Raw genomic sequence first — 115,343 nt, 5'->3', positions numbered from 1 at the left:
GAATAACCCGCCAGCGAATACCTGGACACAAGATACATTAACTGCATTAAAAGACACTGTGACCGAGCTAAATGCTAACAAAAATGTCTATGCATTAGTGATCACAGGTCAAGGTGAAAAGTTCTTTAGTGCTGGTGCCGATCTGAACGTATTTGCCAGTGGTGATAAAGGCGTTGCTGCTACTATGTCAAAAGTGTTTGGTGATGCATTTGAGGCACTAACAAATTTCCGTGGTGTATCAATTGCGGCAATTAATGGTTATGCCATGGGTGGCGGTCTTGAAGTGGCCCTTGCTTGTGATATTCGTATTGCTGAAGAACAAGCTCAAATGGCACTTCCTGAAGCGAAAGTTGGCTTGTTGCCTTGTGCTGGCGGTACGCAAAACCTTGCATGGCTTGTTGGTGAAGGCTGGGCAAAACGCATGATCTTATGTGGCGAGCGCCTAAAAGCAGACAAAGCACGCGAAATTGGCCTTGTTGAAGAAGTGGTTGGTGCTGGCGAAAGTTTAGCGGCGGCAATGAAACTTGCTAACCAAGTGGGTGAGCAAAGTCCAGTTGCTGTGACTGCATGTAAAGAGCTTATTCAAAAAGGTCGCACACAACCTATGGCACATGCATTGCCATTAGAGCGTGAGTTATTTGTACAATTATTTGATACGCAAGACCAAAAAGAAGGCGTGAATGCATTCTTAGAAAAGCGTAAAGCAAATTGGGTAAATGGCTAATGACTAATGTAACACTACTAAATCATCAAGATGCGCCTGTGGTGTTTGAAACTGCAGAGGCCGAGAGCGGCCTCATTGCAATTGCGACACTCAATGCGCCTAAGTCGTTAAATGCCTTAAATTACGACATGATCCAATTGCTAGAGCCGCAGCTTAGAAAATGGGCTGACGATGACGCCGTTGCCATGGTCGTTCTAAAAGGGGCTGGCGAAAAAGCATTTTGTGCCGGTGGCGATGTAGTAAGCCTGCATAAAGCAATGAGCACAGGTGAGCCTGCTAACTACATTGAAGACTTTTTTACCTTTGAGTACAAATTAGACTACCTAATTCACTGCTATGAAAAGCCAATATTACTTTGGGGTAATGGCATTGTTATGGGTGGCGGCCTAGGCTTAATGGCTGGGGCAAGTCACCGAGTGGTAACAGAAACATCACGTATCGCAATGCCTGAGCTAACCATTGGTTTATACCCAGATGTGGGCGGCAGTTACTTCTTACATAAAATGCCTGAGCAAGTGGGTCTATTCTTAGGGTTAACTGCTGCGTCTATCAATGCTGAAGATGCCTTGTTTGTTAATCTTGCTGATCACTATGCAACAGCAGATAAATATGACGCTATTTTAACGGCTATCACCGCTGAAAAGTGGGGCAAAACAGCCTCATTAAATCACGAAAAGCTAACTAACATTTTAATCTCGATTGATAATATTTCAGGCCGTGTTCCTAAAGGCAATGTAAAAGATAACTTAGCGGTTATTCAAAAGCTGGCTGAATTTGACTCATTGCAGGGGAAAATTGACTACATTCAAGCTTTAGAAACAGAAGATAAATGGCTTACTCGTGCGCAAAAGTCATTAGCGCATGGTTGTCCACTTAGTTGTGCGCTGGTAGAACGTCAATTAGCTAATTCAAAAGAGATGACGTTAGCAGATTGCTTCAAAATGGAGTTAGGCATGTCAGTTCGTTGTGGCGAATTAGGCGAGTTCCAAGAAGGGGTTCGTGCGCTATTAATCGACAAAGACGGTGCACCTAACTGGCAGTTTAAATCGCTTAGCGATATCGACGAAGCAGTTGTAGATAGCTTCTTTACAACACGCTGGGATGAGCAATCACACCCACTTAACTCATTAACGTCATCTTAAGTCCAAGGGGTAAACAAATGGCTAAATTAACAATAGGATTTATTGGTTTAGGCAACATGGGTGGCCCAATGGCGGCAAACCTTGTCAATGCAGGTCATACAGTTCGCGTGTTTGACTTAAATAAAGCAGCGGTCAGTGAGCTTGCCGATAAAGGTGCAATTGCTGCAAACGATGCAGCAGAGTGTGCCATTGGCGCTGATATTTTTATCAGTATGCTACCAGCAAGCAAACACGTTAAGTCGCTTTACTTAGGTGAAACAGGCCTTATCAACTTACTTGATAGCAAAACTTTAGTGATTGACTGCTCAACCATTGATGCAGAATCAGCGCGTCAAGTGGGTAGCGAGCTTGCTCAAAAAGGTATTGATTTTGTTGATGCGCCGGTATCAGGTGGTGTTGCAGGTGCAACAGCGGGCACTTTAACCTTTATCGTCGGTGGTGAGCAAAGCCACTTTGAAAAAGCCAAACTGGCTCTAGCAGATATGGGTAAAAACATTTTCCATGCTGGTGATATTGGTGCAGGCCAAGTCGCAAAAATCTGTAACAACATGCTGCTGAGCATTTTAATGGCTGGCACTAGCGAAGCACTACAAATGGGTATAAATAACGGGCTCGATCCAAAAGTGTTAAGTGACATCATGACTGCAAGCTCTGGCCGTAACTGGACACTTGAGCTTTACAATCCATGCCCTGGTGTAATGGAAACAGCACCAGCAAGTAATGATTATAAACCTGGCTTTATGGTTGATTTAATGGCAAAAGACTTAGGTCTTGCTATGGAAGCGGCTCAGCAAAGTAATTCATCTACCCCAATGGGGTCAATGGCGAAGAATCTATACACTATGCTTCAGCATCAAGGTGCGGGTAGTGATGATTTTAGCGCTATTTTTAAATTATTCTCGAAGTAGGAGATTGTTGTGGAAATTAAAAACAACAACATCGTAATTACCGGTGGCGCGCAAGGTTTAGGCTTTGCGATGGCCGAGAAATTTGCATCCCTTGGCGCGAACATCGCTCTTATCGATATGCAACAAGACGTACTTGATACTGCAGTCTCAGCGCTTGCTAAATATGGCACAAAAGTCATGGCTTATGCTGCTAATGTTACAGATGAAGATGCTGTGGTAGCAACGTTTAACACTATCAACAAAGACTTTGGCCATATCGGCGTGTTTATTAATAACGCAGGTATCTTACGCGATGGTATGTTTATCAAAGCAAAAGAAGGCAAAGTGGTCGATAAAATGTCGTTGGCTCAATTTCAATCTGTGATTGATGTGAACCTGACTGGTGTATTCTTAGCAGGTCGTGAAGCTGCGAGCCACATGATTGAGTCTGGCAAAGGCGGCGTTATCGTTAATATGTCGAGTGTTGCTCGCGCTGGTAACATTGGCCAAACAAACTATGCTGCGTCTAAAGCCGGTGTTGTTGCGATGACAACGGGTTGGGCGAAAGAATTAGGTCGCTTTGGTATCCGCGTTGGTGCAATCGCACCAGGTGTTATTCGCACCGCGATGACAGATGCAATGAAACCAGAAGCAAAACAACGCATGATGGCGGTAACGCCAGTGGGTCGTTTTGGTGAAGCAGAAGAAATTGCCCAAACAGCACAATACATTGTAGAGAATGACTTCTTTACAGGTCGTGTTGTTGAAATTGATGGCGGTATTCGCCTTTAATTTTAAATCGTAACCCTTTACCCATTGAAAGTACCAAAACGGTAAGCCTAGCTTGCCGTTTTTTTATTTTTAAAGTATTTTAAATTCATAATGATAAGGAGATTTGTTATGAACACGGATGGCATTACAGTATCAATGAGCAAGGGAATTAAAGCCAACTTCAAGCTGGGTGAACATTTAATTGAATACTGGGGTTCTGCTTACTCAGGTAAAGAAGTTCTGAAAGTAGACGGTGAATTAATAGCTGAATCACGTAACTTTAAAACGAAATCTGTTCATGAGTTTAATATTGATGGTAAAGCCTGCCAATTAACAATTTCAGTGACTTTATTCAGGAAGTTTTCTTCTACCATCACATTAGAGTGTGAGGGTGAGGGTGAGCTAGTTCACAGTTATCAACTCACATATGGTAAAACCCGACAAATTGCTTGGTATTTAAAAGCAATCCCATTTTTATTTGCAGGGGTTTTAGGCTGGTGTTTTGCCGCTGATATTCTTACCTTATTAGAGTTGGTTATCTTTTATTGCTTAACCTTCGCATTATCACAACTTCTTTTGAAAGATCAAGGTTGGATCATCGAAGAGCAAAAGCCTTGTAATTAACTGCCTAGCATTCAATAATTAAGCGGTTAAAAGCCGCTTAAATTTGAGAGATGCAGTGAATCCCAAACAAATCCGCAATTTTTATATCAATGAAGAACAGTCTGTTTATTTGCTGTCTCACCATGATGCTAAAAAGCACCGTCAATGGCTTAATATTTGTATTAAACAGCTCACTTTGCTTGGTTACAGTGACGTTGAATTAATTGGGTCTGGCGCGTTTGGATTTGTTTTTGCTGGTGTCGATGATGAAGAGCTACCTTGGGTATTTAAGTTTTCACGTATAACCCTTGCACAAAGTGTACGTGATCGTCTAGAAGACGAAGCGTACATGCTCTCGCAAGTTAATAATCCGCTGGTGCCAAAATTTTATGCCTTTGAGCGCATTAAAAAGCAAGGCATTTTAATGATGGAACGCGCTCTAGGTGAAGACTTAGAAAAAATCTCCATTAAACAGGGGCGTTTTAGTGCAGCAAAAGTCATGGCACTGGCTCTTAGGCTACGTAATGTGCTGGTAGATTTACGTGAACATAAAAATGGCTTAAGCCCACAGCCAATTGTGCATGGTGATATTAAACCCTCTAACATCGTTTATGATGAACAAACCAATAAATTGTCATTGGTAGACTGGGGCAGCTCTGTTTATGCACAAATAGACGCTGAAGGTAATCCTGTTGCCAGCAATTTTATGGATCTTATGTCTGCTGATATCAGCACCACTAATGCACGTATGGGTGATGTGTATTTTATTGGTGATGAGCAAATGTCAGGCGGGCAGTCATCGCCACGTTTTGATGAACAAGGTGTCGCATCAACCCTTTATGCACTGGCCTCTGCACAATCTTGTAGATTTGGTGCGGCGGTTATTCCGGCTACAAGCCTGAATTTACCTATGGAGCTTGCCCGGGTTATCGACGGTATGCTTTCAAAAGATAAGGCAACCAGAGATGGCGCAGGTGATTATTTTATGCGAAACATGCCTACAATGGCTAAAGCTTACCTACCTGAGCTGCCCCGTAAAGTCATTCGCCCGTATATTCCTTATTGGTTTAGTGAGTTTGATGAGCACCCAGACACAGTAGTTTATAGCTCGCGTAAGCAATTTTTAAGACAAGCTGACCATAATCAACAACTACTTGATGTTAACGATGCCCAGCTCGACAGATACTACAAAGAGTTTTTATTTGATACCGGCGACACCGAAAAAGCATTTTTGGCCTCTATTAGCCGATTAGCAAAATACCCAGTAGTAGGGGGCTTGAGTTTTCATTGGAAAGAAAACTCACTGTTTGTTGAGTCTTCCCTTATTTTACATGATGAAACGCTCGGCACAGCGTTTACCGATGCGATTAACAACACGGTGATGTTAGCGCAGGGAATTAAACAAAAAGGTCTTTTTAAATGCTGCTTGTTTGATGCGCGTAAAACCATTCAGCTCGAACGGGATGGCACAGGGGCGTTTAAATTTGAAAATTTACCTGAGCTTGATTATGAAGTAATGGATATCCAAGCCTCAGATGTAACCAGACCGCATTCTTACTTTGAAGATGGTAAAGACCCGGATGAGCAATTACAGCTCCCTAAAAAGGTTATAAAGTGCGTATTTGAGCTAAACCAAATACACCATACGGGCTGTATCATTTTTGAAGCCTTACCTGATAGGATGAAAATACATCATTACTATCGTTTGCTTGATGCCAGTAAAGAGCCTGAATTTAAACGCTTATTAAGTAAGCTTATGCAATACGCGGTTAGTATAACAGATGTAGGTGTGGCAGGCTTTATGAAGCTACCTTACAAAAATACCCGTGAATTTGATTTATGTACTAAACAGCCCGATGAGTTTTATCCGCGAGATCCAAAAAGAGTGTTAGACATATGAGCCTTCTGCCTATGGCTGATGCTTCAGCTAGTGAGAAAGATAAAATTGATGCTTTAAGATGTATTAAAATGCGGAATCTTGTAGGAGCTGCAAACAATACAAAGTGGAGTGAGCTCATCTGTGAAGTGCGAGAATGGAAAAATTGGAAACCACCTTTTCGTTAGAAATGGGTAACTGAGCATATATCAGAATGGGATTGTGAATGGTGCTATCATTTACCGTTTCCTTTTATTGGTGTTCAGTGGCTAGATTTATACTTTATTGAAGAGATAGTAGACGTCAGAAGGCATCACTCTATAAAAGAGCATGATCACTCTGAGAGCTTAACTGAGCTTTTAGATAAGATAGGTTTATCTTACGAAAAAGGTAAAACAACATTAAGAATTTGGGGATATCTTCCTAAGTGCCATGAGCTTTTTGATGAAACTAATAACTACATGTTAAATGTATTTAAACAAAGTCATTAAAATTGATCACAATAGTAAGGAATATGGCTGATGAATCAATTAACAGAGAAAAAGATTACTTGTCCGTATTGTGGTGAGCAAATAGATATCTTACTGGATCCTGCAGACGTAAATCAGCAATATATTGAAGATTGCCAGGTTTGTTGTAAACCAATAAACTTTTTAGTTTTTGAAAGCATAGATGAAGAGCTTTCAGTTACAGTATCAAGTGATGATGAAAGTAGTGGCTTTTCTAATTTTTAAAAATTAGATTTTAAGATTCCTATTTTATTAAATAAAATAACCTGCTAATTAGCAGGTTATTAACGGGGCAATCTTACTTGTGCTCTTCAATTATCTCAGTGATCCCTTCAGCAGAAAGTATCTCTATCCAATAACCATCAGGGTCTTTAATAAAGGCTAAGCCTTTCATTGAGCCATCGTCTGGTTTTTTTACAAACTCCACATCGTATTTTGCAAAACGCTCGCATGCTGCGTATACGTCTGGCACACTAATACCGATATGACCAAAGCCTTTTGGTTCATCATTACCACTATGGTAACCAGCAAAACTGTCGTCGTTTTCTGTGCCCCAATTATGTGTAAGCTCGATAAGAGCAGGGCGGCGAAATACCCACTGTGCTTTTTCTTTATCGCTGCCTGTTGGCATGTCTTGCTCATAACCTAAAAAGTACAGCGTAAACTCCATTTTAGGGAAGTCATATTTACCAAGTAACTTCATACCTAAAACGTTTTGGTAGAAATCTAAAGAAGGCTTTGGATCTTTAATGCGCAACATTGTTTGTTGCATCACGAAATCTTGCGTTGCATTTGCGATCTGTTCAGGTGATTCGTTGTAGTTAGACATACACATCCTTTTTTGACATTAATGATGATGTAATCAGTCTAACATATTCAAGTTACCCTTAAATTAATAACAGATAAACTTTGAGCCCTTTGTACTATGGTAAGTTAAAAATCATGGTGCTATAAATTGAAGATAGGTAACGGAGTTTTTGAACTAACGAACAAATGGAATAGCGAGCACATTATGGAAGATTTACAAAATAAAAGAAGCATTTCACAACGGTTCTTTGGTGAATACGCCAGCACTCCAAAGGTTTTGTGGACTATGTCTATCTGTATCATTGCTTTTTTATGGTTGACACGTGAAGGTGGACTTTTTGACATGCTTATTGCTGGTGATTTCAACTCTGCTTTCTTGCTGACAATAATTGGTTATTTATCAGAATTTAGATATCGAATTATAAAAGAATCAAGAAATGATTGACGTATTTAGGTAACCCTTCAATTCTCAACTGCTAACTTGCTAACTTGCTAACTTGCTAACTTGCTAACTTGCTAACTTGCTAACTTGCTAACTCAAATAAAAAACCGCCCTTAAAGGCGGCTTATTTCAACTTACAGCTAAAAGCTTATAGCTCAAAACTTAAAGCTTAATTACCCCAAGGATTACTCGCACTTGAACGTTGTTTACGGGTGCGGGCTTTTTGCTTGGCTTCTTTTTTAGCGTGAATGCGTTTAGCGTCGGTAAAACTTAACTCACAAGGTTCACCAGGTTTTTGATCAGCAGGGATAACACGATCGCGCGGCGGTAATTCATAGTTTACATCGTCTGGGCGTGGTAAGTTTTTAAGACGATACAAATAAAAGTTCTCGACTTTTTCTTGTGCCCATTGGGTTTTACGTAAAAACTTAACCGCAGATTTTACATCTGGGTTATTCTTAAAGCAGTTTAAACGCATATAGGCGTGGAGCAATTCCCAGCCATATTGTTCGACAAGCTCTGTCACGACTTGCTCGATACCAACACCTTGCAGTGGGTTATTGCTGAAAATTTCTTTATTACTCATTAGACTGTCCGGTATTGCAAAACTAGGGTAAGTATAATTGCCTTTACCCTAGTTTTATAGCTAACTTGCTAAGAATGTTTATATTCGAGCTTATTCTTTGCAATTAACTACTACACGGCCGCGAATTTCACCTTTTAAAAGGGCTTCTGCATTTGCAACGGCTTCAGAAAGTGGAATTTCTTGCGAAATAGCATCGAGGTACTGAGCCTCAACTAACTCACTTAAACGTTGCCATGCTTCAATTCGGTCAGCTTTAGGGCGCATTACACTATCAATACCCATTAGGCTAATACCGCGAAGGATAAACGGCGCTACTGTTGCCGGAAAGTCCATACCTTGTGCTAAACCACATGCTGTTACAACACCACCGTATTTAATCGATGCACACACATTTGCAAGGGTGTGGCTACCCACAGAATCAATTGCGCCAGCGAATTGTTCTTTAGCCAGTGGTTTCCCAGGTGCTGAGAATCCTTCGCGTGATAAAACGCGTTTTGCGCCTAATTTTTCAAGGTGATCTGCTTCGTTCATTCGTCCTGTTGTTGCAACTACATCAAAACCTAGTTTATTTAATAAATAGATAGCAAAACTACCCACGCCGCCATTAGAACCGGTAACAAGAATTTCGCCACTTTGCGGCGTGATACCTTGTTTTTCTAATGCGATGATACTCAGCATTGCCGTATAACCTGCAGTACCAATTTGCATAGCCTGTTTTGGTGTTAAATTAGCAGGGAGGGGGATGAGCCAATCAGCACTCATAGACGCTTTTGAACTCAAACCACCTAGGTATTTTTCCCCAACACCAAAGCCATTTAACAGAACTTTATCACCTACTTTAAATTCATCGCTTTTAGAGTCTGATACTGTGCCTGCAAGGTCTATCCCGGGGATCATAGGAAATGTTCTTACCACAGGGCCTTTACCTGTAATGGCTAAGGCATCTTTGTAATTCAATGTACTGTAGTCAACATCAATATTTACATCGTGCTGGTGGATGCTTTCTACAGGAAAGTCTGTGTATTCGGCACGGTAGCCTTGATCATCTTTGTTGATAACTACCGATTTTACTGATGTTGTCATGGTGACTCCTTTTAGACCGATCGTCTTTTAATGGTTGAAATAAAACCGTATTTAAACGGCTTTATAAAATTAAGCGTAAAAATTGTGCTGTATAAAGGGTAAGCGGTTCACTTGATTTATCAAGTTTAGAGCGCATCACTGCGCCTTCCCAGCCAATCCAGAAGAACTCAGCAAGCATTTTACAATCTGATGATTGAGGAATTTGCTTTTGCTGCTTTGCATCAACTAAGCATTGCTCAATTAAAGCTTGCCAGTTGGCGTAAGCCTGTTTTATGCGGCCAATCATCGGCTCATCAAGGTGACTGATTTCTTGGTTTAAATTACCTATTAAGCAGCCGCGTTTAAACTCAAACTTTGCCATGCCTTGTTTGGCGTCATTGGCAAATAGCACAATCCTCTCAAGAGGGGTTGTTGTATCGTTGTTTAGGTGGCGTTTTAACTTTGCCTGAAAATAGCTGTCGTATGCATCAATGAGTGCTAAGCCAAAATCATTCTTACTTTTGAAGTAATGATAAAAAGAGCCCTTAGGTACCTGAGCTGATTTTAAGATTAAATCAATGCCGGTTGCACTAAAGCCTTTTTCGGTTAATACAGCTAGCCCCGTATTAATCAAAAGGGCACGGGTATCTGCATTTGAACGCGCTATTTTTGGTGGCCTGCCACGACGGCTTGGCACAGAGTTATTTGTTTCCATACCGATTATATTAGACCGATCGGTTTTTAATATGCAAGCATTAAATTGACTAAATTGTAATCATCATAAATTTGGCGTGATTACAATTTAATTGGGAACTTTGCCGAAATTGGCTTGGTCACAAATAATGAAGCTAAAAGAGCTGTATCGTTTTTAGCTTAATTTAAGTGTATTAATAGATGGTTTTAGTTGAAGAGGTACGACCACTTAGTCATTTAAAATGTTAATTCATTTGAGCATCAGCACGTTAGTTATTGTCAATTTATTTAATTGCTTTTTGCTATTTGAATTTAACAGTTTTATTAACTATTCATTAAATGTAGATGTCAATTTCGCTACATATCTATAAATATAAAAGGTGAGGATATTACCTATGAAGAGACAGAAAAGAGATCGTTTAGAAAGAGCTCATTCTCAAGGTTATAAAGCAGGCTTGGCAGGCCGTTCCAAAGAACAATGCCCTTATCAACAAATCGACCCTAAATCTGAATGGTTAGGTGGCTGGCGAGAAGCCATTGAAAACCGAAACATGTTTAAAACTTAATATAGGCACCTTATTTACGCAAAAAAGCCCCGAAATGGGGCTTTTTTGTATCTGCTATTTTGTATCTTAAATTAAAGATTAAAACGCAGATGTATCTTGGAAAAGACCTACTTTAAGATCTTTTGCTTCATAGATTACTCGGCCATCTACTTCTACAGTACCATCAGCCATACCCATGAATAATTTACGTTTAATAACACGCTTCATGTCTAAACGATAAGTTACTTTTTTAGCTGTTGGTAATATTTGACCTGTGAATTTAACTTCACCTACACCAAGTGCACGACCAAGACCTGGACCACCAGACCAACCTAGGAAGAAACCAACTAATTGCCACATAGCATCAAGACCAAGACAACCAGGCATTACTGGGTCACCTTTAAAGTGACAGTCGAAGAACCAAAGATCAGGATTAATATCTAGTTCTGCAACGATTTGACCTTTACCGTGCTCACCACCATCAGCAGTGATAGAGATAATGCGGTCCATCATTAACATGTTGTCACTTGGTAAACGACAGTTGCCTTCACCGAACATTTCACCTTGACCGCAAAGGACCAATTCTTCTTTTGTATAGCTGTTTTTAGGTTCCATAACTCTCATTCATCGCTTAGAAATTGCCCCGTACTTTAGCGTACACTTGTACGCTAAACAACTCGGAGCAGTTAATTATTTGCTATTTTTCGCTTGTTTTATGACCATTTAATTAAACTGTCGCTGATAAAGGGAGATAAAACCGCGCATTGTGAAGTAAAAATCATTATAATTGCTGTGATTCTTTAACCAGTCTAAAGGAAATTTATGATCCTTTTTGTAAACTCACTGACAGTGATTGATTTTTCTTACTTGTGTAATAAACGCGGCGCAGTTGGCGAGAGCTGGATTGTGGATTTAACTCTGCACGGTCAATTAAATGATGAGTCGATGGTGCTTGATTTTGGCTTAGTTAAAAAGCAAATCAAGGGCATTATTGATAACTGTATCGACCATAAACTTGCTGTGCCAGCTTCTCTAAACGGTTCACTGACACAACATGCTGAGCACAGCGTGCTAGATTGTCACTTTGGTGATAATTATCACTTAGCTATGAGCGCTCCTAACCAAGCATATTGCCTAATCGATGCTGATGTTATTGATGAAAAATCGGTAACCGAGTTTTTAATTAAAACTATTATGCCTGAGCTCCCTAGTAATATCGAAAAGATTGAAATTAATTTATACCCAGAGCATAGCCAAAGTTTTTATTATCATTACAGCCATGGTCTTAAAAAGCACGATGGTAATTGTCAGCGTATTATTCATGGTCATCGCTCTCAGATTGGTATTAGCCTTGATGGTATGGCTATGCCTCGCTTACAAAAAGAGTGGGCAGATAAATGGGAAGACATTTATCTAGCAACAGCTGAAGATGAAATCAATAAATCAGACCTTAAGCATGTAACTGCACAAGATAACGATGTGTGCTTTGCTTATACATCACAGCAGGGTTATTTTGAAATGGCGATAGACAAATCACGCTGCGACATTTTACCTTGCGATACTACGGTTGAGTGCATTGCAGACTACTTAAGTTCACAAGTTAAAAACCAATACCCTGATTCAGAAGTTAAAATTACAGCTTACGAAGGGGTTGGCAAGGGGTCAATCAGTTATGCGTAAAGGACTATTAATAGCAGCATTTGCAGGATTGTTTTCTTTAACTGCAAGTGCTGTTGAATTAAAAGGACATTTAACTCAAGGCGGTTTAGTAACAGGCCAAATTGAAGGTGCTAAAAGTGTAAGCTTCAATGGTGAGCCACTTAAGCTTTCGACAAATGGTGAGTTTGTGTTTGGCTTTGGTCGTGATGCCAAGACAAATCATAGCCTTTCTTGGGTTGATAGTGCAGGTGTAAGCCACGAACAAGCAATTGTGATCACTAAGCGTGATTACAAAATTGACAAAATCACCGGTGTAGCAAAAAAATATGTTTCGCCACCTAAAGAAGTGTCTGAGCGTATTAGCCGTGAAGCTGTTGCTGTACGTAAAGCTAGGCAAGTTAATTCTGACCTAAGGTACTTTTTAGACCCTGTTTATAAGCCGGCAACGGGGCGTATTTCTGGTGTTTATGGTAGCCAGCGTTACTTTAATGGTGAGCCTCGCCGCCCGCACTTTGGTTTAGACATTGCCAATAAAACTGGTAGTCCAGTATATGCGCCAGTGAGCGGCACAGTTGTTTTTGCTGATGCTTACTTATATTACTCTGGTGGTACCTTGATTCTTGACCATGGCCATGGTGTTACCTCTACTTACATTCATTTAAGCAAATTAGATGTAAAAGTAGGGGACGAAATTAAGCGTGGCGATAAAATTGCCGAGATCGGTGCGACCGGTCGCGTAACTGGCCCTCATTTAGACTGGCGTTTTAATTGGAAAAATGAACGCCTTGACCCTGCGCTAATGATGCAAGACACATTAGCTAATAAAAAGTAGAGACTATGACACAACAAATCGATCGTGACGCTATTATTGCAAAGCGTATTGCTGACTCAACAACGTCGGTAACAAAAACAGTTTTTCCTGGCCGTACTAACCACCACAATACTTTGTTTGGCGGTGACGCGTTGGCATGGATGGATGAAGTAGCGTTTATTGCAGCTACACGTTTTTGCCGTAAGCCACTTGTAACGATTTCGTCTGACCGTGTTGATTTTAAAGAAGCCATTCCGGCTGGTACATTTGCAGAGCTTATTTCTAAAGTTGTACACGTAGGTAACACTAGCCTTAAAGTAGATGTTGAAATCTTCTTAGAAACAATGCACAAAGACGATAAACACTTAGCTATTTCAGGTAGCTTTACGTTTGTTGCTGTTGATGACAATCACAGACCAACTCCGGTAGTGTGCGACAAAATGATCAACGGATTCGAATAAGACTTATAGTAAGTTTTAAATAAATTAAGTACCTTCGGGTACTTAATTTAACACACAGTAAGAACACATCATACTATGTTTGTTTTAAGTATATCTCAGCAAGGAACAAAATATGCAGCTATAAATTATCAGAGGGGGAGAGCGATGCGTTTAATATTTTTATTCAGTTATATAGCTATATTAGTGTTAGCCTTTAATCAATTCGATGGTTACCTATTCGATTTGGCGGCCGCTTTACGAGGGTTGCTGATTGTATGTAGTTTTTTACCTGCATTTTTTTTGTTGTGGTGGAGCAAAAAACTATCTCTCAGTTTTATTGCTCTAAGTATTGGCTTAGTGCTATTTCATTTTAAACCTTACTCAGCTGATAGAGAGGTTCAAAACACAGATATCAAAGTCGCTCAGATAAATTTGCAATATAGTAACCCTAACTTAGCAAATATCATCACTAGCCAATTTATAAATGCGCAAAATGATATCTTAGTACTGTTTGAATTTAATGATACGCAGCGGCATGTGCTTGATGAGCTAAACACGAAATATCATTTATTTGGTTATGCTGAAGTTGAAGGGGCGCCATTTGGCATTACAGTTCTCTCAAAACTTCCAATCGTACAAAGGCAAATTAAACGCTTTGATAATCCTAAGCTTGGCTACGTAAAGCTTAGTTTTTTACATAATAACGTTATGTTAAATAGTGTGTTTTTACATCCTCCATCACCTAGAACCCAAAGTTTGTGGAGTCAGAGAAACTTAGTTTTAAGTGAAGTTTCTTCAGAAATTAAAAATTTAAAGGGGAGTTGGTTAGTTGCTGGTGATTTTAATACAGTACCTTGGTCACGGTACTTTATTAATAATAAAAGCAGTTGTTTTAAGCGCGCAGGTTTTTATACAACTTGGTCTTTGAAAAATCAGCTAAGTGATTTAAAAGTTTTGGGTTTACCAATAGATCATTGTTTAGTGAGTGAAGATATTTCTTTATCTAATGTTGGTGTTAACTCAGTAAACGGCAGCGACCACAAACTGCTGCACTATGAACTCACATTTTCTACGCATTGATTAAATTTAAGGTGACTATTTTCAATTAATATATCAACCAGCATAGTTAGCTCAAAGTTATCCCAAGGTTTTGCGGTAATCATATTAGCTACATTATTGTTAAGCGCACTTTTAGAAGCTTCTAGCTCTGCATAGCCGGTAATCAAAAGGCGAGAGCAGTTCGGCTGTAGCAATTTAATGTCCTCTAAAACAGCAAAACCACTGATTGCAGGCATTAACAGATCACAAATGACTAAACTAATTGGGTTCTGTTTCGCATACTCAATTGCCGATAGAGGTTCGCTGAAACAAATTACATGGTTATTAGTACCTAATAATCGTTTTAGCGAGCGCAAAATTGCTTCATCATCATCAATGATTACAATGTTTTTTTTCATGAATGCGCTCCAAATAAGTGCTTTAAGTCATAGAGCATATGTTTAAAGTTTCGTTTATGAGGGAATAGCCAAAAGGCTTTGTTCGAATACATAAGTGCTTTTGAATACTGACCAAGTTCACGGTAGAACTCGCCATAACATTCACTTAAACGTGCTTTAATTTTTTTAAGTTCATTACCAGAAAAAACAGATTGGTTACGATTAATAATTTCAACCATAGCCGCTAGTCTATTTTCTCTATTTGATGTTATAGAGTTAGCACGCATTAAATAGTGCATTGCGCATAGCGTTGAATAACCAACATAACCTTTTTTAGCTATTTTTAACCAGCAATCTAAATCGGTAGCGCTACTTAATTTATTATCAAAACCACCCACATCAACAATTGTTGAGTGTTTAACCATGACCGACGAAGTACCAACAATATTGGTGGTGATCATTTGGCTTATTGGATTATCTAGAAATTGGAAGTCTGTGTTTTCTTTATTACATTTAAACTCAGGCCAGTAATCAAAACAGCCAATTATATCCTCGTTGTTTTCATTAAAGTGCATATAGTCTGTAAAACTTAACACGCAATCTGGGTGTTTTTTATGAAATGATAACTGAGCTGCAAGTTTATCTGCTGACCAATAATCATCGGCATCTAAAAAAGCTAAGTACTCTGACTTTGCTTGTGCAATTGCCAGGTTACGAGCAGCCACAACCCCTTTTCTTTGTTGGCTGAAGATGCGTACCTCACTTTTCTCAGCAGCTAGTTGCTCAAGGTATTCTTTACTGCCATCTGTAGAGCCATCATCAACAATAATGATTTCGAAATTTACATTTTTTTGCTGGTAAATACTGTTAATACAGGTATCTAGATACTGCAAACAGTTGTAGTTAGGAATAATAATACTGACTTGGCTGTTCATAATATGCTCCAAAAGCATTAATTTACGTATTGAAGGATACGCAATTTAAAAGCCAGCTTTAAATCCGTATTTTCTGTTAAATTACTCAGTCTTTTCTCTTTGTGCATTGCATTTTGCAAATCTGTAGCAGGATTTTATCTCATTTCGGGAATTTAAAGGTTTATTAGCCGGGTATGGAATTTGCCATTACTTCTATAACAGTTTTTATAGGAGCGTTTTTATGAAGCACATTGCTATTTTGGTCCCAAGCTTTCCGATTGCATCTGAAACATTTGTAGTTACGGAAATTAAAGCTCTTTTAAATGCAGGGCATAAGGTGACTGTTCTTACATTTGAAAAAACCAGTGTGTTGATTAACTTAACCAGTGCCATTGAAGTTAAAAAAATCACTAAGCCTGCGTTTAAATCAATCTTACCTTCTATGTTTAACATCTATAAATTAGCGAGAGCAACGCATACAGCAATTCAATTTAAATCAATTTCAACACAATCATTGCTTGCTTATGGTTATCAAATTGCACGCTATATAAAAGCTGCAAACATAGATCATTTACATTGCCATTTTATGCATGGGCCACTTGCATACGGCATCGTTGCGGCAAAACTTGCAGACATTACCGTGTCTTCTATTGGCCACGGCCATGATGTTTATGTAAACAACGCAGACTTAAAACCCAAATTAGCTCTTTGTGATTTTTCAATAGCGGTTTGTGAAGAAATGGCTATGCAATTTAAGCGCTTTTCAAAGAGCAATGTTAAATTGTTACATTGCGGTATCGATACTAGCCAATTTAAATTTGTACCATCCTCACTTAATGAATCTGTTCGTTTGATTTTCATCGGCCGTCTTGTCGAGAAGAAAGGTCTGCAATTTCTACTACCTGCACTTAAGCATATTCCAAAAGAGTTTGGCATAACCTTAGATATAGTTGGGGACGGGCCAATGCTGAACGATTTAATGTATATGGCTGAAGAGCTTGGTATTCGTAAATCTATCCGTTTTCTAGGCGAAAAACCTCATGACTGGGTTAGCTCAAACCTGATTTACTATTCTGCGCTTATCGCCCCTTTTTGTGTCGCAGAAAATGGCGACCGTGATACAGGCCCGTTAGTTTTAAAAGAAGCCATGGCTTGCGGCCTTCCTGTTCTCACTACCACCTTAATGGGAGCAAACGAAATTGTAACCCCAAGTGTTGGTATGAAATGTATGCCAGGTAGTATCTCAGGACTCAGCAAAATGCTTTATAAATTTCACCAATTATCTCCACATAAGCGTTATCTACTTGGTCAAAATGCTAAGCAACATGTTAACGAGCATTACAACGCAGTTAAGCAAGCAGAGCAACTTTCCAAATGGGTTGAATCTTTATAGGGAGGTTTTATGAGTAACTTAAAACAAATTGGTTACTTTGCTTTAGCTATTTTTGCAGTAAAAGGGTTTGGCTTTTTACTTTTACCAATTACAACTCGCTTTTTAGAAAAGAGCGAGTTTGGTGAGCTGAACTTCTTAGTAACCATGTCGGCGCTATGCTCTTTAGTGGTTTCTCTTGGTTTACCTGAGCTACTACTAAAACAACAGTATCCATCTTTTCGTGAAAAAATGGCGTTATTTAGAGATGCACTGGTATTAACAATCTGCTTTAGTGCGCTTTTTTTAGGCTGTAGCTTTATATTTAGCATGCAAATTATTGCAACCTTACCTGCGCAAATTAACGTAATTGATTTTAGGTTACTTATTTTAAATTTAACTTTTGCCTCGGTACTTGCTATCCCGTACACCTACTACCGGTTATTTGGATACGCGCAAAAGTATTGTTTTTTTAGTATTGCGCATGCTGTCATACAAACTTGTTTAACAATCACTTTGTTAGTACTTGGTTTTAATGTAACCGGTGTAATGGTTTCAGGTGTTGTCTGCACGTTCATTATTATGTGTTTAACCTTAAGTGATATGCGAAGTGCTCTTAAAGTAAGCTATTCGCGCTTTAGCTGGAAAATACAAAAATCACAGACTGTATTCTTAACTTCAATAATCGCATCAGGTTTGTTTGTTTATGCCGGTAATGGGGCTGAAAACTGGTTTATCGTTGCCGAATTTAACGAGAGTGTCTTAGCGAGTTATTACGTTGCAGCGCAATTTGCCATAATAACTTCGTTCACATTTGAGCCGATTAGGCTTTGGTGGTTCGCCAAACGCTTTAGCTTAATTAAGCAAGATAAAACGCAATATCAAAATTATGCAATAACCTCATTAAATGCAGGCTTAGCTATGTGTGTTTTGATGAGTTTACTGGCACCAATGGCTTTAAACTCAGTACTTCCTGCTGAATACCATGGCAAAGATAGCTGGCTGATTTTATTAATTATTGTTGTTGCCATACGCCATCACAGCGATATTTTCAATATTGGTTGCTACATGCATAAGAATGGTGTGTTTGTATCAATTATAAACTTCTTTACGGCGATTTTAGGTCTTAGCCTGTTGTACTTTTTAGTGCCAAAACTTGGTGTTGAAGGTGCTATTTTGGCACTAATAATTATGCAAAGTTTTAAATTAGTTTGCCTTTACTCAGTTAGTCAGCATTTCGAACCTCTAGAGCTAAATTTTGCAGCATTAATACCAAGCTGGTTAGCATTGGGCTCTATAACACTGATCACTTTACAGTTTAGCGAACTTAGTTTGGCTAAATGGATTGTATGTTTTATCTATATTGTTGGTTTGGCTTATCAATATAGAGCATTAATTAAGCAAGTGATAAAAAGCTTAATGAAGGAGCATCACCATGCTCAATTACTATAAACAAAATCAGTTATTCATTAATGGCATTTTAGTTACCTTACTTGTAGTTGTTACCTATGCCATTTTGGGCCCGATAGCAGTATTTGCATTGCTGCTATTACCATTTGCCGCTTTCACTGCAGTAAAGGTAAGTGTGGCTTTTATAATTTTGTTTATTTTATTTAGCTACTTTAGATTACACGAAGCTTTTCCTTTTTTAATGCCTTTTAAAATTCCTAAGTTACTCGCGCTTGCGTCGCTATTGGGAATAGCTTGGCACCTGTTTATCTCACAAAAATTAAAGCCACATTGGCATACCAATCATCTGATATTTTTTGTTTGGTTTATTTGGCTTACTGTTTGCGTTTTTAGTGCCTCAAATCGCGGTTTAGCGATGGAGTATTGGTCAGGTGTACTGACAAAAGTACTCATTATGGTATTTGCAATCTCGTGGTGGATGAGCACATTAAAGCATTTTAATGTGGTTAGAATTGGCATCATGATCTCAGGTTCCGCCATTGCTTTAGTTGCCCTGAGTAACAAAATGAATGGTATTGGCCTAGTAGAAGGTACCCGCGTCACTATTTCGCGAGAACTTCGCTCACAACTTGGGGATCCTAACGATTTATCACTTGTAATGATGTTTCCCGTGTCTTTTTTAGCTGCTGAAGTATTTGATTCAAGTGCCCATAAATTTAGACGCATCATTGCATTTATTTGCTTAGTTATCGCAATCAGCGGTGTTATTGCAACACAAAGCCGAGGAGGCTTACTTGGCATTGCTGCTGTACTTAGTTTCTTTATTTACCAGAAAGTTAAAAATCCTGTAGTGGTCGGCTGCATTGGTGCCGTGGGCATGTTAGCCATGGTTGCTTTTGCAGGTATTGCAGATAGACAAAGTGGCGGCTCCCATGAAGGTGGTGTTGATGAATCTGCTATGGGCCGTATTTACGCATGGCAAGCTGCAATCAATATGGCGATACATAATCCATTAACTGGGGTTGGGGTTAATAACTTTGTCGTTAATTACTATTTTTACAGCCCACATTGGGATGGCAAGAATCATGCAGTACACAGTACGTGGTTTCAGGTATTAGGTGAAACAGGCATCGTTGGAATATGTATTTTTGTATTAGTGATTGCCTGTATTTATCGCACCTTGAACCGTGTTTTCTTAATGAATAAACAGATTAATGACAAACAAATTGATGTAAATGCGAAAGCTCTAAAGGGCGGCCTAATTGGCTTTATGGTGTCAGGAACCTTTTTAACTCAGGCATTTACATGGCCTATTTATATCATTCTTGCTTTAACTATTGCCTTAGAAAAGCTTGTAATCGATAAACAAAGGGAGACTACACATGAGTGAAAATATTAAACAATGGCTTAAAACAAGTGACAGCCCATTTGCAAAATCGCTTTTTCAATTTGCGAAATCGATTCGCAATCCGCAAATGTGGGTTATCCCAGGTATTCATTCATTTATATATAAACTGCATTTATTGGTTAAAACAGTAGTGAGTGAACTAGGGCGCATTTTTTATTACACACCACTATTTAAAAGCCAAATCAAGGGCTCAAAAGCAAATTTATACCTTTATTCTGGCATGCCGCAAATTTTAGGAAAACTTGAAATTAGCTGTAATGACAACACGCGAATTAGTGGCATTAGTACTTTTTGTGGGCGTAGTCATGGTAATTACACACCCAAACTTATAATTGGCAGTAATGTTGATATTGGTTGGCAAAATGCGTTTTCTGTTGGTCGAAAAATTGTTTTAGAAGATGATGTTCGTCTTGCAGGTCGGGTATTTTTAGCTGGTTTTCCTGGTCACCCTCTAAACTCTGAAAGACGTGCTCTAGGTGAGCCTGATGATGAATGCCAAGTTGGCGATATCATAATTAAACAAGGCGCTTGGATAGGCACCGGCGCAACTGTGCTTGCAGGTGTAACAATAGGCGAGGGTGCTATAGTTGCTGCAAGCGCTGTAGTTACTAAAGATGTCCCAGCAAATACTATTGTTGCTGGTAATCCAGCAAAAATTGTTAAACAGCTGGAGGGGACGCTATGAAATTTATTGTATTCGGCGAAGACTGGCAAAGTCACCCAAGTAGTACACAGCACCTATTTAAACAACTAGCAAAACAACATCAGGTTATTTGGATTAACTCGATTGGTATGCGAAAACCAACATTTCGCTTGATTGATGTGAAACGAGTTTTTAATAAATTAAAAAGCCTTTTGTTATCAAAGCGCACAGGGTCAAATGCTAAAACAACGAATACTAGCCAAAACATTAATTTAACATCACACACATTAGCGGTTTTACCCTGGCACGATAACGTTATAGTAAGGCTATTTAATAAATGGATTTTTAATCGAAAAGGTTTCATAGATGATGAGCCAATTGTTTATTGGCTTAGTGTGCCTACTGCAATTAGTCTAATTTCACCGCGAGAGCGAGATAAAGTCATTTATTATTGTGGAGATGATTTCTCTGCACTTGCGGGTGTTGATCATAAAATGGTCGCGCCTTTTGAAAGCGACCTTATCGAAAAAGCAGACACCATCTATGTTGTGAGTGAGTTTCTTGCAAACAAAATGCCGAAATCTAAAGTTAAAATGCTTTCTCATGGTGTCGATTTAGAGCTCTTTACCACGCAAACCACAAAAGCCGTTGAACTTGAGCAAATAAGCAAACCAATTATTGGTTTCTATGGTTCCTTGAATGCTTGGCTTGATAAAGCCTTATTGTTAAGGCTAGCTAAAGATAGGCCTGAGTATCAATTAGTATTGATAGGCCACCTTGTCGAAGACTTCTCTGATCTACTCAAGTTAGACAATGTAACCCATATACCGGCTGTAGAGCATGATCGTTTAGCTTCATTTTCTCAGCATTGGCAGGTATCTATCTTGCCATTTGTTGATAATGAGCAGATCAGGGCCTGTGATCCACTTAAATTAAAAGAATACATAGCCACAGGCACACCAATTGTGACAACACGCTTTGCTGCGGTTAACTCATACCAAGAGACCATATTAATAGCAGACAACCACCAGGGCTTTATTGAGCGATTAGACTATGCTGTAAGCCTAAGTAAATCAAACAACTTAAATTGGCGAGCCAACCAATCTCAGCAAGCGAGTGATCATAGCTGGCAAGCAAAAGCCAAGTTAGTCTGTAAACAACTTAGGTTTTGCTAAATAAACCTTTCAACCCAAAGCCGCATCTTGTATCGCTACAAGATGCGGCTTTTTTCATTTTGGCTCACTAACTGCAATTAACTAACTATCTATAGAAATCTCGGTTGTTTTTATCAATTTGCAAATTAAAACCGAGCAATTTCGCAAAATGCAAAGCAAAAGGTAAAGTATGTTAGTTAAAGAGCAGATCAAACGGTTAATTTATTTAGGGCTTTATGCGCTTTACACGCGTATTAAGCTCTTTATTATTCCGTTTTGCATTGTGCCAATCGTCGTCATTGCACTTGGTTTATCTGCTCAAAAACAATATACCAATCACGCTACCATCTTAATTGAAGAGTCAGCACTACTTAATCCTTACTTAGATGATCTGTCTTTCTCGTTTCAGCTTTCTGACCGTATGGCAGCACTGCGTACCTTAGTTATCAGCCGTAAGGTACTTATTGCAGTAGCAAAAGAAACCCAATTAATAGCTGAAGATGCTACGCCTAAGCAAGTTGAAGAAATTCATCAAAAACTATCTAAAGCACTATCACTTTCGTTAATTGGTGATGAGCTGGTCCGCATTAACTTTATTTGGCATGACCAATCACAAATGAAGCCAGTGCTTGAAAAGGTGGTAGAAAAATTTATTGAACGTTTATTAGCACCAACAAAGGCATCTCTTGATACTTCTGAGCAGTTTTTCTTTAAGCAGCTGGATAGTTTACGCGAAGAACTTGAGTTATCTGAAGAAGCACTTGCTGATTTTAAAACCAAAAACAGTAACACCTTACCCGATGTATTACATAGCAATCGCCAAACCTTCGACAGCTTACTAAGTGAAAAACAACAAAAGCTGATTGCTCTTTCAGGGGCTAAAGCAAAACTGAATGCCTTAGTGAGTAAAGTAGGGCAAGCCAATCCAATTTTAGGCAATTTAGAAGAAAAGATAATTCGTACTGAATCTGAATTAAGTCTTTTGAGAACACGCTATACCGATAAACATAGCAAAATTATCGAGAAAAAACGCACACTGGCAAATTTAAAAAGTCGCCAACAGGCGCTGTTAGCATCTAGTGAAGAGCTAGACACAACGAATCTTGATCAGTTATGGCAAATGGTTAATACGCTTCCGTCTGGTGATGGTAAAGAGAGCAGCGTTTTAGTTTCACAACTTCTTGCGCTTGAAGAGGCCCGTAATAATTTACTACAGCAAGAACAAGAATTTGCAATGCTCGAAGAGCAAGTGCAGCTTGTCAGTGAACGTCTGTTAGTAACCAGTGATGTAGAAAAACAATTACGTAAACTAGAGCGTGATTACGATGTTAAACAGTCACTTTATAAAGACATGCTTAGCCGTTACGAAATGGCCAAAGTTACGGGCAAATTAGTTAAATACGAGGGACCTGACAAAGTAAAAACTATCGAGCGAGCTTATAGCCCAACACAACCTATCAATACCTCAATGCTAATGACCGTTATCGTTGGCATTGTTCTTGGGATTTTCACAGGTAGTGCAAGCGTATTTGTTGCTGCACTTTGTGACAGTCACTTAAAAGATATTAAAACCATCGAAAAACTTACCAGCGCAGAGGTGGTAACAGTACTTCCTATCGTCAATGCCGAAACTAACTTCGGTAATATTGAAGGAGATAAATCATGAATGTTATGCACTTAGTTCAACACCTACAAGTAGGTGGCCTAGAAAAAATGGCAATTACTTTACTCAAAAACAGTCAATTTAGTAGCTCGAGTATTATTGTTTCTCTTGAGGGAGACAGACAATCTGTGTTTGAGCAATGGCCAGAGCTTGAACAATATAGCCATCGAGTGATTTGTTTAAACAAAAAACCAGGCGTGAGTATTTCTGTTATCGCAAAGATAAAGGCATTAATAAAAGAGCATGATATCGATATTATTCACAGTCATCATGTTGGCCCTGTTATTTATGCCGGCCTTGCTTGTGCGTTAACCGGTGATTCGGTTCGTCATATATCAACAATTCATGATGCCTGGTATTTAAATAACGTTAAACAATGTACTTTCACTAAGTTACTTAACTCATTAACGAATATTTATTGGGTTGCAGATGCACGTATTGTTGCCGATGAATTTAGAGCTAAAACAGCAATCATTCCTGAGCGCACCATTTTAAATGGTATAGATTGCGATAATTTTGTCGCAATTAATCAATCAACCGCCAGAAATCAGCTCAATTTACCCCACAAAGTTAAGCTAGTTGGCTGTGCTGCAAGGTTGATTGAAGGTAAAGGACACAAAGATCTTATTCATGCATTGCATTACTTACCTGAAGATTTCCATATGGTGTTTGCTGGAGATGGCGATCAAAAAGTCATTTTAATGAATTTGGTACGTAATTTAGGGCTTAACGAACGTGTGCACTTTTTAGGTAACGTTCACGATATGCGAGCCTTTTATTCGAGTATCGACGTGATGTGTTTGTATTCACAGCGTGAAGGTTTGCCATTATCGATTATTGAAGCCATGGCATGTGGTATTCCAGTTGTAGCGTCTGATGTAGGTGGAATTCATGAAGTTGTCACCGATAACGAAGGTGAGCTTGTGTCTTTGAACGAGTTTAACAAGCTTGCACCGGCTATTTTGAGAGCATGTAAACTGCCACATGGTCTTTGCATTCGTCATCATGCTATTGCAGTCGCTGATGCAAGAACCATGAGTAGTAAATACGACAATTTATATTCTGCATTAGCAGTGTAGGAGCCAACCATGACTATTTTTACTACATTATTTATCATTTTAATGTGTATTGCTGCGTATCATCATATTGGCTACCCATTATTACTAAAGTGTGTTGCAAGCAAAAAGCAAAAACCAAGCAAGCAAACCGCTTTTGAAGACAACTACACACCGAATATTGCTGTTTTGATGTGTGCTTACAATGAACAACAGCATATTGCAGAAAAGCTTTATAACTTAGCATCACTAGTATATGACACTCATCATTATTCTATTCATGTTTATTTTGATGGTTGCACCGATAAAAGCTATCAACAAGCTCTTAAAGCACAGCAGGTATTACATAAGCAAGGCGTGCAGTGTTATTTTCACCATCGTGATGAAAACCAAGGGAAAGTACAAGGGTTAAATACCTTGATGGGGATGGCGAAATATCACAATGATATTTTACTGTTCACTGATGTTAGTGCTTTATTGAGCATTGATGCATTAAACAAAGTAGCTAAGCAATTTAGTGATCCGCAAGTGGCAATTTCGACAGGCGTTTACACCTTAGATGAAAATGCACCAGATGCGCAAAAAGCCTACTGGCACTACCAAAACCAAGTGAAAAAATCAGAGTCAAACCTAGGCGCTGTGATTGGCGTACCAGGGGCAATGTTTGCAATGCGAGCTGAGTATGCAAATGAATTAGAAAAAAATACCATTAACGACGACTTCGTGCTATCAATGAAAGCTTTAAGCAAAGGCGGTAAAGCCGTTGTTGATGAAGACGTAGTCATTTACGAGCGCGAATGCGATGAGCAAAGTGAAGATTATAAACGCCGAGTAAGATTAGGTGCCGGTAATTGGCAACAAATAAAAGCGCTGCTTTTATTACTTAACCCGCGTTTAGGCTGGACTTGTATGAACTTTTTCTCGCACAAAGTATTACGTGGAGTTATGCCAATTATTTTAGCCTGTATTTATGCTTGTGTATTTATAGAGGCTTTCGTCACGCAATCTGTATGGTCACAATTGATTGCTACAGGCATTTTGTCACTTCACGCAGTACAAGGGGTTAAAACTATATTCGCCTTTAAAAAACGCATTCCTATCGTCGATAAAGTTAATTATATCTTAAATAGTTACTTTTTAGCACTTTGGGGGATCATTCGTTATGAACAAGGTTACTTCGACACCCCTTGGCAACGTGTAAAATCTGCGAGTAAAGCACAAACCAAGTCTGTTATTAAAGTCATAAAACGAAGCTTAGATATTGCAGGCGCTTTATTTGCGTTAAGTCTAGTTTGGCCTGTATGTTTAATTGCAGCGCTGGCTATAAAGCTTACATCTAAAGGGCCTATCATTTTTAAGCAACTAAGAGTGGGTGAAAGCTCAGATGACTTCGTTGAGTTATTTTATGTTTATAAGTTTCGCTCTATGGTAGTTGATGCTGAGTCACGTTCTGGTGCTGTATGGGCCAGTAAAGATGACCCAAGAATAACGGCAGTAGGGCGCTTTATGCGTAAAACACGAATTGACGAACTTCCGCAATTAATTAATGTGCTTAAAGGCGAGATGTCATTAATTGGCCCAAGACCAGAGCGCCCTGTGTTTTATGGTAAATTAGAAAAAGACATTCCTTATTTTTGCCAGCGTACTTACGGGGTTAAACCAGGTATTTCTGGTCTTGCTCAAGTGATGAACGGCTATGACGAAACCATAGACGATGCACGTAGTAAAATTGGCTGGGATTACGCCTATTCACTGAGTATGTCATCACCTCTTGCTTGGGCGAAGCTTGAGTTTTCAATTGTGATTAAAACATTACAAGTTGTCTTTACAGGCAAAGGGCAGTGATACCAATCCACGTCTTTTTTACCAAATAAATTAAGCAAATCACGTTGCATAATGCAAATTAACAGCAAAAAGTTAATTGCATTATGCATCGCTCCATCATTTAGCCTTTAAATTTCAAAACCTTATAAACTGGCATTTTAGTTGTACTAGTTACTATGACTAACCAATTTAACTAAGGTGAAGATCATGGCTAACAACACATCATTTTCTAACGATACCAAACTAATTTCACTACCTAGTGACTTTTCTGGTCTAGCCGTCGATGGCTTTAAAGATCAGTTTGAAGAAGTTGCACATGGCAAACAGCAAAGTGTGGTACTCGATTTTAGCTCTACTACGTTTATTGATTCATCTGGCATTGGTGCCATGGTGTTCCTATACAAACGCATTGAGAAAAAAGGGCAAAAGCTATCACTGCTTAATGTTTCTGGGCAACCACACAAATTAATGAGTCTATTAAGAGTTGATAAGACGATTCCATTTATCGAACAAGCTGATATCGCGTGAGGTGATTTATGAAGCACATACTATTTACAATCATTTTGCTAACGCTTGGTGGATGTGCTTCTTGGCCTGATGAGGGGCAAGGAGGCTGGGCTGAAAAATATCAAAATTATCCGCTTACTGATGAACAACACGAGATGATTTTCGACACACAAGAAACCGTGGTGCTAAGCGAATTTGAACATCATGTTTTAAAGTTAGATTTATTAAAAGCACAAGGGATACAGCAATGTATGCCAGCACAACTGCTAAAAGCACAAATATACGAAAACCGTATAAGACGCCTAATAGCAGCACAAATGTGGTCTGATGCTGAGCATGATTTAATTATTCACTATCACGGTTTAAATCAGCTTGCGAAGCACTTTGAAACTGTTAATGCGATGAGCCAATGTGCAGGCGTTACTGATACTGAAAAAAACATGACAGCATCACTTAAAGACCAGATCACTGAGCTTTTAAATAGTGATAACCAGTTCTCGCTGAATGATTTTCAGGTTACTCCTAAATACATCACACGTTTAGCACAAGCGGCTGACTTAATTAAACAAGTTGATGAGGTTAACTTACTGCTTGTTGGTCATGCTGACATTAGTGGTCAGCAACAAAACAACTATGAGTTAGCACTTAAGCGTGCCGAAACAGTAAAACACTGGCTAGGTATTTATGGGGTAAACCCAGCAACAATAACAACCTTAACGCAGGGTAGTCTAACACCGTACAGCGACGAACCTGACTCACGCTCAAAACGTCATTCAGATAGACGAGTAGAGGCAATTATTATCGACATGAGTGACGATAAAGCCACTAAACAAAAACATGCATTATCCAGCTGGACCAAAATCTTAAATGGTCCTAAGGAGCAATAACATGAAACAGTTAATCTTACTTTGCTTACTTATATTTGCGTTACCTACTTTCGCAGAAGAGATTGAAGTCGGTAATAAACTTTACTTATACCTACCAGGTGAAGCTGAATTTAGCGAACCGTTTGAAGTTGATAAAGAAGGGGCTATTACCTTACCAGAGCTAGGTCGTTTTAAAGTAGCAGGCTTACAGCTAGATGATGTACAAAGCCAGCTACACACAGCATTAAGTGAAATGTATGTGGCGATGGATGACTTTTATGTCGAAATTCATTCACGAGATATTTTCATCAATGTTATGGGCTATGTGAACGACCCATCACAAGTAAGTATTCCTAAAGATGGCAACATTCAAATGGTCATCGCCCGTGCTGGCGGCTTAAAACCAGGCGCTCAATTAGACCGCTTACAAATTCGCCGTGGCACCGAGATGATTGAGTTTAACTATAAAGCCTACCTAGATTCAGGCAACATTGACTTATTACCTGCATTACAAAGCGCTGACACTGTCTTTGTGCCAGTGTCTCCGCTGTTAGGTAACGTACAAATTGACTTTGATGCACAGACTTTAAGTGCATCAGGTGATGCAAGTGATAACAGTGCCATTACTTTGCTTGGTGAGGTGCACAATCCTGGTAGCTTTTCATTTAAAGAAAACATGAGTGTACTTGATGCGCTAATGCGTGCTGAGGGTGTAACCCGCTATGCAGATGTAACCAAAATTCGCGTTATCGTTGATAAAACCCCAGTCGTGTTCGATTTAAAAGCGTATTTAGATAAACCTAATAACGACACTATGCCAGAGCTAAAAGCGGGTTCTACTATTTATGTGCCTATCATGGTTGATGATGTAAATACCACTTCAAGAACAGTTTATATCATGGGCGAAGTACAAAAGCCGGGCGCTTATGAAGCAGGCGAAAGCACCAGCTTTTTAGATATTCTGGCTAATGCAGGTGGCCCAACCCGTTTTGCAGAAACTCGTCAGATTAAAATCTTAACTCCAGCAGGAGAAAGCATCTTATTTGACTTACAAGGTTACAGCGAAGGCATAGTTACAGTAAAAGTGCCAAGCCTTAACCCGGGCGATGTGATTTTTGTACCAGAGAAAACCGATCAAAACGAAAAAAGCTGGTTAAAAGTACCGCCAAAACGTGCCATCAAAATTATCGGTGCCATTTTATCTCCGGGTCGTTATGAGTGGAGCCCTGAAATGGACTTTACTGACTTACTTGCTCATGCCGGTGGCCCAACTAAGGGTGCCAATATCAATGATATTAAAATTGTAAGAAACGGTGAGGTGACCAAACGTTTCGATTTAGAGCAATACACTATTAATGATTCGGGCAAATATGAACTGCCAAACTTAATGGCTGGCGATACTATTATTGTTGAAGAGTTACCGGTTGACCCTGCAGACAATAAATCTCAATGGATCCGTCAAGAATCAAGCAAGTCTATTTACATTATGGGGCAGGTGGGCTCACCAGGTCGCTATGCATTTAATACAAATATGCACTTTATCGACATTTTAGCCGCTGCTGATGGCCCTACAGATAACGCTGACTTACGCAATATTCGTATTACTCATCGTAACGGCAATGCAGCAAGAGTCAGTAAATTAAACCTTGCACTGTATTTTGAAACCGGTGATGAAACCTTATTTCCACACGTTTTACCGGGCGATACCATCTATATCCCAGAAAAAGATAAAGACTGGTTACGTACGCCAAAAGAGCAAGTAGTTCGCATCATGGGTGCTGTTGAAAAGCCAGGTCGTTACAGCTTTGATGACACTATGACGGTACTTGACGTACTAGCAGAAGCGGGCGGCCCATCAAGCTCAGCGCTTATCGACAAAATCGTGGTGGTAAATCATTCATGCTGTAAAGAACAGTCTCGTGTATTTGATTTAGAAGAATTCGTTAAAAACCCTAACTCAGCGTATATCCCTGTGTTACGTGCTGGCGATACTTTATATGTACCAGATAAAGGCCAAGATTTAATGAGCCAGTTTAAATCAAACTTCTTAGATTTTATTACTGTTGTAGCTTTAGTGGTGGGCTTATGAAACTAATACCAGCGCAATACCAAGAACTTGAAGCCGTGTGTAACGAAATAGATAACAGTAAAGCCCGTTGCATCTGCTTTATTTCGTTAACCGGCAACGAAGGCTCTACATCACTTTGTGCTAGTGTTGCACAGCGCTTAAGTTTGCAAGCTGCCAAAGTGCTTATTATCGACTTAAATCCGTTAAATCCATTTAAGTTTGATGAGCCAAAAAACCCTGAGTCTTGGTGCTTTAGTGATATTTCGTGTCAGCTGAATATCATCAATACTGAACAGGTAGACCTACTCACCATGGCACACCTTAAAGAGCTTGAATCGGTGAAAAATAAAAGCGTACTTAATGATGCAATAGAACGCATAAAACAAGAGTATGACTATATATTTTTAGATATGAGCCCAGCTCTTAAATGTAATCGCGGTAACGTACCGCTGCATGCGCTTAGTTTATGTACCGAACTGACATTTTTAACGGTATCGCTTGGTTATAACGACGAAGAAGCTCTATGTCACGGTATGGCAAATCTTGAACACGCAGGCGTTAATAACGTAAAAATTGTTGTTGCGCAGCATCAGTTTGCTCCATTGGGTAGCCGCATCGTGAAAACGCTCAAAGCGTTTCAACCAAAATGGCCTAAACTCACAGATTACTTGTTAAACAAAATTATTAAACAGCGCTGGTTGTTTTTACCTTATTGAGAACATGAATGGACTGCTTATACCAAAAATCATTTAGTCTAGACTGGCCTACAGTCAGTGAAATTCGCCATATTTTAAAACATGTTTTGACGGCGATCAGTGTTAAAAATCAAGATATAGATGCAGCTGGGTTAGTAGCAACCGAATACCTAACCAATCTGCTACGCCATAGCCAAGAAACGTCAATGCATGTGCAGTTTGCTATGCATAAACTGCCCGATAAACAGCTGCTAATTGAATTTAAAGACAGCATGCCAAGCTATGATTTATTTAATCAACAAGCATCAGGGTGGCAATTAGACAGTGGTGAATTAGTGGAAGGGGGTATGGGCGTTGCACTCATCAAGCATTACTTTCCAAATGCTAGTTATAAAACTGTTGGCCAACAGAATACATTCTCTTTTTGTTTAACCAATATCGACAAGCGACCCACGCTTATCTACATAGACGATGATAAAGCACAACTTGCTTTGCTGAATGCTTATTTATCTGAGCATTTTCAGGTTATTTGCTGTGAGGATAGTGAATCGGGGTGGCAAGAAATTCTCACCTCTGGGGCAACAATTTTATTGCTTGATCATAAACTTAAAAATGGCACCAGTGAGCCATTACTTAAAAAGCTTAATCAATCCAACCTAAAAACTAATTTATCTGTGGTTATGCTGACAGGTGATGACAGTGATGAACTTATAAAACGTATAAACCTGTTAGGGGTTGATGATTATTTAGTAAAACCCGTAAGCAAAACTCGCTTATTGCAAAGTATCGAGCGCATTGTGCATCGTTTTTCTGCATTAAAGTATGTAATTAACGAAGAGCGCATGCAAACAAAGCAAAAAATAGGGGAGTTTAATGCCTATAATTTTGGCTCCATTATCAGCCAAAATGGGGGGGATTTTTGTATGTACCCCCACCAGCAGCAAGCGCCTGTGATCATTGGCGATATGATGGGGCACGGTATAACAGCACTAAAAGAAAGTTTTGCTATAAAGGGCTTTTTAAGTGGTTGTTTAGCAACAGAAATCCCGATAAAAAACGTTTTAACAACCTTAAACCAAGCCCTGTATGAACAGCGGTTATGTAAAACTAGTTTAGTCACTTTACTAATAAGTTTTATTGAAAATAACACACTTCACTGGTTTAACGCAGGCCACCCAGCCCCCTGTGTGATAACCAAAAATGGCAAATTGATCCAGCTAAGCGGCACTGATCCCTTACTAGGCCTTAGTGATGACCATGTTTATCAACATTATAGTTATGACTTAAATGACGTTGAACACATTTTATTATTCACCGATGGTTGGCTTGATAATCAGCAATTAAGCGATGTAGACCAAATTATTACTAAATTAACTGACGAAAATGTGCAAAGTGAAGAGTTTGCTTATGCACTTTGGCAGGCAAGCCAAGTTGAGTTAACTGCTGAAATAGACGATGCCTCGTTAATTGTGATCAATAAACACTAAAGTTTGAGTTTACAAACCAGTCAAATACACACTAAGCTACTAATAAGGAACTGTTAAATAATCACTTTATCTCAGCATAAAACGATAATAAAGGAAGTCTGTAATGCCACCTAAAATACTCATTGTTGAAGATACAGAATCGCTAGCGCTGATGTACCAATCATATTTGATCCCAACCGGGGTCGAAACACGCATTGCCTACAATGGTGAACAAGCCGTCGTTGCACTACAGGAATTTGAGCCTGATTTAGTGATTTTAGATGTTATGCTGCCAGATATGAACGGGCTAGATATTTTATCCTCTTTAGACCCTGACACAGCTCCACAAGTGATTGTTTTAACCGGGCATGCCACTAAAGAAATGGCAATAAAAGCCATTAAACTTGGTGCCAGTGACTTTCTAGAAAAACCAATCGAAGCCGATCGTTTTCGCATTACAGTAAACAACGCATTAAAACTTAAAGATTTAAAACAAACAGTCAAAAGCTATCAAACAACATACGAGAACGGTAAATACTATGATTTGATTGGTAGCTCATCAGAAATGCAATCTGTTTACCAAATAATAAAATCAGCAGCAGCAAGTAAAGCCACCGTGTTTATCACTGGTGAAAGTGGAACCGGTAAAGAGCTGTGCGCCCGTGCGGTACATTTAGCGTCACCGCGTGCGAATAAACCCTTTGTAGCCCTTAACTGTGCAGCTATACCAAAAGACTTAATCGAAAGTGAAATATTCGGTCACTTAAAAGGGGCGTTCACTGGCGCGATTGCCAATCGTGAAGGGGCTGCTGGCCAAGCTGACGGTGGTACGTTGTTTTTAGATGAACTATGTGAAATGGATATCAATCTGCAAAGTAAGCTACTGCGCTTTATTCAAACCGGTTGTTACCAGCAGGTAGGCAGCGAAAAAGAAGTTAAAGTTGATGTGCGCTTTGTGTGCGCCACCAACCGCGACCCATTATTAGAAGTGCAAGAAGGCCGTTTTCGTGAAGACTTATATTATCGCCTACATGTTATCCCTATTGCCTTACCACCGTTGAATCAGCGTGGCAAAGATGTGATCGAAATTGCCGATGCATTATTTAAAAAAATAAGTAAAGAAGAAGGCCGTGCATACAAAGGCATGTCAGAAGGCGTTAAAAATCTATTTTTGAGCTATGGTTGGCCTGGTAATGTTCGCCAATTAGAAAACACCATACGTAACATTCTCGTTTTGCATGATGAAGCCTACATTGAAGCGAGTATGATACCAGCACTACCAAACGCACAAAATCAATCACAACCAGTCGCAGCAACTGTTAATACTGTAACCCCAGAGGTGATGCCGTCACAAAGCTTTACATCGCCATCAATGGAAGCCGCTCCAGTAATCAGCGAAGTTTCAACAGTATTTTCTCAAGCTGATATTGAACCGCTTTGGTTGGTAGAAAAACGTTATATTGAGCAAGCCATTGATGCTTGTGATAACAATATTCCTAAAGCTGCAGCTCTTTTGGATGTGAGCCCATCTACGATTTATCGTAAAATTAAAAGCTGGGAAGAGATGCAAGTAAGCTAGAGCTATAGACTCTATCTAGCTGCTTAAATTGCTGCTCTCCAGAAAAACGTTGTTTAACAAGTCTTTGTGCATTGCCTAGCATGTAACTTCTTTGATCAACACTCAACATGAGTACGTTGTTTAGCTGTTTATGCATAGCATCGCTTGTACTTTCAGTCATCATTAACCCATTTGATAGGTGCTTTATTATCTGTGGTAACTGACCAACAGGCGATGCAATAACGAGTACCCCGTGTGCCATTGCTTCTAATGCCACCATAGGTAGACCTTCAGCCCGAGAGCAGATCACCAATACATCAAGTTGTTGCCATATTTGTTGTTGCTCACACTGGCCATGATAACTCACAGCTGACATATCAAGCTCATTGACCATAGGGCCATCACCAAACATATGAAATTTTAAGTTAGGTGTGTTGAATCGTTTGGCTGTTTCAATAAAAATGTCAGGGCCTTTTTCATGGGATAAACGACCAACAAATCCGACGTTTAATTGATCATTATTTTTTAGACCTAATACTTTAGTAGATTCATTTACTGGAATAAAATTTTCAAGTAATTCAGCATTGTAAAGCTCTTCGGTGAGTTTGCTAGAAACAGCAAAGTTAAGTGAAAAGTAACTTAGTAGTTTGTCGAGCTTATTGTAAAAATAAACATTACCCGTGCCTGATTCACCAGCATGATAGGTTGAAATACAAGGGCGGTTTTGCCAGCGACACACTAACTTGCCCATGATACTTGCCTTGTACCCATGGGTATGGAGTAACGCTGAGCGAGGAAACATTTTTAGTATTTCGTTCAAGCTTTTTAAATTTCCGCCAGCAAAACCGAAAGTGATATTTGCATTTTCTAAGCGCTTATATAATTCACGGTTATTATGATCTTGATAAAATAGTACCGAGCTCATAATATTATATCGTTCTAACAGCTTACTCATGGCAATCAAATGGCTTTCGATGCCACCAATTAAGCTTGAATCTACGAATAAAATAACACTATATTTCATATTCACTCCAAGGTGAGACCATGATAGATACTGCGACCTATACGCAATTACAACAGGATGTTGGTGACGACCTAGCAAAACAACTTTTGCAGGTATATATCACTGAGTCCCGCCAAATCGTTGCTGATCTTGCTGACGCAACGAAACAGTCCGAAATCGAAATAAATGCCCACAGTTTAAAAAGCAGTAGCCGTAGTTACGGGGCATTAGCCGTAGGCGGCCTTGCAGAACAAATTGAGCAAAAAGCGAAGGCATCACAATTTGACGATGAACTACAAAGCTTAATAGCCTTACTGCAAGACCAATTTGCACAAACGCTAACTCACGCGCAAAGTTTGATTGCTACTGACTAGTTCCTCAGCTTCTAGGCTTAACGGCATTTTTAATATTTCGCCAAATACATTACTTAGCTGCTCAATGTCGTGCTGCTGATTTGGCGATTTAACAACATCGTCAAAGTGAGACACAATTTCACTAAGCGCATCTAAAGAGATACTCATGTCACAAAACCGGTAACCAAGCATGCCTTCGAGCCAATCAACCGGTTGCATATCGAGCGATTTAATTACGCTGGCTTCTTTGGCAATATTTTCGATAAATAATCGGCATGCTGATGTTTGTTGCACCGCTTTAGCTATGTCTTCAACTAACATGGCAGGCATTACACTGGTAATTAAACTTCCAGGGCCAATTATTAGCATATCGGCGTTTTCAATAGCTTGAACCACACCAGGAGCAGCATTCACATCTTGTGAGAGCGTTAAATAGTCTGGGAGCTCTTCTTGTGAATCAATATCGCATTCACCAAATACTTTAATGCCTGATGACATAACCGCTAATAAATCAGTCGGTTCGTCTGACATGGGTAGAATCGTTTCTGAATTACCCAACATGGCATTGAACCATGCAACCGCTTGAGTTGCTGAGTTAGTTTGTTGGGTTAAGCTTAATAAGGCTAAATTACCTAGGCTGTGGCCATTGAGTTCACCTCCATCAAAACGGTGGTGAAAAACTTGATGGATTAATGAGTCACTATCAGCTAATTGCAAACAACAACGTCTAATATCACCAAGGGCAACTACATCTTGGCTTTGACGTAATTTACCTGTGCTGCCGCCGTTGTCTGTGGTTGCAACAATAGCTGTCAGTTCGGCGCAGTGAGGTCTAATTGCACTTAACATATGGGATAAACCGTGTCCGCCGCCTATGCATACTATTTTCATAACAGTCACCTTGATTAAACTTAATTAATATTTAGGTAGCACGGCCCGTACCAAGTATTAGAATTTATATAACATAATGAAATTTAATAATTTATTTTGATATTTTTATGGCTAAACTGAGAACTGTTTTCTATATTTGCAATATGCGATGCAATATTAACTAGGAATAGCAATGGCAGAGTTAAACTTAGAGCAATTACAACTTGAGCTAACGGCATTTCATGGCATAAACGATAGCCGTGCATTAAAAGCTCAGCTTGAAAAAGTGCTTCTGCCATATTTTTCGTTTAAAGAATTTTGTTTAATAAACTTCGAAGATTCAAAAGCATCCCTAGAAATGCGAACAATTAAATACATTGAATTTGACGAAACAATATTAAAGTCTAAGTTACAACAAGCGCAGTCACAGTGGTTACTTAATGAAGATAACTCGCTGTTTTATAGTAATGAGTTCGTAAATAACCTAATCTTTCATGTTGATATCTCTGAACACACAACGCAGTGCTTGGTGTTTTTTGATATAAAAGAGCAGGCTAGTTTTAATGATAAATCACAAGCCGCAATCAAGATTTTATTACAGCAAGTAGCGGTTCAGTTAGCTGCGCAAACAAGGCTTAACCGCCAAAAGTTTCACTCAACCTCTTTACTAACAAGATTAGGCGAGTTATCTGAGTTATTTAGAGACTTCGCTAGCGAATGGTTTTGGCGTACCAATAGAGATGAGCACTTTATTAATGTTTTAACTACCGCCAGCCACAGTAACTTATACAAACGCCATTTTTTACATAAAAATTTCGATGCCATCATCACTGAGCAGGAACAGAGTCAGTTAAAAAAATGGTCGCACTTTAAACACTTGCTGGCTGATCATGCTGAGTTTTTAGATTTTGAATTTGAAGTTAATTCGTCGCCTCCGGCCTGGGTCTCTTTGAGTGGTAAACCACAATTTGATTCAAGCGGGAAATTTCGCGGCTATTTAGGTATTGCCAAAGATATCACTGTAAATAAAGACCGCGAGCAAGCACTACAATTAGCAAAAGAAAAAGCAGAAGAAGCAAACCAAGCAAAGTCTCAGTTTTTAACGGTGATGTCTCATGAGATCAGAACTCCTATGAACGCCATTGTAGGCATGTTGGAGTTGTTAGCCGATTCAGAACTTAATGACAAGCAAACACGTTGGCTCGATTACGCAAACTCAAGCGCTGACTTATTACTTGATTTGATCAGTGATGTACTGGATTTTTCAAAAATTGAAAGTGGCTCGATGGAGCTTGATGTTAAAGCAACAGATATAAATGCGTTAGTTAAAAATATTACTGCACAGTTTCAAGAAACCACTCAAGGCTCTAATGTCTTGTTTACCACAGAGATAAGCGATGGCTTACCCAACAAAATTAATATTGATGGTGTTCGGGTCGGGCAAATTCTGTTTAATATTTTAGATAATGCCTTTAAGTTTACCAAAGTAGGCACCGTCAATTTCACAGCTGATTTCAATGACACCCATTTGTTATTTGAGATAGCAGATACAGGGCAGGGGATCTCTCAATCTCAAATAGCCAGCATTTACGATGCCTTTAAACAGCATGACTATGGTGTAAATCGACAAGTAGAAGGGATTGGCCTTGGGCTTAGCATTACCAAAAGCCTAGTTGATTTAATGAAAGGCGAGATTAGAGTAGCTAGCTCAATCAATATTGGCACTAAGTTTACCATTTATATTCCATATTCTGTTGTTGCCGATGATCAGCAATCAATAGAGCATGAGCAAACTCTTGAGCCAATGGCTATTCTTGTTACAGAAGATAACAAAACCAACCAAGTACTTATAAAAACCTTTTTAGAAAAGCTCAATCACCATGTCACCCTTGCAGATAATGGCCAACAAGCAATCGATAAAGTACAACAGCAAGACTTTGATTTAGTTCTGATGGATATGATGATGCCAGTGATGGACGGTATTACCGCAACTAAATACATGCGTGAAGAGTTAAAAATGACTTTACCTATTGTCGCCTTAACAGCCAATGCATCTCATCAAGATAAAGCCACTTGCTTAGAAGCAGGAATGAACAAAGTGCTGACAAAACCCATTCGCTTTCATGATTTAAACCGCGCACTGCGTATTTTGTTTAGCCAATAAAAAAGCCCCTAATGGGGCTTTTAACAAAAAGTAACTCGACTTTACAACACCATTGCCGCAACCCAGCCAGCAACAAGTAGCGGAATATTAAAATGGATGAAAGTAGGTACTACTGAATCCCAAATATGGTCGTGTTGACCATCTGCATTTAGCCCAGATGTTGGGCCAAGTGTTGAGTCAGAGGCAGGAGAGCCTGCATCACCAAGCGCTCCAGCAGTACCAACCAGTGCTGCAGTAGCCATAACAGAAAAGTTTAATTCCATACAAAGGGGTACAAACAGGGTGGCTATAATTGGCACTGTCGAAAACGAGCTACCAATGCCCATAGTGATTAATAGCCCAACGAGTAAAATTAATGCTGCGGCAAGGGGTTTGTTACCTTCAATCATTCCTGCGGCAGAGCTAACTAATGAAGCAACATCACCCGTTGCTTTCATCACCGAAGCAAAGCCTTGCGCCGATATCATAATAAAGCCAATCATCGCCATCATAGCAATGCCTTTGCTAAATACATCGCCGTTTTGCTCAAGTTTTACAACACCAAATAAGGTAAATATAGCTACCCCAACAAGACCACCTAGGATCATAGAGCCGCTAATATTTTGTGCCACTAATGAACAAAGTACGGCGGTAATTCCCACTGCTAACACCTTTTTAGGTTGCTCAATTACAACCTCTTGCTGTTGCTCTGTTAGGCTGTGAGACTGATAACTACGGCGTTTTCGATAAGATATAAACACCGCAACCAATAAACCAAATAACATTCCTATGGCTGGAATGATCATTGCCATCGGCACTTGAGTATTAACAATCTCTAAGCCATTTTCAGTGAGGTTTTTGTGTAGTATCGAGTATAAATAAATGCCACCAAAACCATAAGGTAGCACCATATAAGAGGTGGCTAAGCCGAAGGTTAAGATACACGCAATGGCACGTCTATCAAGGCGTAACTTGTTGAACACCACAAGTAGAGGCGGAATTAGAATTGGGATAAAAGCTATATGTACGGGTATCAAATTTTGCGACGAGATCGCACACAGCAAAATAATACTCAATATAAGATAACTAAGCGTCGTTTCGCCTTTGTGGCTATTCTCGTTTACTTGCTTTAGTAACTTAGACGCTAAAATACGTGTTAAACCAGACTTAGAAATAGCAACCGCAAATGCACCTAACATCGCATAGCTAAGTGCTATTTCAGCGCCGCCCGATAAACCATCATTAAATGCATTAACGGTTTGTGATAAACCAAGCCCTGCGGTCAAACCCGCAACAATTGCGCTTACCGTCATCGCCACAATGACATTAATTCGACAAAGTGTCAGGATCAGCATCAACATAACGCCGACAATTACTGCATTCATATTGTTCTCTATTTGGCTGTTTTGAGAGAGTTTAACAGAACTCGTACGCGGTTTTTGCGATTTTGGTTATATGATTGCTGTTGATAACGTACTTCGATGATTATTTGCTCAAACTCACTTAAATATGCCTCTGTTCTAGGCTTTTGCTGTTTAATTAAAGCAATATTTTGTAGTGGCGTGTTGGTATCAACTGGCTCAATGCCTTGCTTTTTTGCCCACAGATAAAGCTTAGTGATGTCATCAACCAGCGGCTCTCTACTTCGAATAGGGCGTTTGTTATATAAGAAATAGCCAGTAAAGCTCAGTAATAATGTACCTAACACAATTAAAGGTGTTAACCATGCTGACTTATTACCAAACAGTGAATCAAATAAACTTTGTTGTGATTCTTGGTCAAACGTAAGCACCCAGTTAGTCCATTTATAGTCGAGCTCTTCAAGGTGAATTCGCAGCCAGTTTATTGCTTTAAAGTGGCTCCAGCGCTTTAGGCCAAAGTTAAGATTGTCGTTAAAGCTTTCGTTTAAATCACCCAGTTGTGATAACGAACCGTTTAAACGTTCCGGGGCAACAACAGCGGTAGCATCAAAAATATGCCATTTTTCATCAAAGAACACTTCAACCCAAGCATGGGCATCGTATTGATAAATGTTAAGCGTAGCGGCTTTAGTTTGTTCTCCTCCTAAATAACCAGACACAACACGGGCAGGGTAACCGGCAACACGAAACATGAATGCAGCGGTGCTGGCATAATGGCCACAAAAGCCACGTTTGGTATCAAACACAAACTGGTCTAGCGTATTATCACCATACATGGGTGTAGGGGTTAATGTGTAAGCAAACTGTTGCTGATTAAAGTAATCTAGTAGCGCGTTAAAGTAAGCTTGCGCATTTTCATGCTCAGCAGCCAACTCGTTTGCCAGTGCCGTTGTTTGTGGATTAGTTGTTTTCGGTAAGCGGGTATATAAGCGTTTTTCAAAGTCATTTAGACTTAGCATAGCCTCACTACTGGTTACCGCGTATTTAATGTTTTTGTTTAAGTTACCTTTACGTTTTAACAAGCCATTGTAGGTTGAGTGCACATCAGAATTAGCACTTTGCGCAAAGCCAAGCCCAAACAACCAATTAGAAGATGAGGGCTCTGCAATAACCTGATAATTAACGCTATTACTTTGAGTAATTGTACGCCTAATTGGGTTAAATTGTTGAGACTTTAAAATGTCCGATATTAGCCATTCACTACCATTAAACTCATCATGAATAAGGCTGCGCCAGTAATAGGGGGCTTGTAGGGCTTGCCCTGGCTGTTGCTCTACCCGAAAAACCAAGTCATCAGACTCAGCTAATTTCGCAATAGAAAAGGGGTTAACTTGCTCTGATAAACCCGTTTTAGCAAGCTTTGGCCCCGGTAGCTGCCAAAACGCTGGAATTTTAGGTAAAAATAAAATCAAAAATGCTGCTATGGGTAAGGCTAGTAGTATAGTTTTAAAACTTTGTTTGTTAGCGGCCTTAAAGCTTTGCGGGCTAGTTAAATAGCCAAGTACCGCGAAGTTAACAATATAAAGTACACTGACTACCAAGGTTTCAAATAACCCTTGATGAAACAAATACACCGTTGAAAGGTTAAAAAATACCAGTAAACACACAGTTTGATACTGTTTAACGGTTTTCGCTTGTAGCAATTTAAAGCTGCTAGCAAGTAGCATCATGGATACAAATAACTTGACCGTATCGCTCACTCCAACCAGAACAAATAAGGCAACTAAGCAAACCGCAGCCAAAATATTCGCCACCAACCCATTTAGTTTTTTATAAAATTTACCTAAAAACAGGTTTAAAAAGCTAAGGCCCGCCAATACGGCTAAGAATGGAGTAGGTACTTCAGTAAACAAAAAGCCACTAGTAACAATAAACAGCAGTGATAAAACGGTATTTATAAGCGGTGTATTCATAATTAAAACTCCGCTAATGCTTGTAGGCAGGCTTTTTGATGGTTGACCCCTTGACCTTTCGAAATGTGTTTATTGGGTAAGGTTAACGAAAACGCCATATGTTGGTCGGTTAATTGCTTCACCAAAAAACATAACTGGCTTAATCTATGCTCATTATTGCCACTCAACATATTGAAATTAAGTGCTAATTCCTGTGATGCGTCACTGGTAAATTCTTTCGTTAATAGTTGCTGAGTTTTAGCGTAGTGTTTCCACGATACCTTATTAAGCGCTGTACCTTGTACAAAAGGAGTAAGCTGATAAAAGTCATCATTACCGGCTTTAACTTGTGCGTTATCGCCGTCGTGTACGTCATTGTCATGGAGCTGAGTATCAAGCTTTTCAGTGGCGATAGGCTGTGGGTAAACATAAACCGTTTCGGTTGGCTCTATATAACTCCACACAGACACCAAACCAAATGGAAAGTGACTAATGATTTTTATTCTATCAAAGTCATATGCACCACGTTCACTGCATTTTAGCGCTATTTCAACGTTTTTCCTCTCTTTAATTTGCAGTGACACAGTTTCAGATTCAAGGTTGTCATTAACCAGTTTTATAAGCTCACAGTATGATTGTGCATGAATTAGAAAACGCCCAATAGGGGCTTTTGGCGCATAACTTTCATTAACGGATTGGTATTTAACCGACAAACCTCTCACATTTTTATAGCCGGTGAGTATCGCAAACACCAAAACAACCACCATTAAATACGCCATAGCTAAAATCAGGTTGTTTTGATAGTTAATGCCCATAACAAAGTTCAGTAAGGCAATTAGTAAAAACTGCCCACCAAGTTTTGATGGTAATACATAAATCGTTTTATGTTGAAGCTCAATTTCGTTGGTTTTATGCTTGTTTTTTAATAACTTATTAAAAACAGACTGACGAAATTGATCAATAAAAGCAGGGCGCTTAAACATGTTTTATAAGCTTACAGGCACATGTTTAAGTGCATAGCCGCTGTCACCAGCGTTTAAGCCAAGCCTGTGATCAGTCACACTAGGAAAAACCGCTTTTACATCTTCAGGCATTACAAAATCACGACCTTCAATATACGCCCATGACTTTGCAGCTCGGGCAAGCGCAATACTGGATCTTGGTGATAATGGGTTTACAAAATGGTTATCTTGGCGAGTAAACGCAACTAGCTCAAGGATATAATCAACCACCGAGTTGCTTATCGTTACTTTATTAATTTCTTTTTGAATAACAGCAAGTTGCTCAGGATTAATGCGAACAGGTAAGTCATCATAATTACGATTGTTTAGGCCTAAAATGAGGTTTTTCTCAGCTTGTTTATCAGGAAAACCTAAACTAATACGCATGAAAAAGCGGTCTAATTGTGACTCAGGTAACGGATAAGTACCAGATTGATGCACTGGATTTTGCGTTGCAATCACAAAAAATGGTGATGGTAGGGCGTGTTTAACCGAATCTACCGTCACTTGTTTTTCTTCCATTGCTTCTAACAGTGCACTTTGTGTTTTAGGGCCTGCACGATTAATTTCATCTCCTAATACAACTTGGCTAAATACTGGGCCTTGATGAAAAGTAAAACTATGTTCTTTAGCATCAAAGATGTTTGTACCAAGAATGTCAGAAGGTAATAAATCGCTAGTGAATTGAATACGTTGATATGACAAGCCAAGAACTGCGGCAAGTGCATGAGATAAAGTGGTTTTTCCCATGCCTGGTAAATCTTCAATTAACAGGTGACCTTTACTAAATAAACACGTAAGGGCGAGTTTGATTTGTTGTTGTTTACCAAATATAACCGTTGATAGGTCATCTATAATGAGTTGGATTGTCGAATTCATAAACTACTTAATTTGTTATGGTTTCCATCAATTCTAGACGTTTCATAACAGAGTCGACTTTTTTTGCGTTGAATGGTTTGGCGATAAAACCTTTAGCACCTAATTCCCAGGTGTTTTGAACATTCTCAAGACTATTATGGCCAGAGCACATAACAACATGAGTATGAGGATGGCGATCATTTAAGTATTCAAGAATTTCCGTACCGTCAGTGTTAGGTAGTTCAATATCAAGAAAGATAACGTTTGGCGACTTTTCTTCAATAACAGTTTTAGCTGATTCAAAATCTCGACTTTCTAAAATATCGTCAAAACCAAGACCAGTTAAAATTTGATTTAGATAGTCGCGGATATCTTGCATATCATCGATTATCAGAATAGGTTCTAACGGCTTCACAAATTCCATATCGTTTACATCTTATCGTTACATCTCAAGTTGATAGTTTTAATATAAGTCATGAGATAACTAAGCTCAAGAAACAAGCACTAATAAAATGAATAATATGATAAAACACCACATTAATGTCCGATACCGTCTAGTATTGGACTTAACATGCACAGAGAATAGGTATAGGTATGCACAGACACTTTACTTCCTATAATTTATATTACAGAGTTAAAAGAAAAGGGCGGAAAGCCCTTTTTTTCAATTAGTTAAAAAAACACTTGTTTGTCTTTTTGTCAGAACTAGTACTAATCTTCAGTCTGTTTTGTTAAGTCCAAAATGTCTTCAAAAAATGACTTATCGAAATCTAGATCAGTAGCAATACATGCTATTTTAATAATTTCCAAATAAGAATGATTTTTTCGTATTTCAAGCTTATCTTTATGTTCAAGCGCCATTATTAGTTTGTAGATGATTATGGATGTCTCAACTATTAACCTAGCAGAGCTGTACCTATCTAAGTAAATCCCACTGTTAACTTTAATATCCCTGTTTTGATATAAAGAATCAGTAATTAATACAGCAGTTTTTAATTGTCGATATAACTCACGATGAGGCTCACCCAGTCTAGGAATTAAGTTCATTTGAAGCTTAAAGAGATAATCAAAGTCAATTTCAAAAGGTAATGAAATACTTTTGATGCGAGGGTTTTCGTATTCATTAACTACAGCTTTCAATTGATAAAAATATCTTTCTTTTAAATCATCTAATTCTGCATAGTACATAACCTCCAACTTTGAAAGCTGCTTGTTCTCCTTATATTGCATTAATTTAAATGTAAGATAGGTAGCTATAGCTGCTGATGCAAGTCCTGCGAAAAGTGAATTCTGTAAAATAAATAACATAATTTTCATTCTTTTATATTAACTTCCTGTTTTATGAGATATCTCTCCGATAATATCTAATAGCTGATTTTGTAAATCAATAAGATATTTATCCTGTGTTGAATGTTGCTGTTTTAAGTTTCTGTACATTTGCTCTGAATTTTTAGCAGACCATTTATATCGGTGTACTAGCTGTACATCCGATGGTCTTACTTTTCCCCAAGGTGTCAGCATGAGATTATCTTCTCTCGATATTCTACATTCTGACCACGGGCCAGTAGGGGGCATATAGCCACGATACATAATATCAACTAGCTTTTGTATTGGCTTACTTGCCTTGTTAGCTTTCAAGTATCGTCTTAGTTGACGTTCACTTACACCTAGCTCTTTAGCTCCTTTTGCATAGTCATATCCGAATAGCGTAACGAACTGCAATTTAAAGTTGCTCATTGTGATTTACTCCTTTTTGTTAAAATCACAATGCACACTCGGTTTCGGTGTAAGTGGTTTCGCTCCCCCCCTATTAGTATATGGGGGGAGGGTGTTTCCCTCGGCTGCTGTGCCGTCCTTAACTCAGCTTGGTTTATCAGAAGGCAATCAAATTTTTTCAAAGACAGACTAGGGCAGTGAGTGCGATTGGCTATTTCACTGAATTGATACCCGACCCTAATAAACTGTATTGAAAATGGAAACGGTTTCGCGATGAAATGTGAATTTTCTGGAATGTATGACATGGCTACGCCATCCTCCAAGAACTGGAGATACAAAGGTGAGTGGTACGTAATAATTTTGTTCATTATTACGTACCGATAGAAATATTACGTAAAAAATTACGTACCACTAAATGGCCTTTTTCATACGGCCTGTTCTGACATTTCTTGCCATAAAAGGTATATGGTCTGGGTTATCAATCAGAAATTCTATCATCTGTTTAATTTCAACTTCTGATTCGTCAGGTATCCAAAGGGTTACTTTCTTTAATCCTTTAGCTTTCTGTTTCTGCTCGTATTTTTGGTTTCTAGTCATAGTGTCACCAGTGACATACTGTGTGGTTGATTGTTTTCTATCCCAAGCCGCTACGCTCAGGCTTCGCTTGGCGGCTTGGTCTATCAATTAAAATAGGGTATTTAGATCTATTGAATCCTCATTAGATCCTTTTTGATTTTCTACTTGGGAATATGGGTTAGGCGAACAAAAGGCACGATAAACAAAGTTAGTTTTTGCTTGCCTGATAATGACATTACAAGGGCTGAAATATTGAATACTGAAGCCCATGCTCGCCAGTTCGTAAGAGTTGATACTAAACGTGCCGTATTGTTCTGTTATAAACTCGAAGATATATTCTCGATGGGTTCGTTCTGGCCGTTTCACTTCTTGAATACCAGTCACGAATATATCGGTTGCACCATAAGGCAAACCTACAGAAACAGGTTCACCATCAAGAACCTGAACAGCAGCATTATTAGTATTAGAACTAGTATCTTTTTGATTACTGACCACACCAACTTTAGCGGTTTCTTCAACACCTTCCATAGCGCTTTCATGACTGGTGAAATACCATAGCCAATACAGTATGCACAAAAAGATAGCAGCAACTGGAAAGGCAAAAGCAGGACTGTATAGGAAATTCTTACCTTGTCCTTTTGTAATACCTCCGGTAGCTGTCGACTTGTAGCACTTGTGGACTTCAATCGGGATTTTTTTCCATGTGATGGTACTGGATTTGTTTGGCGTTTTGCCGTCGAGTTTTGGGTTATGCTCGAAGATACGCGGTCGACGATTGTAATAGGGGATTGCTGCGAGTCCATCGAAATACTTATGGGCGTAGGCGTATTGGCTGACGTTTCTAATGTATTTGTGGACACTGGTAATGTCGGGCGTACAACAGATAATATCCCAGTTGTATTTTCTGTGTCGCATGTAACACTCTTTGAGTGTTTTGGGGTATATAATGTGGCCATGTTCGTTAAATAACTCCCTGCCTAAGTCATCAACATCACCGCTTGTTAAATCATCAGGTTTGAACTTTTCTAGTTGGGTATAGTGGTATGTATACCAATGCTCGGGTATCAATTCTTTGTAATTATCAACGTGTTTGTAATTACAGGATTCAGGCTTAAAAGTGGCTTCAGTAGGATAGACATCTTGAACTTCATCAATCAGAACTAATGCACCCGTTGGCATCCAGTGATACCAATTTCGCCATAAATTAAGACCCTCTTCGTTTTGAGAAGAAAGTCTCCAAAGCTGAGCTGAATCGGGGAAAGTTTCTTGAAGCTCTGTCTCTATTTCTTCAAGCGGTAGTATTCCTTCGATGTTGGTAACAACTAAACGGCCTTTTCTAAGGGCGGGTAAGACTTCAAACCATACAGCGCTGGCAGATTTAAAAGAACCTGGCGCACCATGAAAGATTGATGCAGCCATATTAGATGAACCTCAACACATAACGAGCAACTAAAGCTTGAATAATAATATTCAAACCATCAAAAAAGCGCATATCTACAAGCGCTGCTTTTACATCTTGTGGTAATGCATTAGCTGCATTGGCTATTTTCGATGCAACTTGAAAATTTTCCAAAATAGCTTTCGATACAGACCAAGCAAGTTTCATTGCTTCTAGCTCTGCCGCAATCCTCATCAGTGTTATTTTTTCGATGATAAAAGCTAATGCTCTTTCAAAGAAGTTTGGAACGTCATCATCAAGAAACGTCCAAATATCAGTAAAGAAATGACCCATTGCTTGGGCTGCACCTTCAAAGCCTTCATAGTTACCTTGCGCTGTGCCAGTATCAGTACCCGATGTTTCAGCGATAGCAAGTAACGGTAGAAATAGAACGATTAAAATAAAAGTCTTCGTTTTCATGTTAAGGCCCCAATAAGATATACAGTGCAGTTAAAGTTGATATAAGAAGAACGGCAGCTGCTATCAGTTGAAAGAAGTTGGCTAATCGCCCTAGACCCATATCAACATCGGCTCCTTTAATGTTTACTATTCGTTCCTCATACCCACCACCAAAAGACGGAGTAACTTCAAAAAGCGACCCTGATTCAGATTTTATTTGTTGAACGTAATCTTTTAGTTCTTGTCTTTTTTGGGTGATTTCTTCTGTTACTGTTTGTAAGTCTTGTTCGGTAAATAGTTTATTAAGACCTTTATTATTGTTTTTGCGTTTGGCCTGTATGGTAAATGGCTGTTCTTCTTCGCCATCACCTTCACCAGAACCAGAGCCGCCACCGCCGCCACCAACTGGTTTATCTAAAATTCCTTGTAACAGTGAATTAGCTAAATCAGTGTTTAAGTCTGTCATGGCTGTGTTGTAACGAATTTCGCCAAGTAGCTCGTTAGATATTTGAATTTCTTCAGCTACACGGTCTAAACGTTCATCATTAGAATCACTAGCAGCAATTTGATTCTTATTCATTGCGTCAAGGTTTTCATTAATCTTGTTTATGGCTGTCAGTTCATCGGGTTCGGGTTGAGGGTCTGTTTCTTCAGGCGCTGGTTTTTCTTCAGGTGGTGACGTTTTATCAACTTCTTTATCAGGTACGTTTTTACACATAACTGGTTCAGCAGAACCATAAGATACTGGAATGTAGTAACCGCCATTTTCATCCGTCTGTATTTTGCATTGAGTACCATCATCGTTATTGAAACATTTTTCTGTTTGTTCGCCAGTACCAAATACAAACGGGTCGTTATCTGTCGGTTTTGGGCAGTTATTAAAAGGGTCAAAAGGTTTGGCGCACATCAGTTCACCATTATCTAAATTGACAGGAATATCATAAAGAGGAAACCCTTCAGGTGGGCAAGTTGGTGCTGTCTCTTTAGTACCAAAATAACCGTAAACACCTCTTGAGGTGTCGGTATCTGAATAATGATTTTTAAAAGCAACAACAATTCTATAGAAAGGGCCAGTATCAGTTTGCATATGAACTTCAACAGAAGAACCAAAAACGAGTCCGGGTCTTGATTGTTCAACAATCGCTTCTATTAGTTCTTGGCACATACCTACATTACCCCCTGAACTAATTTCTTTTGATAAATCCATACATGAACCAATATATTCATAACTTGGGTTCATAAGATCATTCATATCAGGTTCGTCAGCATGAGAAACAGATACAAAAAAAGCGCTAGTAAGCGCTAATAGAAATATTAGAATTCGCATCGTTGCGCCTTAATTGAAAAGGGCGGTTTTACCCGCCATTGTTAACTGGTTCTTACACCACTGGAGAAGCCTTCAACGAAACACCACACCAGAAATGACGCAAGGCCAATTGAAGTAACCATGATTAGTTACGTAGTTTTGAAACAATCATACCGATAGCAAAACCGATAGCAGCAACAGTAATTACACCTGTGATAATCGCTGTATAGTTAGTGGTGCCATCTGCAACAGCAGCATCAATTGCAGCTGTATGGTCAGCAGCAAATGCAGATGCTGAACCAAGTGCAGACGTTACTAAAAGACCTGCTTTAGCGCGTTTTGTAGCTAAAATGTTCATTACTTTTTTCATGTTGATATCCTTAAAGGTTAGGTTTTGCCCATTGTTCGGACTACTCGACCTATGCAATGTGCAGTTATAAAAGCGACTAGTGCCGCCGAGTTAATAAGGCCAAAAGTAGCCAAGTCAAAAGCAAACAATTCATTAAGAACGTTTACTAAATTTTGTTGTTGGAGTTGTTCAAACTCCGCTTGTGTAACCATCACAAAATCACAAACACCCGTTACGGCTTTTAGTGTTTGGTCTGGTTGGATAGCGACACATTGAGCCATGATTAGCTGACCAGTTTTACATCTGAAACGATGTTACGAGACATGTTTTCAGGGTCAGGCTCTAGGGTTAAATCCACCTCGCAAATACCTTGCTCTTCGGTGATTTTCTTAAACTTGTTATAAAGCGCTTGGTCTTCACGCATGCTTAAAGACTTAGGCTCAAAGCCACATTTTTGAATATTGTGGTCACCTTGGATAAAGTCTTTCTCAGGTACTAGGTAACTGATAGACGAAAACGAATAGGGCTTAGCAGCACCTGATTTGCTTGATACACCGCGACCCATCGCGGCAGATAATAAGATTACTTTCATGGGGCTAACTCCATTTGATTGGGTGGTGATATACAGGCCTGATTGATAGAGTCGGGGATATCCCACGGATTAAGGCCTTTGGTTAATTGGTTAATGATTTCGCTGTCCGGTAGCTCTTTAACGTGACGTAAGAAATTGAGGTACTTGCCGTAAGACTGTGCGCAGTAGCGTTCTAGTCTTTCAGCAACAAAAATCCCACTTACTTTTGGTTTACGTGTAGTGGTTTTAATCTCAAGACGTTTAGCGCTAACAAACTCAAAAGCAGGGTATGCAGCAGCAAAAACGGCATCGGTATTGAGAAGTGCATCCAAGGAGATAACACGGTCAATAGACCTAAGCTCAAGCTCAGCACGCACCCAATTAGGTTGAGATTCACTTTGCATTTGCTTGCCTTTTTCATAGATACGCGCCATTTTTCCATTTTTGCGACTTCCTACATAAAGCGTGTTTCCGCCATTGGCCACGCAGTCATAACGCTTTTGCCAACCGTGTTTTTTCTTAAACTCAGCTTGTTGCTCATTAGATAATTTTTGCAATTCACCAGTTTGGATCCAAGAGAAAGAGGGCGCTTGGTTCGTTTTACAAAAGCCGCCTTCTTCAAGATTTTGGAAGTAATTTAAAACGGATTTTTCGCCGTCATAGTCATCGTAAGCAATGTCCAAACGGGTGATTTTTACGTTCGGCATTTTCTTGAGCATGGCGTGAAGTTTAGGAATATCGAGACCCGCACAACCTGCGCCAGAGAATGAAATCATCACGCCGCCATTGTTCGCACCCCAAGCAACAACGCCCGAATTTACATCATGACGGTAAAGAGTGGCTGACTTTTCATAGGTGAACATACCGCCTGAGTTATGGCGATAAGACCAGCTTAAATCATCGGATGTTAAGCGGTCGGCAGCTGTGGCAACCTCAGTATTTAGAAGGTGCATAAACTTAGTAATATCACCTTCAATCAATGAGTTAAGTGTTTTGTAACGTTTGGTTTTGCGTACAACGTTCTTGAAAAAGTGTGCCCGTTCTTCACTTGGGATAGCATCAACAGAGCCGTAATTACGGTATCTAGGATTGTTTTCAAACAACTGGTCATAGTAGTAATCAGAGTCATAAACAACCGATTCGTTAACTTCTACGTCTAAATCATCAGTGGCTTGTTGGTCGAATAATTCAGCACAAAGCATTGCGTTATAGGCTTCTTTGTAGGAGGCAAAGTCACCTTTACCAAACGCAATTTTGGCGTCAAAGCGAAGACGGGCAATTTCGTCAGGACAAAAAACAACGGTTAAATAGTCGATTTTGGTTAACTGTTTAGAAGTCTGGTTCATAGTCAAATGCTCCAGAGTCGAACAGTTCTTGCCAGTTTGAATCATCAACGTCGATGATTTCGAAAGGTTCTCCACTTGCATAGTCGATGCAAAAAGCCATAGCTTCAGCGCGTGACGAATACATAAGCGGGTGTTCAATTTTATTGAAACCTAATGCGTATTCCTCAATGCCAGCTATGTATTGGAGATAGAATTTCAAACCGGATTCCTTGTTAAAGTCCGATACTATTCAGTATTGGACATTACATACATTTAATTCTCAACTTTGAGAATCAATTCGTGGTAAAGTTATACCCAGTTTTGAGAACTGTCAATACCCAACTTTGGGAAATGGGAAATTATTAAATATTTTGGAGCAGGTCTATAATGGGATTCTTACAGGAGGAACTATGATTTTTAGCTACGAATTGACTCAAAAATATAAGGCTTTCAAAGGGTATAGCCAAGATAAACAAATAGTTGCAGATATTTCTGGGTTCACGACTGGAAACCTTAGCGATATTAAAAAAGGGAGAAGACACCTAACAGCAAATCAGGTTATTTTTATTTGTAATGAAATGGGTATCGACTTCAAGCCTGCATTGATAGAACTAGCAAAAGAAAAGGCTAAAACAAAAGAAGAAAAAGCAGCTTGGACTGAAGTTGCAAAAAAGATTAGCGCTGCGTGTGTAGCGGGTTTACTGTTTTTAACAGCATCTATCACCCAAGTACAAGGGCCGCTTAAGCGGATACGTCATAGCCTATAATTTATATTATGTTAAATAGTTTATTTATCTTTATAAGCAGGTTCATTAGTCGTTAGATTTTAAGGTTTTTTAGCCCTTTTTTGATTGATTTGGTTTTTTACGGTTTTATAGATTTTTATGAACTGCTCACTTTTACTTTGTAAATTTTCAACCTGACTTACTTCATTGCAATAAGTCTACATTGATGTCTTTTCACTAACCCAGAATTAAATTGTAGTTCTTGCTTGTTTTAATATTCTTTCCTCGGCGTGGCAAACTGAGTGCTTTAATTTCTCTACTGTTCCTTGGTTGTTTATCTGTTTTTGAATATAGTAAGGAATAAGATGACTTTGATGGAATAAAACTCGAATGTTAAATAAATTTTGGAATTGGATATTAGATTGTATTCGTATTGATGAAGATATTGCCCTTCATGAAAACCGAATTTTCTGGATTGTTGTACTAATTCCATTTGGTTTTATTTGCTGGTTGTTTTTTTCATTAACTCAAGACCTTATTTCTGATGGGCTATACAACCCTCATGTATCATCAGAGTCACTAGCTTCTTTTGTTAATTACTACGCATTTCCAATTACTCTACTTACAATCCCTCTTACTTTAGCTGTTATGATTAATAGGTTTCATTCCTCAAAACAAAAAGCTAAAAGTAACAGGCTCGTAGAGAAAAATAATGTAGCAAATAATTTTTTCAATCATTACAAATATTTTAGCGAGCATTGTGAAGCAGTAAATGTTCGATTTGAATCAAGTGTAATTGCTATTAAACCTGAAGTTTTATACAAAAAGATGTTTCCTCATTCTTCAATTAACAAGAATGTGAACGAAGTTGATATTTCGATAATTGATGAAGCTTTTAAGAGTTACGTTAGTAATTTATATAACTTCATAAAGCATGAAAAGAAAGTTGGTTTAAATGGAGTCTTCTCCGAAACGAATGAATACGGTGAACCAACCGAAGGCCATAAACTATTTTATTTAAAAGAAAACTTCTTTTATACATTAGAAATCCCTGGTTTGATTGTTTCGACAAAAATCTCACAAGAACGTGAAATCTTTATACAAATTCAAAATTGTCACGATTTAATCTTAATGTTGGTAAATTTTCATGGTGCTACTAATAGCATTCAACTTGTAAACAAGTTAAATACGAAATTTAATGAATTTACAAACAAGTATTTTGATGAGAGAAAAGAGCATATAACTTTAAATTTTTGAACTAAGTTTCAAATCATTAGGTGTTATAATTAGTTAATTTAACGGAATGGATTCAAATCTAAAACCGCCCTGCTAACTTTAACCCAGCCTACGATTACTTAGAGGGATCTTCATTGAGGCTAAATCACTTCCCCCAATTAAACGCTCTAGCAACGCCTAGCCCAATCTCATGCAATACCACAAAACCAGCCCCGTATAAGGTAGCCCAAACTGGGATGATGATAAAATCGAGGGTTGAGGTAGATGATGAAACGGCGACTTCTTGGTAATTTGTAAGCCAAGGGTAAAAGCCGAAGCTGTAAAGAATAACAATTGGGGCAGCAAGCAGTAATAAGCGTATTTTGCGTTGTTTAAAGAATGGCATAAATGACGTGCCTAGCATCAGTAATAACGGCACGAACACGTAGATCACCGAGGTAAAATCATTCAGCGTCATGCCTAAACCTACGGTTACCATCAGCATGAATAAAGCAGTAAAAATGCGGTAAGCGGCTGTAAAATTCATAGTCATTCCTTGTTATGTACCTACAACCACCCTAGCACGCTTATTTATAAATGGCTATTTTATAGACCAATTTGCTTATTACAGCCGATGCTTTCTACAAAGTATTTATCATGGCTTACGAGTATAAAGCCGCCTTTAAAACCCTGTAATGAATGAGCCAAGAGCTGTTTTGATTCTAGGTCGAGATGGTTATCGGGCTCATCGAGTAACAAAAATGCGGTGCTTTCAATATTACTGACGATACACATGGCGAGCTTCATTTTCTCGCCACCACTTAAAAATTCAGCATGTTTAAAAACAGCGTCTTTTCTAAAGCCAATACTGGTAAGTAGAGTACGTGCGGTGCTTTCATCTAGGTTTTTACAGTAAGTCATCACGTTTTCAAGCAGGGTTAGCTCGTTGTTTATTAATGTAAAATGTTGGTCTAAATAATAGAGTGCTTGATTGCAATGTAACTGCCCTGCTTTAACTGGTATGTCGTATGTCAGAGTTTTTAGTAAGGTTGATTTGCCAGTGCCATTAGCACCCGCTAAATGAATTTTATCATCACTGAACACCTGAAAATTAAGCGGTGTTTTTGTGCCGTGTGCTAATACAACGTTCTCCAGGTTAAGTGTTTTTTGGTGCTTAGCTTCATTTGATTGCGCTAAATAAAATTGCTGCGCGTTAGTATGTTCAAGCTGGCTAGAAAGTTGTTGCTTATTACGAGTGAGCTCACATTCTCGCTTAGCGGTATTTTTACTTTGTGATGATAAATTAGCGCTGGCTTTATCTTTTTTAGCATCCATCAACACTTTAGGCTGGCTGCCTGATTTTCTCAGCGCGGCGCCTTGGCCTGCTCGTTTTTGTGCTTTTTGCTTTTGTAGTTGTTCAGCTATTTTGAGTTTATTTTGCTGTTTAACCACATGATTTAACTTGTTTTCAAGCGCAGCAACTTGCTGCTGTTTTTGTGTTTGATACTCAGAAAAACACATACCATACTGAGTTAAACCAAGGGTTGTTAGCTCCCAAACTTCATGGGCTTGTTCTAATAATTCTTGGTCGTGACTTATTAGTAATAATTGGCCTTTAAAGTTGAGTATTTGCTTTATAAGCCAGCTTTTGCCTTTTGCATCTAGGTGGTTTGATGGCTCATCGAGTATTAAAATATCGGGCTTTATGCATGTAAATAGTGCCCAAAGCTTTAATTGGCTAAGCTGGCCTCCGCTTAAATATTTGCTTAATGGGTTTGGGGTTTTGTTGTTTACACCAAGCCTTATAAGTTCTGCATTAAAGCGCTCAACTAAGTCCCAATTACCTTCAAGCAAAGTTAAATTTTGCTCTGTAACTTGCCCTTCGTTTATCGCTTTAAGGGCATTAAACACAGGCTCTAGCCCAATAGCCTCTGTAATTGTTAGGTTATCAGCCTGATTTACATCGTTCATTTGCTTATAAAAGGCAAGGGTTGAATGGCAAACAACCTTGCCAGAGCTAGGCTCTTTTTGCTTAGCAAGTATTGACGCTAATATAGATTTACCGCATCCGTTCCTGCCGACTAATGCGGTAACTTTAGCAGTGAGAGAAAATGAAAGGTCGTTACATACAACATCGCCATTGCCATGTTGATAACTTAAATTAAAAGCTTGAAGTTGTGGCATAGTGCCTCCTGTATTACAGGGGCATAAGCGTTTGATCACACGAGAAGTAACATATTAAAAGTGATAGTGAGCAACGCCTACTAACCCTGTTGGTCCAAAAGATAAAAATGAAATTGGATAACAGGTTTAGTTGTTCATGTTGGCGGTAACTCCTAAAAAGTGAGGCTAGATAATAACCACCCAGTGCTAAAATAGCAACGAGTTATGATAGTCTTGAGCTACACACTGCTTAAAGGAATGTATTTTGAATTTAGTCAAAAGCCCTCTTGCCTCGCAAAACCCAATTCAAGTTAAGATGCAAATTAATGAAAGTAAACGTGTATTTGTTATTGGCGATTTAGATGCAGATTTAACTAAATTTGAACAGGCGCTTTGCTCTGTTAATTTTAACCCAAGCAAAGATACCTTGTTTTCACTTGGTGATGTGATTGACCGGGGTGAGCACAGCATTGCGTTACTTGCGCGTTTTCAAGAGCTTGGTGTTCATATGTGCCTTGGTAACCACGAGCATATGTTGCTAGAGTCTTTACTTGCAAAAGATAAAGGTTACTACCGTTTATGGGTTGAGAATGGCGGAAGCTGGCATCTAGAAGCAACCGATGAAGAGCTCGCGTTTGCCTGTAAGCAGCTACTTAGATGCCCGCTTTCTTACTATGTTGAATACGGCACATTAAAAATTGGTTTATCGCATACCACCTGTGCTGATTGGGATTGGCAAAATCCTAAACAAGATATACAACAAGCGATTGGCGCATTGCTTTGGGATAGAAGCTTAACCAAAGAGAAAAAAGCGCTAATAAATCCAAGTATCGATTTTTCTGTGCATGGCCATAACACGACCAAAAAGCCCTATTGGCTTGGCAATAGTTACCATCTTGATACAAACTATCTCAGCGGTAAGCCCACCATTGTTGAGCTTAGCACGCTGATCAAGCAGTTTACATCAATGTAAACTTGCCAGTCGCTCGACCGTTTTCTCTTCAAGGTATTTTTTGTAGGTAAACCTTGCATGCCACAGTTGCTCATCGGTTTCTTGAATGTAGATGATTGGGCCGGCTATTTTGCTAGCTAAACTCGTAAGTTTACTGTATTCACGCGTATCAATTTTGCCATCGCTGAAGTAGCTTTGCGCGGTATTTAAAAATTGATCGTCTTTATAAATATCGCTATGCCAAATAAGCGAGCGATACATACTAGCGGTTATTTCTGTTGGCTTATCGTTGGAACGAAAGATTTTAACTTCGGTGTAAATTGAATTACCGGTAATTACAATCCCTATTAACGACAGCGTCGTAAGAGTCATCATCCATTTCATGCTCTATTCCTCACAGTTAGGTACTAATTTAACTATAGGAGAGAAAGATGAATGTATGCTGTTTATTTAATCAATTAGGATTGGCAAAACTATTTTCTGGAGACTTAATTATTGTTTTTAGTCCCTAATTTACTGCTTTGGGATAAAACATTAATTTGTGTATTAGGCTAAAAGGCCTAATACACAAGCATCTCACTAGTGAAGCGCTGCTGTAAACGGAATATTTTTACAGATTTCGGCTTCAGCGATAAGGATCTCTTCAAGGCGTGTATCAACCTCTTGCTTATCGAAATACTCGTAGGCAAGTTCAACAAATAAGTTTTTATGTTTTTCTTCTGATTTTGCAATCGCGACATAAAACTCTTTTTCTTTGCCTGCTGGTAAGGCTTCTGCTACAAGCGAAAAGCGCTCGTGACCACGTGCTTCAATAACGCCTGCTACTAATAGGCGGTCCATTAAAAATTCATCACGTCCATTTCTAAATACCGCACGAATTTGTTTGATGTAAGGATCTTTTTGGTCATTACCAAGTGATACATCACGTTCCATTAATAGCTTTAAAACTTGTTTAAAGTGGATCATTTCTTCCAGTGCTAGGTCTGTCATGGCTTTAACAAGCTTACGACGGTCTGGGTAATGAGAAAGCATAGACATAGCCATACCAGAGGCTTTTTTCTCTGCTGCAGCATGATCTTGTAAAAAGGTATCGAAGTCAGCTAAGACACCTTCGGTCCATTCAAATGGCGTATGGTATTTCAATTCAAACATGATAAGGAACAACTAAACTTATAATGGCGGCGATTTTAACGTATTTTACGTGTGATTATAACCAAGAGATTTATCAATTTTACCGCTTCGGGTCGATGACACTTTATCAGGGTGTTTTATGTCATTCCACGCTGTGACCTTACCGCCTATATTAAGCTGTTTAAAGTTAATTGGCTGCTGAGTGTTTAAAAACTGCTGAAGTAATTGCGGGCTTTTTGAGTCTGCTACATCAAGTGTTAATAGTTGCTGTTCACGCCCTTTGAAATAGTTTGCCACTTGTTGTTGGTGGCGGTTATAACACGCTGTTAAGTATTCATCAGATTCTAATTCTGCCAAGCTATACTGGCCAAATACATCAAGGTAACAGCGCTTCAAATGGATATTAAAGCCACCGTCTGGGCGCATTAAATTAGTGTGCATACGTGCTAATAACTGCCTAATCGAAGGCAGCCATTTAGTTAAATTGCGCTCAAGGTTGATAAAACGGCTATTTGGAAAATGTTTATCAAGTAAGGCGTATTCGCTAAATACCGGGGTATCAGCAATAACGTCTGCGCTTGTAATTGCTTGTTGGGTATAGGCTGTGTGGGCGGTTTTATAGCCGAGTTGTAAAAAGCTGTTACAGATACTGGTTGTGCCGGTTCGTGGTAAACCGATTATAAATATTTTAGAGCTCATGGCACCTGATCAAATGATAACCACAGCGATTTGTCGTTGACTGGGGTTAACCTTGGTAAATCATAATTGCGCAATTCTATAACAATTTTGTCGTGTAGGTGGGCGTTTTTAATAATTTCGCCGTTGTACTTATAAAAAAGCTCATCAAACTCCCCGCTCTTACGCATGATTTTTAAGCCTTTATTAACTGCTTTAGCTATTTCTGGGTCGTTTTTATTAAAGAAAAAATAAATTGGGCTTTTATATTTAAGCATTAACTGGGGAAGTACAGCCAAAGGCATTTGGTTTTTGAATACTTCATATTCGTCTTTGATTTCGAGGATAGATCGAGGAAATAAATCGCCACGCCCCCTTTCAAGCATGACAAACAAAAACTCTAAATCTAAGGAGGTAGAAACTACTAAGCCATTATCGCGCAATATTTTGGTATCTGGCCAATCCTGACCTTGTAAAAAATAGATACTTTTTAGATCATCTAAGGTTTTTAGCTGACTTAAGTGTGCTAGATTTTGCTCGTTTATGAACATCACACGCCAACCAAACAAACCTTTAAACAGAGGTACTCGAATGGGCAATAAACGCTCTTCTCGCTCTTTATCAGTCATGGTCCAAGTAACATCAATGGTGCCTTTTTCGATTTCTTTTAAAACACGATTTTGCCCTAACACTTCTGCCGCAGGAGTAAGTCTATATTTATAACCACTTCTTTTTAATGCTGTTTTAAGTAAAAGCAACGGGTAATAATTATCCTCAATGAGGCTTGGCATGGTTTTAGGGTAAATAATATTGAGTGTTGCTGGAGGGATAGTTATTTCTTTTTTGCCATTGATTGTTTTTACTTCAGCTACGCCTGAAATCGAGAATAATAGAAGCACTAAAGTAAAAACAACCTTCTGCATATTAGAATACCTGTGTAACTAATAACATCACTGCACTGATCAACATAGTTAAGAAAGTTAGCATCATCCCTAATACACGTAATTTCATCAGATTATCAGCGAGTGCATAACTATGACAAAAACGGCCAGCCAAGAGTATTGACCCTAAAATATAGCAATAATGGCTTGGAAGACCTTGGTACTCTAATAAAAATAGCATAATCAAGGAAAATGGCACATATTCAATAAAATTAGCATGAGCGCGTATTGCCGCTTGTAGGCTAGCATCGCCACCATCACCAAGTGAAATGCGTTTTGCTTTACGCAGTTTAATTACACGAAAGCTAAGTTGAATGTATAAAATGGCCAAAATGGCGGCAAACGTTGAAACAATCACAGTTTTTCCAATTTTTATTTAAAGTTAGACGCTTAGCACTGTTTATTGCTAGGCTGTTAAGTAAGTAGTTAGGTTAGCTCAGTATGATATTTAATGTCTAACAGTTCTTAAGGAAGTGCATGTTTACGCCAAGAAAAATCGCCGATAACTACCGCGAAATGATTAGTAGTATCGGTTTTTACCCTTCAATGCTCTCTGTGGTGTTTTTATTATTTGGTTTAATAACCACAGCCGTCGAGTATTCGTCTTTATCAATGGAATTTAAAAAGCTTATTGGTGTGTTACTGGTCGATAGCGAAGAGAACGCCCGAACCATCCTCAGCACCCTTGCAGGCAGTATTATCTCATTAACGGTTTTTAGCTTTTCTATGGTTATGGTGGTGCTTAATAGCGCTAGTGCTAGCCTTTCACCGCGAGTGTTACCTGGGCTTATTACCCGTAAGTCACACCAATTAGTGCTAGGGTTTTATCTTGGCAGTATTATCTACACCATATTAATGCTGATAAACATACGCACCATTGGCGATGGCGACATGGGGATCCCATCGCTTGGTATCTTTTTTTCTCTGGTGTTTGGTTTAATTTCGCTGGGCTTTTTTGTGTTTTTTATTCACTCAATTTCAAAAGCGATTCAGGTTGATAATGTACTAAACGACTTGTTTAAAAATACCAAAAGCGAGCTTAAATGCATAATTGACATGCAACAAGAAAACCCTGTTGAACATTTTCCTGAGTTTGATGACTGGCATAGTGTTAAAAGTAAAACAGAAGGCTACTTTAAGGGCGCTCATACCGACAAATTGTGCGCCTTGTGCCAACAGCACGGTATAAAAATTTATATTTCGGTTAAGCAAGGTTTCTTTACGGTTAAAGGTTACCCGTTTTTAAAATGTGATACCGACCTATCTGACAAACCTGAACTGGTAGAGCTATTACTAGACTGCTTTATTTTTTATATCGAAGAGTATATTAGCGATCATTACCGCTACGGTATGACGCAAATTTCAGAAATCGCTGTAAAAGCTATGAGCCCGGGTATTAACGATCCCGGTACTGCGGTAAAAGCCATAGATATGTTGAGTATATTGCTCATATTGCGTTTAGACATTTACGATGTGAACTACTCGCTTAAACGATGCGATAACAATCAACCGCACTTGTTTATACACGAAACATCATTCGATGAGCTGTTGCATGATAACTTTACGCCAATTCGTAACTATGCAAAAAATGACGCCTATGTAATGGTTAATGTATTAGAGGCGTTTAAAAACATATTGTTTAGAGCATCTGATAACGAAAAGGCAACAGATAGCCTATTTGTTTATTTAGGGGCGATTATTGAAGATATAGATACACATATTAGTAATGAGTACGACCGCGAACAAATTACTAATATGCTAAAAGCGATTGCCCGTATTTCTGAGCAACAAGGTGAAAAATTGCTGGCAAGGTTTGCCAGCAATCAATAACTGAATTTAGTTTTCGATTAGATAAACCGCATAACTGCTTGCAGTAATTGTGAGCTCACCACCGTTGTATGCATCAGGTACATAGTTATCTGGTGCAGCTTCTGCCATAACCATTTTACTGGCACGCATATAAGGTTGGCTACCTGTATCGAGTGGGCTACTTGATGCAGTATAAAGGCCTTTAAGTTCAACCCCATAGTCACTGGCAAACTCTTTTGCAGCAGCACGGGCATCTTTAATAGCAAGCTTTTGCGCTTTCTTTTGTAGCTCTTCGTACTTGCTTGATACAAACTGAGTTTGATTGATTTCATTAATTCCCGAATTCACTAGTTGCTGAAGCATTATTGGGTATTTTTTAATATCAGTTAACGTAACAGACAAGCTACGCGTTACTCTGTAGCCTACAAAGTTTTGTTTACCTGTTTCGCGGTTATATTCTGTTTGGCGATGAATTGAGATATTAGAGGCATAAATGCCCTTTTCTTCTACACCTTGGCTTTTAGCAAGATTAATCGCTTTCGCCATGGTTGCATCGGCTTTGTTTTTAGCGGCAATTAAATCTTTATCTACTTCAACAATACCTACTGTCAGTTTAACGTTATCTGGGATTGCTTTAACCGTTGCGTTACCTTGAATATAAATATGTGGCGCATCAGGTGTTGCTTCTGCTAACGCATTAAAACTTAGCGCGGCGGCCATAGCGGTAAAAACTAACTTACGCATAATACTGTTCCTTAATTAAAAACTCCGTTCATTATCACCTTAAAGGGTTAATTGAATATGAACAACCCCTGTTATTCAGATATAAAAAAACAGGCGTTAAAAGCCTGTTTTTTCAATTACTCAGCGTGTTATAGCTTAGATACTACGACGCTTGTAGTTACGGTACTCTGGAAGCCAGTAGTTTTTCTCGATTGCTGCCCATAGTGCTTCATCACTAAGCTCAAGTGCAACACCTTCTTCCATCGCTTTTTTCGCTACTGCAAATGCAATACGTTTACTTAACGATTGGATTTCAGTGAGTGCTGGTAATAAGCTGCCTTTACCAGTGTTTGCACGTGGAGAAGACTCTGCCAGTGTTTCACTTGATACAATCAGCATTGCATCTGTAATACGTGTAGCTTTAGCAGCAATTACGCCTAAACCAATACCCGGGAAAATGTAGCTGTTGTTACATTGTGGGATTGGGAACGTTTGGCCGTTATACTCAACCGGATCAAATGGGCTACCAGAGGCAACAATTGCTTGACCGTTTGTCCATTCGATAACATCTGAAGGAAGCGCTTCAACTTGCTTAGACGGATTACTTAACGGGAAGATAATCGGTTGTGGGCAAGATGCGTGCATTGCACGAATAACTTGTTCTGTGAATAAACCAGGTTGGCCAGATACACCAATTAAGATGTCTGGTTGTGCACAGTGCATTACATCTAATAACGATGCGTACTCACCGCTGTATGTCCACTCGCTTAAGCCATCTTTAGATTGGCAAAGCGCTTGTTGGAAGTCACGTAAGCCTTCCATACCTTCAGTAAGCAGACCAAAACGGTCAACCATGAAAATTTGAGAACGCGCCTGCTCATCGCTAATGCCTTCAGCAACCATAGTACTGATAATTTGCTCTGCAATACCGCAGCCCGCAGAACCTGCACCAACAAACACCACTTTTTGCTCAGAAAGCTTCGCGCCTTTAACACGACATGCAGCAAGTAAAGAGCCTACAGTAACCGCAGCAGTACCTTGAATGTCATCGTTAAAGCTACAGATTTCATCACGGTAGCGTTTTAGTAATGGCATTGCATTTGGTTGTGCAAAGTCTTCGAACTGAAGTAACACACTTGGCCAACGACGTTTAACGGCTTTAATGAATAGATCTAAGAATTCGTCATACTCTTCTTGCGAAATACGTTTATGACGCGCACCCATGTACATAGGGTCGTTAAGTAGTTTTTCGTTGTTTGTACCAACATCAATCATTACTGGTAACGTATAAGCTGGGCTAATACCACCACATGCTGTGTAAAGTGATAATTTACCAATTGGAATACCCATACCACCAATACCTTGGTCACCTAGACCAAGAATACGCTCACCGTCAGTCACAACGATAACTTTTACTTTGCCTTTAGTAGCATTACGTAAAATATCATCAATTTGGAAACGATCTTCATAAGAGATAAATAGACCACGGGCACTGCGGTAGATGTCTGAAAATTTTTCACAGGCATCACCTACCGTTGGTGTGTAGATAATTGGCATCATTTCTTCAAGATGATCACGCACTAAACGGTAGTAAAGTGTTTCGTTGTTATCTTGAATAGCACGTAGGTAAATGTGCTTGTTTAAATTATCGCTAAAGCTTGAATACTGTTGGTAACAACGCTCAACTTGTTCTTCGATCGTTTCATAACGCGGTGGCAGTAAACCGGCTAAGTTGAAATTTTCCCTTTCTTTTTGTGAAAAAGCACTGCCTTTATTTAATAGTGGCGTTTCAATCAGACCTGGGCCTGAATAAGGAATATAAAGATAATTTGGATCGGTATTTGTAGTCATATTTCCAAGCTTTGATGCGTCATAATTATGACCTGACATTATTACTCTTGAAGGCGAAATTGCAATGACAATTCACCTTGTCAGACCATTGAAGAAAATGAATTTTATGCTCTAAATAGCATAGCAGATAGTATACATGAAAACTCAGCAGCTTTAAGGCTGCTGAGCTTGTTTTTAGTGGCTTTTATCACTTAAAGCGATGCCTTCGCGGCGCGGATCGGCTGCGCCATAAAGTTTACCGTCTTTAACTTCAACAGCATGTAAACCAGAGTTTAAATCTAGGATACGAACTGTGTGTCCGCGGTTAACAAATTCAGCTTCAGCATTGGCAAGCTCAGTGCCCTTTTCAAGGCTTGTGTAATTATTGCGATTAGTAATGCGCGGTAAGTTAATAGCTGTTTGCGCATCTAAGTTCCAATCAAGTACACCCACAACCACCTGAGCTACATAATCAATAATACGGCTACCACCTGGTGAACCAACCACTAAACGTAAGCTGCCGTCTTTGTTAAACACCATGACTGGCGACATTGAACTACGCGGGCGTTTACCTGCTTCAACGCGATTAGCTAATGGCTTACCATTTTTGGTAGGCGATAAAGCAAAGTCTGTAAGCTGATTGTTTAAAATATACCCGTTCACCATTACTGTTGAACCAAATGCCATTTCGATAGAGCTTGTCATCGATACCGCGTTACCTTGGCTATCAACAATTGATACATGAGTTGTTGATGGTAACTCGTAAGCATCATCTTGTGCGTACGCAAGTGAGTTTGGCGGTGTGCCTGCTTCTGCGTGAGCATCTTTTTCAGAAATAAGCTTTGCACGACCTGCAAGGTAGTCTTTATCGAGTAACCCTTGTGTTGGGATTGGCATAAAGTCTGGGTCACCCATATACACGTTGCGATCAGCAAACGCTAAACGCGATGCTTGGGTAAAGTAATGCAATGCTTGAACAGAGTTTGGTTTAAGTTTAGCCATGTCTTTATGTTCGAGTAAGGCTAAAATCTGTAATACAGCTACACCACCACTACTTGGTGGTGCCATTGAGCACACTTCGTATTGGCGATAATCAACACACACAGGTGCGCGCTCTTTGCTTTTGTAATTAGCTAAGTCTTCAACCGTTAAAGTACCCGGTGCGACTGCTGAGTTTTGCACTGCATGCACAAGTTCTTTGGCGTTTTCACCTTTATAGAAAGCATCAATGCCTTGTATCGCTATATCTTTATAAAGCGCGGCAAGTTCAGGGTTCTTTTTAACGGTACCTACAGCAAGCGGTTTACCATCAGGGAAAAAGTAGTCACGAATAACAGGTAGCTTAGTAACCCCTGGGTTTAACTCTTTAGCCAATAATTGGTGTAAACGCGGCGACACAATAAAGCCTTTATCAGCCAATTCAATGGCAGGGCCAAACAAGGTTTGCCATTCTAACTTACCGTAACGTTTATGGGCTGTGGCAAAAGCGTCTAAAATACCTGGAACACCAACAGAACGACCACCTACAACGGCTTCAATCCATTTTACGGCTTTACCGTGCTTATCTAAAAATAGTGTTTCATCAGCATTGCTTGGAGCCGTTTCGCGGCCATCAAAGCTGGTTAGGCTTTTGCTTTTGCTGTCGAAGTACATCATAAATGTACCACCACCGATGCCCGACGATTGCGGTTCTACCAGTGTCAGTACTAATTGCGTTGCAATGGCTGCATCAACTGCTGAGCCGCCTAGCTCAAGCATTTTTTGCCCAGCTTTTACTGCATAAGGGTTTGCTGCTGCGACCATGTACTTATCGCCTTCAACAACCTGTTTATGAGCAAAGCCTGTAGCAGCTTCAGGTTCGCGAGTTTCAATTTTTGCAGGGGTTGCAAAAATAGCCGTTGAATAAATTAATGAGGTGGACAGAGCTAACAGCGCTTTGGTTTTGAATAACATAAATAAACTTAATCCCGTAGTGTATTTGGCATCTTAAAATTAAACGTGCACAATAGGCGACAATCTCAGATACAACAAAAATAACATGATAAACCTGCCCCTGAAACTAGAATATATTCTGCCGCCATTGTGTTTAGTAATACTAAGTTCCTTATTTGCTACTTTTAACTTAAATGAATATCTCGAATTTAACCGTGAGTTAGTTGCAAATGGTGAATTTTGGCGCATTTTCACTAGTCAATTTGTACACGCAAATTGGCCCCATTTAGGCTTAAATTGTGCCGGAATTTTATTAATTTGGGCGCTACACGCTGAACATACAAGCCCTGCTCGCTATGCGTTTAATATTGCTATTCTTGCATTATGGTGTGGCTTAGGTGTGTGGCTATTTTGCCCAGATATCCAAATTTACACCGGGTTAAGTGCCCTACTGCACGGTGTGATCATTTGGGGTGCAGTTAAAGATGTACAAGCAGGCATGTTTTCAGGCTGGTTATTGTTTGCTGGTACTTGGACTAAAGTGATTTGGGAGCAAGTCGCAGGCCCGAGTGAATCGGTGAGTCAGCTAATCGCGTCTAATGTTGCCATTGATGCCCACTTTATCGGCGCAATTGGCGGCACACTGTTGGCTTTGCCTGTCTTTATAAAAATAATAAAAATGCGCGGGTAACCTTACTCGCTCTTTACAACTGCTCTTTGTTAACTAGAAAAAGGAATTTTAAATGAATGAAAATAAAGGAGGTATTTACCTTCGCATTATCCTATTTTGCCTTTACGGGCCTCTATTGGCTGGGCTATTTGGCCAATTGGTAAACTTAAAATTTGTTTCACCAACGTTTATGGCAAGCCTTGATAATATCTATTACACCATAGTATTTTGCTCACTTTGTATTGGGTTTTGTCTGTTGTTAGCAAAATACAGAATCGTTAAAGAATCGTTTAAGAATAAAATTATTGCTCATTTGACCCTTATTCTTAGTATTTTGTATTCATGCTTAATGTTCTTTGGTATTGGTTTACTTATATTATTCAACATCATGTTTAACTCAAATACTGATTACGTTCACCAAGAACAGGCATTTGAATATCGCACCTTTTATGTCTACACATCAGACCCTGGAGCTTTTGGAACTGCTCACCATTATGTGTATTTAAAGTGCCCTGCTTCGTTTAATCGCTATGAATTGGAGTTAATAGCCAATCTATCATGGATGAGAGACTATAAAATGAGTTTAGAGGGTGATAGTTTAATTTTTGATAACGACTCAAAGGAAGGTAAGACTGTACTCGATGTGAGTGAATTTTACTGCAAATAACCCCTTTTGGATAAGTTCTATTACAAACAAAAACAGCCACTTAAAGTGGCTGTTTTTCAATTACGCTATTGATTAAAGCGTTTCTTTAAATAGCTTATGAATACGACGATATTCATCTAACCAGCTTGATGGTTGTACAAAACCATGTGGTTCAACTGGGAAGATAGCTGTTTCAAAGTTCTCTTTTTCTAGCTCAATTAAGCGCTGTACTAAGCGTACTGAGTCTTGGAAGAATACATTGTCATCAACCATAGGCGCATTAATTAATAAATGGCTCTTAAGACCTTCAGCAAAGTAAATTGGAGAGCTCTTTTCATAAGCAATCGGGTCAACATCTGGGTGGTTTAAGATGTTAGACGTATAAGGACCATTGTAGTGAGCCCAATCAGTTACCGGACGAAGTGCAGCACCTGCTTTGAATAAATCAGGTTGTGTGAATAGCGCCATAAACGTCATGAAACCACCGTAAGAACCACCATAAGTGCCTACAGCTTGTGTATCTACGTTTGCGTTGTCTGCCATCCAGCTTACACCGTCTGCTAAATCTTGGATCTCAGGTGTACCCATTTGACGATAAATAGCTGTACGCCAATCACGGCCGTAACCTTTCGATGCACGGTAGTCCATGTCCATTACTACGTAGCCTTCTGAAGCAAGTAGTGAGTGGAACATAAACTCACGGAAGTAACCAGACCAACCCATGTGTGAGTTTTGTAAGTAACCAGCACCGTGGTTAAAGATAACCGCTTTACGGTTTTTACCTGTTTCGCCTTCTTTATAATCAGCTGGGTAATATACTTTTGCGTAAATTGGCTGATCAGTGTGGCTTGAAGGCACAGCAACAATCTTAGGTGCAATTAGTTTCTTCGCTAAGAACTCATCAGATACTGTATGCGTTAACTGAGTTGCTTGGGTGTTTGCTTTTGCATCAGCAACATAAAGCTCAGGCGGCGACATAATTTTTGAATGAGTTAGCAATAGTTTGCTTTCATCTGGGCTTAACTGGTAATCAGTCATACCATCAAGGTTTGTTACTTGCTCAGATTCACCGTTTGCAGGGTTTACACGATAGATTTCGTAAAGACCTGGGTGCTCAACGTTTGCTTTGTAGTAAATCGCTGAGTTATCAGCCGTTAGCGTTAAGTTAGAAACAACAAATTGGCCTTTAGTAAGCTGCGTTGCTTTACCGTTTAAAGGCTTTTTGTAAATATGGCTGTAACCAGACTCTTCAGATAAGTAGTAAAGCGTGTCTGAGTTGTTCATCCAACCAAAATCATTGTATGCATAGTTAACCCACGCGTCGTCATGCAGACGGTGCTGTGAAACAAGTTTATTGTTTTGCGTATCAACAGTGGCTAACCAACGGTCTTTGTTGTCCCATGCTTCTAGCATAAGAGCGACTTGTGTACCATCTGTGTTCCATTGGATTGCACTTTGGTCCCAACCCCAATCCATCATTAAGTTGATGGCACGTGGTGCTTTTTCAGACTTATAAGTTTTGCCATCACGGGCGTAGTTTTCTTTCTTAACAGCTGCAAGTACGTCTTCATCAAAACCAGGTAAGGTATCGAATGCAAGCGTTGTTTGCTCGCCTGATTTAAGGTCGATGTAAACAACGTCTGAGCTGATTGGTTTTTCATCAGCAACACGACGGCGTACTTTTTCTGCTTTAACGCGTGCATCATCGGCAATGTAATTAGGCATGATATCGCCTTCATCGCGCCATGAACGGCTTTCTGTGGTTACTGCAACAAGTGCTTGGCCATTTGGTGAAAGCTGTACATCTGCTAAACGCTTACCTTTACCTAAATAAAACTGTGCATTAGCAATGCTGTCGTTTTGATCGTTGATTTGTGCTTTACGCTCTTCACGATCTTTTTTGTTTTTGTGCGTCAGCGCAATGTAATCAATTAGTTTGTGCTGCTCTTTTGCAATATAAGTGTCTGGCTCTTGTACACCTTTAGGTGCATCGTCTAGGTGTAAGTTAACTAATTCAACTTGACGACCCGTTGCTAAATCAAGTTTATAAAATGCATTACCTTGGCGATATGCAAGGCTACCATCAGTTAAAAACTGTGGTTTTGATTGCTGTGCGCTATCGTGAGTGATTTGTGTAATTTGCCCAGTGCTTAGGTTTTTAACGAAGATATTACCTTCAAATGCATAAGCCTGTTGCTTCTTGTCTGCAGAATAAACGGCATTTTTAGCGCCTACAGTGTGTAGTTTGTTTAACGCTAATTGTGATGCAGATTGGCTATTTACCGCTTGAACGTATAAATCGCGTAACTCATTGCCTTGTTGCTTTTGTGCATAAACGATGCTGTTAGAATCACCATTCCAGAAAGCACGCTCTGGCTGACGGCCTAACCAATCAGGGTGAGCCATTGCTTGCTCTAACGTGATTTCAGCTGAACCTGTATCAGCAGGAGTAGCAACAACTGGTGCTACATTGGTAACTTGTTCTTCAGAAGGCGTTGAGGCGGTTGATTGACAACCTGCTAGCATGAAGCTAGATGCGACTGCGAGAGCCACTAACGTTTTATTAGCAGTGGTTTTGAATTTCATAGTGCTTCTTACGGGTTATTATAATTCGCCCTATTTAAGCAGAAGCACTGATGAAATAGCAATTTTTATAGGATAAACAGCCAAAGATTTCCGTTTAATAACAGCTTATTTTAAGCTGATATCAAGCCATACCATACGGTGATCAGATGATGCGTTACGATCTTTAATTAAACGGAACAGTTCAGAGTTTTTTTGTGGCCAAAAAACTCCACCATCGTTTATCTCAATCCCATAATTTGATGGTAAAACGTAATCAGCACGAGCTTGCCAATAAGCGGTATAGTTTTTAGCGTAATCTTCTTTATACGACTCTTTAGCGCCTTTGCTTGTTGGCGTAAAAGAGGTATTCACTAATGGATTTTTTAAAATTTGGTCTGTGGTATTCGGGCGTGCCTTACCCCCTTCTGGCGCAGCATTTAAGTCACCTACAATAACAAAACGACTTTTCGCTTTTAAGCCACCTTTTTGACCTTTATCATCGTAAATGTAGTTAGCATTGTTGATGTAATCAGCAACTAGGCGTACTTCATCGTGGTTGCGCTTACCGTTACGGTCTTCGTCACCATCAAAAACAGGCGGCGTTGGGTGCGATGCAAGCAAGTGAAACGTTTTACCTTTTACATCTATTGGTAAATCCCAAAAAGACTTAGAACTTAGGTGAATTGCTTGCCATTCTTCAGCTGAATACCAGTTTTTACCTGTTTTAGGGTCGATAGGCATTTGTGCATTTGGCATATCTTTGTATTTGAATGTTTGTAATGTACGCGCTTTATCTAAATCGATTGGGTAGCGCGACAATACTGCCATTGCATAATGCCCCTCAAAGAAGCCAAAGCCGTGTGCGTCACCTTTGTAATGCCCCTTTACACCATCGTTGTCTAGGTCAAACTCAGTAGGTAAACCAGTGTTAACAGGTGCAATAAAGTAATACGGGTAATCGATGGCAACTTGCTTATTTTGCGATACTTGCAGGTAGTTTTTACGAAATACGTTAATGCCTTTATCGGCATCAATATAATCAAACTCATTGAGTAAAATTACATCAGGTCTTACGCGCTGAATAATTTCGGCAATGTTACGAATTTGCTGGTGGTTGCTGGCTAATGCTTTACTTAGAGCATCTTTATCTATTGCTTCGCCTTTTTTAGCATAGTTGGTTGCATCCATACTCACATTAAAGGTAGCAACACGCAAATCAGCAGCCGATACATTGTTAGCAAATAAGCCTACAGCCACTGCTATTGAAGAAGTTAATAAAGCGTTTTTCATGAAATAAATCCGTCTACTATAAGTAGTAAAATAATACTGCTGACAATGATCCATAAGATCATCGCCATGATAAAAGGTTTAATGCCCGCTTGTTTTAAGACTGAAATAGATAAACCACTACCAATCAAAAATAAGGTCATTACTAAAACTTGTTTAGCACCCACATTGAGTGCATGCCACAGTGTTTGATACTCAGGAAAGCTCGAATTAATCAGTGCAGCTGCTAAAAAACCAAATATAAACAATGGGATACTGGCTTTTTCATCCGATTTCCAAAACACACCCGCGATGCTCGTGTAAGGGATTATCCACATCGCTCTGGTCAGTTTAATGGTTGTGGCAATAGCAAGCGCTGATGCGCCATACGCAGCGGAAGCCCCCACTACACTACTGGTGTCGTGAATAGCAAGTGCTGCCCAAACACCGAATTGTTGCTCAGTCAGGCCAAAGTAATGACCAATCATTGGGAATAACACTAAGCCAAGGGCGTTTAATAAAAACACCACAGCGAGTGATATAGCTACTTCGTGATCTTTGGCCTTTATAACCGGCGCCATTGCTGCAATGGCGCTACCACCACAAATGGCTGTACCAAATGAAATAAGTACACCGGTGTTTTTATTTAACTTAAATAACTGAGATAAAATTTCACCAAGGCCAATAATCGCGGTAATACTGACAATAGTAAGTACAATAGAGCTGCGCCCTACTTCTATAACTTGATTAAAATCAACAGCAAAGCCTAAGCCAATCACCGCCAACTTTAGCATCCATTTACTTATTTTTTGTGACTGCACTGCAAATGGGTTGCCTAATATCATGGCAAATAAAGCACCGACGACAAGTGCCGTAGCAGAGCCAACAAATGGTAATGCTGATACTAAAAATAGTGCAATAAATAGAAACTGCTTTGGGCGTTCGGCTATCACAACTGTGCTCTGATAAGTTTATTGGTTAGCTTATGCACCACAGGTGCAACAAAAATAACGGTAGGAAATGCCACACAAAATGCAAAAGCCCATGCTTTAAGCCAAATGGTTGCAATGTTATCGATTAAACCAACGTTAAAAATGCTGATCACTAAAGACATAAATCCAGACATAAAAAGCGCCATAAAGAACGCAAATACGACTGTTCTAAATCGAGGATGTAACATAACGAACTAATATTAATATAAAAATATTAGTCTATAGCAAGATGACCCTGACGCAAGTGCTTTGAGACAAGAGGTACAAAATTAGCGAAGTTTGTGGATAAGTAATAGCGATTAAAAAGCCGAGATAAACTCGGCTTTTAAGAATTTAAACTAATCAGTTTAAAATAAGTTGAGTGCTGGTAGCTGCTACACCTGGGTAGTCTTGCTCTGGCAAGATTTCGGCCAGTGCTGCTAAACGCTCGCCTAATTGGTGAAGGTTATCAGCCGATACATTGATATGACCCATCTTACGACCCGGTTTAGCCGTTTTACCATACCAGTGACTTGTAACGTCTTGCGTTGCTAGTACTGAGTGTGGGATTGAAGGCTGACCTAATACGTTGATCATAGCAGTAGGACGAAGACACTCTGTACTACCTAATGGTAGACCTGCAACAGCGCGCATGTGGTTTTCGAACTGTGAGCAGTGTGTACCCTGCTGTGTCCAGTGACCTGAGTTATGAACGCGTGGCGCAATTTCGTTTACTAATAACGTACCTTGTACATCAAAAAACTCAATTGCTAATACACCCACATAATCAAGCTCTTGCGCTAGCTTGTTAAATGCAAGCTCTGCTTGTCCTTGAATTGCTGCTTTTTCTTTACCCGCAACTGAAAGCGTAAGTACACCATTGGTGTGTTGGTTTTCAGTTAATGGATAAATAACAGTGTTACCCGCTTTGTCGCGAGCACCAATGATAGATACTTCACGGTCAAATGGGATCATCTTTTCAGCGATAATAGAATGCGGAGCACTTTCAGTGCCTGATGCTATGAAATCTGCCATTTCTGACCAGATTTGGTCAATTTGATCATCAGACTTTAAGCGCCATTGCCCTTTACCATCGTAACCCGCTTGGCAAGTTTTGATCACAAGCGGCTTGCCTAAACGCTCTACGGCAGCAACAAGGTGCTCTTTTTCTGTAATTAGCTGGTAAGGCGCACATTCAACATTTGTTTTATCAAGTAATGCTTTTTCAAGTGCGCGGTCGCCACCTGTTTTAATTGCCGCTTTACCCGGATAAAACTTATTGGTTTGACAACATAATGTAAGTACATCATCAGGAATGTGTTCAAACTCTGCTGTAATCGCGTCTGCGTTATCAATAGCTTGTTGTAATGTGCTGTTATGAACTTCACCAGTTAATGGGTGAATGATTTTTTCACTACCCACATCGTAGGCAACAACATTTAAATCAAGCGGTGCACCCGCTAAGCTCATCATGCGAGCTAACTGACCTGCACCTAAAATTAGAATATTCATATTACTCTGCAGGATTAGGGTTAGCTAAGATAGTGTCTGTTTGTTCTTTACGGAAAGCTTCAACTTTTGCGAAGATTTCAGGCTGTTGGCAACCTAAAATTTGTGCCGCTAAAAGGCCAGCATTTGCAGCGCCTGCTTCACCAATAGCAAGAGTACCTACCGCAACACCTTTAGGCATTTGGCAAATAGATAATAATGAATCAACACCATTAAGTGTTTTAGACTTAACTGGTACACCTAAAACTGGCAGAGATGTAAACGCCGCAGCCATACCTGGTAGGTGCGCAGCACCACCGGCACCTGCGATAATAATTTTAATGCCGCGATCTGCAGCTGAGCTTGCATAGTCAGCAAGTAATTGAGGGGTACGGTGAGCAGAAACAACTTTAGTTTCGTATTCAATGCCGAATTTTTCTAGCATTAACGCCGCATGTTCCATCGTTGGCCAGTCTGATTTGGAACCCATAATAATGCCAACAGTCATAAATACACCTCAGTTAAATAGTTTTCTAAAAAGCGGACTTTTGTCCTTATTTTGTGGCGGGTATTATATACCCAAACCACATCAAGATGCGAGTTTCAGTTGGAATTAAAAGCGATTTAGGCAAGGCATTGATTGCAAATAATAGTGGTTCTATTGTTAAAATCGATAACGCAGTATAAATCGCTTTTAAACCAACCCTTTGGGCGCTTCACAGGCACTCACTCTCATCGTTGTTACTTCTTAAAAGGGACTGCCATTTCTACAAAGTAACGCCTTGATATTAAGCACCTGTGAAACGCTGAATTCTGTATCTTGATGTGGCTTGGGTATATCCCCTAACTCACATCAAGATGCGACTCTAGAAGCACAAAAAAGCCATGACATGCATGGCTTTTAATCACTCATCAGCTAATTAAGCTTCTTTGCTTGCTAGGTACTCAGTGTATGTACCTTTAAAGTCGATAACTTTGCCGTCTTTAATTTCCCAAATACGGTTTGCAAGCGATGATACAAATTGTCTATCGTGAGATACGAACAATAATGTCCCTTCGTATGCTTCAAGTGCTAAGTTAAGCGCCTCGATAGATTCCATATCCATGTGGTTGGTTGGCTCATCCATTAATAAGATGTTTGGTTTATGCATCATGATTTTGCCAAACAACATACGGCCTTGCTCACCACCTGAAATCACTTTTACTGACTTCTTGATATCGTTTTGTGAAAACAGCATACGACCTAAGAAACTACGAACAACTTGCTCGTCGTCACCTTCTTGTTGCCATTGTTCCATCCACTCAAATAAGTTCATGTCTTGTTCGAACTCGTCAGCATGGTCTTGTGCGTAATAACCGATATTAGCGTTATCAGACCATTTAAATTCACCTTGTTTTGGTGCTAAACGACCAGCAAGGGTATTTAATAGTGTGGTTTTACCAACACCGTTCTCACCAATAATTGCAATGCGCTCGCCTACTTCAACTAGGCCTTCAAGGCCACTAAATAAAGTTTCTTCAAAGCCTTGTGTTAAATTTGTTAGCTCTAAGGCATTACGGAATAACTGCTTTTCTTGCTCAAAACGAATAAACGGGCTTTGACGAGAAGATGCTTTAACTTCTTCAAGCTGAATTTTATCAATTTGTTTAGCACGTGATGTGGCTTGTTTTGCTTTTGAAGCGTTTGCAGAAAAGCGCGATACGAACTGTTGAAGTTCGGCTATTTGGCTTTTCTTCTTGGCATTTTCGCTTAGTAGACGCTCACGAGCTTGCGTTGCAGCAAACATGTACTCATCGTAGTTACCCGGGTAAATACGAAGCTCACCGTAATCGATGTCGGCCATGTGTGTACATACTGAGTTTAAGAAATGACGGTCGTGCGAAATGATGATCATGGTGCAGTCACGCTGGTTTAGTACGTCTTCTAGCCACTTGATGGTGTAAATGTCCAAGTTATTGGTAGGCTCATCGAGTAGCATGATATCTGGATCAGAAAACAGCACCTGCGCAAGTAACACACGCAGTTTAAAACCCGGCGCAATTTCTGACATAGGGCCGTAGTGTTGCTCTGTGCCAATACCTACACCAATTAGTAACTCACCTGCTTTAGCTTCTGCTGAGTAACCATCCATTTCGGCAAATTCAGTTTCTAGGTCTGCTACGCGCATACCATCTTCTTCGCTCATCTCAGGTAAGCTGTAAATACGGTCACGTTCTTTTTTTACTTCCCACAGCTCTTTATGACCCATGATCACTGTGTCGATTACAGAAAACTCTTCGTAAGCAAACTGGTCTTGGTTTAGTTTAGCAATACGCTCGTTTGGATCTGTGCTGACATTACCTGAAGATGGCTCTAGTTCACCACTTAGGATTTTCATGAAGGTTGATTTACCACAGCCATTCGCACCGATTAAACCGTAACGGTTACCATCGCCAAATTTTGCTGAGATATTTTCGAATAAAGGTTTAGCACCAAATTGCATGGTGATATTAGCTGTACTAATGATAGCGGTACCCTCCAGCGGGTAAAAAGTAAAAACGAAACTGCGTGCAATTTTAAACTAAAGCCGCTTGGCACGCCATGAAAGTTTAATTAAATACACTTGCTCATTTTACAGGCTCATCACTATCGTCTACCTTTTATGAGCGCGCTCATTAAAATATATGAGCACGCTCACTTTTAAAATAACCATATAAAAACAGCAGGTTAAAAATGAGCAAACATGGCGATACTCATCAACGTATTTTAGAGGCTGCTTGGCGACTCTTTACTGAGCAAGGGTTTAACGATACTTCAACGCGGCAAATTTCAGCAGCAAGTAACATAGCGGTTGGTACCTTGTTTAATCATTTTGCAGATAAAGTGGCTATTTTAGAAGCTTGCCTCGAAGATAAATTTAATGATGTGTTAGAGCGCGCAAAAGAAACCGACATACACCGCCCTGCTCGCTTAAAGATTAATCATTACGCACAATATTTTTATCAGTTTTATTGTTTACATCACCGCTTTTATAAAGTGCTTTTTAGTCAGCGGCTATTTTCGCAAGCATTCCAACAACAACACATGGAATTAATCCAATCATTGGTTTTTGCCGACCAACCGCAATTTAATAAAGTGAAAGCAGCTATATTGCTCGACTGCTATTTTATGACCTTGTTGTATGGTTTAGGCGCAGAAACCCCAAACACTAAACTTATGCTCAGAACGCTAAGTCAGAAGGTGTCTGTTTTTTAGACTAGGTAACTCATTGATAATTCAACACAGTGAACCTAAAGTGAATAAATTTTCCTCTATGTAGGTTTGTTGCATGATAATTTTTCACTTTTGACCCTATTTTAGCTTTGATAATCTCCGCCTCTTAACTAAATTATACCTATTAGGGACAATATTTAATCAAGGTACTTTATGAAAAGAACACACACTGCCTTATTTGTTGCAGGTATGCTTGCCATACCTACAGCCAATGCCATCGAGATCTATAACGATCAAACCAATAGCGTTACTGTTGGTGGCTTTATCGATGCAAGAGTTATTAATACTCAAGGCGAAACAGAGGTAGTAAATGGTGCATCACGCATCAATTTTGATTTTAAGCGCCAATTAAAAAATGGCTGGCAAGCTTTTGCTCTACTTGAATGGGGAGTAAACCCTGTTGGTAGTAGTGATATCGTTTACAACAATCGCTTTGAAACAATTCAAGATGAGTTTTTATATAACCGTTTAGGCTATGTTGGTCTTAAACATGACGATTATGGCCAAGTGACATTAGGTAAACAATGGGGCGCATGGTACGACGTTGTTTACAACACCAACTACAGCTTAGTGTGGGATGGTAACGCTGCAGGTGTTTATACCTACAATAAAGATGATGGTGCTGTGAATGGTACAGGCCGCGGCGATAAAGTACTGCAGTATCGTAATACCTGGGGTGATTTTCATTTAGCGCTACAAGCACAGCTAAAGTCTGATGAATTTTATACCTGCGACATCGTTGATATTTCAAGAAGTTCTTGTGAAGTACTTTGGAACCAAGGAAACAATGCTGCACAAAAAGTAGAATTTAACTCGACTTATGGCGCTGCACTCACCTACTCGGTTAGCCCTAATTTAAAAGTCACTGCCGGTGTTAACCGCGGCCAGTTCGATATTGTGTACGCAGGTGGCAGAAATCAATCAGTAAACGATTTAATTTATGGTATGGGCATAACCTATGGTGATTTTTATAAACCAGGTTGGTATGCATCAGCGAATATAAATAAAAACGAAAACCACGATACAGACAACTTAGGCCGCTTAATAAAAGATGCTGTTGGTCTAGAGTCTATTTTAAGCTATCGCTTTGATAATGACATTCGTACCTTTGTTGCTTATAACGTTTTTGATGCAGGTAGTGACTATGTTATTCAGCCAAACTTTAATGCCGACCCTGAAGATGTATTCAAACGCCAATTTGCAGTAATTGGTGCACACTACTTTATGGCTGAAGACACCATTTTATATATCGAAGCCCGTAAAGATTTCAGCGATTTTTCGAGTAATGACGCAGAGCAAGAAGCACAGATGTCACAAACCGAAGATGACGGTATTGCCATCGGTTTTAATTACACTTTGTAGTTACGATAAACACTAAGCCCACTATTGTGGGCTTTTTTCTAATCTAATTGCACACTTTCAAGATTGTTCGCAATATCAATCAACGTCTGCTATTACTTAACAACCATAAAACTAAAATACGTCAATATTTGAGGTTGTTGTGTCTAACAAGGTAAAGCTAATTCTACTTTCATCAATATCTAGCGTTTCGTTCATGCTCTTTCACTGGCTAACAAATGTCAAAGAGTCGGATACGGTACTGGGTGTTAGTTCCGATTTATCGGGTGGTTTAGTAATGGGCTTTGCTATTGGTGTGATGCTAGTTACATTAAGCACACTCAAGTCAAACAAGTATTGAGTGTTTTTAGAAAACAAACGTTTAAACCCTTTTGACACTTCGCTCCCAAAGAATGTGATTGTGGCTAATTATTTCATGAGCTCCTTTTTAGATCCTACACACTTACCCTGTTTATTAAGAAGCTTAAAATTAGGGGTTATGCCCAGATTGAAATTAAACCAAAAATAGTATGATGTGTTCTTTTTGTGGTTAATGACTATTACAATGAATAATCACGTTCTACTTTAGCAATACGCGTTGTAAAGGCGCTGTACCATTTGTCTCTGCCGAGCTGCTGGGCGTTTAAATGCTCAACGTTTTGTTTCCAGGCTTTTATTGCATCTAAGCTTTGCCAATACGACACCGTAATACCCATACCATCACGAACAGACTCTATACCTAAAAATCCAGGTTGTTGCTCTGCAAGTTCTACCATTCTATTAGCTACTTCTTCATAACCGGCGGTATCGTTAGATAAGGTATTCGTAAATATCACTGCATAATAAGGAGGTTTTGGTGTATTCGCTATCATGGCTGTTACTTCCCTCTACTTGGTTCAAAACCATCATAACATGGAATTTTTTCGTCAAATGTATCCCAATTTGCTTTAGAGCTTACAAAGTTATGACTGATCGGGCGCTCGTTTATATCGCTATCTAATAAACCTAAGCGAATACGTAAGCGGCTTGGGTCATCTTTATTCTCGCTATAAATAGGCGAGCCACAACAGCTACAAAAATAGCGAGTTCTGCCGGGTTTAAATTCAAACGCGCTTAGATGCTGCTTACCTTCTGTGAGGTTAAAACCATCTCGTTGAATAAAGCCATTGGTTGCGTAGGCTGTGCCTGAGTTTTTACGACATAAAGAACAATGACAATGAATAATTGAATCTATGCCACCAGCAATAGTTACTTTTACTTTGCTGCACAAACAACTTCCTTGATACATAGTCCCTCTCTCGTTTAAAGATTAATAACCGCGATGCTTCCAAAATTCAGTGGCAGTGCCTTCGGCTTCCTTTAATAAGTTAAAGGATTTATCGGCAATTATATGGCCATTTAACTCAATAGTCATGCGCCAAATACCAACTTTATTATCAACAGGTGCCCATATCGTATCACCTAAATAAAACTGCCAATCGTTTGTTTTAACGTACTGCTCGCCCTCAAATGGTGGCATGATCTCGCCATCTTCATCGGGGATATCTGGGTGGTAAACGCAAAATTTAATTTTTTGTCCTTTGGCCTTTTTAATATTAACAATAAAGCCAAATTCAATATCTAACTGTGCAGGAACGTCTGTTGTAAATTCGGTAATTTGTGGCAGGTCTTTTTCTTTTGCATCCCAATGACTGTAAATACCGTAACTTTCAATGCTGGTAATTGGTTTGGCCTTTGCCATAGTTGCTGGCGCTCCTTTGTGAAAATAAGGCGCTATTTTATAGTAGCAACTCTAGCAGAACAAGATTGTACTATTATAGTAATTAGCTAACGTATTTTACCCAGTGCGCGTCATGTTGTTGAAAGCCACATTTAGTTAAAAGCTTAATACTTGCGCTGTTATTTGGGTTAACTAAAGCTACCACACTGTTTAGCGGAGCAGGTACAAAGGTCGTCAGTTTTTCAAATAGCCTATCTAGTACCTTTTGCATTATTCCTTTGCCAAAGTATTTTGACGATAACTCAAACCCCAACATGCCCTGCCCGTCAATTATGTTAAATATGCCTACGCTGCCAATAACCTGCCCACTACTTCGTAAAACAATAACTAAACGAATGCCTTGTTGATTATAAAAACGTTCTATGTCTCCTTGAATAAAGTCATACACGTCACCTTTCGTTATATCAGCGCCGTAATCGTTAAACGTTTGTACTTGCGGATCTTTTAAAATATCCCATATCGCTTGGCAATCTTTATGTCGAATTGGGCGTAAGTCAAAGGCTATGTCATCGTGGCTAGACACGTTAATTTCTTCTTTTTGCTTTATGAGCTGGCATTATTGTCTTACTATAAACGCAATTTCAAGCAATTAGATTAAGTTCGATGAGTGAAGAATTTAAAGTAATTCAACCTACCACCACAGTATACTGTAAAGAACGCGGTGAAGGCTGGACCTTAACAGGGATCACCAGTATTGATGAACATACATCTGTAATGTTCGATGGCGTAAGATATACCTTACCGGCCCGTGAAATTGTTGAGGTATTATTGCCACAACAACTCGAGCGAGAGAAAAACCAACAATAAAAAAGCCAGCATTAAGCTGGGCTGATACTTTATTAGGGATCTACTTATGTAGATCCCTTTTCATTTATATGCTTAAAATCATGCCTTTAGCATTAGACAATGATCACAGATACCATTCACGAGCAAGTATTAACCATTTAATATCAGCAACTTAAATGTCTAATTGAAATTTTTCATATTATTACTAGAATTGATTTCTAGGGGGATCAATAGACAGAGTAGTAATAATAGACACCGAGACAAAAGGCTTGTCTCCTCACAAAGGCAATCATCGCATTATAAACCTTGCTGCCGTAGAAGTTATTGATGGCGATATTACGGGCAGTATCTTTCACTACTTCATAAACCCCGAAGGTAAGAAAAGTACATCTGAAGCCCACGCAGTACACCAAATTCAAGATTCATTTTTACTTGATAAGCCAACCTTCTGCCAGATAGCTGAAGAGTTTTTAGAGTTTATCGATGGAGCAAGGCTTTCCTTTTTCCATTCAGAATTCGACATAGACTTCCTTCAAGCTGAAATTGATAGATGTGGTTTAGATATTGTCTTCAAAAGAGATTACGATGTATCTTGTCTGATGAAAGACTTCGCTAAAAGGGAAAACGATGGTAGGTACGTTAAATTAGATAATGCTTGTATTCGTTACGGCATAGACATTGCTGAAAGAAAAACTCACGGTGCAGCAATCGATGCCTTTATCACCGCAGAGCTTTACATTAAGTTTCATTATTCAGGTGACAAGCCACTTTCAAAAACACCTCACCAGAATGAGCGAGATGAACCAACTGCTTTTCCAATACCAAGAGCATACAAAGATCCCATAACGGGCAAAGCTATTCAACTAAACTACTGCAAGAACCCGAATTGTCGAAACTATGGAGTAGTTGCCCTCAATCCTAAGCGTAAAGAGGACGGCTCTTTAATGCGTGGGTTAGGTAATGATTACAGGTTTACTAAAACGAAGATAGGTCGAGTGTTAACTTGCACCATCTGTGGAACAAGCACGAAGCTGATCAACAACAAAGCTTTTGTTGAAGAGGCAAATAGGCAGAAGCAAATATTTTCCATAAAAGAGATATGTTGCCCTGATAAGAAACTAGAAACATCTAGACGAAGAACCAGGCCATGTAGAAACGCCACTGTAAATTGGCTAGACAAACCAAAGCGTTACACGTTAAGGGGTACAGTGCCCTCTACAGTGGAATCACTAAAGCATCGAGAAGCGCAAAGACTCGAATGTAATGCTTGCCACAATCCTTTTCACATTCCATTGAATGCGGAGTACGGTCAAAAAAGAGCTGGCATCAATGCAATACTGTTCGGGATGCTTGTTAACAAGGGTATCGTCAACAGAATGGAAGAAATTTTAGGTGTACCTATCACCTTAATTTACCACCGTATTGAGTTTTTCTTTAACCAGTGTGTGGAGTTTGACCGTTGGCACATTCAAAACAACATTCAGGCTTTAAAGGGCAAGACCTTAGAAGTCAGGACAGGCAACACTACCTGTCTAACTGGAGTGACAAAAGAGATAGTCGCCCTACAAAACTAGTTAATACCTCAACGGTAGACAATAAAACTCGGTTTGTATTTGCTAGTACAGTTAATTTCGACACCACTTCAGACTGGGAGGTAATAAAAAGAGACATTAGTAGGTGCAGTGACCTTAAAAAACCTGAGCATAAGAGAAGGTATGGTCAATACGTCTTATCTCATCAAGAAGTTGAAAGCGATGACGTTGGTGATGCCCTTGCTCTGAAAGCGCCAAGTAAAAATCTGTTAGTACAACAAACCTATTCATTAATGGCGCACCTTGAACAAATGAAACAATACATAAATGAGGCTCGTTATACTCGTTTGTTTGCCGATGCCGACGAAGGCTTTGAACTTGGTATTGGATTAGTTATGAAAGAGCAGATTGCGGCCAATAAACTCTACCCTGTGCTTGTTAAGGCAGAAAGGAACAATGCAAGTCAAATGCAAGACAAGCGTGCCTGGTCAGAACAAGTTCTTCTTAAGCATGGGGTTACGATGAGCGATATAAAGAGGGCCAAAGTAGATAGAGATAAGTTAGTTCAAATATCGCAACAGTATTGGGCTGCCGAGATGCACAAACGTAGCATTGAATCAGGATCAGCTAAATCAGAGTGGCTAGTTCATCCGTTTCCTAAATCCAGGCACTCTGTTCAAGTAAAGCCACTAGTAGGCTTTCATGGTGCTGTATCCCTCAGTCAATTGCTGTCTGAAAACTTACTAGATGTATCCACATATGGCGTTGATAATTACTTCCAAATGATACGCCGTCGGATCAATATGTTCGAGCGTCCAATAACTTCTGCAACAAACAGTAAGAGATGGAATGGATACGCTTCATACAACCCGAAATGGGCGGTTATGATTATTGAGATATTGAGGGTCTACAATAATTACGTGCTGACCGACGAAAAATCACTTAGGAATAAAGGTCTGCGTCAGGAACCAACAACACCAGCTAAAAAACTTGGCATTGCCGATAAAAAATATACAATTAATGATATATTAGACTTTACAGTCGCGAGCAAAATTAAGAATTTACAACAAGGAAATCAATGATTAAAGGAATAGAGAAGAGAACAAAGCTAGCTCTGTGGGTGTCAGCTTTCGCAATATTGATAATGGCCTTTCAATGGACGATCATTGACTGGATAACTCCTTTTTTGATGATGCCGCTGATGCTTGCGGTGTTTGTTATTTTTTTAACAGGGGTTGGTTTTAGCCTTTCATGCCTGTTTAAATTCAAAGAGATTCGTTGGCTTGCAACAATTCCTTTAGCAATCCAGTTGGTTGCCTTTGCCATTCTAGAGCTTGTTCCTTTCACAAAGCTATGGATAGATGCTGATTTCCATTTATATGAATCCCAACGTCAAGAAGTCGTTCAGAGGGTATACTCTGGCGAACTTATTTCAAATGTAAAACACAACTCCTCGTTGATAGCACTAGGCTCTGAGTATTCAAAAATATCAATGGGGGGAAACGAAATTGTGGTTCAAGATATCGAAGGGTTGAAATACGTTTTCTTCTTTACCTTTAGGGGAATATTAGATAATTATTCTGGATTTCTATATGTCCCTGACGGCGGCGATCCAAGGAATTATGCAGATTTAGATGAAGACGATGTAACTCAAATAATAAAATACGCTGACAATTGGTATTACACTTCACATCATTAATTACAGTAAAGCTATTAACATGTTGTTTTTATTGGGTATAAAGATGCTCTCGAATGTAATTTATGACATTGCATCACTATTAAACAACTGATTTAACTATGAAATAAAAAAGGGATCTGAGTTTTCAGATCCCTATTTAAGTATCAGCCCAGCATTAAGCTGGCTTTTTCGTGTTTAAGATTAACGTAATGCGTTAATACGCTCATCAAGTGGTGGGTGTGATGAGAATAACTCGGCAACACCTTTACCGCTTGCAATACCAAATGCCATCATTGAACCTTCTAGTTGTGATGGGTGGTTTTGTTTTAAACGCTCAAGGGCGCTACGCATTTTATCTGCACCTACTAGTTTTGCTGCACCGGCATCCGCAGAGAATTCGCGTTTACGGCTATAGTAAGCAACAATCACACTTGCTAGAACACCAAATAACATTTGGAAAATCATATCGAACAAGAAGTATGTCCAGCTACTACCGCCCTCTTCTTCATCACTATTAAGGAAGTTATCAACAATACCTGCCAATACTTTCGCCATAAAGATAACAAAGGTATTCACTACACCTTGAATAAGAGTAAGCGTTACCATGTCACCATTTGCAATGTGTGACACCTCATGAGCCAATACCGCCTCAGCTTGATCTTGATTCATGTTGTGTAATAAACCTGTGCTCACAGCCACCAGCGAATTGTTTTTGCTTGGGCCGGTCGCAAATGCGTTCATTTCAGGGCTATCGTAAATAGCCACTTCTGGCATCGCGATACCTGCTTTTTTAGCTTGCGCTGCTACCGTCGAAACTAACCATTGTTCTGTTTCAGAACGAGGCTGTTCAATAACATGTGCACCGGTTGATTTTTTTGCCATCCATTTCGACATAAATAACGAAATAAACGATCCACCAAAACCAAATACAGTTGAGATAACTAAAATGCCGCCTAAACTGCGATGGCTAATACCCAGTACGCTCATCACAATAGACAACACAATACCTAACACTAGCATTACCGCTAAGTTTGTAAGTAGAAACAAAAATACACGCTTCATAAAAACCTCAGAATAAACATACCAATTGTATTAACTAACGACATGGTTAAAAATCGTTAGTTAATAAAATTATCTGGGTGTTCTACCAACTCAGTTTAGGGCTTATGCAATTGGTTGCAAGGAACTAATTGCAACCAATTGTGACAGAGTATGTCAAAAGTAACAACTCAATTATTATGGGTTGATAGATAAAATTTCAAGTAAGGTTTTGTAAATTTTTAATTTAGGGGTGCCGTCTGTATACGGACTAATCGCTAAAAGCGGGAAAGGTAATGCTGATTTTAGTGTTTCTAAATTGGCCTCTTGTTCACGCATGTTTGGGTCTACATGATTTGCTATCCAACCCACACAATTTACACCAAGCGCTTTAAAGTGAGCAGCTGTCAATAGTGCGTGATTAAGGCAACCAAGCTTCATGCCTACTACTAGCACAACATTAAGGTTTTGTGATTTAACCCAATCGCTGAGTAAATCGGTTTCGTTGATAGGTAAACACCAACCGCCTGCACCTTCTGTAAGAATATAGTCGGTATTGAGTGCTTTTACATTTGCATAAGCAACATTAAGTTTATCAAATGTCAGTCTGTCCCCTACTTGGTCTGCTGCAATATGCGGTGCAATGGGTGGCTCATAGGTAAAGGGGTTAACTATGTTATATTTAACCCCAATTGATGAGCTTTCCATTAAGGTTAATGCATCATCATTGACTAACTGACCAAATGCTTCTTCTGCACCTGCTGCAATAGGTTTAAAACCCACCGCACGCTGTTTATATTGAGCTAGTAAGTTTAATAATAAACTGGTGACATGGGTTTTTCCGGCATCGGTGTCTGTACCCGTGATAAAAAATTCTTTCATTTTTGAGTTAATTCTATTTTTCGAGTTCTAAAAGGACAACTTGATAGCTCACTCTAGCATGCCCATCAACCAGAGGGTATGCCCTACAAACACTATTAAGTGCCTGCCTCGTTAATAACCCTTGGCGTTTTTGCTTAGTTTGCAATGATGTAGCACCAATCGCTTTTATTGAACGCAGTGCTTCTAATGGAGAGTTATAAGCATCTATATAACATCTATCGGCTGCAAAGTTCAGTTTAAACCCCGCCAATTTTGCATACTCAATAATGTGACTAGCACTATGAAACTGATTAATATGGCTTTGCTCGTCTAAACAAGCAAATGCCTGTTTGATTTCTTTAAGTGATCCATCTACAACACAGCTTAAATAAACCTTACCACCTGCTTTTAGTGAATAAAAAAGACTTTTAAGTAGCCCTTTTAAATCAGCAGACCATTGCATTGCAAAATTACTAAACACACAATCTAGCGAATTTTGCTGTAATGGTAGGTTGTCCATATCAGCACACACTTTTAAACAATGCGGGTTTTGTTCTGTGCTGAGCATGGAATGACTTAAGTCCATTGCCAATACAGTATCAAAGTGTGTTTTAAGCATTGCCGTGTTAACTAAAGGCCCTGCACCTAAATCAAGGCAAGTACCCTGCTGATGTTTACTGGCCATCATTTTGAATAAGTGCGCAGCCGCTTGTTTTTGAACATTAGCATGGCTCGCGTAATTTGCAGCCGCTTTAGAGAACTTAGTTTGTGTTGTTAGCTTATTACTGTGTTGAAAGCTTAGAGGCGCTTGCAGTTGAACACTCATAAACACTCCACTAGCGAATCAACAAGCTGTTTTATATCGTCAGCTTGATGCGCGCTACTTATGGTTACTCTAAGTCGTGCCGTATTAAATGGCACCGTGGGCGGTCGAATAGCGGTTAACCACACGCCTTTATCTTTAAGCTTATTAGCAACGGCAAGCGTGTGTTCTGCATCGCCCAATACCAAAGGTTGTATAGCCGTTGTTGATTCCATTAATGCTAAGTTACGCTCTTTGGCAAGTTCTCTAAAGTAGGCAATATTTTCTGTAAGCAGAGAGCGTCTCTTATCAGCTTTTATTAACTTTTCGAGTCGTTCAAGAGTACAACTAGCCATCAGTGGTGACATCGCCGTTGAATATATGTATTCACGATTAAACTGCAACATGTAATCAATCATTTGCTTTGATGCAAGCAAGCAAGCGCCACTACTTGCTAGCGCCTTGCCAAAGGTGATAATCAGTAAATCAGGCTTGATTGCCTCACAACTGCCTAAGCCTTGCTCGCCTAATACGCCAAAGCCATGGGCGTCATCAATCATCAACCACGCATTGTATTGTTTAGCAAGTTTATAGAGTGCTTCTATGGGTGCTTGATCGCCATCCATCGAAAACACCCCTTCGCTCACTATGAGCTTATGCTTTGCTTTTGACTTTTGTAACCGAGATTCTAAGTGCCTAAGGTCGTTATGATTAAACCGCACCATAGCAGCGGCAGAATGAAGGCCGCCATCAATTAGGCTGGCATGATTAAGCTTATCTTGAAAAATTGCCGATGATTGCGCCACGCTTTTATCTTGAAACAACGCTTTTAATACGCTGCTATTAGCACTAAATCCGCTATTAAATAACATGGCGCTTTCATAGCCTAATAACTCGCATAAACGCTGCTCAAGCTGTTGTTGTGGTTTATTATAACCATTCACTAATGCTGAACTGTGGCTACCTAGATGCTGCGCTTGTATTTCAATAAAATCATCAGCAAAGCCAAGATAGTCATTACTGGCGAAATTTAAATACTGTTTACCTGCAACCTGAATAAAGCGCCCACTTGATTGCTCAACAAGTTGGCGCTTTCTCAGTAATGAATCTGCTTGTCGCTCAACAAGATGCTCGGCAATAAAATCAAAAGCCATTTAAATATTACGCTTCGTAAAATAGTTCTGATGTTGCTTTATCAGCAACTTTTGATGAAAGTGATGCTGCAACCGCTTCATCAGAATAATCTTCACGGGTTTCTGGGTTCATGCCTAATTTTTTAATCAGCATCATGTCAGCGTCTGCTTCAGGGTTTTCTGTAGTCAGTAGTTTATCACCGTAGAAAATTGAATTAGCACCAGCAAAGAAACACATAGATTGCATTTGTTCATTCATTGCCGTACGACCAGCTGATAAACGAACATAGCTTTTCGGCATCATGATACGTGCAACAGCAATGGTACGAATAAACTCAAAGTGATCTAAGTCTTCGACATCTTCAAGTGGCGTGCCTTTAACCTTAACCAACATATTAATTGGCACACTCTCTGGCTGCTGCGGCAAATTAGCTAATTGCATTAATAAACCAAAACGGTCAGCAGCCTGCTCGCCCATACCAACAATACCGCCAGAACACACTTTCATGCCGGCATCACGCACGTTATCGATGGTGTTTAAACGGTCTTGGTAAGTACGTGTCGTAATGATCTGCTGGTAATACTCAGGGGATGTATCTAGGTTATGGTTGTAATAATCAAGGCCCGCGTCTTTTAATGCATGGGCTTTTTCGTTATCTAGCATGCCAAGGGTCATACAGGTTTCAAGGCCTAGCTCTTTAACCTCTTTTACCATTTTTGAAATATAAGGCATGTCACGTTCTTTCGGATCAGACCACGCCGCACCCATACAAAAACGAGTTGCGCCTTTTTCTTTGGCAACACGCGCTTGCTCAACCACTTTTTCTACTTCCATAAGGCGTTCACGGTCTAAGTCTGTTTTATAATGACCTGACTGAGGACAATATTTGCAATCTTCTGGGCAAGCACCGGTTTTAATCGATAACAAAGTAGAAATTTGTACTTCATTTGGGTTGAAGTTTTCACGATGCACACTGGCCGCTTTAAATAACAAATCATTGAACGGCATTTCGAATAATGCTTTTACTTCTTGGTGAGTCCAATCGTGACGGACAACTGCGTGCTCCATAATAGTCTCTTTTTTTAAATTATTGGGACGGTTTGATTGGCTTAGTCTACGACTTGACGTAACATTGTCAACGAATCGAAGTGATATAAAGTTTACATATGATTAATAAACAACCAATAGATTTAGATTTTGATCGTGAGCATATTTGGCACCCTTATACTTCTATGACTCAGCCCCTTCCCGTTTACCCTGTCAGTCATGCCAATGCAAATCGTATTTTCTTAGAAACAGGCGAAAGCCTAATAGATGGTATGGCCTCTTGGTGGAGTGCGATTCATGGTTACTGCCACCCTGTTTTAAATGAAGCAATAACAGCACAAGTTAGCAAAATGAGCCATGTCATGTTTGGTGGTTTAACTCATGAGCCTGCTGTTGAGCTGTGTAAAAAGCTAGTCAGTATCACACCTGAATCACTCGATAAGGTGTTCTTAGCCGACAGTGGCTCTGTGAGTGTTGAAGTTGCAATAAAAATGGCCTTGCAGTACTGGCTTAGCCAAGGTTACACCAGCAAACAAAAATTAATGACTCCGCTTAAGGGCTACCATGGCGATACCTTTGCAGCCATGAGCGTTTGCGATCCGGTTAATTCAATGCACAGCATGTACTCAGGGTTTTTACCTGAACATGTTTTTGTACCTGCGCCGAGTGCTAAATTTAATGGTGAGTTTAGCCCTGCTGAAGCTGATACGCTTGAAAGCTATTTTGCTGCTCATCATCAAGATGTTGCGGCATTTATCATTGAACCCATAGTACAAAATGCTGGGGGAATGAATTTTTACCACCCTGATTACTTAAAACACTTACGCATTCTGTGTGATAAGTATGATGTTTTACTTATTTGTGACGAAATCGCTACAGGCTTTGGTCGCACCGGCACCTTGTTTGCTGTTGAGCACGCCAACATTGAGCCGGATATTTTATGTATAGGCAAAGCATTAACGGGCGGAATGATGACGCTCTCAGCGACATTAACCACCAGCAAAGTCGCTATTGGCATTAGTGAAGGTGAAGCCGGCGTATTAATGCATGGCCCAACATTTATGGGTAACCCACTTGCTTGTGCCACAGCCTGCGCGAGTATTGATTTACTGTTAGAGCAACCGTGGCAAGAACAAATTGAACATATAAATGATGTACTAACAACCCAGCTTGCTAAGAGTAAGCAGCTCGATGAAGTCGTTGATGTGCGAACATTGGGGGCAATTGGAGTTGTTGAGCTTAATAGAAGTGTAGATATTGCAAAAATTCAACGCTTTTTTATCGAGCAAGGTGTGTGGATACGCCCGTTTGGCAAGTTAGTTTATTTGATGCCGCCTTACATAAGCGACGAACAAAGCTTAACTACGTTATGCAATGCTATTTATGCAGCCATTGAACAACAGGCGTATTGAAGACATTAAAAAAGGAAGCTAATGCTTCCTTTTCCTTTAAACTTTACCACTCAAACATATATGCCATTTTACTGATCATTCGAAGTGGTACTTTATGTTCACAGCGCTTAGCGTAAAGATGTTGCAATGATTTATCTTTAATTTCACCAACGATCACTTCTTTTACTTGATAACCCAGTGCAGTGGCCGCTTGTGCGTAGGCGATAAATTCCCACTTTTTAATATTAGTGTTATCCACAATTACTAACGGGATTTCTTCTGCTAAGGCATTAATAAAGCGTGCAAGGTTTAGATTGTGATACTCAGATAACTTGTACTTATCAAATTGATACACACCTTCGCTATTATAAAAATAATCATCTGTTGCGCACACGACATAATCACTTTCATTACCAGCTACCAACTCATCAGCAAGGCTTTGTGCGTAATATGATTTACCTGAGCCTGGTAAGCCGCGAAGAATAAAAACTTGTTTCATAGCACCTGTTATACAATTTAATTAAAGACTAAAGGACAGTTATCCTATTGAGAATTGTTAATAATGCCACAAAATAACCAATTAGCGCAGCGAGAATTTAAATAAACGCAAATTTTACGCAAAATATTGCTGCTATTTTACTCAATTGAAGAAAAACTACTAAAGAGTACGCCTCAATAGTTTTTTTATTTGATTTACGAGGGTAAGATAGTCGATTCAAGTGCAATGCACAGCATTATTATATTAGGCAACTTATATCATTGGAGTGAAGATGAGCCATTTAGCGATTTCAGAGCTATTAAAAGGCAAGGTTGCGGTAGACAGCCAAGTAACAGTAAAAGGCTGGATCCGTACACGCCGCGATTCAAAAGCAGGAATTTCATTTTTAGCCGTTCATGACGGTTCGTGTTTTGATCCTATTCAAGCGGTAGTACCTAATTCACTCAATAATTATGATGAAGTAACACGTTTAACTGCCGGTTGTTCTGTATCTGTAACAGGTGTTCTTGTACCTTCTGCGGGTCAAGGCCAGTCTTTCGAAATTCAAGCTAACTCTGTAGAAGTATTAGGTTGGGTTGAGAATCCAGACACCTACCCTATGTCTGCGAAACGTCACAGCATTGAATATTTACGTGAGCACGCACACCTTCGCCCTCGTACTAACATCATGGGCGCGGTAACCCGTGTACGTAACTGTTTAGCACAAGCGATTCACCGTTTTTATCACGAGCAAGGCTACTACTGGATCAGCACACCGATCATCACTGCAAGTGACTGTGAAGGCGCCGGTGAAATGTTCCGTGTATCTACTTTAGATATGCAAAACTTACCACGCACAGATAAAGGCGACATCGATTACAGTGAAGACTTCTTCGGTAAAGAAGCATTCTTAACAGTATCTGGTCAATTAAATGGTGAGACATATGCCTCAGCAATGTCAAAAATCTATACCTTTGGCCCTACTTTCCGTGCTGAAAACTCAAACACATCTCGTCACTTAGCAGAGTTTTGGATGGTTGAACCTGAAGTTGCATTCGCAGATTTAGAAGATATCGCAAAACTTGCTGAAGACATGCTGAAATATGTTTTCAATGCAGTATTAACTGAGCGCCGTGACGATATGGAATTCTTTGCACAACGTGTTGAGAAAACCGCTATCTCTCGTTTAGAAGAGTTCGTAACTAAAGATTTCGCGCAAGTTGATTACACAGATGCTATCGAAATCTTAAAAGCGTGTGGCAAGAAGTTCGAATACCCTGTTGAATGGGGTGTAGATTTACAGTCTGAGCACGAACGTTACCTTGCTGAAGAGCACTTTAATGCGCCAGTAGTTATCAAAAACTACCCGCGTGATATTAAAGCCTTCTACATGCGTCAAAACGAAGACGGCAAAACAGTAGCTGCAATGGACGTAGTTGCACCAGGTATTGGTGAAATCATTGGTGGTTCTCAACGTGAAGAGCGTCTAGATGTACTAGATAAGCGTCTAGAAGAAATGGGCTTAAACAAAGAAGATTACAGCTGGTACCGCGACCTACGTAAATACGGCACTGTACCGCACTCAGGTTTTGGTCTAGGTTTTGAGCGTTTAGTTGCATATGTAACAGGTATGGGTAACGTACGTGACGTTATCGCCTTCCCTCGTACAAAAGGCAACGCGACTTACTAATGAGTAACGCTACATAATCTAAAAGCCGCTTTCGAGCGGCTTTTTTGTGTGTAAATCATTAAATATTTTAAAGTTTACAGCCTAAAGAATTAGCAAAGCCAGACATATTGCCTATATTGATAGGAAGCTAACTATTAAGGAGTTTGTGTCTATATGCTATTTCGCTCTATGAAAGCCCTTTTGCTATCTACAACCCTTATCTCTGCACATAGTGCGTATGCAATTGAAGAAAATATTAATTCGAAGCCTATTTTTATTGCAGGCTCAACCACAGTGACAGAATTATTAGTCGATATAAAAGACGACTTAAGCCAAGAGTTTGGCAATAGTATCCAAATTAGGCCAATGGGCAGTGATAAAGGCATTAAAGCAATTGCCGAAAATGTTATAGATATCGGCACTAGCTCGCGTTATTTAACAAAAGAAGAACAACAACGCTGGCCCTTTTTGCGGCAAATAATCATAGCCCAAGATGCAATCGCATTTTTTGTAAACAAAAACTTAAACATCACTGAGCTTACCACTAAAAAGCTTAGCGATATTTACCAAGGAAAACTAAAGGCATGGTCTGAGGTTTCGCCTTATACTCCAGAGCTAAGCGCAAAAAATGATGAGATCCTGCTTTTTAGCAAAGGCACTAGTCATGGTAGTTTTGACGTCTTTTTAGAGTATTTAAATTTAGATTATATTCAAGAACCAGGCAGTAACTCTATACGCTTAAAAATGGCGGGTAATAGAGGTTTATTTTCTAAACAAAAAGTAGAGCTTTACGATCAGTTCAATCAAGCGCTTGGGATAGTGCAGCGTATTCCTAATGCCATTGCCTACGATTCATATGGCGCTATTAGTAAATTAGAAAATGATAGACGTATTAATCGAGTAACGTTACTAGAGATAGATGGGGTAAGCCCTTCCGTTGAATCAATTCAAAGTGGCGACTATGCCTTTGTTAGACCACTTGTGCTAATCATTAATACACAATCACCTCGTTCAAAAAAGATTGGCGACAAGCTCGCTGTGATTGTTAAATCAAACAAGATACAACAGAAAATGCTTGAGTTTGGTTACCTTCCGGTAAAATAGTTAAACGAAAAAAAGCTGCGCACCTGAAAGGTGAACAGCTTTTAACAACCAGAATCGTTATGAATTACAGAGCGCTTTCAAGCTCTGGTAACACATCAAATAAATCAGCAACTAAACCATAGTCAGCGACTTGGAAAATTGGTGCGTCAGGGTCTTTGTTGATGGCAACAATCACTTTTGAGTCTTTCATACCCGCTAAGTGTTGAATAGCACCACTGATACCCACAGCAATATATAAATCTGGGGCAACAATTTTACCTGTTTGACCTACTTGCATATCGTTTGGTACAAAGCCCGCATCAACAGCAGCACGTGAAGCACCAATGGCTGCGCCTAGTTTGTCGGCAATACCATTTAATAACGTAAAGTTTTCACCATTTTGCATACCACGACCACCTGAAATAACCACAGGTGCTGCAGTAAGCTCTGGACGCTCAGACTCAGTTTGTTCTTCTGATACAAACTCACTCAGACCAACAGAACCTTTACCAGCAACACTAGTTACAGCTACTGGCGCTTGCTCTTGTGCAATATCAAAGCTACTTGCACGAACAGTAATAACCTTTTTGCTATCCAGTGATTTAACTGTGGCAATTGCATTACCTGCGTAAATAGGACGCTTAAAGGTATCTGCATCAATAACGTCGATGATTTCAGAGATTTGCGCTACATCTAAAAGTGCAGCAACACGTGGCATAAAGTTTTTACCCGTTGTTGTTGCGCTTGCGACAATGTGTGAATAGTTATCAGCTAAAGATAAAACCAAATCAGCTAGGTTTTCTGCAAGTTGATTAGCATAAGCTGCATCATCGGCAATAAGTACATTGCTAACACCTGCAATTGATGCTGCTTGCTCACTCATTGCAGCTAAGTTTTCGCCTGCAAGTAGTAAATCTACATCAAAGCCTAGTTTAACAGCAGCAGTAATAGTTTTATTGGTTTCAGGCTTTAGAACACCTTTATCGTGTTCGGCTATCACTAATGTTTTCATTTAGATCACCTTCGCTTCTGTTTTTAACTTTTCTACTAATGTCGCAACATCTTCAACGACAATGCCACCACTGCGTTTTTCTGGCTCGTTTACTTCTACCAGCTGTACGCGAGGCGCAAGGTCTACACCTAGGCTATCAGCAGCAATTACATCAAGAGGTTTACGCTTTGCCTTCATAATGTTTGGTAATGAAGCATAGCGTGGTTCATTTAAACGTAAGTCTGTGGTTACGATAGCGGGTAGTTTAAGAGCAACTGTTTGTAAGCCACCGTCTACTTCACGCGTTACATTAACGGTACCTGCTTGAACATCTACTTTAGATGCAAAAGTACCTTGGCCACGACCCGTTAAAGCAGCAAGCATTTGACCAGTTTGATTGTTGTCAGAGTCAATCGATTGCTTACCTAAAATAACCAGCTCAGGTGATTCTTGCTCTACAATCTTGCTAAGTAATTTAGCAACATGTAAAGATTCAAGCTTTTCTTCTGTTTCAATATGAATGGCTTTATCAGCACCGAGTGCTAAGGCCGTACGTAATTGCTCTTGAGATGATTTATTACCAATAGTTACAGCAACAACCTCAGTGGCAGTTCCTGCTTCTTTTAAACGAATAGCTTCTTCAATTGCAATTTCACAAAACGGGTTCATCGCCATTTTTACATTAGCTAGATCAACATCCGTTTTATCGGCTTTTACGCGTGCTTTGACGTTGTAGTCAATTACTCTTTTAATTGGAACGAGGACTTTCATCGTGACTCCATCAATTGTGTGTTCTCAAAGTTGACCTAAACGTCAACTTATTTATTTTATGAATTCAGACTACTTCCTGTTGACGTAAACGTCAACCTAAAATAACCTTAAAGTATTCACAGCCTGTAACGTTTCATTTGCAAGTATGAAATAAGGTTCTTTACAGCAGGTCCGTCACCGAGAAGAGGTTTATATGGTCGAACGCGAAACCATGGAATTTGATGTAGTCATCGTGGGCGCAGGCCCAGCAGGTTTATCAACTGCGATTAGATTGGCTCAACAAGCACAAGAAAAACAACAAGAATTAATGATCTGTGTGGTAGAAAAAGGCTCTGAGGTGGGCGCACACATTTTATCGGGTGCGGTTTTTGAAACCAAAGCACTAGATGAGTTATTACCTGATTGGCAGACATTAGGCGCTCCTGTTACCACTAAAGTAACGCAAGATGATATTTACTGGTTCAATAACAGTGAAAAAGCCACCAGCATCCCCCACTTTGCTAGCCCTAAAACATTCCATAACGACGGCAATTACATTGTCTCTATGGGTAATGTATGTCGCTTTTTAGCAGAGCAAGCGGAAAACTTAGGGGTAGAAATATTCCCTGGCTTTAGTGCTCACTCTTTAATTATTGAAGACGAAACAGTGAAAGGCATTATCACTGGCGATATGGGCCTTGATAAAGACGGCAACGAAAAAGATGGTTACATGCCGGGTATGGAGCTTAGAGCTAAATATACAGTATTTGCAGAAGGTTGCCGCGGTCATTTAGGTAAAGAGCTAATTAAACACTTTGCCCTTGATAAAGATGCATCACCTCAACATTACGGTTTAGGGTTCAAAGAAATTTGGCAAATCGACCCGAGTAAACACAAAGAAGGCACAGTCGTACATGGCACAGGCTGGCCGTTAACCGGTGATACCAGTGGTGGTGCATTTATGTATCATAGCGATAACAACCAAGTTGTGGTGGGCTTAATTGTTGACCTTAACTACTCAAACCCACATCTAAGCCCGTTTGATGAATTTCAGCGCATGAAACATCACCCTGTCTTTAAAGATGTTTTAGAAGGCGGAGAACGTATAGCCTATGGTGCAAGAGCCATTGCCAAAGGTGGCCTGCGTTCATTACCGAAAATGCACTTCCCGGGTGGTTTACTTGTGGGTTGTGATGCCGGCACATTGAACTTTGCTAAGATCAAAGGTAATCATACGGCGATGAAATCAGGCATGGTTGCTGCTGATGTGATCGTAGCAGCTCTTAGTGACGGTAAAGAAAATGCCGATTTAACTGAATATAAATCAGCTTTTGAACAAAGCTGGGCGTACAAAGAGCTCTATCAATCACGTAACTTTGGCCCTGTTATGCACAAACTTGGTAAGTTCTTAGGCGGTGCTTATAACACCCTCGATCAAAATTTATTTGGTGGCAGCTTACCGTTTAATTTTGAAGACAACATGCCAGATCATGCCACATTAGTTGCAGCTGATCAGGCCGAAAAAATCGATTACCCGAAAGCAGACGGCAAGCTTAGCTTCGATAAACTTTCATCGGTGTTTTTATCAAATACGAATCATGAAGAATCTCAGCCATGCCATTTAAAGCTAAAAGATAACTCGATTCCAATTGCAGTGAATTTACCTAAATTCGATGAACCAGCACAACGCTACTGCCCTGCGGGTGTGTACGAAGTACAAGAAGTTGAAGGTGAGAAAGAGTTTGTGATCAACTCACAAAACTGTGTGCACTGTAAAACCTGCGACATAAAAGACCCAAGTCAAAATATTACTTGGGTAACACCTGAGGGAGCTGGCGGGCCAAACTACCCTAATATGTAACGCACGTTACTCATTTAATTAAAATTTATCCTAAATTGCAGGGGCTTCGGCCCCTTTTTTAGGCTATGCTGAAAATGTCGTGTTTTATAAAAGTGAGTAAAGTATGCCGTCTTCAAGTGTAACCTTTCGTTTTTTAGCTGAACCTACTGATGTCAATTTTGGCGGTAAGGTTCATGGTGGTGTGGTAATGAAGTGGATTGACCAAGCTGGTTACGCCTGTGCTGCAGGTTGGAGCGGTCATTACTGCGTTACTGTTTCTGTTGCGGGTGTAAAGTTTCAGCGCCCTATTTTGGTTGGCCAAATAGTCGAAGTGAAAGCCAGTATCGCCCACACAGGTAAAACCAGTATGCAAATCTTTATTCAAGTACGCTGTGGCGACCCTAAAACCCAAAACCTAGTTGAAACCAATCATTGTGTTATAAGTTTTATTGCTATGGATGAAGCAGGCTACCCAATCGAAGTACCTTCATATACAGCCGTAACAGACGAAGAAAAGAAAATCGAAAACTATGCGATAAAAATGAAAGAGATCGCGATAGAAACAGAAACCCTTTTACAAAAAGCCTAAAAGCTTAAAGCAACAAAAAATTATAAACCGTACCTAGTAACTTCTACAGAGCACCCTGAAATTGTTACGACTGCCAAACTGAATGCCTGATTACAGTTTCAACAAACTGTATAAAAAACCACTTAATCTAGCCTAAAAACAATACTTTAGGCTTTATTTTTGTGTTGGCATTGCCGTTGCAATACTCCTTGTGAATGACGCGAAACATTCGTTTATTTATTTTATAAAGGAGCTATTAAATGATTAAAGCAATTTCACTTTCTGCACTTTCTTTAGCACTACTAGGTTTTAATAATGCTGCACATGCAGATATTACCGAAATGGATTCTCCGCGTATTTATACCGGTATCGGCTACGGCCAATATTCTTTTGAGTTTGAAGACAGTGAAAATGACACTGACTTTGATGACGATTCACAAATGCTGAAAGGTTATATTGGTACTCAGTTTAACAAGTACTTAAGCCTTGAACTTGCTTATCAAAATTTTGATGAAGTAAGCGATATCGATTCTAAAGCTGAAATTGACGGTGTTTCATTAGCAGCACGCTTAGCAGCCCCAATTACAGATAGCTTTTCTGTTTATGCCAAAGGTGGTTGGCTAGAGTGGGATGCTGAAATTGAGCAAGACCTAGGCGAGCTTGGCAGCATCAGTGCTGACTCAGACGGTGGTGATGTATTTTATGGTGCAGGTGTTGAATATGCCTTCACAACAAACATGCAAGTACGTTTAGAGTATGAGCGCTATAAATTAGAAGATGATATTGACCCAGATATGGATGTAGCGTCTGTATCATTCCAATACATGTTTTAATTTAGACTATATAGTCTAAAAATTTAAAAGGCAGTCTCGACTGCCTTTTTTTGTGTTTGCATGTAAAATGTCGGCAGATTTTCTTAACAACAATGCACAATGAGCGAATACCAATTAACTGCCGTCGGCCATATTCAATCTCCTTATAAACAAAAATTTGCCATACCTCGCCAACCTCGTTTGGTTCCTGAGGCTAAAGCAAAGCTGGTATTCAGCAGCGATTTTAATCGTGAAGAGTTTGTACGTGGCCTCGATGAATTTAGCCATATTTGGTTATTATTCAGATTTCATGAAACCGCAGATAAAGGCTATTCAGCAATGGTGAGACCCCCTCGCCTCGGCGGTAATGAGCGTAAAGGTGTATTTGCAACACGAGCAACCTTTCGACCAAATGCAATTGGCATGAGTGCTGTAAAACTTGAAGGCATTGAATACAAAAATGGTCAGTTAAGCTTATTGCTTTCAGGTATCGATTTACTCGATGGCACACCTATTTTAGACATTAAACCTTATTTGCCCTACTCAGACGCAATGACCGATGCCACCGCAGGCTTTGCCGATACCCGACCAGAAACCGATATGAGCGTTGAGTTTAGTGAAGAAGCTCTGGCGTTTATTGCAAAGCAAACTGAGCAACCTGAATTAAAAGCGTTTATAAGCAATGTATTAAAGCAAGATCCTCGCCCTGCCTATAAAAAACAACGTGACTCAGAACAAAGCTACGGCATGACCTTATATGATTTTAATATTAGGTGGCATGTTCAGGACAATCATAATACAGTGACCAGCATTGAAAAATGCTAGTTTTTAGCACATAGCGCTTTAGTGTCAGTGCTTCCACTGGTAAACTTAGCGCCTTGTTATTACTCAAACGTCTTGAGTAAACGATAATAATTTTAACACTACTTGGAATAGAGATGCGTACCAGTCAATATATACTCGCAACACTTAAAGAAACTCCGTCTGATGCAGAAATTGTTTCTCATCAATTAATGCTACGAGCAGGCATGATCCGCCGCGTTGCGTCGGGTTTGTATACATGGTTGCCCTCTGGTCTACGCGTACTTAAAAAAGTAGAAAACATCGTACGTGAAGAAATGGATAAAGCAGGCGCTATCGAAATGTTAATGCCTATTATCCAACCAGCTGATCTTTGGGAAGAGTCTGGTCGTTGGGAGCAATTTGGTCCTGAATTAATGCGTATTAATGACCGTCACAACCGCCCATTTGCACTTGGCCCAACACACGAAGAAGTGATCACTGATTTTGTACGTAAAGAAGTAAATTCTTATAAGCAATTACCGCTTACTCTTTACCAAGTACAAACAAAAGTACGTGACGAAGTTCGCCCTCGTTTTGGTGTGATGCGTGCTCGTGAATTTACGATGAAAGATGCTTACTCTTTTCACTTAAGTGATGAGTGTTTAGAGAAAACATACCAAGTAATGCACAAAGCATACTGCAACATCTTCGAGCGCCTTGGTCTTGATTACCGCCCTGTTATCGCTGATACAGGTTCAATTGGTGGTAGCGTGTCACATGAGTTCCATGTGCTTGCAGAATCAGGCGAAGATGCAATCGCATTTAGTGATGCAAGTGATTACGCTGCAAATATCGAAAAAGCAGAAGCACTGGCACCGACTGAAGAGCGCCCAGCTGCAAGCAAAGACCTAAAAGCGTTCCCAACGCCTGATGCAAAATCAATTGCTGAGCTTAAAGAGAACTATGGTGTTAAACCTCATCGTGGCGTGAAAACATTAATCGTTTATGGCGCACCAGATGAAAACGAACAACGTGGTTTAGTTGCCCTTGTATTACGTGGTGACCATGATCTAAACGAGTTAAAAGCTGAGAAACACCCGCTTGTAGACTCACCGCTTGAAATGGCAAAAGAAGAAGACATCGTTGCTGCTATTGGCGCAAAACCAGGTTCATTAGGCCCAGTCGGCCTATCAATGCCAATAATTGTTGACCGCACAGCTAACGTAATGGCTGATTTTGTAGCTGGTGCTAATAAAGATGGTGAACATTTCAGCGGTATCAACTGGGATCGCGATGTAGAAAACTACGAAGTAGCTGATATCCGTAATATCGTGGAAGGCGATCCAAGCCCGTGTGGCCAAGGTTCACTGCAAATTAAACGTGGTGTTGAAGTTGGCCATATTTTCCAACTTGGCACTAAGTACTCAGAAGTAATGAAAGCAGGCGTATTAAGTGAATCAGGTAAAAACCAAGTAATGACAATGGGTTGTTACGGCATTGGTGTATCACGTATCGTAGCTGCCGCTATTGAGCAAAACAACGACCAATACGGTATTAAATGGCCGCAACCTATCGCACCATTTGATTTAGCAATTGTACCGATGAACATGCATAAGTCTCATCGTATTCCTGATATTGCAGATAACCTTTACAAAGGTTTAAAAGATGCAGGTTTAGACGTGTTGTTTGATGACCGTAAAGAGCGCCCAGGTGTTATGTTTAACGACATGGAATTATTAGGTGTGCCTTTCACGCTAGTTATTGGTGAGCGTAACCTCGATGAAAACAAGGTGGAGCTTAAAAACCGCCATACTGGTGAAAAGCTAATGCTTGATTTAGATAGTGCCGCTTTTGAAATTGCCGCACTTGTTAAAGGCTAATTACGTCAGCTCAACAAAATATAAAAAACCGCTTCGGCGGTTTTTTTGTATTTATAAATTGTCATAGATGTTTCGCTAAAGCGTCTTTTAACTGTCATTGATTCTGCCTAGCATTTACTTTATTACACCATGAGTAAATGCCATGAATAACACCACTTGCAGTAGTAAAACCCACTATCCTGCCGTTTGGATTTCCGACGTTCACTTAGGTTATAAAGACTGCCAAGCGCAGTATTTACTAGACTTTTTAAATGCGATTGAATGCGATGTTCTGTATTTGGTCGGTGATATTGTCGATTTATGGTCAATGAAACGACAGTTTTTTTGGCACCCTAGTCATTATGATGTATTAGCGCTTATTCAACAAAAAGCGAAAGATGGCACACGAGTTATCTATATACCGGGTAACCACGACGAAACCTTTCGCCATTATGCCAATGATTCATTATTCGGTATTGAAGTACATAAACAATATATCCACACCACAAAAGCCAACAAACGGTTTTTACTGTTGCATGGCGACGATTTTGATTCAGCAACCCGCTACAACAAATTAATCAGTATTGCGGGCGATGCAGGATACGACTTTTTACTTTTTTTAAATCGTTGGACTAATCGCATTCGCCGTTTATTTGGTGGTAATTATTGGTCATTGGCCTCTTGGATAAAAGCGCGAGTTCATAAAGCACGTGAAGCAATTGACGCATTTGAAAAAGCGGCAATCCACGAAGCAAAAAAACAAGCCGTCGATGGCATCATTTGTGGGCATATTCATCACCCAGCCGTTAAAGTGGTTGATGGAATTTTGTATTGCAATGATGGCGACTGGATTGAGAGCTGCACTGCATTAGTTGAAAACAGCTCTGGCCGTATTGAGTTATTGCACTGGAGTGAAACACAAAAAGTAATTCACTCTGCTGATATTAGTACATTAACGCCTAAACCTGCATTTGATAAAGGTCGTGATGCCGCTTAAGTCTTCAGCCACATTGAGAGCTTTTTACGCAATGTGGCTTGTTTAATTGGCTTGGTGATATAGTCGTTCATGCCAACACTGAGGCATTTCTCTCTATCGCCAGCCATCGCGCTTGCAGTCATAGCGATGATCACCACATCTTGGTATTTCTCACCTGTTTTGCCCTGCCTGATTGCTTTGGTACAGTCATACCCATTTAGGTTTGGCATTTGGCAATCCATCAAAATCAGATCAAATTGAGTTTCGCTGTTATTCAATACCTCAATAGCTTCAAGACCATCGCTGGCTGATTCAATATGAACATGACTATCTCTTAAAATGGCTTTGCTCACCTCAATATTAATCATGTTATCGTCGACGATAAGTACTGAACGAGATGTTAAATCAAGCTCAATAGTTTCTTTACTATCTGTATTCTTACGCTCAATAACAGAGTTATTATCATTAAATAAAACCGCGAGTTTATAGGCTAATTCATCAGGAGTGACAGGTTTTGCAATAACAGTACAATTGCTCGGTAATGTTTCTTTTTGTTTAAGTGATGCCATAACCCCTAAAATTAATACATAGATGTCGGGGTATTGATTTGCAAAACTCAACACATTATTTAGTTCTGGGTGTTTATGATCAATGATAAGTAAATCTAACTCATTGAAAACATTTTCAGGTATATCACTTAATCGAGAAACTTTCGATGGCTGAGGCTGACAAGATTTCTCTAATTGGGTTTCAATGTTCTTACCAAGCAGATCATATAAAACTGCACAACCAACCTGTTTGTTATTCAAAGCCGTAATCGCACCCAACTCTTTTAATGAGCCACTGAGTGACACTGTGATACTTGCACAAAAGCGGCTTCCTTTTCCTTTTTCACTTTCAACGATAATATCACCGCCCATCAACTGAGCGAGTTTTCGACTAATTGAAAGCCCTAAACCACTGCCACCATAATGGCGTGTTGTACTTGAGTCTTCTTGAGTAAACACTTCAAACAATTTACTCTGGTTTTCTTTCGAAATACCAATACCTGTATCTTCCACAACAAAGCTTAGGCAAAGCGTGTTATCTGTATGCAGCTGTTCCTTAACCGTTAAACTAACATGACCTTTATGGGTAAACTTAAATGCATTACTGAGTAAATTATTTAGAATTTGTTTTAAGCGGTGGCTATCTCCCATTACAGTACGATTAGTAATAGCATGCGCATCAAACAGTATCTCAATACCTTTTTTCTGACCTTGAACAGCCATCGATGTTATTAAATCACTGCACACTGAAACAACATCAAACTCGTGACTATCTAAATCAAGTTTACCTGCTTCGATTTTTGAAAAATCAAGAATGTCATTGATCAGTGTCATCAATGAGTTAGCGCTGGTATTTGCATAATGTAAGTATTGCATTTGCTGAGTAGATAATGGCTCTTCTTCAAGCATTTCGAGCATGCCAAGTACACCATTCATCGGGGTGCGGATTTCGTGAGAGATATTAGCAACAAATTCACTTTTAGCTTTACTGGCAGCTAGTGCTTCTTCGGTGGCCTTTTCAAGCTCAGCTGTACGGCTTTTTACTTTTTCTTCTAGTGTGACATTAAGCTTTTCAAGTTGATGTTGAGCGCACTTAAGTGAATCAATATTGCGCAGTATTGCCGCTATTTGATATTGCTGTTTTACTGCATCAAAAACAGGTGTCATGGTAATCGAGAAATAATGTGTGCTTTGCTCACTGATGTGAACTGCTTCAAACGAGCACCGCTGCCCTTCTTTAATGGCTTGTGCAATCCCTTGAAAATCTTCATCATTATAATTAAACAAGGTATCAAAATGGGTGGTTTGCTCTGTTATACCAAAAAACGTTTTTGCCGTTTCATTGGCATTACAAATAACACCATCTGGCTGAACCATAATAATGGCATCTGTTGAGTCTTCAATAATTTTACTGTTCTTTTCTTTTAGGAAACTAAGCTCAATTTTTCTGTTGATGTCACGTTGATAAATTATAAATAACATCAGCACGACTAAAGTGATTAAGCATAAAATCCCAATAAACCTTAATCGCTTGTGATGTATTTCATTCAGCAATGTGTCAGTGCTTATAGAGACAGCCAATGTAAGCGGCTGCATATGTACACCATTTTTAAACTCAATAATTTTATCTATATATAGTTTTTCAGGCAGGTTTACTACGTCAAAAAAATCAACTGAACTAATTTTGAGGTCGGCACTAAATTCCTCTGACCAATAATGTGGATCATCGAACTCAAAACTAAAACGGTATGACTCCTTTGGATGATAGATAAATTGTTGTTTAGCATTTAACAGATAAACAGAAAATTTATCTGATGATTTGCTTGTTAGCTTGTTAATAAGATCTTCCGCATAATAATTGAGGATAAGAACAGCAAAGGGCTTACCTTCGCTATCTTTCACCAGCTTCGCAATCCGGTATGTGCTGGTATAAGGCTGTTGTAAACGACCATTTTCGCGGTTGTAGTTAATGGGTGATAAGTAGATTTGACCATTTTCAAGTTTTGCCGTAATTTGCATGTAATCACGTTGGCCTTTGTGTTGTAAGTTGTCCTCACTAATTCTAAAGACCTGTTTATTCACACTATCAACACGTACAACCTCTTTGCCATTATCAGCAATGTAGATATAACGGGCCTGAGCTAAGTCTTTATCTGTTGTCATAAAACCAGTAAAGATTTTTGCTAGACGGTCTTTCCATGCCGAGATAGGCGTGCCTAAAACGGGATCTATATTTTGATCATTGGTAGCGCGCATAATTGCAAGCACTGGCGGCGTTGAATCTAAAAAGTTAAGTGCAGAAATATTCTCTCTTAAACTTGTTTTGAAGATACTTTCTTGTGTGTCGAGCTCTCGCTGCATCTGTTCGAGTGTACGACTAAATACCTCTTCCCGAAGATCATATTCATATTTTACTGTAACAATACATCCCAATATCAAGAGTATACAAGTTGCTAATATTGGCAGTTTATTACGTTTGAAGAAATGCGTTGAATGTCCAGAATCCATTGAATCGAAAGCCTTCTTTTCTACTCTGCTTTAGAGTATAGGAGAGAATAGTAATAAAAGCGGAGTATACAGAAAAAATATTAATTAATAAGGATTAGCAGGTGTTTAGATAAGCTTATAAACAAATAAAACACCAAAATGGTGCTTTATTATTTGGTAAATTAGTATCTCTTATCTAAATAAGACATCTTCTTTATTAAACCATTTAACGCAAAACGCAAGTAATGCACCTGCCACAATGACTGTCGCTAAGAAAATTAAACCCACGAGTGTGTAATCAACTGTACCTTTAATTATTTCTTTGATTGCTAATGCAACGTTTGTCACTGGAATAAAAGCAGTTTTGCTCGTCAGTTCAACATTCGGCATTAAGGCAACCATAATTGGAAAAATTACACCCATGCTAAGTGGTGCCATGTAGTTTTGTGCTTCTTTAAAGGTTCGCGCATAAATTGAAATAGCCAGCGCTAATGATGAGAAGATTGCAGCAATAGGTAATAACAACACAAAAATCAGCCCTAAATCTAATACGGTTAAAGAGCTAAATGCGTTTTTAACAACTGCTAAATCTACAAATGCAATGGCCACTGATATCCACACACCCATACTGAGTACAGTAATGGTGGTTGTCGCAATAGAAGAAGCAAGCAAAGTAACAAACTTACCTAACACCAGCTGTGTACGGGTGATTGGTGTAAGTAGAAGGGTTTCGAGCGTACCGCGCTCTTTTTCACCAGCTCCTAAATCAATCGCCGGATACGTTGCGCCCATCAATACTAGAGGAATAAGTAGATAAGGAATAAACCCACCTATTTTCTCACCAAGATTTTCACGTTTATCTGCTGTGTCGACCTTCACCACTTTAATAGGCTCTATAATGGCGGCTTGTTGCTCTTCTGATACGCCAAAGCTTAATAGCTTGTTAGTACGAAGTGTATCGCCATATTCTTTTGCCAGTTCTTTTACACGGTCAAATAGGAAGTTAATTGCTTTTGCGTCGTTATACACAACTTGCCATTCACTTTGCTTTGCATCATCTAAGGTTTGCTTAGCGTCTGATGGTAAATAGATACCCATGTCTATGGTGCCTGCTTTAACCGCTTTGGTGAGATCTTCTACGGTATTAAAGGTTTCGTCGCCTTTATATAAAGAAAAGCTCTTATGGTAAAACACCTTATCGGTAAAATCTTGCGCATAATTACCATTGATAATAGCGTAAGTATGGACCTCTTGTTCTGCCTCTAACGCCGCTTGTGAACTGATAAATGCCATAACAGCAAATAAAAGTGGGAAGATAGCAACCGGTAGTGCAACAACGAATATCAATGTTTTACGGTCACGTAATAGCTCTTTTAATTCCTTTTTAAATACTTCAAACATCACGGCTCTCCGTTAAAATATTCATAAACGCTTGGTTTAATTCTTCACTTTGACCTGTTTGTTTAAACTCATCTAAAGTGCCATCAAAGCAACTAATACCTTGGTTTATCACCGCAACACGGTCACAAAGTAAGGCAACTTCATCTAAATGGTGCGTTGAGAAAATAACTGGCGTGCCCTGCTCTTTAAGGCCGCGAATAAAGTTAATTACAGTTTGCGTAGTCATAATATCTAAACCAGTTGTCGGCTCATCAAGGATAACCACATCAGGATGATGAACAACAGCACGGGCAATATTGGCTTTTTGCTTCATACCCGTTGAAAGGTTTTCGGCGCGTTTATCAATAAAGCTGTGCATATCAAGTAAGGTGAATAGCTCATCACAACGAGCGGCTACCGCTTTTTTACTCATGCCATGTAAACGGGCAAAGTATTCAACATTTTCTTTAACTGTTAAACGCCCATATAAGCCGGTGCTACCTGACAGAAATCCAATTGATTTGCGGCCAACTAATGGCTTTTTAACGATATCGTGACCAGAGATGGTAATGCTGCCTTCATCTGGTTTTAAGGCTGTTGAAATCATTCTAAGGGTGGTTGTTTTACCGGCACCATTTGGCCCGAGTAAACCGAGTACTTCACCTTTGTTACATTGAAAGCTGACGTCTCTTACAGAATGAAAAAACTCTTTATCTTCACGGGGGTCTACGTTGTCCGTTTTATTTTTTTTATGATCTTTTGTTAGCTTAAACTTCTTTTTAAGCCCTGCCACTTCAATCATGTGCGTTTCCTTCGTTTCGGTCTAAAGTAATCAGTGTTACTGTAAAATTCTGGATTTTCATTGTCAGTCCACCATCCTGGTACGCCTAACAAGGGTAAGGGTGATAAGTTTTTATTATCACGCAAACAATCATCAAGCTTTATCATCTCATAAAGACGTTGATCTAGATACGCATATTGCTCGCTTAAATCTTTACAAAATATGTCATCAGGAACAATTACAAATAATGCTTTACCCGTTAAACCAATATACGGCTGAGTGAGCATTTCGTAGTTAGCATGACCAAACATAAATGGCCTAATGCTTTTACCCCAATGTTCACGTTGCTCTACAAAGGCTTGCTGCCATTGGTGGTCGCGTAATTGCTGCTGCCAGCTTTGCTCAGTAATTGCCAGCACTACACCGCATTCGTCAAATAAAGTAAGCGCATTTCGGTGTTTACTACGCTCTTTTAGACCATGCAGTTTAATTTCTTCGATATGCTGATGATTAATCAGCGCTTTGGTTTTTGGAAATAAACACCAAATAAAGCCACCAAAAAGGTCATGCCAATTTTGTTGTCTTGTTGGTACTTGCCCTGTCTCAAATATAATTTGCTCATAATAACGGGTTTCATCAGCAAACTTTTCATCTTCAACAAAGGTTATTGCTTTGCCCTGTGTAGTTTTCGCATTTAGATATTGATTAAACCACTGGCAAGATGGCCAATCTGACAGTTTATCTAAATTAAATAGCGTCGCTAGGTCACTAAAAGCACCCGTTGTGAGGTATTGTGTTGACCATTGCTCAGGAGCAGTAAATCGTTTCATTGCTTATTTTTTAACTTCTTGATGTATTGTGGGTAGTTTACCGTAAAAACTGGTTCTCATTAATAGAACCTCATATACTAATGCCACCATAAAACAAAAAAAGAGCTATTATGAAACGCTATTTTCCAATGACAGTCCTTGCAAGTGCCATTCTTGCGGGCTGTGCTTCAACAAGTATCACATCAAGTGATGTCGAAAAAGCCTATCAAAGCATTAATTCAGAGCAACTAGCAGAGCATATTAAAGTGCTTGCCTCTGATGAGTTCGGTGGCCGTGCACCATCATCTAAAGGTGAAGAGCTAACGCTTGCCTATTTAACCGACCAATTTAAAGCATTGGGTTTTGAGCCGGGTAACGGTGATAGCTTCTTACAAGAAGTACCGCTTGTTTCACTAGAAGCTGATTCAGACATGGTACTTACCATTGGCGGCAAAGATTACCAATACAAAAAAGATATGGTAATGGGTAGCAGCCGTATTAGTGCTAAGCAAAGCATTAAAGATTCTGAATTAGTATTCGTTGGCTACGGTGTTAATGCACCAGAATACAACTGGAACGACTACGAAGGCCTAGATGTTAAAGGCAAAACAGTTGTTATGCTGGTAAACGATCCTGGTTTTGCGACGAAAAACCCTGATTTATTCACCGGCGATGCCATGACTTATTACGGTCGTTGGACATACAAATATGAAGAAGCAAGCCGTCAAGGTGCAGCAGGTGCGATTATCATCCACGAAACAGCACCGGCTTCTTACCCATGGTCAGTTGTTGAAAACTCTTGGAGCGGTGAGCAATTTGGTTTCCAAAAAGAAAATAACAACATGGACCGTGTTGCTGTTGAAGGCTGGGTAACAACTGATGTTGCTAAAGAGCTATTCACAAAAGCAGGCTTAGATTTCGATACCATGAAAGCTAATGCGGCAAAAGGCGCTTACCATGTTGATATGGGCGACCTAACTGCAAGTGTTGAAGTAAATAACACAATCAAAAAGTCAATTTCGTATAACTTTATCGCGACGTTACCGGGTAGCGAAAAGCCAGACGAGCACATCATTTATTCAGCTCACTGGGATCACCTTGGTACAGATAAAACGCGTAAAGGTGACCAAATCTATAATGGCGCCCATGATAATGCAACGGGCACAGCTGGCTTAATCGAAGTTGCTGAAGCATTCGCTACCTTACCTGAGCACCCTAGCCGTTCAATGACTTTCTTAGCCGTTACTGCTGAAGAACAAGGTTTACTTGGCTCGAAATATTATGCTGCAAACCCAGTGATCCCAGCATCACAAACGGTTGCTAACATCAATATGGATAGCTTAAACCTATTAGGTAAAGTAAAAGACATCAGTGTTGTTGGTATTGGCAAATCAGAAATGGATAGCCTGCTAGAAACAGCTGCAGAAGCTCAAGGCCGTACAGTATCTGGTGACCCTAAACCGTCTTCAGGTGGTTACTACCGCTCTGATCACTTTGCATTTGCAAACATGGGTGTACCAGCAATGTATGCCGGTGGTGGTAGTGAAGCACTTGACGAAGAAACGGCAAATTACCGTAAGCGTATGAGCCTAGTGCTTCGTGGTTGTTATCATCAGCCTTGCGACCGTTACCGTGATGAATGGGATTTATCAGGTGCCGTTCAGGACCTTCAGTTATTCTATCAAGTAGGTTTTGATATCTCAGAACGAAAAGAATGGCCGACCTGGAATGCCACTTCTGAGTTCCAACGCAAATAGATACAAATGAGATTGATTTTCATTTAAAATCGTAATACAGTGTAACCTGATTAATTTTTAGGTTGCACTGTATGCTCTCACTAACACAAACGAGGTTTATTCCTAATAAAGCGAGGTGTTACATTACGGACAATAAACGCTTAATTTTACCCCTTTTATTACTGATTTCTTTAGCGGTACCTGCAAGCCGAGAATTCACCCTACAAGCGCTGAGTGATGCTTTTTTTCAAGTATCTGTATTTGTTGCAGCCACCTTATTAATCTATTACTACCTTATTGATCGACTTCCTCAATTACAGCTTAGCTATTTACGTGCTAAATCAGGCATTCTAGAAGTGAGCTTTGCGTCTATTTTAGGTGCTTTACCTGGCTGTGGGGGTGCCATTATTGTGGTAACCCAATTTACTAAAAAGCAGGCTAGCTTTGGCTCTGTTGTTGCTGTCTTAACCGCAACCATGGGCGATGCCGCCTTTTTACTGTTAGCAACCCGCCCGCTTGATGGTTTATTAATGATGTTAATCGGTGTTGCTGTAGGTATTATTAGCGGTCAGATAGTTAATACATTTCATAGCCCAGATAAATTTCAACCTGACGAAGCAAGTGAATATACCGAGCAGCCACAATGCCAACCAAGAGCTTTGAAATTTAGCCGCCCTATTTGGAAGTTTACCCTAGTACCAAGCTTGATTATTGCTTTTGTTATTGCTACCAATTCTGACCTTAGCGAATTTAGTCAAAGCGTTAGTACTGGCGTCACTCTGTTTGGCTCGATCATGGCGCTATTCACTGTGGTTGTGTGGTCTCTGTCTTCTAAAGGCAGCAGTTATAAGCAAGTAACCAGTGAAGAAGCGCCTTGCTCACCTCCCTCAAAACTCACGAAAGTGTTAATGGACACGCACTTTGTTACTGCCTGGGTTGTTGCCAGTTTTATGCTGTTTGAAATTCTCGTTAACCTAGTCGGTGTTGATTTAACAGCCTGGTTTTCTGAGTATGCTTATCTTGCACCCCTGGTGGCTGTGGCTATTGGCTTATTACCTGGCTGCGGGCCACAAATCGTCGTAATGACACTCTATATTCAAGGTATTATTCCATTTAGTGCGATGGCAGCCAATGCAATTTCAAATGACGGCGATGCCCTATTCCCAGCTATCGCATTAGCGCCAAAAGCGGCCTTAATCGCGACGGTGTATTCAACAATTCCAGCGCTGTTACTCGGTTATGGGTTGTATTTTTACGGTAAATAGCAAATACAAAATTTACAATTAAAAAAACCAGCCGAGGCTGGTTTTTTAATGCTTACTAATGTTAGCTCATCGCCATCATCATTTTTGCAGGGTCTTCTAAGTAAGACTTCCATAAATTATTGAAGCGGGCAATTGTTCCGCCATCAATCACTCGGTGGTCTCCAGACCAGCTTACTTGCATAATAGCAGCTGAAACAACATTGCCTTGTGCATCAAAGCGAGGTAAATGCTGCAGTTTACCTAAAGCAACAATCGCTACCTCAGGCTTATTGATGATCGGGGTTGCAATTGTGCCACCAATCGCACCGATGTTAGAAATGCTAATAGTGCCGCCTTTCAAATCATCCGGTGAAACACGACCATCACGTGCTGCTTCAGTTAAGCGGGTCACTTCGTTTGCAACATCTACGATACTCTTTGACTGGCATGATTTAATGTTTGGTACAAGTAAACCAATCTTAGAATCAACCGCCATACCGATGTTATGATCATCAAAGTAAGTTAGCTCGCTGCAATCATCATTCACTTGTGAGTTTAGTACTGGGAATTGCTTAATCGCTAACGACAGTGCTTTGATAAAGAACGGCATCATAGTGAGCTTAACACCCTGTTGCTTATACTGCTCTTTAAGCTCACTGCGCATTGCAATTAGTTTAGTTAGGTCAATTTCATCACAGAAAGTAAAGTGAGGAATTGTCGAAACTGAAGCAACCATTTGCTTAGCCATTGCCGCTTTAATGCCTTTAATAGGCTCTACACGACTACCACCAGAAGACGCCGCAGTTGATACAGACTCTGCCGCTTTTGGCGCAGCTTGTTGTGATACTGCTTGGCTTGGTGTTTCATTCAAGAAATCTTCGATATCTTGTTTATAAATACGGCCGTTTTTACCAGACCCTGGTACTTGCGTTAAATCAACATCAAGTTCGCGGGCTTTACGACGAACAGCAGGTGAAGCAACAGCTTTCTTATTAAGTTGTTTGCTAGAGTTTGCTGAAGTCGCAGGCTTCTGCGAAGGTTTAGTTGCTGCATTTGTTTGTGCTTTAACTACCGCAGAACTTACATCTGGCTCTGCACTTTGGCCTGCAATGCTCATTTGAAATAATGGGCTGTGAACCGCTGCAATATCACCTTTTTGATAATAAAGCTTTTCAACTTTACCTGTATATTTAGCCGGAATTTGTACCAATGCTTTGTCTGTCATTACATCACACACAGCTTGGTCTTCAACGATTTCATCGCCTTCACTCACTAACCACTCAACGATTTCACACTCAACGATACCTTCACCGATATCTGGTAAAATGAAATCTTCTAAGTGCTCACCAGCCTCAGACGATGCCTCAGTTGGAGTAGCAGGAGCTTGCGCTTCTTCACTTTGTGTCGGTGCTTCGCCATCAACATCCATTGCAAATAATGGTGCATGTACTTTCGCAATATCCCCTTTTGCATAATAAAGCTTACTGATCACACCATCATGAACAGCAGGAATTTGCACAAGCGCCTTGTCGGTCATAACATCACAAATAGGCTGGTCTTCTTTTACAGAATCGCCTTCTGCAACTAACCATTCAACAATTTCACACTCTACGATGCCTTCGCCGATATCTGGCAAGATAAAATCTTTAGACATACTGACTCCTAAAACTCTACTGATTGCTTAATCGCAGCAAGCACTTTAAGTGCATCCGGCACATATTCTTTTTCAAGTGCTAATGGGTATGGCGTATCTAAGCCACACACGCGAGCAATTGGCGATTCAAGGTGTAAGAAACACTCTTGTTGAATTGTTGCAACGATTTCTGCACCAAAACCATTAGTGATTGGTGCCTCGTGGCTTACCACTAAACGGCCTGTTTTAGTCACTGATTTAGCAATTGTCTCAACATCCCATGGTAAAATGGTACGTAAGTCGATCACTTCACAGCTAATACCTTGCTCTGCAGCTTTTTTAGCGGCGTCTTCGATGATTTCCATCTGAGCACCCCAAGCAAGTACAGTAACATCAGTACCTTCTTGCACGATTTCAGCTTTACCGAGCTCGATGCTGTAATCTTCTTCTGGAACTTCACCTGTTGATGCACGGTACAAACGTTTCGGTTCAAAGAAAATAACAGGGTTATCATCTTTAATCGATGCACGTAGCAAACCTTTTGCTTGATATGGGTTACGTGGCACAACCAACTTCAAACCCGGTGTGTGAGCAAAATAAGCTTCTGGTGATTGTGAGTGATATAAACCACCTGCAATACCACCACCGTATGGTGTACGGATTGTTAGATTGCCAACATTAAATTCATTACCACTACGGTAACGGAACTTAGCTGATTCATTCACGATTTGGTCAAATGCAGGGAAAATATAATCAGCAAATTGAATTTCAGCTAATGCAGGCGCACCAAACGCCGCTAAGCCATTAGCAAAACCTAAAATACCTTGCTCAGTTAACGGTGTATTGAACACACGATGCTTACCATATTTTTCTTGTAAGCCAGATGTAGCACGGAATACACCACCAAAATAACCAACGTCTTCACCAAAAATACATGCATTTGGATGCTCTGCCATGGTGATATCAAGGGCAGAGTTAATTGCATGAAGCATGTTCATTTTAGCCATTACTTTAATCTCCCTGCAGTTGTTGGATAAGCATCAGGATGCTGCAAAATGTGCTCTTTTAGTTCTTCATATTGTTTTTGCAGTGATGGGATTGGCTTATCATAAACATCAGAAATAAGCTCTTCTAATGCTGGCTTTTCAACTTTTTCAGCGCGTTTAAGAGCTGCTAAAATTTCTTCACGAATAGTTTCTTTGTCTTTTGCGTCTTGCGCTTCGTCTAACCAACCTTGCTTTAATAGCCACTTACGGAAACGCTCGATTGGACAGCCTTTATGTTTTGCTTCTTCATCTTTTGTGCGGTAACCGCTTGGATCGTCACTGGTTGAGTGAGCGCCTAAACGATAGGCAATCGATTCAATTAAAACAGGTTCGCCTTTGGTAGTCGCAATTTCACGGGCTTTTTTCGTTGCTGCATAAACAGCAAGTGCATCAGCACCGTCAACACGGATTGTTTTAATGCCATAACCAACACCACGTGATGCAATACCATCACCTTTAAACTGTTCATCCGCAGGTGTAGAAATCGCATAACCATTGTTACGAGCAAAGAAAATAACCGGTGCTTCATGAACTGCGGCCATATTTAAACCAGCATGGAAATCACCTTCAGATGCTGCGCCTTCACCAAAGTAACAAATAGTGATGTTATCAATAGTGCTGTTTAACTCACCTGTTTGGGCATCAATATGACGAACTTTTTGACCGTATGCATAACCTGTTGCTTGCGGAATTTGTGTACCAAGCGGTGATGAAATAGTCATGTAGTTAAGTTCGCGTGAGCCATAGTGAATTGGCATTTGGCGACCTTTACCCAAATCTTTTTCATTTGAGAACATTTGATTCATGAATTGGTCAAGGCTAAAACCACGATAACGTAAAGCTGCTTGCTCACGGTATTGGGCCATGATCATGTCGTTTTGATCAAGCGCTGCAGCTGATGCTGTTACAGCCGCTTCTTCGCCTAGACATTGCATATAAAAGCTAACACGGCCTTGACGCTGTGCTGCTTGCATACGCTCATCAAGTGCTCTAATAAAACGCATTGTTTCATATAGACGGATTGCCGTTGCTTTGTCGATATCAGGTGCGGTTGCACCTTCGTAGATGTCGCCTTCCTCATTAAGAATACTTAATGTAGGGATCGTTAATGCGTGACCGTCAATAAATGACAGTTCATGATTAATGTTTAGCGATACGTTATTTGGATTACTCATAACCTACCTTCTTTCGTTGTCAGAAACCTACGCTACTGCCCTTAATTATATTTTTATCAGCATGAGCTGTAAGGATAAAGTTTGCGCAATATTCAATCTAATTAAATTAAACTGCCGTCACTTTACGTTAACGTAAGTTGTTATTCAACTAATCATAGACGAATAGATGACAAATGGCTAAAAACGCATGGAAAGTTAACTATACAACAAGATAAATTCTTTAGAGTCATATAGTTAACTAAATTTAGGTGGGTGTTAATGCAGAGATTTTAAATAAAGTTGCTATCAACTTGCATTGGAATAACAGTAAGCAAAGCGCGCTGACCTAAGGCTACATCAGCGTTTGGGAAGATAATAGCTTCACCGTCTACTTCCGCTTCATATCTGGTCTGACCATCAGTTGCCATTAATTCACCCTTTGCGAAACCGGTGAAATTTTCCACATCATCAGCAAATGGAAAACTAAAGTCTTCGCAAGTACGGTTTATTGTTCTATATACTGAAAACAACTCGAAATCCTCTGCATTGAATTCTTTATATTCGACAGATTCTTGACTAATTAATGCAGTTAAGGTTTGTTTGGTTTTCTCAAATCGCGACATGTCGTTTTCGCCAAATGGTTTTACTTGGCCAAGTTCTACCGTAAATGAGTCAGCTCCATGTACAAACGACGAGTAGTAACTAAAGGTAGTTGCCGCAGATTTCATCATTAGTACCGTGTTTACGCCACAGCTAAGTAAAAATTGCAGTTGTGATTTTTTCCACGGTTTACCATGTAAGAAAGGGTAGACTGCGAACTTTTCATTTTTAGAGCCACGAATTGCAGTGTGAAGATCATAATGAAAACGCTCACTGCCCTGATTGCCTCTAGCAAAGAAATCAGTAACCACGTCTTCAAGTAGCTTTGCACGAACTCGCTCAGGGTTTGAAGCAATGCCTTCTACAGTATGATGACCATTAAACAAACGGTTTAAGTTTTCATCTACAAAACGCTTACCTATATTAATAGATTTAGGATTACCATAAATAAACAGTACACGCTGCTTCAAGGTAAGTTGTTCTGTAACGATTGACTTGATTAATTGATCGCAAATTTCAATTGGCGCAGTTTCGTTACCATGTACCGCGCTTGAAAGTACAATATCTTTGTTTGTTTGCTGTGCTGGTTGAAACTCAATGATACCTGTGTCGTGAACAGTGACATCTGTGCCGTTTTCAAGAGTAAATGCACAAGGTTCGAGTGAAAATTCATTGTTGCGAGTCAGGGTTAAAAAGTCGCCGGTACTTTTTAATTCTTCGAGATATGAAGGAGTTGAATAGCTCATTGTTCTATCCTAAAAATGCGTGAGAGTAGAATACAAAAACGGCTGAGAATCTCAGCCGTTTTAATAGGTAAAAAAGGAATTAGCTAATTACTGAATCAACCAGCTTTTTCGCTTCTTTTTCTAATAATGCTAGATGTTCTTCACCTTTGAATGATTCAAGGTAAATTTTATAAATGTCTTCAGTGCCCGATGGGCGTGCAGCAAACCAACCGTT

The 115,343-nt window shown here is 39.6% G+C and carries 116 protein-coding genes and 1 pseudogene (2 of these 117 only partly in view); 54 read left to right on the top strand and 63 right to left on the bottom strand.

Annotated elements, in window-relative coordinates; translation table 11 throughout:
* The 8 genes and pseudogenes from MTF66_RS05460 to MTF66_RS05430 all read left to right on the top strand — a co-directional run.
* Nucleotides 1–724, top strand: the 3' portion of a protein-coding gene (locus MTF66_RS05460) for an enoyl-CoA hydratase (protein ID WP_135924626.1). 56 nt of this gene lie to the left of the window's left edge; the window shows 724 of its 780 coding nt (coding positions 57–780); its start codon lies off the left edge, out of view; the stop codon is at nucleotides 722–724.
* Complete coding sequence (locus tag MTF66_RS05455; RefSeq protein WP_248526668.1) at nucleotides 724–1,866, top strand: enoyl-CoA hydratase/isomerase family protein; 1,143 nt, start codon at nucleotides 724–726, stop codon at nucleotides 1,864–1,866. The genes MTF66_RS05460 and MTF66_RS05455 overlap by 1 nt, the downstream gene beginning before the upstream one ends.
* Nucleotides 1,867–1,883: 17 nt before the next feature.
* On the top strand, nucleotides 1,884–2,774 hold the full coding sequence (gene mmsB, locus MTF66_RS05450; RefSeq protein WP_248526667.1) for a 3-hydroxyisobutyrate dehydrogenase: 891 nt from the start codon (nucleotides 1,884–1,886) through the stop codon (nucleotides 2,772–2,774).
* Between the two features lie 9 nt (nucleotides 2,775–2,783).
* Entirely contained in the window at nucleotides 2,784–3,545 is a 762-nt protein-coding gene (locus MTF66_RS05445; RefSeq protein WP_248526666.1) for an SDR family oxidoreductase, read from the top strand.
* A 108-nt stretch (nucleotides 3,546–3,653) separates the two neighbouring features.
* Nucleotides 3,654–4,148: a hypothetical protein gene (locus MTF66_RS05440; RefSeq protein WP_248526665.1), complete on the top strand. Its 495-nt coding sequence runs from the start codon at nucleotides 3,654–3,656 to the stop codon at nucleotides 4,146–4,148.
* A 55-nt stretch (nucleotides 4,149–4,203) separates the two neighbouring features.
* The gene (locus MTF66_RS05435) at nucleotides 4,204–6,027 is read left to right on the top strand and encodes a serine/threonine protein kinase (RefSeq protein WP_248526664.1); all 1,824 of its coding nucleotides are present in this window, start codon (nucleotides 4,204–4,206) and stop codon (nucleotides 6,025–6,027) included.
* Nucleotides 6,024–6,494, top strand: a pseudogene (locus tag MTF66_RS38585) (DUF6678 family protein). Before MTF66_RS05435 ends, MTF66_RS38585 begins: the two are co-directional and overlap by 4 nt.
* A 30-nt stretch (nucleotides 6,495–6,524) precedes the next feature.
* Nucleotides 6,525–6,737, top strand: coding sequence for a CPXCG motif-containing cysteine-rich protein (locus MTF66_RS05430; RefSeq protein ID WP_248526663.1), 213 nt, complete (start codon nucleotides 6,525–6,527; stop codon nucleotides 6,735–6,737).
* A gap of 73 nt (nucleotides 6,738–6,810) precedes the next feature.
* Here the strand turns inward: MTF66_RS05430 and gloA are convergent, their stop codons facing one another.
* Nucleotides 6,811–7,341, bottom strand: a complete 531-nt coding sequence (gene gloA / locus MTF66_RS05425) for a lactoylglutathione lyase (protein ID WP_248526662.1) — start codon at nucleotides 7,339–7,341, stop codon at nucleotides 6,811–6,813.
* Between the two features lie 183 nt (nucleotides 7,342–7,524).
* Between gloA and MTF66_RS05420 the strand changes: the two genes are divergently transcribed.
* Complete coding sequence (locus MTF66_RS05420; RefSeq protein ID WP_138519570.1) at nucleotides 7,525–7,764, top strand: hypothetical protein; 240 nt, start codon at nucleotides 7,525–7,527, stop codon at nucleotides 7,762–7,764.
* 166 nt (nucleotides 7,765–7,930) lie between these two features.
* On the opposite strand, the gene MTF66_RS05415 is transcribed toward MTF66_RS05420, so the two are convergent.
* The 3 genes from MTF66_RS05415 to MTF66_RS05405 form a co-directional block, all read right to left on the bottom strand.
* The gene (locus MTF66_RS05415) at nucleotides 7,931–8,347 is read right to left on the bottom strand and encodes a VF530 family DNA-binding protein (protein ID WP_055021352.1); all 417 of its coding nucleotides are present in this window, start codon (nucleotides 8,345–8,347) and stop codon (nucleotides 7,931–7,933) included.
* A gap of 90 nt (nucleotides 8,348–8,437) precedes the next feature.
* Nucleotides 8,438–9,430: an MDR family oxidoreductase gene (locus tag MTF66_RS05410; RefSeq protein ID WP_248526661.1), complete on the bottom strand. Its 993-nt coding sequence runs from the start codon at nucleotides 9,428–9,430 to the stop codon at nucleotides 8,438–8,440.
* Between the two features lie 61 nt (nucleotides 9,431–9,491).
* A complete protein-coding gene (locus MTF66_RS05405) occupies nucleotides 9,492–10,124 on the bottom strand; it encodes a TetR/AcrR family transcriptional regulator (protein WP_248526660.1) in 633 nt (210 codons plus the stop codon).
* A 373-nt stretch (nucleotides 10,125–10,497) separates the two neighbouring features.
* Between MTF66_RS05405 and rmf the strand changes: the two genes are divergently transcribed.
* A complete protein-coding gene (gene rmf, locus MTF66_RS05400) occupies nucleotides 10,498–10,668 on the top strand; it encodes a ribosome modulation factor (protein WP_036968408.1) in 171 nt (56 codons plus the stop codon).
* Nucleotides 10,669–10,746: 78 nt separating this feature from the next.
* Here rmf and fabA read toward each other — a convergent pair whose 3' ends face one another.
* A complete protein-coding gene (fabA, locus tag MTF66_RS05395) occupies nucleotides 10,747–11,262 on the bottom strand; it encodes a bifunctional 3-hydroxydecanoyl-ACP dehydratase/trans-2-decenoyl-ACP isomerase (RefSeq protein ID WP_054553819.1) in 516 nt (171 codons plus the stop codon).
* A gap of 207 nt (nucleotides 11,263–11,469) precedes the next feature.
* Here fabA and MTF66_RS05390 point away from each other — a divergent pair, with 207 nt between their 5' ends.
* From MTF66_RS05390 to MTF66_RS05375, 4 genes are all read left to right on the top strand, one after another.
* Nucleotides 11,470–12,327, top strand: a complete 858-nt coding sequence (locus tag MTF66_RS05390; protein ID WP_058585039.1) for a 6-carboxytetrahydropterin synthase — start codon at nucleotides 11,470–11,472, stop codon at nucleotides 12,325–12,327.
* Nucleotides 12,320–13,138, top strand: a complete 819-nt coding sequence (locus MTF66_RS05385) for a M23 family metallopeptidase (protein WP_248526659.1) — start codon at nucleotides 12,320–12,322, stop codon at nucleotides 13,136–13,138. The genes MTF66_RS05390 and MTF66_RS05385 overlap by 8 nt, the downstream gene beginning before the upstream one ends.
* Before the next feature lie 5 nt (nucleotides 13,139–13,143).
* Nucleotides 13,144–13,578 carry an acyl-CoA thioesterase gene (locus MTF66_RS05380; protein ID WP_054561502.1) on the top strand — a complete coding sequence of 145 codons (435 nt, stop codon included), beginning with the start codon at nucleotides 13,144–13,146 and terminating at the stop codon, nucleotides 13,576–13,578.
* Between the two features lie 75 nt (nucleotides 13,579–13,653).
* A complete protein-coding gene (locus MTF66_RS05375) occupies nucleotides 13,654–14,637 on the top strand; it encodes an endonuclease/exonuclease/phosphatase family protein (RefSeq protein ID WP_248526658.1) in 984 nt (327 codons plus the stop codon).
* Here the strand turns inward: MTF66_RS05375 and MTF66_RS05370 are convergent.
* Both MTF66_RS05370 and MTF66_RS05365 read right to left on the bottom strand, forming a co-directional pair.
* Entirely contained in the window at nucleotides 14,610–15,014 is a 405-nt protein-coding gene (locus tag MTF66_RS05370) for a response regulator (protein ID WP_248526657.1), read from the bottom strand. The two genes, MTF66_RS05375 and MTF66_RS05370, sit on opposite strands and share 28 nt — an antisense overlap.
* A complete protein-coding gene (locus tag MTF66_RS05365) occupies nucleotides 15,011–15,928 on the bottom strand; it encodes a glycosyltransferase family A protein (protein ID WP_248526656.1) in 918 nt (305 codons plus the stop codon). The genes MTF66_RS05370 and MTF66_RS05365 overlap by 4 nt, the downstream gene beginning before the upstream one ends.
* A gap of 220 nt (nucleotides 15,929–16,148) precedes the next feature.
* On the opposite strand from MTF66_RS05365, the gene MTF66_RS05360 reads away from it, so the two are divergent.
* The 14 genes from MTF66_RS05360 (at nucleotide 16,149) to MTF66_RS05295 (ending at nucleotide 33,614) form a co-directional block, all read left to right on the top strand.
* Nucleotides 16,149–17,300 carry a glycosyltransferase gene (locus tag MTF66_RS05360; protein WP_248526655.1) on the top strand — a complete coding sequence of 384 codons (1,152 nt, stop codon included), beginning with the start codon at nucleotides 16,149–16,151 and terminating at the stop codon, nucleotides 17,298–17,300.
* 9 nt (nucleotides 17,301–17,309) lie between these two features.
* On the top strand, nucleotides 17,310–18,728 hold the full coding sequence (locus MTF66_RS05355; RefSeq protein ID WP_248526654.1) for a lipopolysaccharide biosynthesis protein: 1,419 nt from the start codon (nucleotides 17,310–17,312) through the stop codon (nucleotides 18,726–18,728).
* Entirely contained in the window at nucleotides 18,712–20,076 is a 1,365-nt protein-coding gene (locus MTF66_RS05350) for an O-antigen ligase (RefSeq protein ID WP_058585032.1), read from the top strand. Before MTF66_RS05355 ends, MTF66_RS05350 begins: the two co-directional genes overlap by 17 nt.
* The gene (locus tag MTF66_RS05345; protein WP_248526653.1) at nucleotides 20,069–20,779 is read left to right on the top strand and encodes an acyltransferase; all 711 of its coding nucleotides are present in this window, start codon (nucleotides 20,069–20,071) and stop codon (nucleotides 20,777–20,779) included. Before MTF66_RS05350 ends, MTF66_RS05345 begins: the two co-directional genes overlap by 8 nt.
* Nucleotides 20,776–21,912: a glycosyltransferase gene (locus MTF66_RS05340; RefSeq protein ID WP_248526652.1), complete on the top strand. Its 1,137-nt coding sequence runs from the start codon at nucleotides 20,776–20,778 to the stop codon at nucleotides 21,910–21,912. The genes MTF66_RS05345 and MTF66_RS05340 overlap by 4 nt, the downstream gene beginning before the upstream one ends.
* A 169-nt stretch (nucleotides 21,913–22,081) precedes the next feature.
* Nucleotides 22,082–23,557, top strand: coding sequence for a GNVR domain-containing protein (locus MTF66_RS05335; RefSeq protein ID WP_054561493.1), 1,476 nt, complete (start codon nucleotides 22,082–22,084; stop codon nucleotides 23,555–23,557).
* A complete protein-coding gene (locus MTF66_RS05330) occupies nucleotides 23,554–24,633 on the top strand; it encodes a glycosyltransferase (protein WP_248526651.1) in 1,080 nt (359 codons plus the stop codon). The genes MTF66_RS05335 and MTF66_RS05330 overlap by 4 nt, the downstream gene beginning before the upstream one ends.
* A 9-nt stretch (nucleotides 24,634–24,642) precedes the next feature.
* Entirely contained in the window at nucleotides 24,643–26,454 is a 1,812-nt protein-coding gene (locus MTF66_RS05325) for a sugar transferase (RefSeq protein ID WP_248526650.1), read from the top strand.
* A 186-nt stretch (nucleotides 26,455–26,640) separates the two neighbouring features.
* Nucleotides 26,641–26,961, top strand: coding sequence for an STAS domain-containing protein (locus MTF66_RS05320; protein WP_054561490.1), 321 nt, complete (start codon nucleotides 26,641–26,643; stop codon nucleotides 26,959–26,961).
* Nucleotides 26,962–26,969: 8 nt separating this feature from the next.
* Nucleotides 26,970–27,827 carry an OmpA family protein gene (locus MTF66_RS05315; protein WP_248526649.1) on the top strand — a complete coding sequence of 286 codons (858 nt, stop codon included), beginning with the start codon at nucleotides 26,970–26,972 and terminating at the stop codon, nucleotides 27,825–27,827.
* 1 nt (nucleotide 27,828) lies between these two features.
* A complete protein-coding gene (locus MTF66_RS05310; protein WP_248526648.1) occupies nucleotides 27,829–29,895 on the top strand; it encodes an SLBB domain-containing protein in 2,067 nt (688 codons plus the stop codon).
* A complete protein-coding gene (locus MTF66_RS05305; RefSeq protein WP_248526647.1) occupies nucleotides 29,892–30,590 on the top strand; it encodes an AAA family ATPase in 699 nt (232 codons plus the stop codon). The genes MTF66_RS05310 and MTF66_RS05305 overlap by 4 nt, the downstream gene beginning before the upstream one ends.
* An 8-nt stretch (nucleotides 30,591–30,598) precedes the next feature.
* Entirely contained in the window at nucleotides 30,599–32,056 is a 1,458-nt protein-coding gene (locus tag MTF66_RS05300) for a SpoIIE family protein phosphatase (protein ID WP_248526646.1), read from the top strand.
* A gap of 103 nt (nucleotides 32,057–32,159) precedes the next feature.
* Nucleotides 32,160–33,614: a sigma-54 dependent transcriptional regulator gene (locus MTF66_RS05295; protein WP_248526645.1), complete on the top strand. Its 1,455-nt coding sequence runs from the start codon at nucleotides 32,160–32,162 to the stop codon at nucleotides 33,612–33,614.
* On the opposite strand, the gene MTF66_RS05290 is transcribed toward MTF66_RS05295, so the two are convergent.
* The gene (locus MTF66_RS05290) at nucleotides 33,583–34,617 is read right to left on the bottom strand and encodes a glycosyltransferase family 4 protein (RefSeq protein ID WP_248526644.1); all 1,035 of its coding nucleotides are present in this window, start codon (nucleotides 34,615–34,617) and stop codon (nucleotides 33,583–33,585) included. The two genes, MTF66_RS05295 and MTF66_RS05290, sit on opposite strands and share 32 nt — an antisense overlap.
* Before the next feature lie 20 nt (nucleotides 34,618–34,637).
* On the opposite strand from MTF66_RS05290, the gene MTF66_RS05285 reads away from it, so the two are divergent.
* Complete coding sequence (locus MTF66_RS05285; RefSeq protein ID WP_054561483.1) at nucleotides 34,638–34,970, top strand: Hpt domain-containing protein; 333 nt, start codon at nucleotides 34,638–34,640, stop codon at nucleotides 34,968–34,970.
* Here the strand turns inward: MTF66_RS05285 and yvcK are convergent.
* Entirely contained in the window at nucleotides 34,935–35,840 is a 906-nt protein-coding gene (gene yvcK, locus MTF66_RS05280) for a uridine diphosphate-N-acetylglucosamine-binding protein YvcK (RefSeq protein WP_055021332.1), read from the bottom strand. The genes MTF66_RS05285 and yvcK overlap by 36 nt on opposite strands.
* 172 nt (nucleotides 35,841–36,012) lie before the next feature.
* On the opposite strand from yvcK, the gene MTF66_RS05275 reads away from it, so the two are divergent.
* Nucleotides 36,013–37,983 (top strand): response regulator, encoded by a 1,971-nt coding sequence (locus tag MTF66_RS05275; protein WP_248526643.1) that lies wholly within the window; start codon nucleotides 36,013–36,015, stop codon nucleotides 37,981–37,983.
* 41 nt (nucleotides 37,984–38,024) lie between these two features.
* Here the strand turns inward: MTF66_RS05275 and MTF66_RS05270 are convergent, their stop codons facing one another.
* From MTF66_RS05270 to MTF66_RS05195, 16 genes are all read right to left on the bottom strand, one after another.
* A complete protein-coding gene (locus MTF66_RS05270) occupies nucleotides 38,025–39,347 on the bottom strand; it encodes a Na+/H+ antiporter family protein (RefSeq protein WP_248526642.1) in 1,323 nt (440 codons plus the stop codon).
* Between the two features lie 8 nt (nucleotides 39,348–39,355).
* Entirely contained in the window at nucleotides 39,356–41,296 is a 1,941-nt protein-coding gene (locus MTF66_RS05265; protein ID WP_248526641.1) for a DUF3488 and transglutaminase-like domain-containing protein, read from the bottom strand.
* Between the two features lie 2 nt (nucleotides 41,297–41,298).
* Nucleotides 41,299–42,258 (bottom strand): DUF58 domain-containing protein, encoded by a 960-nt coding sequence (locus MTF66_RS05260; RefSeq protein ID WP_248526640.1) that lies wholly within the window; start codon nucleotides 42,256–42,258, stop codon nucleotides 41,299–41,301.
* A 3-nt stretch (nucleotides 42,259–42,261) separates the two neighbouring features.
* Nucleotides 42,262–43,155, bottom strand: a complete 894-nt coding sequence (locus MTF66_RS05255; protein ID WP_248526639.1) for a MoxR family ATPase — start codon at nucleotides 43,153–43,155, stop codon at nucleotides 42,262–42,264.
* A gap of 7 nt (nucleotides 43,156–43,162) precedes the next feature.
* The gene (locus MTF66_RS05250) at nucleotides 43,163–43,558 is read right to left on the bottom strand and encodes a response regulator (RefSeq protein WP_054553848.1); all 396 of its coding nucleotides are present in this window, start codon (nucleotides 43,556–43,558) and stop codon (nucleotides 43,163–43,165) included.
* Between the two features lie 287 nt (nucleotides 43,559–43,845).
* Nucleotides 43,846–44,442 (bottom strand): hypothetical protein, encoded by a 597-nt coding sequence (locus MTF66_RS05245; protein ID WP_248526638.1) that lies wholly within the window; start codon nucleotides 44,440–44,442, stop codon nucleotides 43,846–43,848.
* Between the two features lie 18 nt (nucleotides 44,443–44,460).
* Complete coding sequence (locus MTF66_RS05240) at nucleotides 44,461–44,871, bottom strand: hypothetical protein (protein WP_248526637.1); 411 nt, start codon at nucleotides 44,869–44,871, stop codon at nucleotides 44,461–44,463.
* 390 nt (nucleotides 44,872–45,261) lie between these two features.
* Nucleotides 45,262–45,447 carry a hypothetical protein gene (locus MTF66_RS05235; RefSeq protein WP_105180822.1) on the bottom strand — a complete coding sequence of 62 codons (186 nt, stop codon included), beginning with the start codon at nucleotides 45,445–45,447 and terminating at the stop codon, nucleotides 45,262–45,264.
* An 87-nt stretch (nucleotides 45,448–45,534) separates the two neighbouring features.
* The gene (locus MTF66_RS05230) at nucleotides 45,535–46,845 is read right to left on the bottom strand and encodes a zonular occludens toxin family protein (RefSeq protein WP_248526636.1); all 1,311 of its coding nucleotides are present in this window, start codon (nucleotides 46,843–46,845) and stop codon (nucleotides 45,535–45,537) included.
* Nucleotide 46,846: 1 nt separating this feature from the next.
* Nucleotides 46,847–47,284 carry a DUF2523 family protein gene (locus MTF66_RS05225; protein WP_248526635.1) on the bottom strand — a complete coding sequence of 146 codons (438 nt, stop codon included), beginning with the start codon at nucleotides 47,282–47,284 and terminating at the stop codon, nucleotides 46,847–46,849.
* A 1-nt stretch (nucleotide 47,285) separates the two neighbouring features.
* A complete protein-coding gene (locus MTF66_RS05220) occupies nucleotides 47,286–48,590 on the bottom strand; it encodes a hypothetical protein (RefSeq protein ID WP_248526634.1) in 1,305 nt (434 codons plus the stop codon).
* A gap of 124 nt (nucleotides 48,591–48,714) precedes the next feature.
* Nucleotides 48,715–48,939, bottom strand: a complete 225-nt coding sequence (locus tag MTF66_RS05215; protein ID WP_248526633.1) for a hypothetical protein — start codon at nucleotides 48,937–48,939, stop codon at nucleotides 48,715–48,717.
* A 17-nt stretch (nucleotides 48,940–48,956) separates the two neighbouring features.
* Complete coding sequence (locus MTF66_RS05210) at nucleotides 48,957–49,199, bottom strand: hypothetical protein (protein WP_248526632.1); 243 nt, start codon at nucleotides 49,197–49,199, stop codon at nucleotides 48,957–48,959.
* 2 nt (nucleotides 49,200–49,201) lie between these two features.
* Nucleotides 49,202–49,510: a hypothetical protein gene (locus MTF66_RS05205; RefSeq protein WP_239964531.1), complete on the bottom strand. Its 309-nt coding sequence runs from the start codon at nucleotides 49,508–49,510 to the stop codon at nucleotides 49,202–49,204.
* Nucleotides 49,507–50,835 carry a replication initiation factor domain-containing protein gene (locus tag MTF66_RS05200; protein ID WP_248526631.1) on the bottom strand — a complete coding sequence of 443 codons (1,329 nt, stop codon included), beginning with the start codon at nucleotides 50,833–50,835 and terminating at the stop codon, nucleotides 49,507–49,509. The genes MTF66_RS05205 and MTF66_RS05200 overlap by 4 nt, the downstream gene beginning before the upstream one ends.
* Entirely contained in the window at nucleotides 50,819–51,034 is a 216-nt protein-coding gene (locus MTF66_RS05195) for a hypothetical protein (protein WP_235373181.1), read from the bottom strand. Before MTF66_RS05195 ends, MTF66_RS05200 begins: the two co-directional genes overlap by 17 nt.
* 190 nt (nucleotides 51,035–51,224) lie before the next feature.
* On the opposite strand from MTF66_RS05195, the gene MTF66_RS05190 reads away from it, so the two are divergent.
* Nucleotides 51,225–51,581: a DUF3693 domain-containing protein gene (locus MTF66_RS05190; RefSeq protein ID WP_248526630.1), complete on the top strand. Its 357-nt coding sequence runs from the start codon at nucleotides 51,225–51,227 to the stop codon at nucleotides 51,579–51,581.
* Between the two features lie 348 nt (nucleotides 51,582–51,929).
* Nucleotides 51,930–52,796, top strand: a complete 867-nt coding sequence (locus tag MTF66_RS05185) for a hypothetical protein (RefSeq protein ID WP_248526629.1) — start codon at nucleotides 51,930–51,932, stop codon at nucleotides 52,794–52,796.
* A 124-nt stretch (nucleotides 52,797–52,920) separates the two neighbouring features.
* Here MTF66_RS05185 and MTF66_RS05180 read toward each other — a convergent pair whose 3' ends face one another.
* The gene (locus tag MTF66_RS05180) at nucleotides 52,921–53,301 is read right to left on the bottom strand and encodes a hypothetical protein (protein ID WP_248526628.1); all 381 of its coding nucleotides are present in this window, start codon (nucleotides 53,299–53,301) and stop codon (nucleotides 52,921–52,923) included.
* 59 nt (nucleotides 53,302–53,360) lie between these two features.
* Nucleotides 53,361–54,938 carry an ATP-binding cassette domain-containing protein gene (locus MTF66_RS05175; RefSeq protein ID WP_248526627.1) on the bottom strand — a complete coding sequence of 526 codons (1,578 nt, stop codon included), beginning with the start codon at nucleotides 54,936–54,938 and terminating at the stop codon, nucleotides 53,361–53,363.
* Between the two features lie 244 nt (nucleotides 54,939–55,182).
* Between MTF66_RS05175 and MTF66_RS05170 the strand changes: the two genes are divergently transcribed.
* On the top strand, nucleotides 55,183–55,890 hold the full coding sequence (locus MTF66_RS05170) for a metallophosphoesterase (RefSeq protein WP_248526626.1): 708 nt from the start codon (nucleotides 55,183–55,185) through the stop codon (nucleotides 55,888–55,890).
* Here the strand turns inward: MTF66_RS05170 and MTF66_RS05165 are convergent.
* The 5 genes from MTF66_RS05165 to MTF66_RS05145 all read right to left on the bottom strand — a co-directional run bounded on the left by MTF66_RS05165 (nucleotide 55,882) and on the right by MTF66_RS05145 (nucleotide 58,974).
* On the bottom strand, nucleotides 55,882–56,253 hold the full coding sequence (locus tag MTF66_RS05165) for a hypothetical protein (RefSeq protein ID WP_058585010.1): 372 nt from the start codon (nucleotides 56,251–56,253) through the stop codon (nucleotides 55,882–55,884). The two genes, MTF66_RS05170 and MTF66_RS05165, sit on opposite strands and share 9 nt — an antisense overlap.
* Nucleotides 56,254–56,448: 195 nt before the next feature.
* The gene (locus MTF66_RS05160; RefSeq protein ID WP_058585009.1) at nucleotides 56,449–57,021 is read right to left on the bottom strand and encodes a tRNA-(ms[2]io[6]A)-hydroxylase; all 573 of its coding nucleotides are present in this window, start codon (nucleotides 57,019–57,021) and stop codon (nucleotides 56,449–56,451) included.
* 45 nt (nucleotides 57,022–57,066) lie between these two features.
* Nucleotides 57,067–57,699 carry a sulfotransferase gene (locus tag MTF66_RS05155; protein ID WP_248526625.1) on the bottom strand — a complete coding sequence of 211 codons (633 nt, stop codon included), beginning with the start codon at nucleotides 57,697–57,699 and terminating at the stop codon, nucleotides 57,067–57,069.
* The gene (locus MTF66_RS05150) at nucleotides 57,696–58,598 is read right to left on the bottom strand and encodes an ABC transporter substrate-binding protein (protein WP_248526624.1); all 903 of its coding nucleotides are present in this window, start codon (nucleotides 58,596–58,598) and stop codon (nucleotides 57,696–57,698) included. Before MTF66_RS05150 ends, MTF66_RS05155 begins: the two co-directional genes overlap by 4 nt.
* A gap of 1 nt (nucleotide 58,599) precedes the next feature.
* On the bottom strand, nucleotides 58,600–58,974 hold the full coding sequence (locus MTF66_RS05145; RefSeq protein ID WP_248526623.1) for an MAPEG family protein: 375 nt from the start codon (nucleotides 58,972–58,974) through the stop codon (nucleotides 58,600–58,602).
* A 119-nt stretch (nucleotides 58,975–59,093) separates the two neighbouring features.
* Here MTF66_RS05145 and MTF66_RS05140 point away from each other — a divergent pair, with 119 nt between their 5' ends.
* On the top strand, nucleotides 59,094–60,446 hold the full coding sequence (locus MTF66_RS05140; protein ID WP_248526622.1) for a DUF2254 domain-containing protein: 1,353 nt from the start codon (nucleotides 59,094–59,096) through the stop codon (nucleotides 60,444–60,446).
* 6 nt (nucleotides 60,447–60,452) lie between these two features.
* Here MTF66_RS05140 and MTF66_RS05135 read toward each other — a convergent pair whose 3' ends face one another.
* The 3 genes from MTF66_RS05135 to ggt form a co-directional block, all read right to left on the bottom strand.
* The gene (locus MTF66_RS05135; protein ID WP_248526621.1) at nucleotides 60,453–61,169 is read right to left on the bottom strand and encodes an SIMPL domain-containing protein; all 717 of its coding nucleotides are present in this window, start codon (nucleotides 61,167–61,169) and stop codon (nucleotides 60,453–60,455) included.
* 135 nt (nucleotides 61,170–61,304) lie between these two features.
* Complete coding sequence (locus tag MTF66_RS05130; protein WP_248526920.1) at nucleotides 61,305–62,999, bottom strand: NAD-dependent malic enzyme; 1,695 nt, start codon at nucleotides 62,997–62,999, stop codon at nucleotides 61,305–61,307.
* Nucleotides 63,000–63,173: 174 nt separating this feature from the next.
* The gene (gene ggt, locus MTF66_RS05125) at nucleotides 63,174–64,931 is read right to left on the bottom strand and encodes a gamma-glutamyltransferase (protein ID WP_248526620.1); all 1,758 of its coding nucleotides are present in this window, start codon (nucleotides 64,929–64,931) and stop codon (nucleotides 63,174–63,176) included.
* Between the two features lie 85 nt (nucleotides 64,932–65,016).
* Here ggt and rrtA point away from each other — a divergent pair, with 85 nt between their 5' ends.
* The gene (rrtA, locus tag MTF66_RS05120; RefSeq protein ID WP_248526619.1) at nucleotides 65,017–65,601 is read left to right on the top strand and encodes a rhombosortase; all 585 of its coding nucleotides are present in this window, start codon (nucleotides 65,017–65,019) and stop codon (nucleotides 65,599–65,601) included.
* Nucleotides 65,602–65,653: 52 nt separating this feature from the next.
* On the top strand, nucleotides 65,654–66,247 hold the full coding sequence (locus tag MTF66_RS05115) for a hypothetical protein (RefSeq protein WP_248526618.1): 594 nt from the start codon (nucleotides 65,654–65,656) through the stop codon (nucleotides 66,245–66,247).
* Between the two features lie 72 nt (nucleotides 66,248–66,319).
* Here MTF66_RS05115 and MTF66_RS05110 read toward each other — a convergent pair whose 3' ends face one another.
* The 7 genes from MTF66_RS05110 to MTF66_RS05080 form a co-directional block, all read right to left on the bottom strand.
* Complete coding sequence (locus MTF66_RS05110) at nucleotides 66,320–68,812, bottom strand: prolyl oligopeptidase family serine peptidase (protein ID WP_248526617.1); 2,493 nt, start codon at nucleotides 68,810–68,812, stop codon at nucleotides 66,320–66,322.
* Between the two features lie 105 nt (nucleotides 68,813–68,917).
* Nucleotides 68,918–70,081, bottom strand: coding sequence for an endonuclease/exonuclease/phosphatase family protein (locus MTF66_RS05105; protein ID WP_248526616.1), 1,164 nt, complete (start codon nucleotides 70,079–70,081; stop codon nucleotides 68,918–68,920).
* Entirely contained in the window at nucleotides 70,078–71,010 is a 933-nt protein-coding gene (locus MTF66_RS05100; protein WP_166340101.1) for a YeiH family protein, read from the bottom strand. Before MTF66_RS05100 ends, MTF66_RS05105 begins: the two co-directional genes overlap by 4 nt.
* The gene (locus MTF66_RS05095) at nucleotides 71,007–71,195 is read right to left on the bottom strand and encodes a DUF2798 domain-containing protein (protein WP_282454041.1); all 189 of its coding nucleotides are present in this window, start codon (nucleotides 71,193–71,195) and stop codon (nucleotides 71,007–71,009) included. The genes MTF66_RS05100 and MTF66_RS05095 overlap by 4 nt, the downstream gene beginning before the upstream one ends.
* Before the next feature lie 196 nt (nucleotides 71,196–71,391).
* On the bottom strand, nucleotides 71,392–72,540 hold the full coding sequence (locus tag MTF66_RS05090) for a 5-(carboxyamino)imidazole ribonucleotide synthase (protein ID WP_248526614.1): 1,149 nt from the start codon (nucleotides 72,538–72,540) through the stop codon (nucleotides 71,392–71,394).
* Nucleotide 72,541: 1 nt separating this feature from the next.
* A complete protein-coding gene (gene purE / locus MTF66_RS05085; RefSeq protein ID WP_054553887.1) occupies nucleotides 72,542–73,024 on the bottom strand; it encodes a 5-(carboxyamino)imidazole ribonucleotide mutase in 483 nt (160 codons plus the stop codon).
* A gap of 412 nt (nucleotides 73,025–73,436) precedes the next feature.
* Nucleotides 73,437–75,023, bottom strand: coding sequence for an ABC-F family ATPase (locus tag MTF66_RS05080; protein ID WP_082401562.1), 1,587 nt, complete (start codon nucleotides 75,021–75,023; stop codon nucleotides 73,437–73,439).
* 206 nt (nucleotides 75,024–75,229) lie between these two features.
* On the opposite strand from MTF66_RS05080, the gene MTF66_RS05075 reads away from it, so the two are divergent.
* The 3 genes from MTF66_RS05075 (at nucleotide 75,230) to MTF66_RS05065 (ending at nucleotide 77,468) form a co-directional block, all read left to right on the top strand.
* Entirely contained in the window at nucleotides 75,230–75,751 is a 522-nt protein-coding gene (locus MTF66_RS05075) for a TetR/AcrR family transcriptional regulator (RefSeq protein WP_248526613.1), read from the top strand.
* A 171-nt stretch (nucleotides 75,752–75,922) separates the two neighbouring features.
* Complete coding sequence (locus tag MTF66_RS05070) at nucleotides 75,923–77,131, top strand: porin (protein ID WP_058584993.1); 1,209 nt, start codon at nucleotides 75,923–75,925, stop codon at nucleotides 77,129–77,131.
* Between the two features lie 193 nt (nucleotides 77,132–77,324).
* Nucleotides 77,325–77,468: a hypothetical protein gene (locus tag MTF66_RS05065; protein ID WP_248526612.1), complete on the top strand. Its 144-nt coding sequence runs from the start codon at nucleotides 77,325–77,327 to the stop codon at nucleotides 77,466–77,468.
* Between the two features lie 199 nt (nucleotides 77,469–77,667).
* On the opposite strand, the gene MTF66_RS05060 is transcribed toward MTF66_RS05065, so the two are convergent.
* The 4 genes from MTF66_RS05060 to MTF66_RS05045 form a co-directional block, all read right to left on the bottom strand.
* Nucleotides 77,668–77,979 (bottom strand): antibiotic biosynthesis monooxygenase, encoded by a 312-nt coding sequence (locus tag MTF66_RS05060; protein WP_248526611.1) that lies wholly within the window; start codon nucleotides 77,977–77,979, stop codon nucleotides 77,668–77,670.
* A 5-nt stretch (nucleotides 77,980–77,984) separates the two neighbouring features.
* Nucleotides 77,985–78,395 carry a GFA family protein gene (locus MTF66_RS05055; RefSeq protein WP_248526610.1) on the bottom strand — a complete coding sequence of 137 codons (411 nt, stop codon included), beginning with the start codon at nucleotides 78,393–78,395 and terminating at the stop codon, nucleotides 77,985–77,987.
* A 21-nt stretch (nucleotides 78,396–78,416) separates the two neighbouring features.
* Complete coding sequence (locus tag MTF66_RS05050) at nucleotides 78,417–78,848, bottom strand: DUF3859 domain-containing protein (protein ID WP_054553896.1); 432 nt, start codon at nucleotides 78,846–78,848, stop codon at nucleotides 78,417–78,419.
* An 82-nt stretch (nucleotides 78,849–78,930) separates the two neighbouring features.
* Nucleotides 78,931–79,410 carry a GNAT family N-acetyltransferase gene (locus MTF66_RS05045; RefSeq protein WP_248526609.1) on the bottom strand — a complete coding sequence of 160 codons (480 nt, stop codon included), beginning with the start codon at nucleotides 79,408–79,410 and terminating at the stop codon, nucleotides 78,931–78,933.
* Between the two features lie 80 nt (nucleotides 79,411–79,490).
* Here MTF66_RS05045 and MTF66_RS05040 point away from each other — a divergent pair, with 80 nt between their 5' ends.
* From MTF66_RS05040 to MTF66_RS05025, 4 genes are all read left to right on the top strand, one after another.
* Nucleotides 79,491–79,694, top strand: a complete 204-nt coding sequence (locus MTF66_RS05040) for a hypothetical protein (protein ID WP_054561447.1) — start codon at nucleotides 79,491–79,493, stop codon at nucleotides 79,692–79,694.
* A gap of 209 nt (nucleotides 79,695–79,903) precedes the next feature.
* Complete coding sequence (locus MTF66_RS05035) at nucleotides 79,904–81,247, top strand: exonuclease domain-containing protein (protein ID WP_308199918.1); 1,344 nt, start codon at nucleotides 79,904–79,906, stop codon at nucleotides 81,245–81,247.
* Nucleotides 81,133–82,287, top strand: a complete 1,155-nt coding sequence (locus tag MTF66_RS05030; RefSeq protein ID WP_248526933.1) for a hypothetical protein — start codon at nucleotides 81,133–81,135, stop codon at nucleotides 82,285–82,287. Before MTF66_RS05035 ends, MTF66_RS05030 begins: the two co-directional genes overlap by 115 nt.
* Nucleotides 82,284–82,904 (top strand): hypothetical protein, encoded by a 621-nt coding sequence (locus MTF66_RS05025; protein ID WP_248526607.1) that lies wholly within the window; start codon nucleotides 82,284–82,286, stop codon nucleotides 82,902–82,904. The genes MTF66_RS05030 and MTF66_RS05025 overlap by 4 nt, the downstream gene beginning before the upstream one ends.
* 180 nt (nucleotides 82,905–83,084) lie before the next feature.
* Here MTF66_RS05025 and htpX read toward each other — a convergent pair whose 3' ends face one another.
* From htpX to bioB, 5 genes are all read right to left on the bottom strand, one after another.
* Entirely contained in the window at nucleotides 83,085–83,945 is an 861-nt protein-coding gene (gene htpX / locus MTF66_RS05020; protein WP_054561446.1) for a protease HtpX, read from the bottom strand.
* Between the two features lie 174 nt (nucleotides 83,946–84,119).
* A complete protein-coding gene (gene bioD / locus MTF66_RS05015) occupies nucleotides 84,120–84,803 on the bottom strand; it encodes a dethiobiotin synthase (protein WP_248526606.1) in 684 nt (227 codons plus the stop codon).
* Between the two features lie 13 nt (nucleotides 84,804–84,816).
* The gene (locus tag MTF66_RS05010) at nucleotides 84,817–85,608 is read right to left on the bottom strand and encodes a methyltransferase domain-containing protein (RefSeq protein ID WP_248526605.1); all 792 of its coding nucleotides are present in this window, start codon (nucleotides 85,606–85,608) and stop codon (nucleotides 84,817–84,819) included.
* Nucleotides 85,605–86,738 (bottom strand): 8-amino-7-oxononanoate synthase, encoded by a 1,134-nt coding sequence (locus MTF66_RS05005; RefSeq protein ID WP_248526604.1) that lies wholly within the window; start codon nucleotides 86,736–86,738, stop codon nucleotides 85,605–85,607. The genes MTF66_RS05010 and MTF66_RS05005 overlap by 4 nt, the downstream gene beginning before the upstream one ends.
* A 7-nt stretch (nucleotides 86,739–86,745) precedes the next feature.
* Nucleotides 86,746–87,786 carry a biotin synthase BioB gene (gene bioB / locus MTF66_RS05000; RefSeq protein WP_054553903.1) on the bottom strand — a complete coding sequence of 347 codons (1,041 nt, stop codon included), beginning with the start codon at nucleotides 87,784–87,786 and terminating at the stop codon, nucleotides 86,746–86,748.
* Nucleotides 87,787–87,884: 98 nt separating this feature from the next.
* On the opposite strand from bioB, the gene bioA reads away from it, so the two are divergent.
* Nucleotides 87,885–89,177, top strand: a complete 1,293-nt coding sequence (gene bioA / locus MTF66_RS04995) for an adenosylmethionine--8-amino-7-oxononanoate transaminase (RefSeq protein ID WP_248526603.1) — start codon at nucleotides 87,885–87,887, stop codon at nucleotides 89,175–89,177.
* 43 nt (nucleotides 89,178–89,220) lie between these two features.
* On the opposite strand, the gene MTF66_RS04990 is transcribed toward bioA, so the two are convergent.
* Nucleotides 89,221–89,655, bottom strand: coding sequence for an ATP-binding protein (locus tag MTF66_RS04990; protein ID WP_054561441.1), 435 nt, complete (start codon nucleotides 89,653–89,655; stop codon nucleotides 89,221–89,223).
* A gap of 271 nt (nucleotides 89,656–89,926) precedes the next feature.
* Between MTF66_RS04990 and asnS the strand changes: the two genes are divergently transcribed.
* Nucleotides 89,927–91,324: an asparagine--tRNA ligase gene (asnS, locus tag MTF66_RS04985; protein ID WP_248526602.1), complete on the top strand. Its 1,398-nt coding sequence runs from the start codon at nucleotides 89,927–89,929 to the stop codon at nucleotides 91,322–91,324.
* Nucleotides 91,325–91,477: 153 nt separating this feature from the next.
* Entirely contained in the window at nucleotides 91,478–92,407 is a 930-nt protein-coding gene (locus MTF66_RS04980) for a substrate-binding domain-containing protein (protein ID WP_248526601.1), read from the top strand.
* Between the two features lie 64 nt (nucleotides 92,408–92,471).
* On the opposite strand, the gene MTF66_RS04975 is transcribed toward MTF66_RS04980, so the two are convergent.
* Together MTF66_RS04975 and MTF66_RS04970 are read right to left on the bottom strand one after the other, a co-directional pair.
* Entirely contained in the window at nucleotides 92,472–93,398 is a 927-nt protein-coding gene (locus MTF66_RS04975; RefSeq protein ID WP_248526600.1) for an electron transfer flavoprotein subunit alpha/FixB family protein, read from the bottom strand.
* On the bottom strand, nucleotides 93,399–94,148 hold the full coding sequence (locus MTF66_RS04970; protein ID WP_054561438.1) for an electron transfer flavoprotein subunit beta/FixA family protein: 750 nt from the start codon (nucleotides 94,146–94,148) through the stop codon (nucleotides 93,399–93,401).
* A 193-nt stretch (nucleotides 94,149–94,341) separates the two neighbouring features.
* Here MTF66_RS04970 and MTF66_RS04965 point away from each other — a divergent pair, with 193 nt between their 5' ends.
* From MTF66_RS04965 to MTF66_RS04940, 6 genes are all read left to right on the top strand, one after another.
* Entirely contained in the window at nucleotides 94,342–95,988 is a 1,647-nt protein-coding gene (locus MTF66_RS04965) for an electron transfer flavoprotein-ubiquinone oxidoreductase (RefSeq protein WP_248526599.1), read from the top strand.
* Between the two features lie 103 nt (nucleotides 95,989–96,091).
* Nucleotides 96,092–96,556 carry an acyl-CoA thioesterase gene (locus MTF66_RS04960; protein ID WP_054561436.1) on the top strand — a complete coding sequence of 155 codons (465 nt, stop codon included), beginning with the start codon at nucleotides 96,092–96,094 and terminating at the stop codon, nucleotides 96,554–96,556.
* Nucleotides 96,557–96,795: 239 nt separating this feature from the next.
* Entirely contained in the window at nucleotides 96,796–97,368 is a 573-nt protein-coding gene (locus tag MTF66_RS04955) for an outer membrane beta-barrel protein (RefSeq protein ID WP_055198360.1), read from the top strand.
* Between the two features lie 99 nt (nucleotides 97,369–97,467).
* Nucleotides 97,468–98,172, top strand: a complete 705-nt coding sequence (tsaA, locus tag MTF66_RS04950; RefSeq protein WP_054553913.1) for a tRNA (N6-threonylcarbamoyladenosine(37)-N6)-methyltransferase TrmO — start codon at nucleotides 97,468–97,470, stop codon at nucleotides 98,170–98,172.
* Between the two features lie 113 nt (nucleotides 98,173–98,285).
* Complete coding sequence (locus tag MTF66_RS04945) at nucleotides 98,286–100,010, top strand: proline--tRNA ligase (protein WP_248526598.1); 1,725 nt, start codon at nucleotides 98,286–98,288, stop codon at nucleotides 100,008–100,010.
* A 142-nt stretch (nucleotides 100,011–100,152) separates the two neighbouring features.
* A complete protein-coding gene (locus MTF66_RS04940) occupies nucleotides 100,153–100,986 on the top strand; it encodes a UDP-2,3-diacylglucosamine diphosphatase (protein WP_248526597.1) in 834 nt (277 codons plus the stop codon).
* Here MTF66_RS04940 and MTF66_RS04935 read toward each other — a convergent pair.
* The 4 genes from MTF66_RS04935 to MTF66_RS04920 all read right to left on the bottom strand — a co-directional run bounded on the left by MTF66_RS04935 (nucleotide 100,983) and on the right by MTF66_RS04920 (nucleotide 106,991).
* Nucleotides 100,983–104,021 carry an ATP-binding protein gene (locus MTF66_RS04935; RefSeq protein ID WP_248526596.1) on the bottom strand — a complete coding sequence of 1,013 codons (3,039 nt, stop codon included), beginning with the start codon at nucleotides 104,019–104,021 and terminating at the stop codon, nucleotides 100,983–100,985. The two genes, MTF66_RS04940 and MTF66_RS04935, sit on opposite strands and share 4 nt — an antisense overlap.
* 171 nt (nucleotides 104,022–104,192) lie before the next feature.
* Nucleotides 104,193–105,401 carry an ABC transporter permease gene (locus tag MTF66_RS04930; protein WP_248526595.1) on the bottom strand — a complete coding sequence of 403 codons (1,209 nt, stop codon included), beginning with the start codon at nucleotides 105,399–105,401 and terminating at the stop codon, nucleotides 104,193–104,195.
* Nucleotides 105,394–106,182 (bottom strand): ABC transporter ATP-binding protein, encoded by a 789-nt coding sequence (locus MTF66_RS04925; protein ID WP_054561430.1) that lies wholly within the window; start codon nucleotides 106,180–106,182, stop codon nucleotides 105,394–105,396. Before MTF66_RS04925 ends, MTF66_RS04930 begins: the two co-directional genes overlap by 8 nt.
* A complete protein-coding gene (locus tag MTF66_RS04920; protein WP_130166367.1) occupies nucleotides 106,179–106,991 on the bottom strand; it encodes a DUF3025 domain-containing protein in 813 nt (270 codons plus the stop codon). Before MTF66_RS04920 ends, MTF66_RS04925 begins: the two co-directional genes overlap by 4 nt.
* 110 nt (nucleotides 106,992–107,101) lie before the next feature.
* Between MTF66_RS04920 and MTF66_RS04915 the strand changes: the two genes are divergently transcribed.
* Both MTF66_RS04915 and MTF66_RS04910 read left to right on the top strand, forming a co-directional pair.
* Entirely contained in the window at nucleotides 107,102–108,727 is a 1,626-nt protein-coding gene (locus MTF66_RS04915; RefSeq protein WP_248526594.1) for a M28 family metallopeptidase, read from the top strand.
* A gap of 71 nt (nucleotides 108,728–108,798) precedes the next feature.
* Complete coding sequence (locus MTF66_RS04910) at nucleotides 108,799–109,971, top strand: putative manganese transporter (protein ID WP_248526593.1); 1,173 nt, start codon at nucleotides 108,799–108,801, stop codon at nucleotides 109,969–109,971.
* Nucleotides 109,972–110,032: 61 nt separating this feature from the next.
* Here the strand turns inward: MTF66_RS04910 and MTF66_RS04905 are convergent, their stop codons facing one another.
* The 5 genes from MTF66_RS04905 to pgm form a co-directional block, all read right to left on the bottom strand.
* Nucleotides 110,033–111,604 carry a dihydrolipoyllysine-residue acetyltransferase gene (locus tag MTF66_RS04905; RefSeq protein ID WP_248526592.1) on the bottom strand — a complete coding sequence of 524 codons (1,572 nt, stop codon included), beginning with the start codon at nucleotides 111,602–111,604 and terminating at the stop codon, nucleotides 110,033–110,035.
* A gap of 8 nt (nucleotides 111,605–111,612) precedes the next feature.
* Nucleotides 111,613–112,590, bottom strand: a complete 978-nt coding sequence (locus MTF66_RS04900; protein ID WP_058584964.1) for an alpha-ketoacid dehydrogenase subunit beta — start codon at nucleotides 112,588–112,590, stop codon at nucleotides 111,613–111,615.
* Entirely contained in the window at nucleotides 112,590–113,804 is a 1,215-nt protein-coding gene (locus tag MTF66_RS04895; protein ID WP_058584963.1) for a thiamine pyrophosphate-dependent dehydrogenase E1 component subunit alpha, read from the bottom strand. Before MTF66_RS04895 ends, MTF66_RS04900 begins: the two co-directional genes overlap by 1 nt.
* Before the next feature lie 269 nt (nucleotides 113,805–114,073).
* Entirely contained in the window at nucleotides 114,074–115,129 is a 1,056-nt protein-coding gene (gene astE / locus MTF66_RS04890) for a succinylglutamate desuccinylase (protein ID WP_248526591.1), read from the bottom strand.
* A 79-nt stretch (nucleotides 115,130–115,208) separates the two neighbouring features.
* Nucleotides 115,209–115,343: the end of a phosphoglucomutase (alpha-D-glucose-1,6-bisphosphate-dependent) gene (gene pgm / locus MTF66_RS04885; protein WP_248526590.1), read on the bottom strand. The gene runs 1,503 nt beyond the window's last position; the window shows 135 of its 1,638 coding nt (coding positions 1,504–1,638); its start codon lies off the right edge, out of view — the gene reads right to left on this strand; it ends in the stop codon at nucleotides 115,209–115,211.

The sequence above is a fragment of the Pseudoalteromonas sp. 2CM39R genome (assembly GCF_023161845.1).
The sequence above is the reverse complement of the archived record's forward strand: the minus strand, read 5'-3'. Positions and strand labels throughout refer to the sequence as shown.

Excerpts from the sequence above, each read along its gene's own strand:
- MTF66_RS05455 (WP_248526668.1), top strand. The coding sequence starts at position 724 with ATGACTAATGTAACACTACTAAATCATCAAGATGCGCCTGTGGTGTTT.
- mmsB (WP_248526667.1), top strand. The coding sequence starts at position 1,884 with ATGGCTAAATTAACAATAGGATTTATTGGTTTAGGCAACATGGGTGGC.
- MTF66_RS05440 (WP_248526665.1), top strand. The coding sequence starts at position 3,654 with ATGAACACGGATGGCATTACAGTATCAATGAGCAAGGGAATTAAAGCC.
- MTF66_RS05430 (WP_248526663.1), top strand. The coding sequence starts at position 6,525 with ATGAATCAATTAACAGAGAAAAAGATTACTTGTCCGTATTGTGGTGAG.
- gloA (WP_248526662.1), bottom strand. The coding sequence starts at position 7,341 with ATGTCTAACTACAACGAATCACCTGAACAGATCGCAAATGCAACGCAA.
- MTF66_RS05420 (WP_138519570.1), top strand. The coding sequence starts at position 7,525 with ATGGAAGATTTACAAAATAAAAGAAGCATTTCACAACGGTTCTTTGGT.
- MTF66_RS05415 (WP_055021352.1), bottom strand. The coding sequence starts at position 8,347 with ATGAGTAATAAAGAAATTTTCAGCAATAACCCACTGCAAGGTGTTGGT.
- MTF66_RS05410 (WP_248526661.1), bottom strand. The coding sequence starts at position 9,430 with ATGACAACATCAGTAAAATCGGTAGTTATCAACAAAGATGATCAAGGC.
- MTF66_RS05405 (WP_248526660.1), bottom strand. The coding sequence starts at position 10,124 with ATGGAAACAAATAACTCTGTGCCAAGCCGTCGTGGCAGGCCACCAAAA.
- rmf (WP_036968408.1), top strand. The coding sequence starts at position 10,498 with ATGAAGAGACAGAAAAGAGATCGTTTAGAAAGAGCTCATTCTCAAGGT.
- fabA (WP_054553819.1), bottom strand. The coding sequence starts at position 11,262 with ATGGAACCTAAAAACAGCTATACAAAAGAAGAATTGGTCCTTTGCGGT.
- MTF66_RS05390 (WP_058585039.1), top strand. The coding sequence starts at position 11,470 with ATGATCCTTTTTGTAAACTCACTGACAGTGATTGATTTTTCTTACTTG.
- MTF66_RS05385 (WP_248526659.1), top strand. The coding sequence starts at position 12,320 with ATGCGTAAAGGACTATTAATAGCAGCATTTGCAGGATTGTTTTCTTTA.
- MTF66_RS05380 (WP_054561502.1), top strand. The coding sequence starts at position 13,144 with ATGACACAACAAATCGATCGTGACGCTATTATTGCAAAGCGTATTGCT.
- MTF66_RS05375 (WP_248526658.1), top strand. The coding sequence starts at position 13,654 with ATGTTTGTTTTAAGTATATCTCAGCAAGGAACAAAATATGCAGCTATA.
- MTF66_RS05370 (WP_248526657.1), bottom strand. The coding sequence starts at position 15,014 with ATGAAAAAAAACATTGTAATCATTGATGATGATGAAGCAATTTTGCGC.
- MTF66_RS05365 (WP_248526656.1), bottom strand. The coding sequence starts at position 15,928 with ATGAACAGCCAAGTCAGTATTATTATTCCTAACTACAACTGTTTGCAG.
- MTF66_RS05360 (WP_248526655.1), top strand. The coding sequence starts at position 16,149 with ATGAAGCACATTGCTATTTTGGTCCCAAGCTTTCCGATTGCATCTGAA.
- MTF66_RS05355 (WP_248526654.1), top strand. The coding sequence starts at position 17,310 with ATGAGTAACTTAAAACAAATTGGTTACTTTGCTTTAGCTATTTTTGCA.
- MTF66_RS05350 (WP_058585032.1), top strand. The coding sequence starts at position 18,712 with ATGCTCAATTACTATAAACAAAATCAGTTATTCATTAATGGCATTTTA.
- MTF66_RS05345 (WP_248526653.1), top strand. The coding sequence starts at position 20,069 with ATGAGTGAAAATATTAAACAATGGCTTAAAACAAGTGACAGCCCATTT.
- MTF66_RS05340 (WP_248526652.1), top strand. The coding sequence starts at position 20,776 with ATGAAATTTATTGTATTCGGCGAAGACTGGCAAAGTCACCCAAGTAGT.
- MTF66_RS05335 (WP_054561493.1), top strand. The coding sequence starts at position 22,082 with ATGTTAGTTAAAGAGCAGATCAAACGGTTAATTTATTTAGGGCTTTAT.
- MTF66_RS05330 (WP_248526651.1), top strand. The coding sequence starts at position 23,554 with ATGAATGTTATGCACTTAGTTCAACACCTACAAGTAGGTGGCCTAGAA.
- MTF66_RS05325 (WP_248526650.1), top strand. The coding sequence starts at position 24,643 with ATGACTATTTTTACTACATTATTTATCATTTTAATGTGTATTGCTGCG.
- MTF66_RS05320 (WP_054561490.1), top strand. The coding sequence starts at position 26,641 with ATGGCTAACAACACATCATTTTCTAACGATACCAAACTAATTTCACTA.
- MTF66_RS05315 (WP_248526649.1), top strand. The coding sequence starts at position 26,970 with ATGAAGCACATACTATTTACAATCATTTTGCTAACGCTTGGTGGATGT.
- MTF66_RS05310 (WP_248526648.1), top strand. The coding sequence starts at position 27,829 with ATGAAACAGTTAATCTTACTTTGCTTACTTATATTTGCGTTACCTACT.
- MTF66_RS05305 (WP_248526647.1), top strand. The coding sequence starts at position 29,892 with ATGAAACTAATACCAGCGCAATACCAAGAACTTGAAGCCGTGTGTAAC.
- MTF66_RS05300 (WP_248526646.1), top strand. The coding sequence starts at position 30,599 with ATGGACTGCTTATACCAAAAATCATTTAGTCTAGACTGGCCTACAGTC.
- MTF66_RS05295 (WP_248526645.1), top strand. The coding sequence starts at position 32,160 with ATGCCACCTAAAATACTCATTGTTGAAGATACAGAATCGCTAGCGCTG.
- MTF66_RS05290 (WP_248526644.1), bottom strand. The coding sequence starts at position 34,617 with ATGAAATATAGTGTTATTTTATTCGTAGATTCAAGCTTAATTGGTGGC.
- MTF66_RS05285 (WP_054561483.1), top strand. The coding sequence starts at position 34,638 with ATGATAGATACTGCGACCTATACGCAATTACAACAGGATGTTGGTGAC.
- yvcK (WP_055021332.1), bottom strand. The coding sequence starts at position 35,840 with ATGAAAATAGTATGCATAGGCGGCGGACACGGTTTATCCCATATGTTA.
- MTF66_RS05275 (WP_248526643.1), top strand. The coding sequence starts at position 36,013 with ATGGCAGAGTTAAACTTAGAGCAATTACAACTTGAGCTAACGGCATTT.
- MTF66_RS05270 (WP_248526642.1), bottom strand. The coding sequence starts at position 39,347 with ATGAATGCAGTAATTGTCGGCGTTATGTTGATGCTGATCCTGACACTT.
- MTF66_RS05265 (WP_248526641.1), bottom strand. The coding sequence starts at position 41,296 with ATGAATACACCGCTTATAAATACCGTTTTATCACTGCTGTTTATTGTT.
- MTF66_RS05260 (WP_248526640.1), bottom strand. The coding sequence starts at position 42,258 with ATGTTTAAGCGCCCTGCTTTTATTGATCAATTTCGTCAGTCTGTTTTT.
- MTF66_RS05255 (WP_248526639.1), bottom strand. The coding sequence starts at position 43,155 with ATGAATTCGACAATCCAACTCATTATAGATGACCTATCAACGGTTATA.
- MTF66_RS05250 (WP_054553848.1), bottom strand. The coding sequence starts at position 43,558 with ATGGAATTTGTGAAGCCGTTAGAACCTATTCTGATAATCGATGATATG.
- MTF66_RS05245 (WP_248526638.1), bottom strand. The coding sequence starts at position 44,442 with ATGTTATTTATTTTACAGAATTCACTTTTCGCAGGACTTGCATCAGCA.
- MTF66_RS05240 (WP_248526637.1), bottom strand. The coding sequence starts at position 44,871 with ATGAGCAACTTTAAATTGCAGTTCGTTACGCTATTCGGATATGACTAT.
- MTF66_RS05235 (WP_105180822.1), bottom strand. The coding sequence starts at position 45,447 with ATGACTAGAAACCAAAAATACGAGCAGAAACAGAAAGCTAAAGGATTA.
- MTF66_RS05230 (WP_248526636.1), bottom strand. The coding sequence starts at position 46,845 with ATGGCTGCATCAATCTTTCATGGTGCGCCAGGTTCTTTTAAATCTGCC.
- MTF66_RS05225 (WP_248526635.1), bottom strand. The coding sequence starts at position 47,284 with ATGAAAACGAAGACTTTTATTTTAATCGTTCTATTTCTACCGTTACTT.
- MTF66_RS05220 (WP_248526634.1), bottom strand. The coding sequence starts at position 48,590 with ATGCGAATTCTAATATTTCTATTAGCGCTTACTAGCGCTTTTTTTGTA.
- MTF66_RS05215 (WP_248526633.1), bottom strand. The coding sequence starts at position 48,939 with ATGAAAAAAGTAATGAACATTTTAGCTACAAAACGCGCTAAAGCAGGT.
- MTF66_RS05210 (WP_248526632.1), bottom strand. The coding sequence starts at position 49,199 with ATGGCTCAATGTGTCGCTATCCAACCAGACCAAACACTAAAAGCCGTA.
- MTF66_RS05205 (WP_239964531.1), bottom strand. The coding sequence starts at position 49,510 with ATGAAAGTAATCTTATTATCTGCCGCGATGGGTCGCGGTGTATCAAGC.
- MTF66_RS05200 (WP_248526631.1), bottom strand. The coding sequence starts at position 50,835 with ATGAACCAGACTTCTAAACAGTTAACCAAAATCGACTATTTAACCGTT.
- MTF66_RS05190 (WP_248526630.1), top strand. The coding sequence starts at position 51,225 with ATGATTTTTAGCTACGAATTGACTCAAAAATATAAGGCTTTCAAAGGG.
- MTF66_RS05185 (WP_248526629.1), top strand. The coding sequence starts at position 51,930 with ATGTTAAATAAATTTTGGAATTGGATATTAGATTGTATTCGTATTGAT.
- MTF66_RS05180 (WP_248526628.1), bottom strand. The coding sequence starts at position 53,301 with ATGAATTTTACAGCCGCTTACCGCATTTTTACTGCTTTATTCATGCTG.
- MTF66_RS05175 (WP_248526627.1), bottom strand. The coding sequence starts at position 54,938 with ATGCCACAACTTCAAGCTTTTAATTTAAGTTATCAACATGGCAATGGC.
- MTF66_RS05165 (WP_058585010.1), bottom strand. The coding sequence starts at position 56,253 with ATGAAATGGATGATGACTCTTACGACGCTGTCGTTAATAGGGATTGTA.
- MTF66_RS05160 (WP_058585009.1), bottom strand. The coding sequence starts at position 57,021 with ATGTTTGAATTGAAATACCATACGCCATTTGAATGGACCGAAGGTGTC.
- MTF66_RS05155 (WP_248526625.1), bottom strand. The coding sequence starts at position 57,699 with ATGAGCTCTAAAATATTTATAATCGGTTTACCACGAACCGGCACAACC.
- MTF66_RS05150 (WP_248526624.1), bottom strand. The coding sequence starts at position 58,598 with ATGCAGAAGGTTGTTTTTACTTTAGTGCTTCTATTATTCTCGATTTCA.
- MTF66_RS05140 (WP_248526622.1), top strand. The coding sequence starts at position 59,094 with ATGTTTACGCCAAGAAAAATCGCCGATAACTACCGCGAAATGATTAGT.
- MTF66_RS05135 (WP_248526621.1), bottom strand. The coding sequence starts at position 61,169 with ATGCGTAAGTTAGTTTTTACCGCTATGGCCGCCGCGCTAAGTTTTAAT.
- MTF66_RS05130 (WP_248526920.1), bottom strand. The coding sequence starts at position 62,999 with ATGACTACAAATACCGATCCAAATTATCTTTATATTCCTTATTCAGGC.
- ggt (WP_248526620.1), bottom strand. The coding sequence starts at position 64,931 with ATGTTATTCAAAACCAAAGCGCTGTTAGCTCTGTCCACCTCATTAATT.
- rrtA (WP_248526619.1), top strand. The coding sequence starts at position 65,017 with ATGATAAACCTGCCCCTGAAACTAGAATATATTCTGCCGCCATTGTGT.
- MTF66_RS05115 (WP_248526618.1), top strand. The coding sequence starts at position 65,654 with ATGAATGAAAATAAAGGAGGTATTTACCTTCGCATTATCCTATTTTGC.
- MTF66_RS05110 (WP_248526617.1), bottom strand. The coding sequence starts at position 68,812 with ATGAAATTCAAAACCACTGCTAATAAAACGTTAGTGGCTCTCGCAGTC.
- MTF66_RS05105 (WP_248526616.1), bottom strand. The coding sequence starts at position 70,081 with ATGAAAAACGCTTTATTAACTTCTTCAATAGCAGTGGCTGTAGGCTTA.
- MTF66_RS05095 (WP_282454041.1), bottom strand. The coding sequence starts at position 71,195 with ATGGCGCTTTTTATGTCTGGATTTATGTCTTTAGTGATCAGCATTTTT.
- MTF66_RS05090 (WP_248526614.1), bottom strand. The coding sequence starts at position 72,540 with ATGAATATTCTAATTTTAGGTGCAGGTCAGTTAGCTCGCATGATGAGC.
- purE (WP_054553887.1), bottom strand. The coding sequence starts at position 73,024 with ATGACTGTTGGCATTATTATGGGTTCCAAATCAGACTGGCCAACGATG.
- MTF66_RS05075 (WP_248526613.1), top strand. The coding sequence starts at position 75,230 with ATGAGCAAACATGGCGATACTCATCAACGTATTTTAGAGGCTGCTTGG.
- MTF66_RS05070 (WP_058584993.1), top strand. The coding sequence starts at position 75,923 with ATGAAAAGAACACACACTGCCTTATTTGTTGCAGGTATGCTTGCCATA.
- MTF66_RS05065 (WP_248526612.1), top strand. The coding sequence starts at position 77,325 with ATGCTCTTTCACTGGCTAACAAATGTCAAAGAGTCGGATACGGTACTG.
- MTF66_RS05060 (WP_248526611.1), bottom strand. The coding sequence starts at position 77,979 with ATGATAGCGAATACACCAAAACCTCCTTATTATGCAGTGATATTTACG.
- MTF66_RS05055 (WP_248526610.1), bottom strand. The coding sequence starts at position 78,395 with ATGTATCAAGGAAGTTGTTTGTGCAGCAAAGTAAAAGTAACTATTGCT.
- MTF66_RS05050 (WP_054553896.1), bottom strand. The coding sequence starts at position 78,848 with ATGGCAAAGGCCAAACCAATTACCAGCATTGAAAGTTACGGTATTTAC.
- MTF66_RS05040 (WP_054561447.1), top strand. The coding sequence starts at position 79,491 with ATGAGTGAAGAATTTAAAGTAATTCAACCTACCACCACAGTATACTGT.
- MTF66_RS05025 (WP_248526607.1), top strand. The coding sequence starts at position 82,284 with ATGATTAAAGGAATAGAGAAGAGAACAAAGCTAGCTCTGTGGGTGTCA.
- htpX (WP_054561446.1), bottom strand. The coding sequence starts at position 83,945 with ATGAAGCGTGTATTTTTGTTTCTACTTACAAACTTAGCGGTAATGCTA.
- bioD (WP_248526606.1), bottom strand. The coding sequence starts at position 84,803 with ATGAAAGAATTTTTTATCACGGGTACAGACACCGATGCCGGAAAAACC.
- MTF66_RS05010 (WP_248526605.1), bottom strand. The coding sequence starts at position 85,608 with ATGAGTGTTCAACTGCAAGCGCCTCTAAGCTTTCAACACAGTAATAAG.
- MTF66_RS05005 (WP_248526604.1), bottom strand. The coding sequence starts at position 86,738 with ATGGCTTTTGATTTTATTGCCGAGCATCTTGTTGAGCGACAAGCAGAT.
- bioB (WP_054553903.1), bottom strand. The coding sequence starts at position 87,786 with ATGGAGCACGCAGTTGTCCGTCACGATTGGACTCACCAAGAAGTAAAA.
- bioA (WP_248526603.1), top strand. The coding sequence starts at position 87,885 with ATGATTAATAAACAACCAATAGATTTAGATTTTGATCGTGAGCATATT.
- MTF66_RS04990 (WP_054561441.1), bottom strand. The coding sequence starts at position 89,655 with ATGAAACAAGTTTTTATTCTTCGCGGCTTACCAGGCTCAGGTAAATCA.
- asnS (WP_248526602.1), top strand. The coding sequence starts at position 89,927 with ATGAGCCATTTAGCGATTTCAGAGCTATTAAAAGGCAAGGTTGCGGTA.
- MTF66_RS04980 (WP_248526601.1), top strand. The coding sequence starts at position 91,478 with ATGCTATTTCGCTCTATGAAAGCCCTTTTGCTATCTACAACCCTTATC.
- MTF66_RS04975 (WP_248526600.1), bottom strand. The coding sequence starts at position 93,398 with ATGAAAACATTAGTGATAGCCGAACACGATAAAGGTGTTCTAAAGCCT.
- MTF66_RS04970 (WP_054561438.1), bottom strand. The coding sequence starts at position 94,148 with ATGAAAGTCCTCGTTCCAATTAAAAGAGTAATTGACTACAACGTCAAA.
- MTF66_RS04965 (WP_248526599.1), top strand. The coding sequence starts at position 94,342 with ATGGTCGAACGCGAAACCATGGAATTTGATGTAGTCATCGTGGGCGCA.
- MTF66_RS04960 (WP_054561436.1), top strand. The coding sequence starts at position 96,092 with ATGCCGTCTTCAAGTGTAACCTTTCGTTTTTTAGCTGAACCTACTGAT.
- MTF66_RS04955 (WP_055198360.1), top strand. The coding sequence starts at position 96,796 with ATGATTAAAGCAATTTCACTTTCTGCACTTTCTTTAGCACTACTAGGT.
- tsaA (WP_054553913.1), top strand. The coding sequence starts at position 97,468 with ATGAGCGAATACCAATTAACTGCCGTCGGCCATATTCAATCTCCTTAT.
- MTF66_RS04945 (WP_248526598.1), top strand. The coding sequence starts at position 98,286 with ATGCGTACCAGTCAATATATACTCGCAACACTTAAAGAAACTCCGTCT.
- MTF66_RS04940 (WP_248526597.1), top strand. The coding sequence starts at position 100,153 with ATGAATAACACCACTTGCAGTAGTAAAACCCACTATCCTGCCGTTTGG.
- MTF66_RS04935 (WP_248526596.1), bottom strand. The coding sequence starts at position 104,021 with ATGGATTCTGGACATTCAACGCATTTCTTCAAACGTAATAAACTGCCA.
- MTF66_RS04930 (WP_248526595.1), bottom strand. The coding sequence starts at position 105,401 with ATGTTTGAAGTATTTAAAAAGGAATTAAAAGAGCTATTACGTGACCGT.
- MTF66_RS04925 (WP_054561430.1), bottom strand. The coding sequence starts at position 106,182 with ATGATTGAAGTGGCAGGGCTTAAAAAGAAGTTTAAGCTAACAAAAGAT.
- MTF66_RS04920 (WP_130166367.1), bottom strand. The coding sequence starts at position 106,991 with ATGAAACGATTTACTGCTCCTGAGCAATGGTCAACACAATACCTCACA.
- MTF66_RS04915 (WP_248526594.1), top strand. The coding sequence starts at position 107,102 with ATGAAACGCTATTTTCCAATGACAGTCCTTGCAAGTGCCATTCTTGCG.
- MTF66_RS04910 (WP_248526593.1), top strand. The coding sequence starts at position 108,799 with ATGCTCTCACTAACACAAACGAGGTTTATTCCTAATAAAGCGAGGTGT.
- MTF66_RS04905 (WP_248526592.1), bottom strand. The coding sequence starts at position 111,604 with ATGTCTAAAGATTTTATCTTGCCAGATATCGGCGAAGGCATCGTAGAG.
- MTF66_RS04900 (WP_058584964.1), bottom strand. The coding sequence starts at position 112,590 with ATGGCTAAAATGAACATGCTTCATGCAATTAACTCTGCCCTTGATATC.
- MTF66_RS04895 (WP_058584963.1), bottom strand. The coding sequence starts at position 113,804 with ATGAGTAATCCAAATAACGTATCGCTAAACATTAATCATGAACTGTCA.
- astE (WP_248526591.1), bottom strand. The coding sequence starts at position 115,129 with ATGAGCTATTCAACTCCTTCATATCTCGAAGAATTAAAAAGTACCGGC.